The organism is Paraconexibacter antarcticus, from assembly GCF_024220175.1.
In the GTDB taxonomy this organism is placed as follows: domain Bacteria; phylum Actinomycetota; class Thermoleophilia; order Solirubrobacterales; family Solirubrobacteraceae; genus Paraconexibacter; species Paraconexibacter antarcticus.
This window is the reverse complement of record NZ_CP098502.1, coordinates 3,122,569-3,234,442: the sequence shown is the minus strand read 5'-3', so window position 1 is coordinate 3,234,442 and position 111,874 is coordinate 3,122,569. Positions and strand designations below refer to the sequence as shown.

Annotated in this window: 110 protein-coding genes and 1 tRNA gene (2 of these 111 running past the window's edge); 34 read left to right on the top strand and 77 right to left on the bottom strand. The window is 73.5% G+C overall.

The genetic code is table 11. The annotated features are described in order from the left end of the window. The 3 genes from NBH00_RS15840 to NBH00_RS15830 form a co-directional block, all read left to right on the top strand. On the top strand, nt 1-394 hold the final stretch of the coding sequence (locus NBH00_RS15840; RefSeq protein ID WP_254569563.1) for an AarF/UbiB family protein. 800 nt of this gene lie to the left of the window's left edge; only the last 394 of its 1,194 coding nucleotides appear in the window; its start codon lies off the left edge, out of view; it ends in the stop codon at nt 392-394. A gap of 109 nt (nt 395-503) precedes the next feature. Further along, on the top strand, nt 504-1,703 hold the full coding sequence (locus NBH00_RS15835; RefSeq protein WP_254569562.1) for an SGNH/GDSL hydrolase family protein: 1,200 nt from the start codon (nt 504-506) through the stop codon (nt 1,701-1,703). A gap of 78 nt (nt 1,704-1,781) precedes the next feature. Continuing rightward, the gene (locus NBH00_RS15830) at nt 1,782-2,129 is read left to right on the top strand and encodes a co-chaperone GroES (protein WP_254569561.1); all 348 of its coding nucleotides are present in this window, start codon (nt 1,782-1,784) and stop codon (nt 2,127-2,129) included. Between the two features lie 18 nt (nt 2,130-2,147). On the opposite strand, the gene pdxH is transcribed toward NBH00_RS15830, so the two are convergent. Next, a complete protein-coding gene (gene pdxH, locus NBH00_RS15825) occupies nt 2,148-2,783 on the bottom strand; it encodes a pyridoxamine 5'-phosphate oxidase (RefSeq protein ID WP_367401336.1) in 636 nt (211 codons plus the stop codon). A gap of 106 nt (nt 2,784-2,889) precedes the next feature. Here pdxH and NBH00_RS15820 point away from each other — a divergent pair, with 106 nt between their 5' ends. Next, nucleotides 2,890-3,981 (top strand): AI-2E family transporter, encoded by a 1,092-nt coding sequence (locus NBH00_RS15820; RefSeq protein ID WP_254569559.1) that lies wholly within the window; start codon nt 2,890-2,892, stop codon nt 3,979-3,981. Between the two features lie 12 nt (nt 3,982-3,993). On the opposite strand, the gene NBH00_RS15815 is transcribed toward NBH00_RS15820, so the two are convergent. The 4 genes from NBH00_RS15815 to NBH00_RS15800 all read right to left on the bottom strand — a co-directional run bounded on the left by NBH00_RS15815 (nt 3,994) and on the right by NBH00_RS15800 (nt 7,327). Then, complete coding sequence (locus NBH00_RS15815) at nt 3,994-4,623, bottom strand: VOC family protein (RefSeq protein ID WP_254569558.1); 630 nt, start codon at nt 4,621-4,623, stop codon at nt 3,994-3,996. A gap of 2 nt (nt 4,624-4,625) precedes the next feature. Then, a complete protein-coding gene (locus NBH00_RS15810; RefSeq protein ID WP_367401335.1) occupies nt 4,626-6,401 on the bottom strand; it encodes an ABC transporter ATP-binding protein in 1,776 nt (591 codons plus the stop codon). Nucleotides 6,402-6,500: 99 nt separating this feature from the next. Then, nucleotides 6,501-6,899, bottom strand: coding sequence for a hypothetical protein (locus NBH00_RS15805; RefSeq protein WP_254569557.1), 399 nt, complete (start codon nt 6,897-6,899; stop codon nt 6,501-6,503). 38 nt (nt 6,900-6,937) lie between these two features. Beyond that, nucleotides 6,938-7,327, bottom strand: coding sequence for a hypothetical protein (locus NBH00_RS15800; RefSeq protein WP_254569556.1), 390 nt, complete (start codon nt 7,325-7,327; stop codon nt 6,938-6,940). A gap of 71 nt (nt 7,328-7,398) precedes the next feature. On the opposite strand from NBH00_RS15800, the gene NBH00_RS15795 reads away from it, so the two are divergent. Then, the gene (locus NBH00_RS15795) at nt 7,399-8,028 is read left to right on the top strand and encodes a hypothetical protein (protein WP_254569555.1); all 630 of its coding nucleotides are present in this window, start codon (nt 7,399-7,401) and stop codon (nt 8,026-8,028) included. Nucleotides 8,029-8,037: 9 nt separating this feature from the next. Continuing rightward, a complete protein-coding gene (locus tag NBH00_RS15790) occupies nt 8,038-8,748 on the top strand; it encodes an SOS response-associated peptidase (protein WP_254569554.1) in 711 nt (236 codons plus the stop codon). Between the two features lie 51 nt (nt 8,749-8,799). Here the strand turns inward: NBH00_RS15790 and NBH00_RS15785 are convergent, their stop codons facing one another. Further along, nucleotides 8,800-10,128 (bottom strand): NAD-dependent malic enzyme, encoded by a 1,329-nt coding sequence (locus NBH00_RS15785; protein ID WP_254569553.1) that lies wholly within the window; start codon nt 10,126-10,128, stop codon nt 8,800-8,802. Nucleotides 10,129-10,140: 12 nt separating this feature from the next. Continuing rightward, on the bottom strand, nt 10,141-10,869 hold the full coding sequence (locus NBH00_RS15780) for a peptidylprolyl isomerase (protein WP_254569552.1): 729 nt from the start codon (nt 10,867-10,869) through the stop codon (nt 10,141-10,143). A gap of 30 nt (nt 10,870-10,899) precedes the next feature. Here NBH00_RS15780 and NBH00_RS15775 point away from each other — a divergent pair, with 30 nt between their 5' ends. From NBH00_RS15775 to NBH00_RS15740, 8 genes are all read left to right on the top strand, one after another. Then, nucleotides 10,900-11,796 carry a diacylglycerol/lipid kinase family protein gene (locus NBH00_RS15775; RefSeq protein WP_254569551.1) on the top strand — a complete coding sequence of 299 codons (897 nt, stop codon included), beginning with the start codon at nt 10,900-10,902 and terminating at the stop codon, nt 11,794-11,796. Beyond that, nucleotides 11,793-13,187, top strand: a complete 1,395-nt coding sequence (locus NBH00_RS15770) for a MurT ligase domain-containing protein (RefSeq protein ID WP_254569550.1) — start codon at nt 11,793-11,795, stop codon at nt 13,185-13,187. Before NBH00_RS15775 ends, NBH00_RS15770 begins: the two co-directional genes overlap by 4 nt. Further along, entirely contained in the window at nt 13,187-13,954 is a 768-nt protein-coding gene (locus tag NBH00_RS15765; protein ID WP_254569549.1) for a class I SAM-dependent methyltransferase, read from the top strand. The genes NBH00_RS15770 and NBH00_RS15765 overlap by 1 nt, the downstream gene beginning before the upstream one ends. Beyond that, nucleotides 13,947-14,729, top strand: coding sequence for a type 1 glutamine amidotransferase (locus tag NBH00_RS15760; protein WP_254569548.1), 783 nt, complete (start codon nt 13,947-13,949; stop codon nt 14,727-14,729). The genes NBH00_RS15765 and NBH00_RS15760 overlap by 8 nt, the downstream gene beginning before the upstream one ends. 113 nt (nt 14,730-14,842) lie before the next feature. Then, on the top strand, nt 14,843-16,042 hold the full coding sequence (locus NBH00_RS15755; RefSeq protein ID WP_254569547.1) for an ABC transporter ATP-binding protein: 1,200 nt from the start codon (nt 14,843-14,845) through the stop codon (nt 16,040-16,042). Beyond that, nucleotides 16,039-16,746: an ABC transporter permease gene (locus tag NBH00_RS15750; protein ID WP_254569546.1), complete on the top strand. Its 708-nt coding sequence runs from the start codon at nt 16,039-16,041 to the stop codon at nt 16,744-16,746. The genes NBH00_RS15755 and NBH00_RS15750 overlap by 4 nt, the downstream gene beginning before the upstream one ends. Before the next feature lie 2 nt (nt 16,747-16,748). Then, entirely contained in the window at nt 16,749-17,504 is a 756-nt protein-coding gene (locus tag NBH00_RS15745; RefSeq protein WP_254569545.1) for an ABC transporter permease, read from the top strand. 74 nt (nt 17,505-17,578) lie between these two features. Continuing rightward, the gene (locus NBH00_RS15740) at nt 17,579-18,568 is read left to right on the top strand and encodes an ABC transporter substrate-binding protein (protein ID WP_254569544.1); all 990 of its coding nucleotides are present in this window, start codon (nt 17,579-17,581) and stop codon (nt 18,566-18,568) included. 74 nt (nt 18,569-18,642) lie between these two features. Here the strand turns inward: NBH00_RS15740 and dut are convergent, their stop codons facing one another. Together dut and hflX are read right to left on the bottom strand one after the other, a co-directional pair. Further along, on the bottom strand, nt 18,643-19,092 hold the full coding sequence (gene dut, locus NBH00_RS15735; RefSeq protein WP_254569543.1) for a dUTP diphosphatase: 450 nt from the start codon (nt 19,090-19,092) through the stop codon (nt 18,643-18,645). After that, complete coding sequence (hflX, locus tag NBH00_RS15730; protein ID WP_254569542.1) at nt 19,089-20,414, bottom strand: GTPase HflX; 1,326 nt, start codon at nt 20,412-20,414, stop codon at nt 19,089-19,091. Before hflX ends, dut begins: the two co-directional genes overlap by 4 nt. Before the next feature lie 134 nt (nt 20,415-20,548). Here hflX and NBH00_RS15725 point away from each other — a divergent pair, with 134 nt between their 5' ends. Next, nucleotides 20,549-20,938 (top strand): hypothetical protein, encoded by a 390-nt coding sequence (locus tag NBH00_RS15725; protein ID WP_254569541.1) that lies wholly within the window; start codon nt 20,549-20,551, stop codon nt 20,936-20,938. Between the two features lie 16 nt (nt 20,939-20,954). Here the strand turns inward: NBH00_RS15725 and NBH00_RS15720 are convergent, their stop codons facing one another. The 5 genes from NBH00_RS15720 to NBH00_RS15700 are packed head-to-tail and all read right to left on the bottom strand — an operon-like array spanning nt 20,955 to nt 24,624. Continuing rightward, nucleotides 20,955-21,350, bottom strand: coding sequence for a TOBE domain-containing protein (locus NBH00_RS15720; protein WP_254569540.1), 396 nt, complete (start codon nt 21,348-21,350; stop codon nt 20,955-20,957). Next, nucleotides 21,347-22,477 (bottom strand): ABC transporter ATP-binding protein, encoded by a 1,131-nt coding sequence (locus NBH00_RS15715; RefSeq protein WP_254569539.1) that lies wholly within the window; start codon nt 22,475-22,477, stop codon nt 21,347-21,349. Before NBH00_RS15715 ends, NBH00_RS15720 begins: the two co-directional genes overlap by 4 nt. After that, the gene (locus NBH00_RS15710) at nt 22,414-23,247 is read right to left on the bottom strand and encodes an ABC transporter permease (protein ID WP_254569538.1); all 834 of its coding nucleotides are present in this window, start codon (nt 23,245-23,247) and stop codon (nt 22,414-22,416) included. The genes NBH00_RS15715 and NBH00_RS15710 overlap by 64 nt, the downstream gene beginning before the upstream one ends. Before the next feature lie 7 nt (nt 23,248-23,254). Continuing rightward, the gene (gene modA, locus NBH00_RS15705; protein ID WP_254569537.1) at nt 23,255-23,986 is read right to left on the bottom strand and encodes a molybdate ABC transporter substrate-binding protein; all 732 of its coding nucleotides are present in this window, start codon (nt 23,984-23,986) and stop codon (nt 23,255-23,257) included. A 14-nt stretch (nt 23,987-24,000) separates the two neighbouring features. Further along, the gene (locus tag NBH00_RS15700; RefSeq protein WP_254569536.1) at nt 24,001-24,624 is read right to left on the bottom strand and encodes a ferritin-like domain-containing protein; all 624 of its coding nucleotides are present in this window, start codon (nt 24,622-24,624) and stop codon (nt 24,001-24,003) included. On the opposite strand from NBH00_RS15700, the gene NBH00_RS15695 reads away from it, so the two are divergent. Continuing rightward, on the top strand, nt 24,625-25,122 hold the full coding sequence (locus NBH00_RS15695) for a hypothetical protein (protein ID WP_254569535.1): 498 nt from the start codon (nt 24,625-24,627) through the stop codon (nt 25,120-25,122). A 220-nt stretch (nt 25,123-25,342) separates the two neighbouring features. On the opposite strand, the gene NBH00_RS15690 is transcribed toward NBH00_RS15695, so the two are convergent. Then, the gene (locus tag NBH00_RS15690) at nt 25,343-26,146 is read right to left on the bottom strand and encodes a DUF429 domain-containing protein (RefSeq protein ID WP_254569534.1); all 804 of its coding nucleotides are present in this window, start codon (nt 26,144-26,146) and stop codon (nt 25,343-25,345) included. 67 nt (nt 26,147-26,213) lie between these two features. Here NBH00_RS15690 and dapE point away from each other — a divergent pair, with 67 nt between their 5' ends. Both dapE and NBH00_RS15680 read left to right on the top strand, forming a co-directional pair. After that, a complete protein-coding gene (dapE, locus tag NBH00_RS15685; protein ID WP_254569533.1) occupies nt 26,214-27,323 on the top strand; it encodes a succinyl-diaminopimelate desuccinylase in 1,110 nt (369 codons plus the stop codon). Continuing rightward, nucleotides 27,320-28,474, top strand: coding sequence for a pyridoxal phosphate-dependent aminotransferase (locus NBH00_RS15680; protein ID WP_254569532.1), 1,155 nt, complete (start codon nt 27,320-27,322; stop codon nt 28,472-28,474). Before dapE ends, NBH00_RS15680 begins: the two co-directional genes overlap by 4 nt. A 402-nt stretch (nt 28,475-28,876) precedes the next feature. Here NBH00_RS15680 and dapD read toward each other — a convergent pair whose 3' ends face one another. From dapD to miaA, 4 genes are read right to left on the bottom strand one after another with little or no spacing between them, the layout of a single operon-like run. Next, nucleotides 28,877-29,794, bottom strand: a complete 918-nt coding sequence (gene dapD, locus NBH00_RS15675) for a 2,3,4,5-tetrahydropyridine-2,6-dicarboxylate N-succinyltransferase (protein WP_254569531.1) — start codon at nt 29,792-29,794, stop codon at nt 28,877-28,879. Between the two features lie 52 nt (nt 29,795-29,846). Beyond that, the gene (gene dapF, locus NBH00_RS15670) at nt 29,847-30,686 is read right to left on the bottom strand and encodes a diaminopimelate epimerase (RefSeq protein ID WP_254569530.1); all 840 of its coding nucleotides are present in this window, start codon (nt 30,684-30,686) and stop codon (nt 29,847-29,849) included. A gap of 24 nt (nt 30,687-30,710) precedes the next feature. Further along, nucleotides 30,711-31,595 carry an NAD(P)H-binding protein gene (locus NBH00_RS15665; RefSeq protein WP_254569529.1) on the bottom strand — a complete coding sequence of 295 codons (885 nt, stop codon included), beginning with the start codon at nt 31,593-31,595 and terminating at the stop codon, nt 30,711-30,713. A 22-nt stretch (nt 31,596-31,617) separates the two neighbouring features. Next, nucleotides 31,618-32,511 carry a tRNA (adenosine(37)-N6)-dimethylallyltransferase MiaA gene (gene miaA, locus NBH00_RS15660; protein ID WP_254569528.1) on the bottom strand — a complete coding sequence of 298 codons (894 nt, stop codon included), beginning with the start codon at nt 32,509-32,511 and terminating at the stop codon, nt 31,618-31,620. A 66-nt stretch (nt 32,512-32,577) separates the two neighbouring features. On the opposite strand from miaA, the gene NBH00_RS15655 reads away from it, so the two are divergent. Further along, nucleotides 32,578-33,369, top strand: coding sequence for an SDR family NAD(P)-dependent oxidoreductase (locus NBH00_RS15655; protein WP_254569527.1), 792 nt, complete (start codon nt 32,578-32,580; stop codon nt 33,367-33,369). Beyond that, a complete protein-coding gene (locus tag NBH00_RS15650; RefSeq protein ID WP_254569526.1) occupies nt 33,366-34,304 on the top strand; it encodes a polysaccharide deacetylase family protein in 939 nt (312 codons plus the stop codon). Before NBH00_RS15655 ends, NBH00_RS15650 begins: the two co-directional genes overlap by 4 nt. Before the next feature lie 28 nt (nt 34,305-34,332). On the opposite strand, the gene NBH00_RS15645 is transcribed toward NBH00_RS15650, so the two are convergent. Then, nucleotides 34,333-35,361: a carbon-nitrogen hydrolase family protein gene (locus NBH00_RS15645; RefSeq protein ID WP_254569525.1), complete on the bottom strand. Its 1,029-nt coding sequence runs from the start codon at nt 35,359-35,361 to the stop codon at nt 34,333-34,335. After that, a complete protein-coding gene (locus NBH00_RS25295; protein ID WP_302182641.1) occupies nt 35,358-36,836 on the bottom strand; it encodes an NAD(P)/FAD-dependent oxidoreductase in 1,479 nt (492 codons plus the stop codon). Before NBH00_RS25295 ends, NBH00_RS15645 begins: the two co-directional genes overlap by 4 nt. Before the next feature lie 111 nt (nt 36,837-36,947). On the opposite strand from NBH00_RS25295, the gene NBH00_RS15635 reads away from it, so the two are divergent. Beyond that, entirely contained in the window at nt 36,948-37,667 is a 720-nt protein-coding gene (locus NBH00_RS15635) for a TetR/AcrR family transcriptional regulator (protein WP_254569524.1), read from the top strand. Nucleotides 37,668-37,678: 11 nt separating this feature from the next. On the opposite strand, the gene miaB is transcribed toward NBH00_RS15635, so the two are convergent. Beyond that, nucleotides 37,679-39,034, bottom strand: coding sequence for a tRNA (N6-isopentenyl adenosine(37)-C2)-methylthiotransferase MiaB (gene miaB, locus NBH00_RS15630; protein WP_254569523.1), 1,356 nt, complete (start codon nt 39,032-39,034; stop codon nt 37,679-37,681). A 443-nt stretch (nt 39,035-39,477) separates the two neighbouring features. Here miaB and NBH00_RS15625 point away from each other — a divergent pair, with 443 nt between their 5' ends. Next, on the top strand, nt 39,478-40,449 hold the full coding sequence (locus NBH00_RS15625; protein ID WP_254569522.1) for a GGDEF domain-containing protein: 972 nt from the start codon (nt 39,478-39,480) through the stop codon (nt 40,447-40,449). 410 nt (nt 40,450-40,859) lie between these two features. Beyond that, the gene (locus NBH00_RS15620; RefSeq protein ID WP_254569521.1) at nt 40,860-41,165 is read left to right on the top strand and encodes a DF family (seleno)protein; all 306 of its coding nucleotides are present in this window, start codon (nt 40,860-40,862) and stop codon (nt 41,163-41,165) included. Here NBH00_RS15620 and NBH00_RS15615 read toward each other — a convergent pair. Together NBH00_RS15615 and NBH00_RS15610 are read right to left on the bottom strand one after the other, a co-directional pair. Continuing rightward, nucleotides 41,162-41,683 carry an ankyrin repeat domain-containing protein gene (locus NBH00_RS15615; RefSeq protein WP_254569520.1) on the bottom strand — a complete coding sequence of 174 codons (522 nt, stop codon included), beginning with the start codon at nt 41,681-41,683 and terminating at the stop codon, nt 41,162-41,164. The genes NBH00_RS15620 and NBH00_RS15615 overlap by 4 nt on opposite strands. A 656-nt stretch (nt 41,684-42,339) precedes the next feature. Continuing rightward, nucleotides 42,340-43,197: an alpha/beta fold hydrolase gene (locus NBH00_RS15610; RefSeq protein ID WP_254569519.1), complete on the bottom strand. Its 858-nt coding sequence runs from the start codon at nt 43,195-43,197 to the stop codon at nt 42,340-42,342. Between the two features lie 68 nt (nt 43,198-43,265). Between NBH00_RS15610 and NBH00_RS15605 the strand changes: the two genes are divergently transcribed. Further along, entirely contained in the window at nt 43,266-44,234 is a 969-nt protein-coding gene (locus tag NBH00_RS15605) for an alkaline phosphatase family protein (protein ID WP_254569518.1), read from the top strand. Nucleotides 44,235-44,257: 23 nt separating this feature from the next. Here NBH00_RS15605 and rny read toward each other — a convergent pair whose 3' ends face one another. From rny to NBH00_RS15565, 8 genes are all read right to left on the bottom strand, one after another. Beyond that, on the bottom strand, nt 44,258-45,742 hold the full coding sequence (gene rny / locus NBH00_RS15600) for a ribonuclease Y (RefSeq protein ID WP_254569517.1): 1,485 nt from the start codon (nt 45,740-45,742) through the stop codon (nt 44,258-44,260). 403 nt (nt 45,743-46,145) lie between these two features. After that, complete coding sequence (locus NBH00_RS15595) at nt 46,146-46,994, bottom strand: aldo/keto reductase (RefSeq protein WP_254569516.1); 849 nt, start codon at nt 46,992-46,994, stop codon at nt 46,146-46,148. A 59-nt stretch (nt 46,995-47,053) separates the two neighbouring features. Continuing rightward, entirely contained in the window at nt 47,054-47,563 is a 510-nt protein-coding gene (locus tag NBH00_RS15590; protein ID WP_254569515.1) for a regulatory protein RecX, read from the bottom strand. A gap of 26 nt (nt 47,564-47,589) precedes the next feature. After that, on the bottom strand, nt 47,590-48,708 hold the full coding sequence (recA, locus tag NBH00_RS15585) for a recombinase RecA (RefSeq protein ID WP_254569514.1): 1,119 nt from the start codon (nt 48,706-48,708) through the stop codon (nt 47,590-47,592). 186 nt (nt 48,709-48,894) lie between these two features. Then, nucleotides 48,895-50,994 (bottom strand): M14 family zinc carboxypeptidase, encoded by a 2,100-nt coding sequence (locus tag NBH00_RS15580; RefSeq protein WP_254569513.1) that lies wholly within the window; start codon nt 50,992-50,994, stop codon nt 48,895-48,897. A 2-nt stretch (nt 50,995-50,996) separates the two neighbouring features. Next, nucleotides 50,997-52,310 (bottom strand): competence/damage-inducible protein A, encoded by a 1,314-nt coding sequence (locus NBH00_RS15575; protein ID WP_254569512.1) that lies wholly within the window; start codon nt 52,308-52,310, stop codon nt 50,997-50,999. Next, the gene (locus NBH00_RS15570; protein ID WP_302182640.1) at nt 52,310-53,122 is read right to left on the bottom strand and encodes a helix-turn-helix domain-containing protein; all 813 of its coding nucleotides are present in this window, start codon (nt 53,120-53,122) and stop codon (nt 52,310-52,312) included. The genes NBH00_RS15575 and NBH00_RS15570 overlap by 1 nt, the downstream gene beginning before the upstream one ends. 44 nt (nt 53,123-53,166) lie before the next feature. Further along, nucleotides 53,167-55,896 (bottom strand): DNA translocase FtsK, encoded by a 2,730-nt coding sequence (locus NBH00_RS15565; protein WP_254569510.1) that lies wholly within the window; start codon nt 55,894-55,896, stop codon nt 53,167-53,169. A 233-nt stretch (nt 55,897-56,129) separates the two neighbouring features. On the opposite strand from NBH00_RS15565, the gene NBH00_RS15560 reads away from it, so the two are divergent. Then, nucleotides 56,130-56,816 (top strand): response regulator transcription factor, encoded by a 687-nt coding sequence (locus tag NBH00_RS15560; protein ID WP_254569509.1) that lies wholly within the window; start codon nt 56,130-56,132, stop codon nt 56,814-56,816. After that, nucleotides 56,809-58,224 carry a sensor histidine kinase gene (locus tag NBH00_RS15555; RefSeq protein WP_254569508.1) on the top strand — a complete coding sequence of 472 codons (1,416 nt, stop codon included), beginning with the start codon at nt 56,809-56,811 and terminating at the stop codon, nt 58,222-58,224. Before NBH00_RS15560 ends, NBH00_RS15555 begins: the two co-directional genes overlap by 8 nt. A gap of 4 nt (nt 58,225-58,228) precedes the next feature. Here the strand turns inward: NBH00_RS15555 and NBH00_RS25290 are convergent, their stop codons facing one another. The 3 genes from NBH00_RS25290 to dapA form a co-directional block, all read right to left on the bottom strand. Continuing rightward, nucleotides 58,229-58,354, bottom strand: a complete 126-nt coding sequence (locus tag NBH00_RS25290) for a hypothetical protein (protein WP_302182639.1) — start codon at nt 58,352-58,354, stop codon at nt 58,229-58,231. A 149-nt stretch (nt 58,355-58,503) separates the two neighbouring features. Beyond that, the gene (locus tag NBH00_RS15550; RefSeq protein ID WP_254569507.1) at nt 58,504-60,171 is read right to left on the bottom strand and encodes a ribonuclease J; all 1,668 of its coding nucleotides are present in this window, start codon (nt 60,169-60,171) and stop codon (nt 58,504-58,506) included. Nucleotides 60,172-60,178: 7 nt separating this feature from the next. Continuing rightward, nucleotides 60,179-61,030: a 4-hydroxy-tetrahydrodipicolinate synthase gene (dapA, locus tag NBH00_RS15545; protein ID WP_254569506.1), complete on the bottom strand. Its 852-nt coding sequence runs from the start codon at nt 61,028-61,030 to the stop codon at nt 60,179-60,181. Between the two features lie 139 nt (nt 61,031-61,169). On the opposite strand from dapA, the gene recD2 reads away from it, so the two are divergent. Continuing rightward, nucleotides 61,170-63,299: an SF1B family DNA helicase RecD2 gene (gene recD2, locus NBH00_RS15540; protein ID WP_254569505.1), complete on the top strand. Its 2,130-nt coding sequence runs from the start codon at nt 61,170-61,172 to the stop codon at nt 63,297-63,299. Nucleotides 63,300-64,194: 895 nt separating this feature from the next. Here recD2 and NBH00_RS15535 read toward each other — a convergent pair. The 6 genes from NBH00_RS15535 to NBH00_RS15510 form a co-directional block, all read right to left on the bottom strand. After that, a complete protein-coding gene (locus NBH00_RS15535; protein ID WP_254569504.1) occupies nt 64,195-64,599 on the bottom strand; it encodes a hypothetical protein in 405 nt (134 codons plus the stop codon). After that, nucleotides 64,596-65,105 carry a GNAT family N-acetyltransferase gene (locus NBH00_RS15530; RefSeq protein ID WP_254569503.1) on the bottom strand — a complete coding sequence of 170 codons (510 nt, stop codon included), beginning with the start codon at nt 65,103-65,105 and terminating at the stop codon, nt 64,596-64,598. Before NBH00_RS15530 ends, NBH00_RS15535 begins: the two co-directional genes overlap by 4 nt. Nucleotides 65,106-65,118: 13 nt before the next feature. After that, nucleotides 65,119-65,802: a 4-hydroxy-tetrahydrodipicolinate reductase gene (locus tag NBH00_RS15525; RefSeq protein ID WP_254569502.1), complete on the bottom strand. Its 684-nt coding sequence runs from the start codon at nt 65,800-65,802 to the stop codon at nt 65,119-65,121. Then, on the bottom strand, nt 65,802-67,061 hold the full coding sequence (locus NBH00_RS15520) for a M16 family metallopeptidase (protein WP_254569501.1): 1,260 nt from the start codon (nt 67,059-67,061) through the stop codon (nt 65,802-65,804). The genes NBH00_RS15525 and NBH00_RS15520 overlap by 1 nt, the downstream gene beginning before the upstream one ends. 7 nt (nt 67,062-67,068) lie before the next feature. Then, complete coding sequence (locus NBH00_RS15515) at nt 67,069-69,369, bottom strand: polyribonucleotide nucleotidyltransferase (RefSeq protein ID WP_367401258.1); 2,301 nt, start codon at nt 69,367-69,369, stop codon at nt 67,069-67,071. Between the two features lie 71 nt (nt 69,370-69,440). Beyond that, nucleotides 69,441-69,989, bottom strand: coding sequence for a DsbA family protein (locus NBH00_RS15510; protein WP_254569499.1), 549 nt, complete (start codon nt 69,987-69,989; stop codon nt 69,441-69,443). A gap of 32 nt (nt 69,990-70,021) precedes the next feature. Here NBH00_RS15510 and NBH00_RS15505 point away from each other — a divergent pair, with 32 nt between their 5' ends. Beyond that, nucleotides 70,022-70,519, top strand: coding sequence for an SRPBCC family protein (locus NBH00_RS15505; protein WP_254569498.1), 498 nt, complete (start codon nt 70,022-70,024; stop codon nt 70,517-70,519). A gap of 237 nt (nt 70,520-70,756) precedes the next feature. On the opposite strand, the gene NBH00_RS15500 is transcribed toward NBH00_RS15505, so the two are convergent. The 11 genes from NBH00_RS15500 to rimP all read right to left on the bottom strand — a co-directional run bounded on the left by NBH00_RS15500 (nt 70,757) and on the right by rimP (nt 81,090). Continuing rightward, the gene (locus NBH00_RS15500) at nt 70,757-71,788 is read right to left on the bottom strand and encodes an IS110 family RNA-guided transposase (protein WP_254569497.1); all 1,032 of its coding nucleotides are present in this window, start codon (nt 71,786-71,788) and stop codon (nt 70,757-70,759) included. A 91-nt stretch (nt 71,789-71,879) separates the two neighbouring features. Continuing rightward, complete coding sequence (locus NBH00_RS15495) at nt 71,880-72,332, bottom strand: redoxin domain-containing protein (RefSeq protein ID WP_254569496.1); 453 nt, start codon at nt 72,330-72,332, stop codon at nt 71,880-71,882. Nucleotides 72,333-72,419: 87 nt separating this feature from the next. Continuing rightward, complete coding sequence (gene rpsO, locus NBH00_RS15490; RefSeq protein ID WP_254569495.1) at nt 72,420-72,692, bottom strand: 30S ribosomal protein S15; 273 nt, start codon at nt 72,690-72,692, stop codon at nt 72,420-72,422. Further along, complete coding sequence (locus NBH00_RS15485) at nt 72,689-73,591, bottom strand: bifunctional riboflavin kinase/FAD synthetase (protein WP_254569494.1); 903 nt, start codon at nt 73,589-73,591, stop codon at nt 72,689-72,691. The genes rpsO and NBH00_RS15485 overlap by 4 nt, the downstream gene beginning before the upstream one ends. A 68-nt stretch (nt 73,592-73,659) precedes the next feature. Beyond that, on the bottom strand, nt 73,660-74,526 hold the full coding sequence (gene truB / locus NBH00_RS15480) for a tRNA pseudouridine(55) synthase TruB (protein WP_254569493.1): 867 nt from the start codon (nt 74,524-74,526) through the stop codon (nt 73,660-73,662). 18 nt (nt 74,527-74,544) lie between these two features. Then, nucleotides 74,545-75,558, bottom strand: a complete 1,014-nt coding sequence (locus NBH00_RS15475) for a DHH family phosphoesterase (protein WP_254569492.1) — start codon at nt 75,556-75,558, stop codon at nt 74,545-74,547. After that, nucleotides 75,555-75,896, bottom strand: coding sequence for a 30S ribosome-binding factor RbfA (gene rbfA, locus NBH00_RS15470; RefSeq protein WP_254569491.1), 342 nt, complete (start codon nt 75,894-75,896; stop codon nt 75,555-75,557). Before rbfA ends, NBH00_RS15475 begins: the two co-directional genes overlap by 4 nt. A 16-nt stretch (nt 75,897-75,912) precedes the next feature. Continuing rightward, nucleotides 75,913-78,822 (bottom strand): translation initiation factor IF-2, encoded by a 2,910-nt coding sequence (gene infB / locus NBH00_RS15465; protein ID WP_254569490.1) that lies wholly within the window; start codon nt 78,820-78,822, stop codon nt 75,913-75,915. Next, entirely contained in the window at nt 78,822-79,061 is a 240-nt protein-coding gene (locus NBH00_RS25550) for a YlxR family protein (protein WP_367401257.1), read from the bottom strand. The genes infB and NBH00_RS25550 overlap by 1 nt, the downstream gene beginning before the upstream one ends. A gap of 8 nt (nt 79,062-79,069) precedes the next feature. Then, nucleotides 79,070-80,665, bottom strand: coding sequence for a transcription termination factor NusA (gene nusA, locus NBH00_RS15460; protein ID WP_254569489.1), 1,596 nt, complete (start codon nt 80,663-80,665; stop codon nt 79,070-79,072). 5 nt (nt 80,666-80,670) lie between these two features. Next, nucleotides 80,671-81,090 carry a ribosome maturation factor RimP gene (gene rimP, locus NBH00_RS15455; protein WP_254569488.1) on the bottom strand — a complete coding sequence of 140 codons (420 nt, stop codon included), beginning with the start codon at nt 81,088-81,090 and terminating at the stop codon, nt 80,671-80,673. A gap of 104 nt (nt 81,091-81,194) precedes the next feature. Between rimP and NBH00_RS15450 the strand changes: the two genes are divergently transcribed. Further along, a complete protein-coding gene (locus NBH00_RS15450; RefSeq protein WP_254569487.1) occupies nt 81,195-81,581 on the top strand; it encodes a hypothetical protein in 387 nt (128 codons plus the stop codon). Here the strand turns inward: NBH00_RS15450 and NBH00_RS15445 are convergent. The 19 genes from NBH00_RS15445 to mscL all read right to left on the bottom strand — a co-directional run bounded on the left by NBH00_RS15445 (nt 81,542) and on the right by mscL (nt 101,498). Beyond that, a complete protein-coding gene (locus NBH00_RS15445) occupies nt 81,542-81,910 on the bottom strand; it encodes a tetratricopeptide repeat protein (RefSeq protein ID WP_254569486.1) in 369 nt (122 codons plus the stop codon). The two genes, NBH00_RS15450 and NBH00_RS15445, sit on opposite strands and share 40 nt — an antisense overlap. A 53-nt stretch (nt 81,911-81,963) precedes the next feature. Then, nucleotides 81,964-84,258: a transglutaminase TgpA family protein gene (locus NBH00_RS15440; protein ID WP_254569485.1), complete on the bottom strand. Its 2,295-nt coding sequence runs from the start codon at nt 84,256-84,258 to the stop codon at nt 81,964-81,966. Beyond that, complete coding sequence (locus tag NBH00_RS15435; RefSeq protein WP_254569484.1) at nt 84,255-85,346, bottom strand: DUF58 domain-containing protein; 1,092 nt, start codon at nt 85,344-85,346, stop codon at nt 84,255-84,257. The genes NBH00_RS15440 and NBH00_RS15435 overlap by 4 nt, the downstream gene beginning before the upstream one ends. Before the next feature lie 35 nt (nt 85,347-85,381). Continuing rightward, complete coding sequence (locus NBH00_RS15430) at nt 85,382-86,356, bottom strand: AAA family ATPase (protein WP_254569483.1); 975 nt, start codon at nt 86,354-86,356, stop codon at nt 85,382-85,384. Next, entirely contained in the window at nt 86,353-87,636 is a 1,284-nt protein-coding gene (coaBC, locus tag NBH00_RS15425) for a bifunctional phosphopantothenoylcysteine decarboxylase/phosphopantothenate--cysteine ligase CoaBC (protein ID WP_254569482.1), read from the bottom strand. The genes NBH00_RS15430 and coaBC overlap by 4 nt, the downstream gene beginning before the upstream one ends. 36 nt (nt 87,637-87,672) lie before the next feature. Continuing rightward, entirely contained in the window at nt 87,673-87,900 is a 228-nt protein-coding gene (gene rpoZ / locus NBH00_RS15420; protein WP_254569481.1) for a DNA-directed RNA polymerase subunit omega, read from the bottom strand. 29 nt (nt 87,901-87,929) lie between these two features. Continuing rightward, nucleotides 87,930-88,499, bottom strand: a complete 570-nt coding sequence (gene gmk, locus NBH00_RS15415) for a guanylate kinase (RefSeq protein ID WP_254569480.1) — start codon at nt 88,497-88,499, stop codon at nt 87,930-87,932. Between the two features lie 55 nt (nt 88,500-88,554). Further along, nucleotides 88,555-90,009 carry a flavin-containing monooxygenase gene (locus NBH00_RS15410; protein ID WP_254569479.1) on the bottom strand — a complete coding sequence of 485 codons (1,455 nt, stop codon included), beginning with the start codon at nt 90,007-90,009 and terminating at the stop codon, nt 88,555-88,557. Between the two features lie 92 nt (nt 90,010-90,101). Beyond that, nucleotides 90,102-90,656: an integration host factor, actinobacterial type gene (mihF, locus tag NBH00_RS15405; RefSeq protein ID WP_254569478.1), complete on the bottom strand. Its 555-nt coding sequence runs from the start codon at nt 90,654-90,656 to the stop codon at nt 90,102-90,104. Next, nucleotides 90,628-91,500 carry a dihydroorotate dehydrogenase gene (locus NBH00_RS15400; protein WP_254569477.1) on the bottom strand — a complete coding sequence of 291 codons (873 nt, stop codon included), beginning with the start codon at nt 91,498-91,500 and terminating at the stop codon, nt 90,628-90,630. Before NBH00_RS15400 ends, mihF begins: the two co-directional genes overlap by 29 nt. Nucleotides 91,501-91,572: 72 nt before the next feature. Then, nucleotides 91,573-92,367 (bottom strand): dihydroorotate dehydrogenase electron transfer subunit, encoded by a 795-nt coding sequence (locus NBH00_RS15395; protein ID WP_254569476.1) that lies wholly within the window; start codon nt 92,365-92,367, stop codon nt 91,573-91,575. Beyond that, nucleotides 92,364-95,519, bottom strand: coding sequence for a carbamoyl-phosphate synthase large subunit (carB, locus tag NBH00_RS15390; RefSeq protein ID WP_254569475.1), 3,156 nt, complete (start codon nt 95,517-95,519; stop codon nt 92,364-92,366). Before carB ends, NBH00_RS15395 begins: the two co-directional genes overlap by 4 nt. Before the next feature lie 3 nt (nt 95,520-95,522). Continuing rightward, on the bottom strand, nt 95,523-96,653 hold the full coding sequence (gene carA / locus NBH00_RS15385; protein ID WP_254569474.1) for a glutamine-hydrolyzing carbamoyl-phosphate synthase small subunit: 1,131 nt from the start codon (nt 96,651-96,653) through the stop codon (nt 95,523-95,525). Then, nucleotides 96,650-98,008 (bottom strand): dihydroorotase, encoded by a 1,359-nt coding sequence (locus tag NBH00_RS15380; protein ID WP_254569473.1) that lies wholly within the window; start codon nt 98,006-98,008, stop codon nt 96,650-96,652. Before NBH00_RS15380 ends, carA begins: the two co-directional genes overlap by 4 nt. A gap of 31 nt (nt 98,009-98,039) precedes the next feature. After that, nucleotides 98,040-98,975: an aspartate carbamoyltransferase catalytic subunit gene (locus tag NBH00_RS15375; protein ID WP_254569472.1), complete on the bottom strand. Its 936-nt coding sequence runs from the start codon at nt 98,973-98,975 to the stop codon at nt 98,040-98,042. Further along, on the bottom strand, nt 98,972-99,520 hold the full coding sequence (gene pyrR / locus NBH00_RS15370; RefSeq protein ID WP_254569471.1) for a bifunctional pyr operon transcriptional regulator/uracil phosphoribosyltransferase PyrR: 549 nt from the start codon (nt 99,518-99,520) through the stop codon (nt 98,972-98,974). The genes NBH00_RS15375 and pyrR overlap by 4 nt, the downstream gene beginning before the upstream one ends. A gap of 111 nt (nt 99,521-99,631) precedes the next feature. Continuing rightward, complete coding sequence (locus NBH00_RS15365; RefSeq protein WP_254569470.1) at nt 99,632-100,054, bottom strand: PASTA domain-containing protein; 423 nt, start codon at nt 100,052-100,054, stop codon at nt 99,632-99,634. Nucleotides 100,055-100,065: 11 nt separating this feature from the next. After that, complete coding sequence (gene rnz, locus NBH00_RS15360; protein ID WP_254569469.1) at nt 100,066-101,010, bottom strand: ribonuclease Z; 945 nt, start codon at nt 101,008-101,010, stop codon at nt 100,066-100,068. A 107-nt stretch (nt 101,011-101,117) separates the two neighbouring features. After that, entirely contained in the window at nt 101,118-101,498 is a 381-nt protein-coding gene (gene mscL, locus NBH00_RS15355) for a large conductance mechanosensitive channel protein MscL (RefSeq protein WP_254569468.1), read from the bottom strand. A 233-nt stretch (nt 101,499-101,731) separates the two neighbouring features. On the opposite strand from mscL, the gene NBH00_RS15350 reads away from it, so the two are divergent. From NBH00_RS15350 to NBH00_RS15335, 4 genes are all read left to right on the top strand, one after another. Next, nucleotides 101,732-101,805, top strand: a tRNA-Arg gene (locus NBH00_RS15350). A 96-nt stretch (nt 101,806-101,901) separates the two neighbouring features. Beyond that, on the top strand, nt 101,902-103,710 hold the full coding sequence (locus NBH00_RS15345; protein ID WP_254569467.1) for a putative bifunctional diguanylate cyclase/phosphodiesterase: 1,809 nt from the start codon (nt 101,902-101,904) through the stop codon (nt 103,708-103,710). After that, entirely contained in the window at nt 103,697-104,785 is a 1,089-nt protein-coding gene (locus NBH00_RS15340; RefSeq protein WP_254569466.1) for an NADH-quinone oxidoreductase subunit B family protein, read from the top strand. The genes NBH00_RS15345 and NBH00_RS15340 overlap by 14 nt, the downstream gene beginning before the upstream one ends. 60 nt (nt 104,786-104,845) lie before the next feature. Beyond that, nucleotides 104,846-105,763 carry an alpha/beta fold hydrolase gene (locus NBH00_RS15335; RefSeq protein ID WP_254569465.1) on the top strand — a complete coding sequence of 306 codons (918 nt, stop codon included), beginning with the start codon at nt 104,846-104,848 and terminating at the stop codon, nt 105,761-105,763. A gap of 79 nt (nt 105,764-105,842) precedes the next feature. On the opposite strand, the gene NBH00_RS15330 is transcribed toward NBH00_RS15335, so the two are convergent. Next, on the bottom strand, nt 105,843-106,070 hold the full coding sequence (locus NBH00_RS15330) for an RNA-binding S4 domain-containing protein (RefSeq protein ID WP_254569464.1): 228 nt from the start codon (nt 106,068-106,070) through the stop codon (nt 105,843-105,845). 36 nt (nt 106,071-106,106) lie between these two features. Next, nucleotides 106,107-107,036 (bottom strand): LysM peptidoglycan-binding domain-containing protein, encoded by a 930-nt coding sequence (locus NBH00_RS15325; protein WP_254569463.1) that lies wholly within the window; start codon nt 107,034-107,036, stop codon nt 106,107-106,109. 213 nt (nt 107,037-107,249) lie between these two features. Here NBH00_RS15325 and NBH00_RS15320 point away from each other — a divergent pair, with 213 nt between their 5' ends. After that, nucleotides 107,250-107,564 carry a hypothetical protein gene (locus NBH00_RS15320; protein ID WP_254569462.1) on the top strand — a complete coding sequence of 105 codons (315 nt, stop codon included), beginning with the start codon at nt 107,250-107,252 and terminating at the stop codon, nt 107,562-107,564. A 66-nt stretch (nt 107,565-107,630) separates the two neighbouring features. Here the strand turns inward: NBH00_RS15320 and ligD are convergent, their stop codons facing one another. The 4 genes in view from ligD to thrC are tightly spaced (at most 36 nt apart) and all read right to left on the bottom strand, a layout consistent with a single transcriptional unit that may run on beyond the window. Then, the gene (gene ligD, locus NBH00_RS15315; RefSeq protein ID WP_254569461.1) at nt 107,631-109,952 is read right to left on the bottom strand and encodes a DNA ligase D; all 2,322 of its coding nucleotides are present in this window, start codon (nt 109,950-109,952) and stop codon (nt 107,631-107,633) included. 9 nt (nt 109,953-109,961) lie between these two features. Then, nucleotides 109,962-110,672 (bottom strand): acyltransferase, encoded by a 711-nt coding sequence (locus NBH00_RS15310; RefSeq protein ID WP_254569460.1) that lies wholly within the window; start codon nt 110,670-110,672, stop codon nt 109,962-109,964. Between the two features lie 27 nt (nt 110,673-110,699). Next, the gene (locus NBH00_RS15305; protein WP_254569459.1) at nt 110,700-110,975 is read right to left on the bottom strand and encodes a ubiquitin-like small modifier protein 1; all 276 of its coding nucleotides are present in this window, start codon (nt 110,973-110,975) and stop codon (nt 110,700-110,702) included. A gap of 36 nt (nt 110,976-111,011) precedes the next feature. Next, a protein-coding gene (gene thrC / locus NBH00_RS15300; protein WP_254569458.1) for a threonine synthase crosses the window boundary here: on the bottom strand, nt 111,012-111,874 show its 3' portion. The gene runs 403 nt beyond the window's last position; 863 of the gene's 1,266 nt are visible here — the last part of the coding sequence; the start codon falls outside the window, past its right edge; the stop codon is at nt 111,012-111,014.

The following is a 111,874-nucleotide window of genomic DNA, read 5'->3' as shown; positions in this document are numbered from 1 at the left end:
GCGCCGGGTGGACGGCGCGCGCCTCGATCAGGCCCTCGACGCGCTCGCGGCCCTGCGCGCCGGTGACGAGGCGGCGTTCACGGCGGCCGTCACCGGGCTCGGCCTGCTCCCGGACGCGGAGAGCTGTGCGGTCGCGATGCGCCTCCTCCGCGAGGCCGGCGCCGAGCTGCTCACCGGGCCGGCCCGGCTCGACGCTGCCGCCCTGCTCGCGCTCGGCACCCGGATCGAGGGGCAGGTCGACGAGGGCTTCGCGCTCGCGACGAAAGTGAGGCTCGACCCGCAGGACCTGTGGCCCGCGCGGATGCTCGGCACGCTCGTTTCGACGCTCGCGCGCCTCGGCGTCACCGAGGACTGGGTCGCGCTCGCGCTCGAGGCCGGCCGGGAAGGCTGCTGACCCGCCGCCCGTAGAGGGCCGGCCACCGCGCCTTGACGGGGCCCTCGCGGGGCGGCGATGCTCGACCGCGGTCGGGCGCACCCCGCGCCCGCGGTCAGGAGGAGCCCACGTGTCCCGTCCCCCCGTGCGCAGCGGTGTCGTCGCCGTGCTCAGCGCGCTGTCCCTGATGACCGGCGTCGCCCACGCCGACGGTCCCGGGTCCGGCACCCCCTGGGTCGCCACGGTCGGCGACTCCTACATCTCCGGCGAGGCCGGGCGCTGGGCCGGCAACAGCAACAACGGCGAGCAGTACATCGACGCGCTCGGCGCGACGGCGTACGACGACAACGCCTCGAACACGGGCGAGCAGATCGAGCGGTGCCACCGCTCGAAGGCGGCGGAGGCGTACATCGGGGCGGGGGTGAGCGGCGTGAACTTCGCATGCTCGGGCGCGACGACCGCGACGACGACCGGCAACTACTTCAAGCCCGGCCTGGACTTCTACGACGACGGCGCGGGCCACCAGGGCCAGGCGAAGATGCTCCAGGCCTTCGCGGCGACCCACAACGTGAAGCTCGTCCCGCTGTCGATCGGCGGCAACGACTTCAACTTCGGCTCGGTCGTGCAGTCGTGCGTGTCGGACTTCCTCAGCTCGCCGACGTGGTGGAAGAACTACTGCAACGACGACTCGTCGGTCACGGCGAACTTCACGAGCGCGAACGTCTCCGCGAAGACGACGCTCATCAAGAACGCGATCCTGAACATCCGCACGGCGATGGCGAACGCGGGCTACAGCGCCGCGCAGTACACGATCCTCGTGCAGGACTACGAGTCGCCGATCCCGTCCGGCAGCGGCTTCCGCTACGGCGAGTCCGGCTACGGCCGCCAGTCGACCGGCGGCTGCGGCTTCTGGAACAACGACGCCAACTGGCCGAACAGCACGGCGCTGCCAACGATCAACAACGCGGTGAAGAACGCGGCGGCGCAGACCGGCCTGAGCAACGTGAAGGTCCTCGAGCTGCAGAGCGCGTTCAACGGGCGGCGGCTGTGCGAGAACACCGTCGGCCTCATCGAGGAGAAGGGCCTCAGGTCGTGGCAGAGCCCGGGCGCGGTCGACCAGACCGAGTGGGTCAACCAGATCCGGACGGTCTCCACGGCGAACAGCGACTACTACATCCAGGAGTCGCTGCATCCGAACTACTGGGGCCAGAAGGCGCTGCGCAGCTGCATCCGCCAGGCGTACAACGGGGGCACCCCGAAGGGCGGCACCTGCACGCGCTCGGGCAACGGCCTGAACGCGTACGGCGAACCGGTCATGACGCTCGGCTGAGCTGCCCTCCGCGATGGCCGCGCCGTCCGGGCGCGGCCACCACGTCGCCGGGCCGTCCCTCCGCGTAGGCTGGTCGCGATGCCCGACCAGCTGCGCCCCCTCTTCGACCGGATCGTCATCAAGGAGCTCGAGCCCGACCGCATGCGCAAGTCGGGCCTCGTCGTCCCCGCGGGGACGCACGAGCCGCCGCCGCAGCACGGCATCGTCCTGGCCGTCGGGCCGGGCATCGACTGGTGGGAGAGCGCCGGCCTGCGGATGCCCGTCGCCCCGGGCGACCACGTCGTCTTCCCCGCCTCCGCGGGCGCGTGGGTCGAGGTCGCCGAGGAGCGCCTGCTCGTCTGCCGCGTCGGCGAGGTGCTCGGCGTCATCGAGCGCGCGGAGGACATCGTCCGCGAGGCCGAGCACCGCCGCGGCGACGAGGCCTGAGCCCGGGACGGCGGTGGTTCAGGGCGCGAGGCGCTCCACGCCCCACGGCGCCGTCGGCCCGCCGCCGATCCGGTGGTAGCGCAGCCGGTCGTGCAGGCGGTCGGCGCGGCCCTGCCAGAACTCGACGGTCCGGGGCCGGACGCGGATCCCGCCCCACGCGGCGGGCCGGGGCACGGGCGTCCCCTCGGGGTAGGTGCGCCGGAGGGCGTCGAGGGCGTCGGTGAGGTCGTCGCGCGAGCGGATGATCGACGACTGCCTGCTCGCGAGCGCGCCGAGCTGCGAGCCGCGCGGGCGCCGCGCGAAGTACGCGTCGGCGACCGCGTCCGGGACGCGCTCGGCGTCGCCGGTGACGACGACCTGGCGCTGCAGGTCAATCCACGGGAAGACGAGGGAGACGGCCGGGTTCGCCGCCGCCTCGCGGCCCTTGCGCGAGTCGTGGTTCGTGAAGAGGACGAGCCCGTCCTCGTCGAGGCCCTTGAGGAGGACCGTCCGCGCGCTCGGGCGCCCGTCGGCGTCGGCCGTCGCGAAGATCATCGCGTTCGGCTCCGTCAGCCCGGCGGTCCCGGCGTCCGCGAGCCACGCGCGCAGCTGGGTGAGCCAGTCGGGCGCGAGGTCCTCCTCGGCGAGGCCGCCGAGCTCGTACGAGCGGCGCATCGCCTGCAGGCGGGCGTCGTGGTCGTCGTGGTCGGCGGGGTCGGGCACGCCCGCCAGGATAGATCGGGAGGTTCGTCCGACGCGGGACTACTACTACGTGGCACGGATGACCACCCCCGACCTCACGCGCGTCGTCGTGCGCGTCATCGTCATCGTCCTGCTGACGGTCGGCGCGCTGGAGCTCGTCTGGCTCGTGCGCACCTCGCTGAGCTGGATCGTCCTGGCGCTCTTCGTCGCGGTCTCGATGTCGCGGCCCGTCGGCCGCCTGGAGCGCCGCATGCCGCGCGGGGCCGCCATCGCGGTGAGCTACCTCGCGCTGTTCCTCGTCCCGGTCGTCATCGCGGCGCTCATCATCCCGACGATCGTCAGCGGCGGGCAGGACCTCGCGCGCAAGGCCCCGGGCTACGTGAACGACCTGCAGGACTCGGTCGCGAAGAACCCGAAGCTCAGGAAGCTCGACCGCCAGTACGGCATCACCGACAAGCTCCAGGTGGAGGCGGCGAAGCTCCCGAGCAAGGCCGGCGACGCCGCCGGCGTGCTGAAGGACGTCGGCGTCGGCGTCGTCAACTCGGTCTTCACCGCCGTGACGATCATGGTCCTCAGCATCTTCATGGTGGCCGGCGGGCGCGGCTGGGTGCTCTCGGCGCTGCAGGCGATCCCCGACGAGGACCGGCGCGCCCGCGTGCAGCGGGCGCTGGAGACGTCGGCCACCGCGGTCGGCAATTACGTCGGCGGGGTCCTCGCGCAGATGTCGATCGCCGGGCTGAGCACGTTCGTCGTGCTCGAGATCCTCGGTGTCCCCTTCGCCGCGCCGCTCGCGGTCGGGATGGCGCTCTTCGACGCGATCCCGCTCGTCGGAGCCTCGCTCGCCGCGGTGCTCATCGGTCTCGTCACTGTCTTCTCCGGCTTTCCCGGGACCACGATCGCCTGGGTCATCTGGGCCGTCGTCTACCAGCAGATCGAGAACTACCTCATCCAGCCGCGCATCCAGAGCAAGGCGGTCGACGTGCACCCGTTCGTCGTCCTCGTCTCGGTGCTCTTCGGCTCGAGCCTCTTCGGCATCGCCGGCGCGCTGCTCGCGATCCCGGTCGCCGCCTCGATCCAGATCGGCGTCCGCGAGTACCTGCACTACCGCGCGGCGCTGCGCGGTGAGGCGGCCCCCGCGATCGCGGGGGACCCGCCGCCGGCCACCGCCTGACGGTCCCGGCGCTCAGCCGTCCATCAGCGCGAGCGGCAGCCCGCCGCACGCCTCGGCCCGCACGGTGACGATGCGCCGTCCGGGCTGGACCGCGTCACGCACGGCGCCGGCGCCCTCCCCGAGCAGCGCGACCGCCGCGTCGAGATCCTCGACGAGGAAGCTCAGGCCCCACAGGGCGGCGGGCCCGTCGCCGGCGTGCTGCAGCGGGCCGACGACCTCGACGATCGCCTCCCCGTGCCGGAAGAAGCCCTGCCGCAGCGCGCGGCTGCCGGTGCCGGCGGTCCGCTCCCGTCGCAGCTCCATGCCGGTCGCCTGCAGCGCGGCGAACGTCCGCCCGGTGTCCGGGGTCCGGAGGACGACGTGGTCGAGCGCGCGGGCGGTGTTCGGGTGCGGCGCGCCCGCGGCGGGCGGCGCGTCGGTCCACGTGGTCGGCAGCCCGTCGACGGTGTCCGGCGTCGCCGCGGCCGGGCCGCGGAGCGTCCAGCCGGGCAGCAGCGGCGCGCCCTCGGCCGCAGCGCCGATGACCTCGAGCGTCGTGGCGCCGACGACGCACGTGCCGTCCTCGTCGACCGCGAACCCGAGCGCGGCCCAGACCGGCGGGTCGAGCGCGACGTCGATGGCGGCGAGCGCGGGGCCGGGCATCGTCAGGAGGCGAGCTCGGTGATGGCGGGGGCGGCCGCTCCGGCGTCCGCGAGCGCGGCCATCCCGGCCTCGGCGGCGAGCCGGCTGTACGGGCCGCCGGCGGCGACGAGCTCGTCGTGGGTCCCGCGCTCGGCGACGGCACCCTTCTCGAGCACGACGATCTGGTCGGCGTCGCGGACGGTCGAGAGGCGGTGGGCGATCGCGATCGTCGTCCGGCCGGAGGCGAGGGCGTCGAGCGCCTCCTGCACGGCGCGCTCGGTCTCGTTGTCGAGCGCGCTCGTCGCCTCGTCGAGGAGCAGGACCGGCGGGTTGCGCAGGACGGTCCGGGCGATCGCGATGCGCTGTTTCTCACCGCCGCTGAAGCGGTAGCCGCGCTCCCCGACGACCGTGTCGTAGCCGTCGGGCAGGCCCATGATCTGGTCGTGGATGCGCGCGGCGCGCGCGGCGGCCTGCAGCTCGTCGTCCGTCGCGTCCGGCCTGGCGAAGCGCAGGTTGTCGGCGATCGACGCGTGGAAGAGGTAGGTCTCCTGCGAGACGAGCCCGACGATGCTCGAGAGCGAGCCGAACGTGAGGTCGCGGACGTCGACGCCGTCGATCGAGACGGTGCCCGAGGTCGCGTCGTAGAGCCGCGCGACGAGGTACCCGAGCGTCGTCTTGCCCGAGCCCGTCTCCCCCACGATCGCCGTCGTCGTCCCGGCCGGGACCTCGAGCGTCACGCCGGCGATCGTCGGCCGGGCCGACGCGGGGTCGTAGGCGAAGACGACGTCGTCGAAGCGGACGTCGCCGCGGACCTGCGCGGGGCCGAGGTCGACGGGGTGCTCGCGCTCGTCGATCTCCACCTCGAGGTCGAGGTACTCGAAGATCCGCGTGAAGAGCGCGAGCGACGTCTGCATGTCGATCCCGACGCTCAGCAGCGACTGGATCGGGAAGAAGACGCGCGTCTGCAGCTGCGTGAAGGCGACGAGCGTGCCGAGCGAGATCGCGTTCGAGCCGCTGGCGAGCGACTCCCCGGCGAACCAGTAGGCGAGCGCCGGCATGATGGCGAAGCTCATCTGCACGGACGCCATCCGCCAGCGGCCGGCCATCCGGGAGCGGACCTCGAGGTCGGCGAGCTCGCGGCTCTCGGCGGTGAAGCGCTCGGCGAGCTCGTCGGCCTTGCCCATCGTCTTGCCGAGCAGGATGCCGCTGACCGAGAGCGACTCCTCGACGAGCGCGCTCATGTCGGCGAGGCGGCCCTGCTTCTTCGTCGTCAGCCGCTTGCGCTCGTTGCCGACGCGGCGGGTGAGCGCGACGAAGAACGGGAGCAGGACGAGGGAGAACGCAGCGAGGCGCCAGTCGAGGACGATCATCGCGACGACGACCGCGAGCACCGTCGTGACGTTCGAGACGATCGAGGTCGCCGTCGTCGTGACGACGTTCTGCACGCCGCCGATGTCGTTCGCGATGCGGCTCTGGACCTCGCCGGTGCGGGTGCGGGTGAAGAAGGCGAGGCTCAGGCGCTGCAGGTGCCGGTAGACCGCGGCGCGCAGGTCGTGCATGACGCGCTGGCCCACGAGGTTCGAGAGGTACGTCTGCCCCACGCCGAGGACGCCGGTGAGGATCGAGATGACGACCATGCCCGCGACGAGCAGCGTCAGCAGGCCGGTGTCCCGCTGCGGGATCGCCGTGTCGAGGATGCCGCGCAGGAGGAACGGCGAGACCATCCCGAGGCCGGCCGAGATGACGATGAGCCCGAGCACGCTGCCGAGCGTCCGGCGGTGCGGCCGGAAGAGGCGCATGATCCGGCGCAGCTGGCCGGGCGGCAGGGGGTCGGGCTTCTCGCTCACGTCCCGTGCAGTGTAGCGGGCAAAGGTTGAGGTGCTCAACCTTTCGGGCGGTCAGCGATTCTTCTTCCGGGCCTGACGCTGGCGCTTGGCCCTCGCGCGGGCCTTCGCCTTGCTCTGCGCCTTCGTCGCGGCGGCGGCGCTGCCCGTGTGCGAGCCCGCGCGTTCCTTCTCGGTCACCGGCGCGGCCTTGCGCGCGTCGCTGACGATCGCGAAGCCGATGCCGCCGAGCAGGGCGACGCCGGCGAGGAAGATCATCACCTCCTGGAAGCGCGAGAGCCCGCCGTTGTCGACCGTCGTGGTGGACGAGCTCGTCGTCGCCTGCGTCGACGTGTCCGTCTGCGCCTGCGGCAGCGGCGTGAACGGATTGGACTGCGCACCCGCGGTCGCCGGGACGGCGGCCGCGAGCAGGACGCAGCCGAGGACGAGGAGCCGGGCGGTCACGGAGCGCATCGGCGCCGGAATGTAGCGACGGAGGGGGCGTGCGGCCATCACGCGGTCGTCCGGGCGACCCGGGCCGCGGCGAGCGCGAGCGCCGCGTTGAAGGCCCCGGCGAGGTACAGGCCCTCGCGTGCCCCGGGCCGGGAGATGGCCGGCGACCGGCTCCACACGATGTCGGTCGCGATCTCGGTCCCGCGCAGCCAGGCCACGGCCCACCAGTCCTCCGGCCGGCCGCGGCGGTGCGCGACGAGGTGCGCGGCGGCGAACGTCAGCCAGATCGGCCCGCAGCGCCGGAAGAGCTCGCGCGCGTCCTCCGACGGGGCCTCGTGGCCGAGGGCCTGGAGCGTCTGATCGGGCGCGAGCAGCGCGCCCGTCCCGAGCGCGAGGTCGAAGGCGATCATGTTGCGGTTCGTGAAGCGCACGAGCGCGGTCAGGTCCATGGTCGGCGAGCCTATAGCGGGCGCCCCACCCGGCAGGCCACGGGGGCACGGTGGTCGCTAGATTCACGGCCATGGCCAAGCAACGGCAGGTCCGGATGGAGCAGGGTGGCCGCGGCGCCCTCGCCGCGATGCAGGCGCTCGAGACGAAGAGCGACGAGGAGCTGCTGCGCGAGACCCGCTTCAAGGCCGCTGCGCAGGCGATCCTCGGGGCCCGCGCCGCCGAGCGCTACGACGCCGACGCCGCGCGCGCGTACTTCCGCACCGCCATCGCGTCCGCCCGCCCCCAGGAGCGCCTCCAGCTCCAGCGCATGGCGAACGCCTCCCTCGCGCTCGCCGAGCGCCGCCCCGACGACCTGAAGAAGGCGGTCGAGGCGCTCGGCCAGACCCCGCCGTCCAACCGCCAGCTCTTCCTGCTCCGGGTCATGGGCCTGCTCGCGCCGCCCGCGTCCGCCTCCACGGCGATCAAGGCCCGCGGGTACGCGCTCATCGTCGGCATCGTCCTGCTGCTGCTCCTCATCGGGTTCGCGCTCGTCGAGCTCATCTCCCTGCCCTTCGGCGGCGGGGTCGGCATCGGCGGCGGCCTCATCCTCGGCTTCTTCCTCGTGCTCGTCGTCCTCGCCGTCCTCGCCTGGTTCGGGCGCCGGCGGCAGCGCAAGGCGATCGCGGGCCGCGGCGCGGGCCCCGGGTCCGGCAAGTCCTAGCCTGGGGACATGTGCGGTCGGTACTCGCTGTCGGGCCCGAACCCCGCGATCCTGCGGGAGCGGTTCGCGCTCGGTGACGACGTCCCGGTCCGCCGGCGGTGGAACGTCGCCCCGGGCGACGAGGTCCTCGCCGTCACGACCTCACGCGAGGGCGAGCCACGGCCCGACCTGCTGCGCTGGGGCCTCGTCCCCCACTGGGCCAAGGACGTCAAGGCGGGCTACAAGATGATCAACGCCCGGTCGGAGACGGCGGGCGAGAAGCCGGCCTTCTCGGGCGCGCTCGCCCGGCGGCGCTGCCTCATCCTCGCCGACGGCTTCTACGAGTGGCAGCCGCGCGAGGGGCGCAGGCGCAAGCAGCCCTTCTGGATCACCCGCGCGGACGGCGAGCCGTTCGCCTTCGCCGGGCTGTGGGCGACGTGGCACGGCGGCGAGGAGGAGGTCGTCCGCAGCTGCACGATCCTCACGACGGCCGCGAACGGCGCACTCGCGCCGATCCACGACCGCATGCCGGTCATCCTCCCCGGCCCCGACGCCGAGCGGCAGTGGCTCGACCACGGCTCGCCCCTCGGGCTCGTCCACGACCTCATGGCGCCGCTGCCCGACCGCGCGGTCGCCGCGCGCGAGGTCGGCTACGCGGTGAGCGACGCCCGCCACGACGAGCCGGACTGCCTGGACCCGCCGCCCGCGCCCGAGCCGGACGCGGAACCCACCCTCTTCTGAGCCGAAACCCGTCTTTCGTCCCCCGGTTGGGCTGAAAACGGGTTTCAGCGGTCAGAGGCCGGCGGGGACGACCTCGGGCCGCCCGAGGCCCTCGGCGACCGCCTCGGCGCGGACCGCCTCGGCGACCGCGTCGTGCACCTGCTGGTCCAGGACGTCGGGGACGAGCTCGCCGTCCGCCGCGAGCGCCGCGATCGCCCAGGCGGCCGCGAGCTTCATCTTCGTCGTGATGCGGTCCGAGCCCGCGAGCAGGGCGCCGCGGAAGATGCCCGGATAGGCGAGGACGTTGTTCACCGAGCGTCCGTCGGCGGCGAAGGCGGCCCCGGCGGCGCGGGCGACGAGCGGCTCGATCTCCCCCACCGGGTTCGTCAGCGCGAGGACGACCGAGCCGGCGCGGACCTGCTCGGGCGCGATGAGGCCCGGGCGGCCGGTCGTCGCGACGACGACGTCGGCGGTCGCGAGCAGCTCGTCCATGCCGACGATCTCCACGCCGGCGGCGCGGGCGCGGTCGTGGCTGCGCGGGTCCGGGTCGAAGGCGATGACGCGCGCGCCGCCGTCGTGCATGAGCGAGGAGATGCCGTAGCCCGCGGCGCCGAGCCCGATCTGCCCGACGACCGACTCGTCGAGCCGGCGGCCGACGTGGCGGCAAGCGGCGATCGCGGCGGCGACGGTGACGACCGCGGTCCCGTGGACGTCGTCGTGCATGACCGGCTGCGGCAGCCGCTCGATGAGGCGCCGCTCGATCTCGAAGCACATCGGCGCGCTGATGTCCTCGAGGTGGATGCCGGCGAAGGTCGGCGCGATCCGCACGACCGTCTCGACGAACTCGTCCTCGTCCTTCGTGTCGATGAGGATCGGCATCGCGCTGAGGCCCGCGAACTGCTGGTAGAAGACCGCCTTGCCCTCCATGACCGGCATCGAGGCGCGGGGGCCGATGTCGCCGAGGCCGAGGACGCGCGTGCCGTTCGTGCAGACCGCGACCGTCCGCCCGATCATCGTGTAGCGGGAGACGAGCGCCGGGTTGTCGGCGATCGCGCTGCAGACGCGGGCGACACCGGGCGTGTAGACGTCGCGCATCTCCTGCACGGTCTTCACCGGGCGGATCGGGTCGATGCGGAGCTTGCCGCCCTCGTGGCGGAGGAACGCCCGGTCGTGGTGCCAGATGACCCGCACGCCCTCCAGGGCGTTCAGGTCGTTCGCGAGCGCCCAGGCGTGGGCGGCGTCGCGCATCTCGACCGTGATCTCGCGCTCGGTCGAGTCGCGGTGCAGCGAGACGGTGAGGATGTCGCCGATCAGGCCCTCGTGCTTGGAGATGACGGTGGTCACGCGCGCGAGCTGGCCCGCGCGGTGCGGGATCTGGAGCCGGTAGGTGACGTCGAGCACGGGGGCGGCCGTCTACTTGACGCTGAGCGTTGCCTTCTCGATGAGGACCGGCTGCGAGGGCGGCCCGTCCTGCCCGTTCGTCGGCGGGATCGCGCCGATCGCCTTGGCGACGTCGAGGCCCTTCGTCACCCGGCCGGCGATCGCGTACTCGGGCGGCAGGCCCGCGTCGGCGCCGGTGACGATGAAGAACTGGCTGCTCGAGGCGCCCGCCGGGTCCGAGCCGGTCTTCGCCATCGCGACGACGCCCTGGCGGTAGGCCGCGTTGTCGCCCGGCGGCTCGACGACCTGGTAGCTCGCGCCGCCGGTCCCGTCGCCGTGCGGGTCACCCGCCTGCAGGACGAAGCCCGGCACGACGCGGACGACGCCGAGCCCGTCGTAGAAGCCGCTCTTCACGAGCGACGCGAACGAGGAGGCGGTGACCGGGTGGTCCTTCGCGTCGAGCGTGATCTGGATCTCGCCGCACGAGGTCTGCAGCGTGACGACGGCCTTCGCGGACGCGGGGAGCTTCGTCGTCGGCTTGGCGGACTTCTTCTTCACCGGGGCCTGCGCGTCGACGGTCCGGCAGCCGTTCGCGGCGGTGGCCGGAGCCGCGGCGGTGGTTGCCGCGGTGGTGGCGGTCGACGCCGTCGTCGTGGCCGTCGCGGCGGGCGCCGAGCTCGACGAGGAGGAGCCGCTCGACCCGCACGCCGCGAGGGCGAGCGTCAGGCCGGTGAGGACGACGGGCAGCAGGCGGCGGGGCACCGGCGCCAGGATAGAGGGAAGATACGGCCCGTGTCGGCGCCCGTGACCCTGCTCGTCAACCCCGCCGCCGGGGGTGGGCGGGCGCTCAAAGTGCTCCCGGGCGTGCAGGCGCGGCTGAGCGCGGCGGGCATCGAGCAGGACGTCCGCAGCACGAACAGCCTCGACCACGGGCGGGCGCTGGCCCGCGAGGCCGCCGCCGCCGGCCGCACCGTCGTGACGCTCTCCGGCGACGGGCTCGTCGGCGCCGTGGCGGGCGCCCTCGCCGGGGTCGACGGGGCCGTCATGGGCGTCCTCCCCGGCGGCCGCGGCAACGACTTCGCCCGCGTGGCGGGCATCCCGCCCGACGCCGTCGAGGCCTGCGAGGTCATCGTCGACGGCGTCGTCCGCCCGGTCGACCTCGGGGAGGTCGACGGCAGCCCGTTCATCGGGATCGCCTCGCTCGGCTTCGACTCGGACGCGAACCGCATCGCGAACGCCGCCTCGGCGCGGCTCGGGAACCTCGTATACGCCTACGGCGCCCTGCGCGCGCTCGTCTCCTGGACGCCGGCCGCCTTCACGGTGACCGTCGACGGCGAGGAGCACACCTTCTCGGGCTGGTCGGTGGCCGCCGCGAACTCGAAGGCCTACGGTGGCGGGATGTTCCTCGCCCCCGACGCCGACCTGCACGACGGCAAGCTCGACGTCGTGTTCGAGGCCCACTGCTCGCGGCTGCGGTTCCTGCGCATCCTCCCGATGCTCTTCAAGGGCACGCACGTCGAGCAGCCCGAGATCACGGTTTTGCGTGGCCGCGAGGTGTCCGTCGAGGCCGATCGGCCGTTCACGGTCTACGCCGACGGGGACCCGATCGGCGAGCTGCCCGCGACGATCCGCTGCCGGCCGGGCGCGGTCTCCGTCCTGCTGCCGCCGGAGAGCAGCGTGGCCCGGTGAAGGGGGCCGGCTGGAAGGGGACCGTTGCCCGCACCGCGGGCCGTGCGTCCCGTCTGAGCGGGCGCGGCGGCACGTCGATCCCCGGCAAGGTCCTGCTGCGGCTCGACCGCGACGCGATCGGCACCCTCGCCGCGGGGCTCGACCGCCGGGCGGCGATCTCGGCGACGAACGGCAAGACGACGACCGCCGCGATGGCCCACGCAATCCTCGCCCGCGGCGGCGCGCAGCTCGTGCACAACAGCGCCGGCGCGAACATGGCCGGCGGCATCGCGGCGACGCTCCTTTACGGCCGGGGCGACACCGGGCTCTTCGAGGTCGACGAGTTCTGGCTCGCCGGGGTCGTCAAGGGCCTCAGGCCCCAGGCGCTGCTGCTCGGCAACCTCTTCCGCGACCAGCTCGACCGCTACGGCGAGCTCGAGTCGATCGCCGACCGCTGGGCCCAGATCGTCAAGGACGCGGACCCGGCGACGACGCTCGTCCTCAACGCCGACGACCCGCTCGTCGCCGACCTCGGCCGCGAGCGCTGGCCGGCCGCCGAGCAGGCCGCCCACGACTCGGCCGCCGGGGCGCCCGGCGTCCTGACCTTCGGCGTCGAGGACACCGCGCTCGCGCTCGCGGGGCTCCAGCACGCGTCGGACTCCACGCACTGCCGCCGCTGTGGCGCGCCGTACCGCTACGACGTCGTGTTCCTCGGCCACCAGGGCCACTATCACTGCGAGGCCTGCGGGGCGACGCGGCCGGCGCCCGACGTGCGCGCGACCGCCATCCACCTCGACGGCGTGCGCGGCGCCCGCTTCACGCTCACGACGCCCGCCGGCAGCGCCGACGTCGCCCTCCCCCTCCCCGGCCTCTACAACGTCTACAACGCGCTCGGCGCCGCCGCCCTGACCCACGCGCTCGGCGCGCCGCTCGCCGACATCGTCGCGGGCCTCGGGGCGGTCGCCCCCGCGTTCGGCCGCGCCGAGACGGTGACGATGGACGGCCGCGAGCTGTCGATCCTGCTCGTCAAGAACCCGGCCGGCGCGAACGAGGTCCTGCGCACGCTCGCGCTCGAAGCGGGCGAGCACGACCTCTTCGCGGTCCTGAACGACAACATCGCCGACGGCCGCGACGTCTCGTGGATCTGGGACGCCGACTTCGAGCACCTCGCCGGGCACGTGCGCCGCGCGACGTGCGCCGGCACGCGCGCCGCCGAGATGGGGCTGCGGCTGAAGTACGCCGGCGTGCCCGCCGATCGCATCACCGTCGTCGAGGACGGGCTCGCCGCGGGCCTGGACCGCGCGATCGCCGGAGGCGACGGCCGCCTCTTCGCCCTGCCGACCTACACCGCGATGCTCCAGCTCCGTGAGGAGCTCACGCGCCGCGGCATCACCGGGAGCTCGTTCGGCTGATGGACACCGACTCCGGCAGGACCACGGACACGACGACGGCGGCCGACGACCGGCTGCTCGTCATCTGGCACGACATCGAGTGCGGCGGCTACGACGTCGACCTGCCGCTCTGGCGCGAGCTCGCCGGGCGGGGGGACGTCCTCGACGTCGGCGCCGGCACCGGGCGCGTGAGCCTGCACCTCGCCGCGCGCGGCGCCCGCGTCACCGCGCTCGACCTCCACGAGCCGCTGCTCGCCGCCCTCCGCGAGCACGCGGCGCGGCTGGACCTCGTCATCCCGACGATCGCGGCCGACGCCCGGGCCTTCGACACCGGCGGCGCGCGCTTCGACACCGTCCTCGTCCCGATGCAGACCCTCCAGCTGCTCGGGGGCGCGGAGGCCCGCGCCCGGTTCCTCGCGAGTGCCCGCGCCTGCCTGCGTCCCGGCGGCATCGTCGCCGCGGCGCTCGCCGACGCGCTCGAGGCCTTCGACGCCGAGCACACCGAGCCGCCGCTGCCGGACATGCGCGAGCTCGACGGCACCGTGTACTGCTCGCGGCCCGTCGCCGTCCGCGAGCACGAGCACACCGTCTCGATCGAGCGCATCCGCGAGACCGTCGACCGGGCCGGCCACCGCACCGTCGCGGGCGACGTCCTGCACCTCGACCGCGTGACCGCCGCCGAGTTCACGGCCGAGGGCGCCGCGCTCGGGCTCACGGCGCTCCCGCCGCGCGCGATCCCCCAGACCGACGAGTACGTCGGCTCCACCGTGGCGATGCTCCGTGCCTGAGCCCCTCCTCCAGACCCCGCCCGCCCCCGGGACCGGCCGCACGCTCCGCGTCTGCGCGCTGTACCCGGACCTCATGAACATCTACGCCGACCGCGGCAACCTCCTACTCCTGCAGCGGCGGTGCGCGTGGCGCGGCATCGGCTTCGAGCTCACCGGCGCCGGGCTCGGCGACGCGGTCGACCCCGACGCCCACGACCTCTTCTACATGGGCGGTGGGCAGGACCGCGACCAGGCGCTGTGCGCGCAGGACCTCGTCGACACCAAGCGCGAGGCGATCCACGCCGCCGCCGCCCGCGGCGCCGTCGTCCTCGCCGTCTGCGGCGGCTACCAGCTCCTCGGCCACTCCTACGAGCTCGGCGACGACCTCCTCCCCGGCGTCGGGCTGCTCGACCTGAAGACCGTCCGCCACGACGGCAAGCGCCTCATCGGGAACGTCGCGATCGAGGTCGAGCTCCCCGGGCTCGACGGGCCGCGCGTCGTCGCCGGCTTCGAGAACCACGGCGGCCGCACCCACCTCGCGGACGGCCAGCCGGCGCTCGGCCGCGTCCTGAAGGGGCACGGCAACACCGGCGAGAGCGGCACCGAGGGCGCGATGTCCCCCACGGGCACGGTCATCGGGACGTACATCCACGGGCCGCTGCTCCCGAAGAACGCGTGGCTCGCCGACTGGCTCACACAGCGCGCCCTCGGCCTCGAGGAGCCGCTGGCCCCGCTCGACGACGCCATGGAATCGGCGGCGCACGCGTCCGCGAAGGCGGCGGCGGGCCTGAGCTGACACCCGGAAGTACGACGTCCTGACGCAGGTTCGATCGGACGTCGCCTTTCAGGGGTATAGGGTGATCCACGCGCGGGCGGTCGACCCGCGACCTGCCTCCGGAGCCACCGCCCGTGACCTCAGAACCACACCGCCCGCCCGAGGGGCCGTCCGCGCACCGCGAGGCGGCCACGCTCGAGCTCCGCCACATCCGCAAGCAGTACGCGGGGACGGCCGAGCCCGCCATCGACGACCTCTCGCTGGAGGTCCCCGCCGGCGAGATCTGCGTGCTCGTCGGGCCCTCCGGCTGCGGCAAGACGACCGCCATGCGGCTCGTCAACCGGATGATCGAGCCCACCTCCGGCGACATCCTCATCGACGGCGCCTCGATCATGGACCGCCACCCCGCCGAGCTGCGCCGCGAGATCGGCTACGCGATCCAGCAGATCGGCCTCTTCCCGCACCAGACGGTGGCGGACAACATCGCGGTCGTCCCGAAGCTGCTCGGCTGGGACCGCAGGCGGGTCTCCGCCCGCGTCGAGGAGCTCCTCGACCTCATCGGCCTCGAGCCGGCGATGGCCGCGCGCTACCCCGGCCAGCTCTCCGGCGGCCAGCGCCAGCGGGTCGGCGTGGCCCGCGCCCTCGCCGCCGACCCGCCGCTCATGCTCATGGACGAGCCGTTCGGCGCGATCGACCCGATCAGCCGCGAGCGCCTGCAGAACGAGTTCCTCCGCCTCCAGGGCGAGATCCGCAAGACGATCGTCTTCGTCACCCACGACATCGATGAGGCGATCAAGATGGGCGACCGGATCGCCGTCCTGCGCAAGGGCGGCGTCCTCGCGCAGTACGCGACGCCCGCCGAGCTGCTCATGGCTCCCGCGGACGAGTTCGTGGAGGACTTCGTGGGGGCGGACCGCGCGCTCAAGCGCCTCGCCCTCCAGCGGGTCCGCGACATCGACCTGTGGGACGCGCCGACCGTCCGTGTCGGCGACCCCGGCGCGCAGGCGCGCGAGCGGGCGGCCGCGAGCCCGATCGGCCACGCGCTGCTCGTCGACGACGACGGCCGTCCCGTCAGCTGGCTCTCGGCCACCGACCTGGCCGCCGACACGGTCCGGCCGCACGAGGGCCGGCTCACCACCGTGGAGCTCGACGACATCCTGCGCGACGCCCTCGCCGACCTGCTCCAGGGCCAGGTCATGTACGGCGTCGTGACCGACGGCGGCGGGCGGGTCGCCGGCGTCCTGTCCGTCGAGGTCATCTCCGGCTTCCTCACCGAGCAGGGCGCCGGCTCGATCGACGAGGCGCCCGCCCCGGCCGACCGGGCGGCGCAATGACCGGGCCGCTCGTCCTCGCCCAGGTCGTCATCCGCGACCGCAGCAAGGACGTCGGCTGCGTCGCGAAGGACGGCCTCTGCCCGGCGTGGATCAAGGACCACATCGGGGACTACATGAGCCCCCTGCTGCGTCACCTCGAGCTCACGGTCGTCAGCGTCGTCGCGGGCTTCCTCATCGCGTTCGCGCTCGCGCTCGTCGCCCACCGCCGCCGCTGGCTCGTCGGCCCCATCACCGGCGTCACCGGGGTCATGTACACGATCCCGAGCCTCGCCCTCTTCGCGATCCTGCTGCCGGTCACGGGCTTCGGGTTCGTGACCGGCGTGGTCGCGCTGACGTCCTACAACCTGCTCGTCATCTTCCGCAACGTCATCGCCGGCCTGGACAACGTCCCGGAGGCGGCGCTGGACGCGGCGCGCGGGATGGGCATGACCGACCGCCAGCGGCTGTGGCGCGTCGAGCTGCCGCTCGCCGTCCCCGAGATCGTCGCCGGCGTGCGCGTCGCGACGACCACGACGGTCGGCCTCGCCGCGCTCGCGTTCGTGGCCGGGGCGGGCGGCCTGGGGCAGCAGATCATCCTCGACCAGAACTTCAAGTCGAACATCGTCACCGCGAGCGTCCTGTGCATCCTGCTCGCCGCGGCACTCGACCTGCTCATCCTCGCGGGCGAGCGCATCGCCCTCCCCTGGCGGCGGGTGACCGAATGAGCGTGGCACTGACCACCGCGTCGGTCCTGTCCGACTTCTCCGACGGCCTCGACTTCCTCGTCCACCAGCGCGAGTCGGTCGCCGGCGGCGTCATGGTCGGCGGCTCGAAGAACCTGCCGCTGCTCGGCAAGCACCTCGAGGTCGTCGGCCTCGCGATGCTCCTCGCGGTCCTCGTCGCGGTGCCGCTCGGCCTCTACCTCGGACACACGGGCCGCGGGTCCTTCCTCGCCTCGTCGATCTCGAACGTCGGCCGCTCCGTCCCGGCCATCGCGCTCGTCCTCTTCTTCTCGAGCTACCTCGGCCTCGAGCTGAAGAACCTCGTCTTCGCGATGACGCTGCTCGCGATCCCGCCGATCTTCACGAACACGTACGTCGGCGTGCGCCAGGTCGACGGGGATGTCGTCGACGCCGCGCGCGGCATGGGCCTGTCGGGGACGCAGGTCGTCCGGCGCGTCGAGCTGCCACTGGCGCTCCCGCTCGTCTTCGGCGGCATCCGGACCTCGGTCGTCAACGTCATCGCGACCGCGACGCTCGGTCCCTTCGCCGGGGTGCTGACGCTCGGCGACCCGATCATCAACGCGAGCGTCTACGGTGACGCGGGCCGCGTCGGCACCGCGATGCTCGTCGCGGGCCTCGCCGTCGGCGCCGAGATCCTCTTCGCGCTGCTCCAGCGAGCGGTGACGCCGGCCCCCCTGCGCCCGGCCCGTGGCCGGCTGCGCGCCGGCCGCCCCGCGCGCGTCGCGGACGCGGCCATCTGACCTTTCCCAGCATCAGACACCGAACCAAGAGGACCATCGCCATGAGGCATCGACATCGCAGCATCCTGACCGCCGTGAGCGCGGTCGCCGTCGCAGGCACGCTCGCCGCGTGCGGCTCGAGCAACTCGAGCAGCACGTCGTCGTCGACCGCCGCCCCGGCCGGGTCGGCGTCGACGTCGACGCCGGCGGCGGCACCGGCGAACGCGAAGCTCATCGTCAAGGACGCGGCCAACGCGTCCAAGCCGACCATCACCGTCGGATCCAAGAACTTCACCGAGGAGTTCATCCTCGGCGAGATCTACGCGCAGGCCCTCCAGGCCGCGGGCTTCAAGGTGAAGAAGCAGCTGAACCTCGGCTCGGAGCAGATCGCCTACAAGGCGCTCAAGGGCGGGCAGATCGACGCCTACCCGGAGTACGTCGGCACGGCGCTGACGAACTTCTTCAAGGTGCAGAGCGCGAAGGTCCCGAAGGATCCCGCGGCCGCCTACACCGAGGCGAAGGCCGACTTTGCCAAGGCCGGCGTGACCGCGCTGCCGCTGACCCCGTTCACGGACTCCAACGGCTTCGCGATGTCCCAGAAGAGCTGGAAGGCGGCGGGGAGCCCGAAGACGATCTCGGAGCTCGCGCCGAAGTTCGGGACGCTCACGCTCTCCGGTTCGCCCGAGTGCCGCTCCCGCCTGGACTGCAAGCTCGGCATCGAGCAGACCTACGGGCACAAGTTCAAGAAGTACCTCCCGGTCGACCTCTCCAAGCGCCACGAGGTGCTGAGCAACGGCCAGGCGGACGTCTCCGTCGTCTTCACGACCGACGGCGCCATCGCGGCGAACAAGGAGGTCCTGCTGCAGGACGACAAGCAGTTCCTCCCGCCGTACAACGTCTCGTTCCTCGTCCGCGACGCGACGGTGAAGGCGTCGGGGCCGAACTTCGCGAAGGTCATCGCCCAGGTCCAGACCGGCCTCACCACCCCGGTGATGCAGGAGCTCAACTCGCGCGTGGACCTCGACAAGCAGAAGCCCGCCGCGGTCGCGACGGCGTACCTGAAGGAGTCGGGCTACATCAAGTAGCCGCCGGAACGGCCCCCAGGGGGGTCCGTTCCGGTCGGGAGATGGCCCCAGGGGGCCATCTCCCGCCGCGGCACTCAGGCGCCGGTCGAGCCGAAGCCGCCCGCCCCGCGGGCGGTGTCGCCGAGCGTGTCCGCCTCGAGCACCGGCGGCGTCGCGACGGCGACGAGGACGAGCTGGGCGATGCGGTCGCCGGCCGCCCACGTGAACGGCTCGGTGCGGTCGGTGTTGAGGAGCAGGACGCGGAGCTCGCCGCGGTAGCCCTCGTCGATGAGGCCCGGGGTGTTGACGAGCGTGATGCCGTGCCGGCTCGCGAGCCCGCTGCGCGGCGTCACGAGCCCGGCGTGCCCGGGCGGCAGCGCGATCGCGAGGCCGGTGGCGACCATCCCCCGCTCCCCCGGCCCGAGCGTCCCGGCGTCGAGCGCGCAGAGGTCGAGGCCGGCGTCGCCCGGGTGCGCGCGCTGCGGGACGGTCGCCCGCGGATCGAGCCGCTGGACGCGCAGGGCGCCCGCCTCGGGCGCGCTCAAGCGGGCTGGGAGTTCGTCGCGAACGCGCCGAAGCGCTCGGCGACGCTCTCGGGCACGCGGGCGTGGACGCGGACGCCCTCCGGCGTGTCCTCGCGCTCGAGGTCGCCGGCGATGTCGTGCAGCTCGGCGAGCCGCGCGCCCTCGCTGTAGGGCAGGAGCAGGTCGATGTCCTGCAGGCGCCGCTCGAACTCGTCGGCGATCCGCTCGCCGAACTCCTCCACGCCCTCGCCGGTGGCGGCGCTCACGAGCACCGCGTCGGGGAAGCGGCGGCGCATGACCTCGCGGTCCTCGTCCGCCAACGCGTCGATCTTGTTGAGGACGAGCAGCCGCGGACGGTCGCCGGCGCCGATCTCCTCGAGGACGTCGTCGACCGCGCGCATCATCTCCTCGCGGTCCTCCTCCTCGCTGGAGGCGTCGACGACGTGGAGGACGAGGTCGGCGCGGCGCGTCTCCTCGAGCGTCGCCCCGAACGCCTCGACGAGCTGGTGCGGCAGCTTGCGGATGAAGCCGACGGTGTCGGTCACGAGGTAGGTGCGGCCGTGCAGGCGCCAGGTGCGCGTCGTCGGGTCGAGGGTGTGGAACAGGCGGTCCCGGACGCCGACCTCGGCCCCGGTGAGCTGGTTGAGGAGCGTCGACTTGCCGGCGTTCGTGTAGCCCGCGAGCGCGATCTGCGGCAGGTGCGCGCGCTCGCGCTCGGCCCGCATGACGGCCCGCGTCCCCTGGACCTCGACGAGCTTGCGCTTCAGCGCGCTGATGCGGTCGCGCGCGAGGCGGCGGTCGGTCTCGATCTGGGACTCGCCGGGGCCACGGGTGCCGATGCCGCCGCCGAGGCGCTCGAGGTGGGTCCACAACCCCCGCATACGGGCGAGGTTGTACTGCAGCTGCGCGAGCTCGACCTGGAGCTTGCCCTCGGCGCTGTGCGCGTGGCCGGCGAAGATGTCGAGGATCGTCGCCGTCCGGTCGACGACGGGGATGCCGAGGGCGGCCTCCATGTTGCGCTCCTGGCGCGGGGACAGCTCGTCGTCGACGGCGATGACGTTCGCGTCGGCTGCCTTCGCCGCGTCGCGGATCTCCTCGAGCTTGCCGGCGCCGACGTACGTGTTCGGGTGGACCTTCTCGCGGTGCTGGACCGCCTGGCCGACCACGGCGACGCCCGCCGTGCGCAGCAGCTCGCGCAGCTCGACGAGCTCGTCGCCGGACTGGCCGTCCTCGACGACGCCGACGGCGAACGCGCGCTGCTTGGCGCGCGCGCCCCGATCCCCCGGGCCGGTCCCGGTCGTTCTCGTCTGCTCGGTCCGCCCGTGGCGGCTGCGGTTGGGCACCAGCCGAGTCTAGAGCGGCCGGCGGGCGTCGACACCGCACCGGCCGGGCGACGTCACGAAGACGGCACGGAGTGCGCGAGTCCCGGTACACGAACGTGTTGTTCCGTCACAGCGGCCCGGGTGACCCTGCGTCCATGACCGACATCGACGCCACCGTCCACCCCTGCTGCAGCGCCGGGACCCGTCCCGACGCGGGCGAGCCCGAATGGGAGCCGCTGCTCGCCGCCGTCGGCGATCACGTCGCCGGTCCCTTCATGTGGATGTACCGGACCGTCCTCGAGCACGGCCCGGTCGTCCACGCCTACAAGCACGTGCACACCCGCCGCTACCTCTTCCTCACCGCCGAGCTCGACGCCTTCCGCTACTCGGCCTGCGGCGGGTACTCGCCCGCCCGGCTCGACGAGGCGATCGAGGAGGTCCTGTGCCCGTGGTTCCTCCTCGGCGGGATGGAGCCCGAGGACGGCCCGGCGATCCGCGAGGCCGTCGACCGGGCCGCCGCGCTGCGCGACGGGCGCGGAACGTGACGCGGGCCGGGGCACCTCACGTGGAGGCGCGCTCGACGACGACCGTCGTCGCCTTGACCGACGCGGTCGCCGTGTCGCCGGGCTTGAGGTCGAGGTCGTCGACGGCCTCGCGGCTCATGAGCGAGACGATCCGAAACGGGCCGCAGGCGAGGTCGACCTGGGCCATGATGCCGTCGCGCTTCACCGCGACGACGACGCCGGTCATCCGGTTGCGCGCGCTCGAGCGGGTGTTGGCGCTGCGGTCGTGGAGCAGCCGGGCGAGCTCGGCGGCGGGCAGGAAACGGCGGCCGCCCACCCGGTCGAACGTCACCCGGCCGTCGCGCTCCCAGCGGCGCAGCGTGTCGATGGAGACGCCGAGCGCCTGGGCGGCGGCGCCGATCTGGACGCCTTCGTCCTCGGGGGGTGGGCTCATGCGGGTTCTCCTGGTCGGCGGGCGGCGAAGGCGGGTCGGCCTCCCGAAGGGTCGGTGACCGTGCGCGCAGGCGTGGCGACGGCGGCCGGGTCGTGGGCGAAGAGACGCACCCGCTCGGGCGCGACGGTCGCGTACAGCGTCTCCCCCGCGCCCGCCGCGCCGCCGAGCGCGGCGGCGGCGTCCGCCTCGAGCTCCGCGACGAGGCAGCCGACGCGCACCCGCACCCGGCCGCCCTCGGGGACGAGCCGCCCGGCGCTGCCGGCGATGACCCCGCCCCCGTCGCCCGGCCGGGGCGGGTCCGTCGTGACCCGGACGTCCCACGGGTGGACGGCGACGCTCACGCGCCCGGCGGCCGCGGTCGCGGCGGTGAGCACGCCTCCGTCGTCGAGCGCGACGCGCGCGCCGCCACGGCCGTCCGGCGTCGCGACGCCGCGGACGACGGTCGCCCCCGTGAAGCTCGCGACGAACGCGTCCGCCGGCGCGCTGACGAGCTCGGCCGCCGTGCCGGTCTGGCGGATGCGGCCGTCGACGATGACGGCGACGCGGTCGGCGAGGACGGCGGCGTCGCGGAAGTCGTGCGTCACGAGCAGTGTCGGGATCCCCAGGTCGCCGAGGAGCGCGTCCAGTTCGTCGCGGACCGTCGCGCGCGTGTGGGTGTCGAGCGCCGCGAGCGGTTCGTCGAGCAGGAGCACCTGCGGGTCGCGCGCGAGGGCGCGGGCCAGGGCGACGCGCTGGCGCTCGCCGCCCGAGAGCGTGCCCGGGCGGGCGTCCGCGAGATGACCGACGCCGAAGCGGGCGAGCATCGTCGCCGGGTCGTCCCCGTGGGCGAACGCGACGTTCGCAGCGACCGTCATGTGCGGGAAGAGCGCGTACTCCTGGAAGACGAGCCCGACCGACCGCCGCTCGGGCGGGAGGTCCACCCGCGCGGCGGTGTCGAGCCAGGGCGTACCGTCGAGGCGGACGTGGCCCCCGTCGGCCCCGCGCAGCCCGGCGATCGTCCGGAGCACGGTCGTCTTCCCGGCCCCCGACGGGCCGACGAGCGCCACCGTCTCGGGGCCGATCGTCAGGGCGACGTCGAGGGCGTACGCGCGAAGGCGGGCGCGGAGGTGGACGTCGAGAAGCGCCATTGGGAGAGGAGTTTGTAGGAGAGGAGCGTGCCCGCGCTCACGACGACGAGCAGGACGCTCACCGCGAGCGCGGTGTCGAAGCTCGTGTCGAGCTGCTCGTAGATGGCGAGCGTCAGGGTCTGGGTCTCCCCGTGGACGTTGCCGGCGAACACGATCGTCGCGCCGAACTCGCCGATGCCGCGCGCGAAGGCGAGTACCCAGCCGGCCGCCAGCCCGCCGGCCGCCAGCGGCAGCGCGACGCGGAGGAACGTCCGGGCCGGTGACGCGCCGAGCGTGCGTGCGGCGTCGGTGAGCGTCGGGTCGACGGCCTCGAACGCGCTGATCGCCTGGCGCAGGTAGAACGGCGACGCCACGAACGTCACCGCGATGACGACCGCCCACTCGGTGAACGGCAGGACGATCCCGGCGTCCTGGAGCGGGCCGCCGAGCAGCCCGCCGGCCCCGAAGGCGGCGAGCAGCCCGATCCCCGCGACCGCCGGCGGCAGGACGAGCGGCAGCTCGACGAGCGTCACGACGAGCGCCCGCCCACGGAACCGGCGGGTGGCGAGGAACCACGCCGCCGGCGTGCCGAACCCGAGGATCAGCGCGTTCGCGATGAGGTTCGTCCGCGCGGTCGTCTTCAGCGCGTTGACGACGTCACGGCTCGTGAGCAGGCGCGGGACGTCGCCGAGCGGGGTCTCCGTGAAGAGCGCGACGAGCGGCAGTGCGAGGAACGCGAGCAGGACCCCGCAGGCGAGCGCCTGCAGCGCGACGAAACCCCGCGGTCGCACGGTGCTTCTAGCCCTTCGGCGGCAGCCCGAAGCCGAACCGGCGCAGCGTCGCCCGCCCGGTCTTCGAGACGACGCGGTTGATGAAGGACTGCGCGGCGGTCGTGTTCGCGCCGTCGCGGATCACGGCGCACATCTGGTAGCGCACCGGCGGCTGGGCGTAGCGCGGCAGCGTGAGGGCCCGGACGCGGTCGCCGCCCGCGAGCGCGTCGGTCTTGTAGACGAAGCCGGCGTCGGCCGAGCCGAGCGCGACCTTCGATGTCACCTGGCTCACGTTCGACTCCTGGCTCACGGTGTTGCTCTTCAGGATCGACGAGAGGTGCAGCCGGGCGAGGAGCTTGCGGGTGTAGACGCCGATCGGCACGCCGGCGTTCCCGATCGAGAGCCGCTTGCCACCCGAGCGGAGGGTGTAAACCGACGAGAGGCGGCCCGGATTCGACGAGGGAACGAGCAGCACGAGCGTGTTCGTCGCGAGGGTCACCGGGCGGGTGCAGCGGCCCTCGGCGTAGAGCGCCTGCGCCTCGGTCGGCGAGGCGGACGCGAAGACGTCCGCCGGCGCGCCTTTCTCGATCTGGGTCTGCAGCGTGTTGGAGCCGCCGAAGTTGTACTTCGGCGAGCCGGTCAGGGCCGGGAAGGCGTTGCTCAGCGATGAGGCCGCATAGACGTTGAAGGCCGAGGCGCTCGCGGGCGCGGCCGCGGCGATCGCGGTGGTGACGGCGGTGATGGCGAGGGTGCGGTTCATGGTGGCTCCAGGGGTCAGGCGGGCGGCTCGGCGTCGCCGAGGAAGGTGTCGAGGCGGGGCGTCGCGTCGTCGAGGGAGACGGGGCCGGGCAGGCCCGACGCGATGGCGGGCTTCCCCGCCAGCAGGCGGAGGGCCGAGAGGTGCTGCGCCTCGGACCACAGCAGGCGCCCGAGCAGCGTCCGCGTCCCCGCGTCCGCCACGTCCCCGACCCCGCTGCAGTAGACGCCGGCGACGAGCTCGGCGAGCCCGGTGGCCTGCCTCAGCAGGGACGCGCGGAGGTTCAGCGCCGAGGCCTTCGGCAGCCTGATGTGGAAGTCGCCGTACTGCGGGGCATCGGGGCCGAGGACGGCGGCCAGCCGCGCGAGGTGCTGCTTGTCGCCGTCCCGCAGCGCGGTGAGGGTCCGCCGCTCGGCCGCGGTGAACGCCCTGCTCGCCGTGAGCGCCGCGCCGAGGCTGACGCTCACGAGCTCGGCGGTCGCCGCGAACTGGACGTACGCGACGTCGTCCCCGACGGGCGCCGGCGTGGGCGGCGCCGCGCGGGCGGCCGGCACCCCGATGAGCCCGGCCCCGGCGACCGTCGCCGCGCCGAGCCGCAGGAAGCGCCCGCGGTCGAAGGTATGCTCGTCCCCCTCGTGCATATGCATTGCCTAAGAACGTATACGAGCGCGGCCGCCGTCGTCGGACTTCTCGCCGCGGTTGGCGCGAGCGGATGTGACGAGGGCCACACGACGTCGCCGGCCGCCGGGGCGTCCTCCGGCGCGGCGGGCGGCGCCCCGCGCGGGCCCGGCGCGACGATGTCGCTCGTCCGCGCGCCCAAGCAGCGGGGCGAGGTCCTCGTCAGCGGCCCGGGCTCACCGGAGGCGCACGGCCCGTACGTCTTCCACGGCCGGTACACGGTCCGCTTCGAGCAGGCCGACCCCGAGGACCCGCGGCAGACGTTCGCCGGGCAGACGGCGTTCGTCGCCTACGCCGCGCCGCAGCAGGACCAGGCCGACGGCCCCGGGGTCGTGCGGCTCGCCCGGGCCGCGAAGCGCACCGGCACGACGACCGTCCGCCTCGACGGGCGCCTGTGGGTCAACGTGAGCTTCGGCGACTTCCCCTACGCGCTGCGGCTCACGCCGGTACGCGGCGGCTGAGGGCCACCGCCGGGCGGGACCGTCGGCCGAGGCTCCTGGTGCTCCCGGCCGTCGAACGTCGATCATCCCCCGCTCTGGCCGGTGAGGATCGACGTTCGGTGGACCAGCGTCGCCACCGGGCGTGCGTGGCAGAGCGTGGCCGCTGAACCGCGACCACGGTCGGCCAGCTGGGCGCGCGACTGCTCCCCCGGGCCCGCGAGGGCCGCAGACCGACGCGGCGCTACGGCGCCACGAGCGCGTGCCGCCCGGGCGGCGGCAGCTTGAGGTACTTGTCCTCGAGCTCCGGGACCGGCAGCAGGATGACGCCCTCGCGGGGGTCCCCCACCCACGAGCCGAGCCCGTTCACGAGCGTGTACGCCGCGTACGCCGCGGCGCACGCGTCGAGCTCGTCGAGCGTGCGGTGCCAGAGGCCGCCGTCGGCGTCGACGACGTGCCGGAGCTTCAGCGCGGCGATCCGCTGCTGCAGGCCCCAGGGCGTGCGCTTCGGGGAGGGGCGGTGCCCGAGGAGCGCGCAGAAGATCGCGTCGGGGTAGGTCTCGACGACGCGGCCGAAGCGCATCGCGCCGTCCCCGACCGGGGCCATGACGGAGCCGGGGGCGCGTTCGGGCCGGTAGAGGCCGAGCGGCGCGAGGAGCTCGAAGATGCGGAAGCCGACCTCGATCCAGCGCTCCCACGCGCTGAGCTGCTGGCCGACGGCCGGGACCGGGTACAACGGCAGCGAGCGCCGGAAGAGGAGCGCGTCGCAGACGCGATGGCGCTCGTAGCGGCCCTCCGGCAGCCCGAGCTCGTCGCGCAGCGGCCGGCCGGGCGCCAGCAGGTCCAGGCGCGGGCCGCTCGGCGCGTCGATCGCGACGACCGCCTCACCGCCGAAGCCGAGGACGGTGCGGGCTACGTCCTCCGGCGTCCCGGGCTCGTAGAACGTCGACACGAGCTCCCGGTCGCCGTCCGAGCCGCGCCGTTCGTGGAGCGTGACGAGCTGCTGGTTGCCCGGGCGGGCCGAGACGTCGATGCCGCAGTAGCGCATGCTCGCGGCCAGAATAGTACGCGCCCGGAGCGTCGGTGGGGCGACGCCGAGCGATAGCCTCCGGCCCGTGTTCCAGCACCTGAGTGACGCGGAGCTGGGCGAGCGCCTGGCCGCCCGGACCCTCGAGCTCGTCGACATCCCGTCGGAGTCACGGGCCGAGGACGAGCTCGCCGCCCACGCGCTCGGTGTCCTGCAGGCCGGTGGCGTCCCCGCCCGCGACGCCGGGGACACGTGCGTCCTCGCCGACCCCGTGGGGGCGGCGGACGGCCCGCTTGTCCTGCTCGGCGGGCACTTCGACACCGTGCCCGCCCAGGGCAACATCCCGGGCTCCCGCGACGCGACGCACGTGCACGGGCTCGGCACGGCCGACATGCTCGGCGCCGTCGCCGTCGCGATGGAGGTCGCGCTCGCCCTCGCCGCCGACGACGACCCTCGCAGCGCCCCGCCGACCGCGCGCCTCGGCCTCTGCCTCTTCGGCCGCGAGGAGCTCGCCGTCGCCGAGTCGGCGCTCACGCCGCTGCTCGGCCGCGAGCCCGGCCTGCGTGACGCCGACCTCGTCCTCATGATGGAGCCGACGGAGAACACGATCCACGCCGGCTGCCTGGGCAACATCAACGCGACGTGGACGTTCCGGGGCCGCTCGGGCCACTCGGCCCGTCCCTGGCACGCCGACAACGCGATCGAGCGCGCCGCCCGCGGCATCACGCGGCTGACGGAGGCGGCCCCGCCGATCGAGCACGTCTTCGACGGGCTGACCTTCACCGAGGTCGTCTCGGTGACGCAGATCGCCGGTGGGATCGCCCAGAACGTCATCCCCGACGAGGTCCGGGCGCACGTGAACCACCGCTACGCGCCGGGGACGTCCGCCGCGGACGCCGAGGCTCGGCTGCACGCGCTGTGCGGCGCCGACGGCGAGAGCCTCGACATCACCTCGAACGCCCCCTCCGGCGCCGTCTGCGTCGCGGACCCGCTCGTGCAGCGCCTCATCGGCTGCGGCGACCTGCCCGTCGCACCGAAGCAGGCGTGGACCCCCGTCGCCGAGTTCACCGCCGTCGGTATGAGCGCCGTGAACTTCGGCCCCGGCGCGCCGAAGCACGCCCACCAGCGCGACGAGCGCATCGCCGTCGCCGCCCTCGTCACCTGCGCGCGGACGCTCGACGCGTTCCTCTCCGCATGACGGCGGGCGTCCCGCTGAGCCCGGTCCTCGAGGGCCTGAGGACGTACCCGTTCGTCCGGCTGACCCAGGCCGCCCGCAGGCTCCGCGAGGAGGGCGTGGACGTCATCGACTTCGGCGTCGGCGAGCCGCGCGAGCCCGCGCCCGCGTTCATCCGCGAGGCGCTCGCCGCCGCGATCACGCCCCAGTCGCCCTACCCGCTCGCCGAGGGGCTCCCCGAACTGCGCGAGGCCGTCGCCGCCTGGGCCGCCCGCCGCTTCGGCGCGGCGCTCGACCCGGCGACGCAGATCGTCCCGACGCTCGGCTCCAAGGAGCTCATCTTCGGCCTCGTCCAGGTGCTCGGGCCCGGGAAGGTCGCGGTGACGACGCCGGGCTATCCCGTCGCCGAGCGCGGCGCCCTCTTCGCGGACCGTGAGGTCGTCGAGCTGCCGCTGACCGCCGGGCGCGGCTTTCTCCCCGACCTCGGCGCCCTGCCCGACGGCCTCGCCCTGTTGTGGCTGAACTACCCGAACAACCCCACGGCGGCGACCGCCGACGTCGCCTTCTACGAGCAGGCCGCCGCGCTCGCGCGGGAGCGCGGGTTCGTCCTCGCGAGCGACGAGGCCTACAGCGAGCTGTCGTTCACCGGGGCCCTCCCGCAGAGCGCCCTCCAGCTCGCCGACCTGACGAACGTCGTCGTCGTCAACACGCTCTCCAAGCGCTCCTCGATGCCCGGGCTGCGGTCCGGGTTCGCCGCCGGCGACCCGCATCTCATCGGGGCGCTGAAGCGCTACCGGCCGAACGTCGGCGTCGCGCCGCAGGAGTTCGTCCAGCGCGCCGCCGTCGCCGCGTGGGGCGACGAGGATCACGTCGTCGCGGTCCGCGAGGTCTACCGCGCCAAGCGCGACGTCCTCCTCCCCGCCCTGCTCGCCGCCGGGCTGCGGCCCGCGGGCGGCGACGCGACGTTCTTCCTCTGGCTCGCGCTGCCCGCGGGCTGGACCTCGAGCGAGGCCTTCGCGCTCGCCCTGCTCGAGCAAGGGCTCGTCGTCGCGCCGGGGGCGTTCTTCGGGCCCGCGGGCGAGGGGTACGTGCGGGTCGCGCTCGTCCCGACGCTCGAGCGCTGCGCCGTCGCCGCCGAGCGCCTGCGGGCGTGGACGCCGCCGGCGCCCGTCTGAGGGCCGCGGCCGCTCTGCCTCGGCTCCCGTTTCCGCAGAAGTGCGACGCGGTGTGGTGTTTCCGCGGAAGCCGGTGACGGGATGCGGCCTTCACGGCGGCTGGTTACGGCGGACGGGCGTCTCGGTCGTGCGGATGTGGCCGTCTGGTCGGGCGCTTCGGGGGACCTTGCTGCGAGATGCATGCGATGGCGGCATCTCGCAGCACGGTCCTCCGAGACGAGGTGTGTCCGCTGATGCGGGCTGAGTCGGACTGGGAGGTCACACCTCGCGCCGGCGCAGACCACCGGCTCCCGCCTCCCCGTCACCGCCCGCCGTAGGCGCCCGACCCCGACCACCCCGGTCGCACTCGCGCCGGGACGCCCGCACTCCAGCCGCCTGAACAGCCCGGCTCCGGCCCTACATCTAGTCGTTCGCGTGCAGGGCGGCGTTGAGCTCGCCCCAGGTGCCGACGCGCGGCACGGCCTCGATCGCGCCGGTGCGCGCGTTGCGGCGGAAGAGCAGGCCGTCGCGGCCGGAGAGGTCGCGGGCCTTGACGACGCTGAGGTCCGGCAGCCCGACCGGGGCGCCGGCGGTGACGTAGAGGCCGGCCTCGACGACGCAGTTGTCCCCGAGCGAGATGCCGACGCCGCTGTTGGCGCCGAGCAGGCAGCCGGCGCCGATCTGGATGACCTCGCTGCCGCCGCCGGAGAGCGTGCCCATGATCGACGCGCCGCCGCCGATGTCGCTGCCGTCGCCGACGACGACGCCGGCGCTGATGCGGCCCTCCACCATCGAGGCGCCGAGCGTCCCGGCGTTGAAGTTCACGAAGCCCTCGTGCATGACGGTCGTCCCGCTCGCGAGGTGCGCGCCGAGGCGCACGCGCGAGGCGTCGGCGATCCGCACGCCCGTGGGCACGACGTAGTCGACCATCCGCGGGAACTTGTCGACGCTGTCGATCGACAGCTGGACGCCGGCGGCGCGGGCGCGCACGCGGGCCCCCGGCAGCGACTCCGGGTGGATCGGGCCGAGCGAGGACCAGACGACGTTCTGCAGGACGCCGAACTGCCCGTCGAGGTTGAGGCCGTGGGGCGGCACGAGGCGGTGGCTCAGCAGGTGCAGGCGCAGGTAGGCGTCGGCGACGTCGGCCGGCGGCGCGTCGAGGTCGATCCGCGCGAGGACCGGCTCGGTGCGGGTGCCGCGGATCTCGTCGCGGGTCACCTCGACGTCGAGGTGCGCCTGCTCGTCGTCACCGAGCGCGGGCGTCGGGAACCAGGCGTCGAGCGTGACCCCGCTCGCCTCGTCGATGGTGGCCAGGCCGGCCCCGGTGGCGGTCCGCGTCATGGGCCGGAGTCTAGTTCCGGAGGGTCGGCCGCCGCCGTCCGGCGGCACCGCGCTACAGCGCCTCGAGCGCGGCGATGAGCTCCGGGCTGACCTCGCCGGCGAAGACGGGGACCGCCCAGCCGCTGAGGTCGACGTGGAGCGCCTCGTCGACGTCGACCGTCAGCTCGCCGCCGTCGAGGACGACGCGCACGGGCGACTCGCCCCCGCGCAGGACGTAGGCGATCGCGGCGCCCGTCGCGCCGGTGCCCGACGACATCGTCTCGCCGACCCCGCGCTCGAAGATCCGCGCGCGGACGACCCCGGGCTCGAGCTCGCAGAAGAACGACACGTTCGTCCGGTTCGGGAACAGCGGCGAGTGCTGGATCGCCGGCCCGATCGCGGGCAGGTCGAGCGCCTCGAGCTCCTCCACCCCGCCCGGGACGTGGATCGCGCACTGCGGGTTGCCGACCTGGACGTGCTGGAAGCGCAGGCCCCCGACGACGCCGCGCCCGTCGGGCGGTCCGTCCGGGTAGTCCGCCGACTGCAGGCGGGCGCGCCCCATGTCGACCGTGCAGGTCGTGTCGGAGGTGATCGTCGGGCGGATCTCCCCCGCGACCGTCTGGATCGAGAACTGCGTCTGGTCGGTCCAGCCGGAGCGGCGCAGGTACATGATCGCCTCGCGCGCCCCGTTGCCGGACAGTTCGGCCTCCGAGCCGTCGGGGTTGAAGATCCGCAGCCGCGCGACGAACCCGGGCTCGTCGGCCGGGGCGAGCTCGAGGATGCCGTCCGAGCCGAGGCCGAGGTGCCGGTGGCAGAGGCGCTCGACGCGCGCAGGCGTGAGCGGGAACGGGAGCCGGTCGCGCTCGACCACGAGGTAGTCGTTCCCGAGGGCCTGCCACTTCTCGAAGCGCATGGGCGCGGAGTCTACGAGCGGCCCTCAGCGGGCGGTCACGTGGTCCAGGCAGCCGGGCCGCCGCTCGAGCACCTCGAGCAGCCCCAGCGGCTCGTGGCCGGCGAGCGTCCGGACCGCCGGGGAGACGATGTCGAGCTCCCCCTCGCGGATGGCGAGGTAGCTCGTCACCCACGCGTCGATCTCGAAGTCCGCGACGTCCGGGCCCATCCGGGATTCGAACGCCTCCTGCAGCTCCTCGGCGTGGTACTGGAGCGGGAGGCCGCTGAACTGCGCCATCACCGCGCACGCCTCGGCGAGCGTCAGCGCCTCCGGGCCGGTGAGGTCGTAGGTCGCCCCCGCGTGCGTCGCGGGGTCCAGGAGGACGGCCGCCGCCGCGTCCGCGACGTCGTCGCGGGCCACCGGGGCGACGCGGCCGCTGCCCGCCGGACCGCGCAGGACGCCGTCCGCCCCCACCATCCCGGGGACGAAGTCGGCGTACAGCGAGTCGCGCAGGAAGGTGAAGGGGACGCCGGTCGCGCGGATCGCGGCCTCGGTCGCGTCGTGGTCGCGGGCGAGGGTGAACGTCGCGTCGGCCGCGGCCCCGAGGAAGGAGAGGTAGACGACGTGGGCGACGCCGGCGGCCGCGGCGGCCGCGACGGCGCTGCGGTGCTCGTCGGCGCGGGTCTCGGACTCGGCGGCCGAGACGAGCAGCAGCGTGTGCACCCCGGCGAGCGCCTCGGTGAGCCCCGCGTGGTCCGCGTACCCGCCGGGCGCGGCGCGCACCTCGGCGCCGCCCAGCTGCGGGGCGCGCGCGGCGTCGCGGACGACGAGCCGCTGCGCGGCCCCGGCCGTCGCGAGGCGGGCGGCGACGCGGCCCCCGAGCGCCCCGCTGGCGCCGGTGACGCCGATGAGCTGGTCGGGCGCGGTCATGGCGCCTACGGTAGCCGCGCGCTCACGGCAGCAGCGCGGCGGCGATGTCCGCGGCGTCGCGGCCGGTGACGTCGACGAGCTCGACGCCGGGGAGCTTGCGCATCCAGGTGAGCTGGCGGCGCGCGTAGCGACGGGTGCCGGTCTTCATCGCCTCGACGTCCCCGGCGAGCAGCTCGCGGAAGCCGAGCGCCTTGCGCGCCGTCTCGGAGGCCCCGGCGGCGTCGGCGGCGCGGACCTCGGCCTCGGCCCCGGCAGCGACCATCGCGTCGACGCGCGCGTCGATCGCCGCCGCCAGCGCCGCGCGGTCCATCGTCAGGCCGACGAGCCGCGTCGGGTGGCGCGTCTCGGTTGTCCACAGCTGGCCCTCCCCCGGGCTCGGCGGCGCGATCCCGGCGTCGAGCAGCTCGAGCGCCCGGACGAGGCGGTGCGCGTCGGCCGGTGCCACCCGGGCGGCCCGCTCGGGGTCCCGGGCCGCAAGCTCGGCGTGGAGGGCGGCCGCGCCGTCGGCCTCCAGGCGGGACTGCCACCGCGCGCGGATCGCCGGGTCGACCGGAGGGCGCAGCGCGAGGTCGGCGAGCGCGGCACGCAGGTAGAGACCGGTGCCGCCGACGACGATCGGCGCCGCGCCCTCGGCGAGCAGGCCGTCGATCTCCGCGTGGGCGCGGGCGGCGTAGGCGCCGGCGCTGAAGCTCTCGGTCACCGGGACGACGCCCACGAGCCGGTGCTCGAGCCGCGCCCGGTCCTCCGCGTCGGCCGCGCCCGTGAGGATCCCGAGGCCCGCGTAGACCTGCAGGGCGTCGGCGGAGACGGCGACGGGGCGGGCGCCCCGGGCCCGCAGGCGGTCGGCCAGCGCGTGCGCGAGCGCGGTCTTCCCCACGCCGGTGGGGCCGAAGATCGCGAGGACGGACGCCGGCATCGGGGTGCAGTATCGCGGCCTCGCGCGCGGCGCCGGGCCTCCGCAGGCCGCCGTATGCTGCGGGGGATGAAGCTCTCGGGCCGCACAGTCCTCGTCACGGGCGCCACGGGCGGGATCGGCCACGCGATCGCCCGGCGCCTGCGCGCCGAAGGCGCCCGCCTCGTCCTCACGGGGCGCCGCACGGACGTCTTGGAGCCGCTCGCCGCCGAGCTCGGCGGGACGGCGGTCGCCTGCGACCTCGCCGACCCGCAGGCGGTCCAGGCCCTCGTCGACGCCCATCCGGACGTCGACGCCGTCGTCGCGAACGCCGCCCTCCCGGCGTCCGGCCCGCTGCTCGACTTCACCCCCGAGCAGGTCGACCGCGCGCTGCAGGTCAACCTCCGCGCCCCGATCGCCCTCGCCCACGCCTACGCGCCGAAGATGATCGCCCGCGGGAGCGGCCACCTCGTCTTCATCTCGTCGCTCGCCGGCAAGACGGCCACGCCGGGCTCGTCGCTCTACAGCGCGTCGAAGTTCGGGATGCGCGGGTTCGCCCAGGGGCTGCGCGGCGACCTGCATGCGCACGGCGTCGGCGTCTCCACCGTCTTCCCGGGCTTCATCCGCGACGCGGGGATGTTCGCCGACAGCGGCGCCGTGCTCCCCAAGGGCGTCGGCTCGGCCACGCCCCAGGACGTCGCCGCCGCGGTCGTCAAGGCGATCGTGCACGACCGGGCCGAGATCGACGTCGCGCCGCTGTCGCTCCGTCTGGGCGCCGCCTTCGCGCAGGTCGCGCCGCAGCTCAGCGCGACGGTGTCCCGGCGGCTCGGCGCCGACCGGATCAGCGCGGACATCGCGGCCGGGCAGTCGGACAAGCGGTGAGCCGCGGGAAGGGCGCCCGCGCCGTCTCGGAGCTCGTCCTGATCGCGGGCGCGGTGGCGACCCTCGGCGGGACGACGGCGATGGCCGTCCACCGCCTGAAGGAGGACCCGAGCGGCGCCGGCGTCACGACGGCCCAGGCCACGACGAGCACGTCGGCGGTCGCGAACGTCCCGATCCCCCCGGCCCCGGTGCTCCACCGCAGCGGGGAGATCACCCAGGAGCAGGAGTCGACGGCGCTCGCCCGCCTCGCGGCGACCGGGCTCCCCGTCTACTGCGGCGGCCACACGAAAAACTTCGTCGCCCTGACCTTCGACGACGGCCCCGGCCCGTACACGCACTACGTCCTCAAGCGGCTGCGTCGCAACCGGGCGCGGGCGACGTTCTTCCTCGTCAGCCGCAAGCTTCCCGAGTTCGGGGACCTCGTCGCGAAGGAGTTGCAGTTCGGGACGGTCGCCGACCACACGGTCACGCACCCGAACCTCCCGGCGCTCGGGGCGTCCGCCCAGGAGCACGAGATCGCCGACGCCCAGCACGCGATCGCGAAGAAGGCGGGCCGCCCGGTCGAGCTCTTCCGCCCGCCGTACGGGGCACACAGCCCGCGGATCGACGCCCTCGCGAAGAAGCACGGCCTCGTGCAGATCCTGTGGACGGCGGACTCCGGCGACTCGCTCGGCGCGAACTATGCCGGGATCAAGCGGAACGTCATCGGCGCGTTGAAGCCCGGCGCGATCATCCTCATGCACGACAACCGCGGGCAGACGGTGCGCGCCCTGCCCGCGATCCTCCACGCGGTGCGGCGCAAGCACCTGCGGGCGGTGAGCCTCCCGCTGATGCTGACGCTCGACCCGCCGACGGCGACGCAGCTGCGCCTCGGGGGCCGCGGCTGCGGCGCGGGCACCGCCGGCCGGACGGGCCCGCAGCCGACCGGCGGCTGAGCGGCCGCGCCGCGCCGCGCCGCGCCGCTCAGCTCGTCGCGAGCGCCCCGGCGGCCGCGCCGCCCGCCGGGATCTCGTCGGGCAGGTCACCGGACGGCCAGGCCTGCCAGCCGAACCCCTTGCGGGCGTGGCGCAGGCGGTAGCGGAGGTTGCCGTGGGCGTTCATGCCGTACCACGCGGCGTTCGTCAGGAGGCTGAAGTCCTGGATCCACAGGCGGTCCTCGGTCGCGTCCAGCGGCGTGGCGGGCGCGACCTGCACGTCGGCGGCGACGTGGCCCTCGCCGTCCTCGAGGGACAGCGACGCGAGGATCGTGCCGTCGCGCTCGGTGATCTGGGACCCGCCGACCATGACCGTCGGCCATGAGAGACCGGGCGCGAGCGGGGTCTCCCCCGTGATCGGGCCGACGTGCGCTGCGTGGGCGACCGCGACGCCGGTGCGCCGCGCGACGAGCCCGGGCAGCTCCATCGCCTGGCGGACCCACTGCTCGTGCTCGTGGCGGCAGAGCGTGCGCAGCGGCCCGGGCCAGTTCGTCGGGAACGAGGGCCAGCACATCCCGCCGAGGACGAGCTGCGCGCCCCCGTCCCGCACGCGGGCGGACGTCCGGTTGCGCGCCCACTCCCAGCCGGACATGAGGCCGACCTTCACGCCGAGCGTGCTCGACTCCACGACGCCGTCGTCGTCTCCGCCCTTGTAGTAGTTCTGCTCCCAGGCGGTCGGGATGTCCTTGTCGTGCAGGTGGACGGCGCCGTCCGGCTCCGCGAGGACGTAGGTCCCGTAGCTGTGCCGCCCGCGGACGGCGAGGAAGCCGCCGCCGACGATGCAGCCGAGCTCGCGGGCGAGGCGGGTGATGAGCTGGAACGGCGCCCCGTCGACCGGCCGGGGCCCGTTCAGCAGGAGCCGGGAGTAGACGTTCGGCGACGAGCAGCCCTCCGGCACGATGATGATCTCCGGGGCGTGCTCGCGGTGCGCGTCCCGGACGAGGTCCTCGACCCGCGCGAGGTTGCGGTCGACCTCGGCGAGGGCGAGCGCGGGCTGGACGACGGCGATCTTCGTCATGCGGGGATCTCCTGGCGGACGTCGGCGGCGGCGGGGGGTGCGGACGCCGCGGATGCGGCGGCGGCCCGGCGCGCGCGGATCGCCACCGGGGGCGCCGGCCACGAGGCGCCGGGATGGTCGGAGCCGGTGACGGGCCGGGTCGCGCGGAAGCGGTCCGCGTGGCGCTCGCGGCGGATCTCGAGCTGCGTGCGGATCTCCTCCGCCGCGGTGAGCACGGTCTCCCTGCGCGACCGCTCGCCGCGGACGAGCGCCGTGACCGCGTGGCGGGCCAGCCGCGGCAGCGGGGCGATCTCCTGCAGCGTCCGCGCACGGCCGAAGAGGTCGCCGATGTCCGGCTCGGTGGACCGGCCGGCGTCACGGATGAGCTCGCACACCGTCGGCGACTGGACCTCGACCCGTGTGTCCATGTTCGCGAAGTGATAGGCGGGCAGGCAGTGGCGATCGCGATGGGCCTCCCACTCGCGCGTCGCGATGTCGATCGCGGTCGTGTCGCCCACGACGGGCAGCAGGTGCTCGGCGAGCGTGCGGCCCATCCACATCGCGTCGCGCATGCCCTGACCGGTGACCGGGTCCTTGAAGTGCGAGGCGTCGCCGGCGAGCGCCCAGCCCGGGCCGGACGACGCCCGGAAGAACGCCGGCGTCTCGCCCGTCGAGCGGAGCTTCGTGTACGTCGACGGGTCGGCGCCGGCGAGCCGCTCGCGCAGGCGGGGGTGCTCGGCGAGCTTGCGCGTCCAGTACCCCTCGGGGTCCTTCCGCGCCTCGGTGGCCTCGTCGCGGTGGCCCATGAAGAGGATGAGCAGCTTGCCCGCGGGCGCCGTCGGGAAGGCGAAGCCGAACGACTCGCCCTCGCGCAGCGCGTAGTACGTCTCGGCGTCCCGCGTGCCGGCCCGCGGGTCGTCGACGTAGCGGAAGACGAGCCCGCGGCCGTTCTGCGAGAGCCGGTACGGCGTCCACGCCCCGACCTGCGCGGCGACGTTCGACCGGCGGCCGTCCGCGCCGACGACGAGCTTGGCGGCGAGCTCGTGCTCCTCCCCCTCGGCGTCGGTGTACCGCAGGCCGCTCACCCGGCCGGCGCGCCAGGTCAGCTCCGTGAAGGTGCAGCGCTCGCGGATCTCGGCGCCCTGGTCGCGGGCCGCCTCCACGACACAGAGGTCCTGCTGGGTCCGCGGGACGCAGACCCCGAAGTCGATGCCGTCGTTCGCCGGGCGCAGCCGCTCGCGGCACTCCGAGCCCTCGGCGGTGGCGAAGAGCCAGCGGACCTGGGACGGGTTGAGCGCCATGATGCGCGGCAGCGCCCCGAGCTTCGCGAGCTCGCTCGTGCCCGCCGGCATGAGCAGGTGCGTCGAGAGCTGGTCGGACGGGAACGACATGCGGTCGATCGCGACGACCCTGTGCCCCGCCCGTGCCAGCGGTGCGGCGAGCGCACACGCGGCCAGACGGCCTCCGACGACGGCGACATCCACCTGCTCCACCATGGGTCTCCTCTCCCTCCCGGCGCGGCCCCCGCAGCGCCACGACCGGTGACATGCACTCCCGGATGAGGAGGAGCTTGCACGATCCCGAGCGAAATGTAAAGTGATTCAAAGATGAACCTGACTACAGAGAGCAACGCGACCCGGGGCGCCCGCCGCCGGGCCCGCACCCGGGCCCTCATTCTCGACGCCGCCGAGCGCGCCTTCACCGAGGACGGCTACCGCGGCGTGAAGATCGAGGCCGTCGCCGACCGTGCCGACGTCGCCGTCGGGTCCATCTACTCGCACTTCTCGAGCAAGGACGGCCTCTACCTCGCCTGCGTCGAACGGGCCGTCGAGTTCTTCTCGCGCTACATGCAGCAGGCCTACCAGCCGGAATGGACGCCGCTCGAGCAGGTCATGGCCTGTGGCGACGCGTACCTGCGCTTCCATCTCGAGCATCCGGGCGCCTTCCGCTTCCTCGCCTTCGACGAGGCCGACCCCGCCGTCCCCGTCGACCCGGAGACCCAGGCCCGCCTCGGCGCGGCGATCGACGCGCTCATCGACGAGTTCGCCGGCAAGATCCAGGCGGCGATCGACACCGGCGAGGCCCGGCCGCTCGACGCCCGGCTCGCCGCCCGCTTCCTCTGGGGCGCGTGGAACGGGACCGTCGCCCTCGGGCTGCGCCGCGACGGGATCGCGCTCAGCGAGACCGAGATCCACGACGCCCTCCAGCAGGCGCGCAACATCGTCAACTGGGGCATGTCCGCCCCGGCGAACCGCGACGCGGCCGGCGCGCCGCGCACCCGCCTGCTGACGACGGTCTCGCCGCCGCCGGTCGAGGGCGAGGGCTAGGGGGCCCCGGCCTACCCCACGCCGGCGCCGGCGCGCGCGAGCAGCGACTCGGCGCCCGCGAGCGTCTGCGACGTCGCCCGCTCGATCTCGACCATCACGAGCTCACCGGGCTGAGCCAGGCCGGTGAAGTTCACCGCCTTGTTGTGGCGGGTGCGGCCGCGCAGGCGCGAGGGGTCGGTCCGCGAGGTCCCCTCGACGAGGACCTCCATCGTCCGGCCGACGAAGCGCTGCGCCCGCTCGTGCGCGCGGCGCTGGACGACCTCCACGAGCCGCTCCATCCGCTCGACCTTCACCTCGTGCGGGACGAGTCCCTCGGTGATGAGCGCCGCCTCGGTCCCCCGCCGCGGGGAGAAGACGAAGGTGAACGCGCCGTCGTAGCCCACCTGCTCGCAGACGTCGAGCGTGAGCTGGAAGTCCTCCTCGGTCTCCCCCGGGAAGCCGACGATGATGTCCGTCGTGATCGCGCAGTCCGGCACGTGCTCGCGGATGAGCGCGACGCGGTCGAGGTAGCGCTCGCGGTTGTACGTGCGCCGCATCGCCTTGAGGATCGGGGTCGACCCGGACTGCAGCGGCAGGTGGATGTGCTCGCACACGGACGCGAGCTGCGCGTGCGCGAGGATGACGTCCTCCTTCATGTCCTTCGGGTGCGGCGAGGTGTAGCGGACGCGCTCGATGCCCTCCACGCCGTCGACCGCCGCGAGCAGCTCGGCGAAGGTCCGGGGACCGCCGGCGTCGCGCAGGTCGCGGCCGTAGGCGTTGACGTTCTGGCCGAGCAGCGTGACCTCGCGGACGCCCTCCCCCGCGAGCCGCTCGACCTCGCGGACGACGCCGTCGAACGGGCGCGAGGACTCGCGCCCGCGGGTCTGCGGCACGATGCAGTAGGAGCAGTTGCAGTTGCAGCCGACGGAGATCTGGACCCAGCCCTGGTGCTCGCGCGTGCGCTTGTCGGGCAGGTCGCCGGCGAAGCCCTCGAACTCGAAGTAGCCCTGTGCGGTGAGCGAGTCGGACGTGAGGAACTCGGCGAGCTTGTGGACCTGGCCCGGGCCGAAGGCGACGTCGACGAACGGGAACTGCTGGAAGACCTCGTCCTTGAGCGACTGCGCCCAGCAGCCGCCGACGCCGATGATCGTCTCCGGCCGCTCCTTCTTCACGCGCTTGGCGTGCCCGAGGTGCGCGACGAAGCGCGAGTCGGCCGTCTCCCGGATCGAGCACGTGTTGAACAGGATGACGTCGGCGTCCGCCTGCTCCTCGGCCGCCCGGTAGTCCAGCGACTCGAGCATCCCCTTCATCCGCTCGGAGTCGTGCTCGTTCATCTGGCAGCCGAACGTCGTGACGTGGTAGCGCTTCTGCATGAGGGAGAGGTCCATGGGCGAGCACAAGAGTAGAGCGATCGGCATCACACGGGTGTCCGTCGAAGGGCTCGACACGACGATCGGCCGGAGCTTCTCCGTGGGAACAGGTCAAGGCGAAGCTCTCGGACGCCGCCGGCAGGGCGAGTGCCGGGCGCGACGCCGACCTCTTGGCCCGCCTGAGTATCGGGTTTTTCAGCTAGACGCCGGCGAGCAGAAGACGCACCACGCTTCAGGCGAGTTGGCCAACGGCCGGTTTGGGTAGGACCGGTCACTGCGTGGATCTTTCACGCCGGCCCACCCTGTCGGCTCTGCACTCCCGGTGCGTAACCACCGTCCGCGTCGACACTGCGCCCGTTGAAGGATCGGGCGGGGGGGTCGATCAGAGAGTCATGGGGCGCGTCGCCGGATCAGGGAGTTGGTTGTGTCCGACGGCGGCCGATCGCGAGCGGGTGCTCGACATGGAGATCCGCCTGAAGCCGGTCCGCGCCGCGACGATGACGGTGCTGGCTCTGGCCCTCGCTGCCTGCGGTCCATGGCTTGGCTTCTGGACGCTCGCACCGCTGGCCGTTGCCACGCTCGGGTTCACCGTCGTGGATCGGGGGATCGGGGGTGCGCGCCGGCCGGAGCTGCGGATCGCGGGGGCATGGGTCCTCTCGATGGCGGCCATCGCGGTGGCCGTCGCGGCGTCCGGCGGGCCCGCGGCGTCGATGGTCGCTTGGCTCGTGCTTCCGGTCGTGACCCTTCCTGCGCGCTTCGGGCCGCGCGGCGTCGCTGCGGGCTCGATGTTCGCCGCCGCGTGCATCGTGGCGGTGACGCTCGGCGTCAGTTCGGCGGAGGTCGCCGCCGCGCCCGATCGGCTGATCACGCCGTTGGCGCTGCTGGTGGGCGTCACGTTGCTGTCGATGGCGCTGATGCGCTCGGATCTCCACCATCGCTCGGCGGCGGTCATCGATCCGCTCACCGGCATGCTCAACCGGGCTGCGCTGGCCACCCGCGCTGAGGAGCTCTCGCAGCAGGCGGCGATCGTGCAGCGTCCGGTGGGCGTTGTCGTCGGAGACCTGGACCACTTCAAGACGATCAACGACCTGCACGGCCACGCGTGTGGCGATGCGGTGCTGCAGGAGGTCGCCTACCGGCTGCGGAAGCGGCTCCGAGCGTTCGATCTCGCGTACCGGCTCGGCGGCGAGGAGTTCCTCGTGCTCGTGCCGGGGGCGGACCTTGCGGCAGCCGCTGACGTGGCGAGCGGGCTGCGGGAGTGCATCGCGGCCGCGCCGATCGCCGGAGTCGCGGTGACGATGTCCTTCGGCGTCGCCGCGTCCATCCCCGGGAGCTTCTCGTTCGACGACGTCTTCGCCGACGCGGACAAGGCGTTGTATGCCGCGAAGGCCGCCGGCCGCGACCAGGTCGTCCCGGCGGTCGCCGACACGTGAAAGCTCAGAGACGCGCAGCGAGTTCAGCTGCGGCCCGACGCCGACCTGCACCTGGAACGCATCATGGCCCGGAGGGTCGAGCCGGGCATCGACCTCGACATCAGCATCTGAGCAGAGCGCGGGCTTGCGGTCGTCGAGTACTCGTCGGATACTCACGCGATGGCCGTTGGCATCACCCGCTACTCGCCCACCCACGTGGAGGCCAGCGCGTCGATCCGCGGTCGCGGCCTGTTCTTCAGCCGGACCGCCGACGGAACCTGGTGGGCTTTGCGGCTGCGCAAGCGCACGTGCACCGGCCCGCCCGCGCCTTCTGGCCCCTCCTCAGCCTGCGGCGTACGCGAGCCGCGCCGCCCTGACCGGCCACAACTCGGGCCCGGCCACCGTCTCCAGCTGCCCTGAGAGGCGGGACCGTGCACATCGAGATGCTGTACTTCGAGGGCTGCCCGAACGCCGATCTGCTCCTCGAGCACGTCGGTGAGATCCTCAGCGAGGCCGGCCGCAGCGAACAGGTTCACCTGCGCCGGGTGGAGACAGCTGAGGCCGCCGAACACGAGCGGTTCCTCGGCTCCCCGACACTGCGGATCGACGGCCAGGACGTGGACCCCGACGCGCACCAACGGCACGACTATGCCTTGACCTGTCGGCGGTACGCGACGCCTGACGGGATCGCCGGCCTCCCCGCCGACTCCTGGATCACGACCGCGCTCGGGCTCTAACCGCCTGCTTCGAGCGCGGCTCGCAACAACCCGGTCCGTCCATCGTGACCGGGGCCGGGCATGTACCGATGCTCACCCTGGCACAGGTCAAGTGCGCTGCGTCCTTGGTGATCGGTGAGCGTTGGATCGGCGCCGTGCTCGAGCAGGTACCTGACGCTGACCGGACGCCCGTGCTCGGCCGCGAGTCGAAGCGGATGCCGATCCCACACCGGATCGACCCCGTCGATCGGCGTCCCGGCTGCAAGCAGCTGGTCCATCACATCAAGGCGCTGATGATCGGCCGCCATGATCAGCGCTCTGATCCGTTCCTCATCGCTCGCCTCGTCGATCGGCCAACCGGTCAGATCTCCGGCCGCCGCCGCCTCGACCAGGCTTCGCACCCGTGCCCCAGCGCCGACGACCGCGTCGAGCACGTCGGTCATCCCGAACACCGCAGCATGCAGCAGCGCGCTGCCGCCCGGAACCCCACCCGAGCTCTCCGTCGCGAGCAAGTCCAGATCCGCGCCGGCCTCGATCAAACACCCGCGCCACGTCCGCATCTCCGTAGCTCGCTGCGGTCATCAGCGGCGTCTCATCCTCACCCGGGCTCCCGCTCACCGGCGCCCCCGCGTCGAGCAGCAGCCGCGCCATCTCATCGGTTCCTTCAAGAGGCCCCGACAGACCGAGGCTCGGCGCGTCAAAGCGGAACATCGCCATGTAGTTCAGCGGCGCTGCACCGCACCGGTGATCACACCACCCAGTCAGATCGCTCGTCGCCCACGCCCGATCCCCGTCGATACGAGCGCGCGCACGCTCCACATCCCGGGCGTTCAGGATCCCCCGCCGCTCGATCGCCGCGCAGATCGCGTCCCACGACACGAACCCGAAGACCTTCGCCACCGCCGCGCGAGCATCCCCGACATCCGCAAGCCCACGGTCCTCGACCACACGATCGAGCGTCGCCTGATCAGCACGAGCCGGCAAGCACCAAGTCACCCGTTCATCTTCGCCTACGACGAGGCCCACCATCAAAGCCGTGCCGAGGCTGTCTGCAGAAACAAAACCACGTCGTGACGTGGTAGCTCTTCGTGGCGGGTCCCATGCGTCGGCCAAGAGTAGAGCGATCGGCCGGCCGGACGTCCTTCGCTCGCCTCCCCGCGGACGCGACCTGCGTCGCAGCCTGTCCGAGGCGCGATCAGTCCCCGAGGACCGCGGCGACCACCCGCTCGGGCGCCTCGAGCTGGGGCCAGTGCCCGACGTCCTCGAGCGCTGCGAACGGAGCGGACGGGATCCGCTCGCGGATCTCCTCGCCGATGTGCCGCCCGGAGATCGGGTCCAGCTGTCCCCACACGAAGCTCAGCGGGACCGCGGTGGTCTCGAGTGCGTCCACCCAGCGGCGCTCGTGCTCCCGGCGGTCCACCATGTAGCGGATCAGCTTGTGGAGGACGACCCCGCCCCGCGCAGCGGCGTGCCAGATGTCCGCGTCGGCCTCCGCGTGGTCGAACCCGGGTGCGAACGTCGGCCGCAGCGCCGCCGCCATCGCCTCAGCCGTCATGCCGGCGCTGATCGCGGGCCCCTGCACCGGATCGAGCAGCGCCGTCTGCACTGGCTCGGGTCGGTGCAGACGGGGGTACAGCCCGCCGTTCAGCAGATGCACGGCGGTCAGCTCGACCGCCGACGTGCCCGCGGCCTGGCGGGCGAGCAGCTCCTGCACGACCGTCACCGAGTAGTCGTGCGCGACGAGGGTCGTGGCCGTCACGCCCTCCCGCAGCCACAGCGCCTCGACGAGGTCCGCCTGCTCATCGATCGAGTACTCGTGCTCGACCGGCTTCTCCGAGGCGCCGAACCCGAGGAGGTCCGGAAGCAGCAGCGAGTGGCGCTCGGCCAGGCGGCCGGCGATCCCGGCCCAGTCGTACGAGCAGCTCGGGAATCCGTGCAGCAGCGTCATCGGGTGCCCCTCGCCGAGCCGCCGGGCGAAGATCGCGCGCTCGACGCCGCGAAGCTCGACCAGGACCCGCTCACCCGCCGACCACCAAGCCTCGATTCCGCTCATGTCGCCGAAGATACCCGGCCCGGAGGACTAGGATCGCGGAGGCCCGTTTCCAGCCCGGAGCGACGACGATGAAGCAGCGGATCCCGACCGTCGGCCTGACCCTCCTCGTCGCGCTCGCGGTCCTCGGAGGACTCGTCCTGGCGGCGAAGTCCGGTGGTGGTGGTGGTGGTGGTGGTGGTGGTGGCGGTGGCGGTGCGACGAAGCCGGGGCCGCCGGCCGGCCGGACGGCGCCCCCGGTCGCGGCGGGGACGGGCGGCCCCTGCGGGCGCACGACCACCGCGCCCTCCGGCTACGACCACGTCGTGTGGATCGTCATGGAGAACACCGCGAGCGCCTCGATCATCGGGTCGCCCGACGCGCCGTACATCAATCAGCTCGCCCGGCAGTGCGGCAGCGCGAGCCGGTTCCTCGCCGAGACCCACCCGAGCCTGCCGAACTACATCGCGATGACGTCCGGCGACACGCAGGGCATCGCCGACGACGACCCGCCGTCCTCGCATCCGCTGACCGTGCCGAACATCTTCGCCCAGCTCCCCGGAGCCTGGCGATCGCTCGAGGAGTCGATGCCGTCGAGCTGCCGGCTGAGCGGCTCCGGTCGGTACGCGGTGAAGCACAACCCGGCGGCGTACTACACGAACCTCCGCACCGGGTGCGCGTCGCTCGACGTCCCGCTCGCCGCCGCGCCGGACCTCTCCGCCCGCTTCACCTTCGTCACGCCGAACCTCTGCGACGACATGCACGACTGCGACACGGCGACCGGCGACGCGTGGCTCGCGACGTTCATGGGCAAGGTCTTCGCGAGCCCCGAGTACGCCGCCGGGAGGACCGCCGTCTTCCTCACGTGGGACGAGGACGACTCCGGCCACTCGAACCACATCGCGACGGTCGTCGCGGCCCCCTCGATCGTCCCCGGGACCGTGTCGGGCGCGTCGTTCGACCACTACTCGATGCTGCGCACGACCGAGGAGATGCTCGGCCTCGGATTCATCGGAAACGCGAGGCGCGCGACGAGCATGCGCGGTGCGTTCGGGTTCTGAACGCGGCGGGCGCCCGGCCCGGCTCAGTGCGCGACGTCCGTCGCGCGTGACTCCCGGATGACCGTGACCTTGATCTGCCCGGGGTACTCGAGCTCCTGCTCGATCTGCCGGGCCAGCGTCCGGGCGAGCCCCGCGGCGCCGTCGTCGTCGACCGCCTCGGGGGCGACGATGACGCGGATCTCGCGGCCCGCCTGCATCGCGTAGGCCTTGTCGACGCCCGGGTGGCGGGCCGCGAGCTGCTCGAGGTCCCGCAGCCGCTTGACGTAGTGCTCGAGCGACTCGCCGCGCGCACCCGGCCGGGCGCCGGACAGCGCGTCCGCAGCCTGCACGATGACCGCCTCGACGGTCTGCGGCTCGACCTCGTTGTGGTGGGCCTCCATCGCGTGGGCGACGGCCTCGCTCTCGCCGTGGCGCCGCGCGAGGTCCCCGCCGACGAGCGCGTGCGGCCCGTCGACCTCGTGGGTGACGGCCTTCCCGATGTCGTGCAGCAGCGCGGCGCGGCGCGCGGTCGCGGGGCTCGCCCCGAGCTCGTGGGCCATCATCGCCGCGAGGTTCGCGCACTCGACGCTGTGGGCGAGGACGTTCTGCCCGTAGCTCGTGCGGAACCGCAGCCGGCCGAGCATCCGGATGAGCTCGGGATCCAGGCCCTGGACGTCCGCCGCGAGGACCGCCTCCTCCCCCAGGTCGTCGATCCGGGCTTCCATCGAGGACTTCGCCTGGTAGAAGGCCTCCTCGATCTTGGCGGGGTGGATCCGCCCGTCCTGCAGGAGGGCCTCGAGCGTCATCCGCGCGACCTCGCGGCGGACCCCGTCGAAGGCCGAGAGGACGACCGCGCCGGGGGTGTCGTCGATGATGAAGTCGACCCCGGTCAGCGTCTCGAGGGCGCGGATGTTCCGCCCCTCGCGCCCGATGATGCGCCCCTTCATGTCGTCCGCGGGGAGCTGGACGACGCTGACGGTGCTCTCGGCGGCGTGGGACGCGGCGAGCCGCTGCATCGCGACGGAGAGGATCGACCGCACGCGGCGGGCGGCGTCGCGCTTCGTCTCGGCCTCGATCTCGCGCAGCAGGCGGGCGCGATCGTGGCGGGCGGCGTCCTCGGCCTCCTTCAGGACGGCCTGCCGCGCCTCCGCGGCGCTCAGCCCGCCGACCCGCTCGAGCGCGGTGGTGAGCTCGTCGCGGCGGCGCGCGAGCTCTTGGCGCTCGGCGGCGAGCGCGCGGTCACGGGCGTCGACCGCCTGCTCGCGACGGTCGAGCTCCGCGAGCCGGCGGGCGATCGACTCCTCGATCGCGGGCGACAGGAGGGCGAGGGCGGGGTCGGGTCGGGCGCCGTCGGGGTCGCGCCGGCTGCGGCCGAGCGCGTGGCGTCCGCGGTCCCGGGCGCGCAGCGCGAGCAACCCGCCCGGCGCGGCGGGCTGGACCGGCAGGTGCCCGGGGCGGGTGCGCGTCGTCAGCAGGGCTGCGGCGGCGAGGCCGGTGGCAACGAGTGCTACCGCGATCACGATCACCATGGGTGGTCCTCTCTCTCCTCGTCCGGCCCGGCGGAACGCCGGGAGACGGACGGTCTCCGGTGGGTCTATGGAGCGATGGACGAGCCCGCGGCGGGCGGGGTCGAGGAGACGGCGGGCTGCCGTCGGAGCGGCTGGATCTCAGGGAGCGCGGTGGATGAAGGTGATAAATGAGCGGCCTCGCGCGACCGGCGCGCGATCAGGCCTTAAGGATCGGGGGTTCGGGCGTCCGGAGGTCAGTGGTACTCGGTCGGAAACTGCGTATTTGCTGGATGTTCGTGCCCGGGTGGGCTCAGTCTGTCGCTTGCTCTGATCGTAGAGCCATCGGGGTGCCCGCCGCAACGTGCAGCGGGCTCCCGCGGACGGAGGTTGCGACCGGGCGCTTCCGGCCGCCCTCCGGCTGCGCTCAGCCGCCGGGGCGGATGAACGTCTCCGGGTCCGGCCCGGTGCGGTCGTCGGCCTCGAGCGTCTCGAACGCCGCCATCTCGTCGGGCGTCAGGTGGAAGTCGAAGACGTCGATGTTCTCCTCGATGCGCGCGGGCGTCACCGACTTCGGGATGACGATGTTCCCGAGCTGCAGGTGCCAGCGGATGACGACCTGGGCGGGCGTCTTGCCGTGCGCCTCGGCGATCGCCGTCACGGTCGGATCGTCGAACACCCGGCCCTTGCCGAGCGGGCTCCACGCCTCGGTCGGGATGCCGAGCTCGGCGTGCTCGCGACGGAGGCCCGCCTGCTGGAAGCGCGGGTGCAGCTCGACCTGGTTCAGCGCCGGGGTGACGCCCGTGGCCTCGATGATCCGCTCCAGGTGCCCGGCGTTGAAGTTGCACACGCCGATCGCGCGCGCCAGGCCCGCCTCACGGAGCTCGATGAGCGCCTCCCACGTCTCGACGTACTTGTCGTGCGCGGGGACCGGCCAGTGGATGAGGTAGAGGTCGACGTAGTCGGTCTCGAGCTGCTGCAGGCTCGCCTTGAGCGCCCGCTTCGCCGGCTCGCGGCCGTGGTCGTCGTTGAAGCACTTCGTCGTGACGAAGACGTCGCTGCGCGCGAGCCCGGCTGCGTGGATGGCCTGACCGACGCCGGCCTCGTTGCCGTAGGCCGCGGCGGTGTCGATGTGGCGGTACCCGGCGAGCAGCGCCCGCGTCACCGCCTCGGTCGTCTCGGCCGGCGGGACCTGCCACACGCCGAACCCGAGCTGCGGGATCTCACCTCCGCCCGCGAGGTCGACCGTCGGGATCTGGTTCGTCGAGGTGGTCATAGAAGATGGATGCCCACGCAACCACCTCCGAAACGCCCGCCCGCCCGGCGCGCTCGCGTTCAGGCGCGCGCGCGCTCGAACCGTCGCACCGCGTCGTACGCGAGCTCGAGGTCGTAGCCCTTGCGTACGAGGACGCCGAGCGCGCGCTCGCGTCCCTTCGGATCGTCGGCCGGCTCGCGGAAGCGCCGTTGCAGCACCGCGACCGCCGCGTCGAGCTCGTCCGCCGCGTCCCGGGCCGACAGTGCCTGCGCGATGAGCTCCCTGGAGAGCCCGAGCGCGACGAGCTTGCGCTCGATGCGGTCCGGCCCCCAGCCGTCGAGCGTGCGCCGGTCCTCGGCGTAGCGCTGGGCGTACCGCGCGTCGTCGAGGTACCCGAGCTCAGTGAGCTCCGCGACGACGTCGTCGATCGTCGACGGCTCGACCCGCTTGTGCTCGAGCTGCGTCCGGACCTCCGAGACGGTACGATCCCGCCGCGCGAGGTACCGGTACGCGAGGTCCAGCGCCTGCTGGAGGCGCAGCTGCGGGTCGACGACCCGCTCCTGCGCCCCCGTCGTGCCGTCGTCCCACACGGCCGTCGTCCCCGGGCCCTGGCGGCCTACGCCGCGAGGCCGGCGCCGTCGTCGGCGGGCACGCCGGGCACGTCGGCGGCCACCGCCGGCTCGTCACGGCGGGTGCGGTCGTCGCTCGCCATGAGGTCCCGGTCGAGCCCGAGCGCCTTGTAGATCTTGTCCTCGATCTCCTTGGCGATCTCCGGATGCTCGTTCAGGAAGTTCTTCGCGTTGTTGCGTCCCTGACCGAGCCGGTCCTCTCCGTAGGAGAAGAAGGAGCCCGACTTCGTCACGACGTTGTGCTCGATGCCGAGGTCGATGAGGCAGCCCGCGGTCGAGATGCCCTTGCCGAACTCGATGTCGAACTCCGCCTGGCGGAACGGCGGCGCGACCTTGTTCTTGACGACCTTCACGCGCACCCGGTTGCCGACCGCCTCGGTGCCCTCCTTGAGGGTCTCGATGCGGCGGATGTCCAGGCGCTGCGAGCAGTAGAACTTCAGCGCGCGGCCACCGGGCTGGGTCTCCGGCGAGCCGAACATGACGCCGATCTTCTCGCGGATCTGGTTCGTGAAGAGGATGACGGTGTTCGTCCGGTTCAGGTTGCCGGCGAGCTTGCGCATCGCCTGGCTCATCATCCGGGCCTGGAGGCCGACGGTCGTGTCGCCCATCTGCCCCTCGAGTTCGGCGCGCGGCGTCAGCGCCGCCACCGAGTCGACGCAGATGACGTCGACGGCGCCGGAGCGCACGAGCATGTCGGCGATCTCGAGCGCCTGCTCGCCGTAGTCGGGCTGGGACACGAGGAGCTCGTCGATGTCGACGCCGATGCGCTCCGCGTAGAGCGGATCCATGGCGTGCTCGGCGTCGATGAAGGCGCACACCCCGCCGAGCTTCTGCGCCTCGGCGATGACGTGGTACATCAGCGTGGTCTTACCGGAGGACTCCGGCCCGAAGACCTCGATGATGCGGCCGCGCGGGACGCCGCCGATGCCGAGCGCGAGGTCGAGGGAGAGCGAACCCGTCGGGATCGCCTGCACGCGGACCTTGGCGTCGGGGTCCCCCATGCGCATGACCGAGCCCTTGCCGAACTGGCGCTCGATCTGCTGCAGCGCGCCCTGGAGGGCGGTATCGCGGGCCTTGGCGGCCTTCTCGTCTGAGGTTACGGCCATGTGGGGACTGCCTTTCTCATCTGTGGTGCGACGGATAGTGCCCGCCAGCGCGGACGGAACCGGACCGTACGGGCGCCCCGTGTGACGGCGAAACCCCCTTCCTGTGCGGGATCTGCGCGGTTTCTGCCCGCGGATCCGCACAGAAACCCGGCGTCGAACGTCTGTTCGCGTACACCCGGCGGGGCGTCAGCCGCGCGCCACGACGATGCGGCGCGTGAGCGTCGTGGCGTCGCCGTCCGCGGCCCGGACGAGCACCCGCGCCGTCAGCCGGCGCGGCCCGGCCCCCCGCGCGAGCAGGGCCCGGCCCGCCGCGCTGAGCCGCGCGCGCACGAGCGTCGAGCGCCGCGCCGCGAGGCGCGCGCCCGCCCCCGGGAGCGACGCGACGGTGCGGGAGCCCGACGACACGACCATCGTCGCCCGGCAGGCCACGGGGCAGGTGACCGCGAGCATCAGCTGCCGGTGGCGCACGACCGAGGCGCGCGTCTGCCGCGGCGCGGTCGCCGAGACGCGTCCGGCCGTCCGCGCCACCGAGCCCGCCCCCTCCCGCGTGCGCGGCAGCGACGCCGGATCGCACGGGTCGACGTCGACGACCTGGCCGCGGTCCGCGAAGACCGCCTTGGTCGCGAGGACGGCCCCGGCCCGCTCGCACGTGAGCGTCCACGTCTCGGTCGTCCCCCGCGCCCGCGCGAACGGGCGCGTCGACGGCCCCACGTGCCACGAGAAGGCCCCGCCGCCCGCGGGCGCGGCCAGCGTCACGTCGAGCACGTCCGGCGTCGCGAGCGGCGTCCCGGTCGGCCCGCAGGCGTCCGCGGAGAGCGAGTCCGAGCAGCGGGGGCTCGTCACCGTCGTGAAGTCCTTGTGGAGCCTGAGGGTCACGCCCGCGGGGACGCGGCCGCGCACGATCGTGTGGTCGCGCGGGTCCGCCGCCTCCTCCGCGGCGAGGAGCAGCGCCTCGCGCACCCCCTTGCCCGCAGGCCCCGGCGACGCGCCTCCGCCGAGGTACTGGTCGACGACGTGCGTCTGGTAGGTCCCCTGGAAGTCCGTGTCGCCGGGGAACGCCCCGGCCGTCTCGATCGTGTACCCGAAGGCGCCCTGGGCGACGTAGTTCCAGTCCTCCGTGGCCCCGGTGACCTCGTAGAGCTCGTACCCGAAGCGGCTCGCGTAGCCGGTCGCCGCCCCCATCGCGTCCCCGAGCGCCTTCAGCCGCGCCTCGTCGGGCGCGAGCCCGAGCGCCCGGAAGCCCGGCGGCCGCAGGACGAGCCCGGCGACGTCGTGCAGCGACTGCACCCCGGTCACGGCGAGGTGCTGGGTGAACTCGTGGACCGCCTGCGCCTCGGGCTCCGACCACGGGCCCGTGCCACGGTAGGTGTCGTCGTCGGCGGACGTCGAGGCGCCGGGCCCACCCCAGAACGCGCCGTAGTTGCGGTTCAGGTCGACGCCGCGGTGCCGCGCGCACCCGCCGCCCGCCGGATCGCCCGCGTCCGCCCGGCAGTTGCGGCGCTTCAGCGCGGCCGACGCGTTCAGCTGCCCGCCCGGCAGCGTCCCGCGCGAGTAGGCGTAGCCGTCGGGGTTCACGACCGGGACGACGACGATCCGCTCGGCGGCGAGCAGCGGGGCGATCCGCGGGTCCGCCTGGTGCTGCACCAGGTCGAGCGCGAACTCGAGGGCGATCTCCGCCGAGGGCCACTCGCGCGCGTGGTGCTCGCCCAGGACGACGTACACCGGGCGCCCGTCGTCCGCCACGTCGACGTTCGCCGCGATCTCCACGCCGGTGATCGGCTGCCCGTCGACCGAGCGCTCCGGCAGCGTGATCCGCCGCACGAGCCCCGGGTGGCCGGCGGCGAGGGTGTCGAGGTCGGCCTGGACCTCCGCCGGGGTGCGGTACGTCGTGCGCCCGCTCGGGAGGCCGGACGCGCGGGGCGTCGCGGCCCGCAGGCGCGCCGCGCGGACCGAGGCCGCCGCCGCGCTGCGCAGGCGCGCGAGCTCGTCGGGGACGACGGTGACGGGCGCGAAGCCGGCGGCCCGCAGCGCCCGCCGCTGGGCGTCCGACCGGGCGATGACGGTCGCCGAGCGGGGCGTGACGTCCTCGGTGACGTCGAGGCCGAGCGCCTCGAGCTCCGGGACCTGGACGGCCGGGGCGGTGAGCGGCACGCGCTCGACCGACACACGCGGCGGGACGGCGCCCGCGGCGGTCGCGGCCGTGGGGACGCCGAGCCCGACACCGCCCAGGAGCGCGCACGCGAGCGCGAGGCCCGTCGCCGCCCGCTGCCCGCGCGCGGCCCGCACGGTCAGCCCAGCGGCTCCGACGGCGGCTGCTCGTCGCGCAGCACGCTGCGGATGAGGTGCAGCCCGGCGACCGTCGCCCGGTCCCGGACGTCGGTGCGCGCGCCCGGGATGACGAGGCGCCGTGACGCGGCGACCCCGCCCTCGCGCGTGGCGACGGCGCAGCAGACGGTGCCGACGGGCTTCTCCTCGGTGCCCCCTCCCGGCCCGGCGATGCCGGTGACGCCGATCCCGATGTCCGCGCCGAGCGCGCGCACGGCCCCGAGCGCGAGCGCGTGGGCGACCTCGGGCGAGACGGCGCCGTGGGCCTCGATGAGCTCCGGCGGGACCCCGGCGAGCGCGGTCTTCGCCTCGTTCGCGTAGACGACGAGGCCGCCGGTGACGTAGTCGGACGATCCCGCGAGGTTCGTCAGCCGCGCGGCGATGAGCCCGCCGGTGCACGACTCGGCCGTGGCGATGTGCCAGCCGCGGGCCCGCAGGAGGTCCGCGACCTGGACGTCGACGGACGACCCGTCGTCGCTGTAGAGCGTGTCGGCATGCCGCTCGCGCACGAGGGCGACGAGCGCCTCGTACGTCGCGGTGGCGGGCGGTTCGTAGCGCGTGACGATCTCGATCTCGCCGCCGCGCATGCACGTCGTGATCTCGAGGGTGTCGAGGTCGATGCCCCCGGCCTCGGCGCGGCGCAGCGTCTCGGCGATCTCCGATTCCGGGATGCCGTAGAGGCGCAGCATCTGCTGGTCGTAGGACGTGCGGCCGGCGGTCGCGGCGGCGAACGCCTCGGTCTGGACCGCGGCGGCCCACATCGGCTGCAGCTCCCGCGGCGGGCCGGGCAGCACGAGCACGGTCGGGCCTGCGGCCTCGTCGGCGGGCGTCACGAGGAGCCCGGGCGCCGTGCCGACGGGGTCGAGGATCGTCGCGCCCTCGGGGATGACGGCCTGCTTGCGCGTCCCCGCCTCGAGCGCGTCCATGTCGAGGCCCTTCCAGCGGGCGACCATCGGCCGCAGGATCTCGGCGATCCGCTCCTGCAGCACCTCGTCGAGGACCATCGGGCGGCCCTGGAAGGCGCCGACGACCTCGGCGGTGAGGTCGTCGGCGGTCGGCCCGAGGCCGCCGCTCGTGACGATGAGGTCCATGCCCTCGGAGGCGAAGAACCCGAGCGCCGCGGTCATGTCCGCGGACCGGTCCCCGACGACGGCGATGTGGGCGACGTCGACGCCGAGCTCCCGCAGCTGCTCGACGACCCACGGGCCGTTGCGGTCCGCCACGCGGCCGGTGAGGACCTCGGTCCCCGTGACGACGATGCCGGCGCGGGCGGCCATCAGCCGGTGCACCCCGGGCGCAGCGCCTTCGGCAGGGCGCTCAGCCCCTTCTTCGTGATCTGGACGAAGACGCCGCTCGTCGTGACCGCGTCCTTCGGGAACGCCTTCCGCTTCCCGTTCACGCGCAGCTCGGCGTTCTCGTTGCCGAGGACGAGGCGGAAGCGGCTCGACTTGAAGGTCTTCGGCGGGGTCGACGGCGTGAGCGTCGCGCCGTTGATGCGCGCACCGGGCTGCCCCTTGGCGGCGAGGCAGGCGTAGACGGTGCCCGTCGGGACGATCTTCAGCCTGATGAGCTTCGAGGCGGGCTTCGCCTTCCGCTTCGTCGTGGCCGCCGGCTTCGCGGTCGTCCGGGCGGCGGTGGTCGTCGTCGCGGGCGTCCCCGCGGTCGCCGGGGTCGAGCTGCTCTTGTGGTCCTTCCCCCCGACGCGGCTGAGGATGAAGATGACGACGCAGAGCGCGAGCAGGACGCCGGCGACGAGGTAGGAGCGCGGCAGCACGGGCGGCGTGGGCCCGCGGCCGCGGCCGCCGCTCGTCGCGCGGGTCGGGCCGATGGGCCGCGCGAGCTCGTGGTCGGACAGGCGCTCGTGGCGGAGCTTGTACTCCTCGACGAGGAGCTTCGCGTCGAGGCCGAGCGCCTCGGCGTACGTCCGCAGGAAGGTCTTGACGTAGGTCGGGCCCGGGAGCAGGTTCCACTCCTCGTTCTCGAGCGCGCGCAGGTACTTCGCGCGGATCTTCGTCTCGGATTCGATCTCCGAGATGTCGATCCGCGCGCGCATGCGCGCTTCCCGAAGCGTGGGTCCGATCTCCGGCATCCGACGCAGAGGCTATCGGCGGGGCGGGCCGGGACGCGCGGCCATCAGGTGTCGAGGATCTCGACGGGGTCCGGCCGCTCGGGCAGGACGGTGTCCGGCGGCTCGGCCGCGGCGTCCGCCCCGTCGGCCTCCCCGCCTCCGCCACCCTCGGCGAGCGCGGCGAGGACCCGGGGCAGATCGCCGGCGCTGACGAGCACCGTGCGCGGCTTGGAGCCCTCGTAGCCAGAGATGATCCCGCGGCGCTCGAGCATGTCGACGAGCCGGCCCGCGCGGGTGTATCCGAGGCGCAGACGGCGCTGGAGCATCGAGGTCGACGCCGTCCCCATCTCGACGACGAGCGCGATCGCCTCCCCGAGCAGCGGATCCTCGTCGGGGTCGAAGCCGTCGTCGTCGGTCTTCTTCTCGGGCTCCTCGGCGACGACCTCGGCGAGCAGGTCCTCCCGGATCTCGGGCTCGCCCTGCTCGGCCCAGAACTCGGTGAGCTTCGCGATCTGCGGCTCGTCGATGTACGCACCCTGGATGCGGTGGAGCTTCGAGGAGCCGACGGCGCTGAAGAGCATGTCCCCCATGCCGAGCAGCGACTCGGCGCCGTTCTGGTCGAGGATGACGCGCGAGTCGGTCTGGCTCGAGACGCTGAACGCGATCCGCGAGGGGACGTTCGCCTTGATCATGCCGGTGATGACGTCCACGCGCGGGGACTGCGTCGCGAGCACGAGGTGGATGCCGACCGCGCGGGCCTTCTGCGCGATGCGGATGATCGAGTCCTCCACGTCGCCCGGCGCGACCATCATGAGGTCGGCGAGCTCGTCGATGACGCAGAGGATGTACGGGAGCGGGTCCTGCTCGTTCTCCAGGCGGTACTTGTTGAGCTCCGGCAGCGAGCGCGTGCGGGCCATCGACATGATCCCGTAGCGCCACTCCATCTCGCGGACGAGGTTCTGCAGCGCGTTCGCCGCCGACCGGGGCGAGGTGATGACCGGCGTGAGGAGGTGCGGGACAGCCTCGTAGTGGTTGAGCTCGACCTGCTTGGGGTCGACGAGGATGAGCCGGACCTCCTCCGGCGTCGCGCGCAGGAGGATCGACGAGAGCATCGCGTTGATGCAGCCGGACTTGCCGGCGCCGGTCGTGCCCGCGACGAGCAGGTGGGGCATCTTCGCGAGGTCCGCGTGGATCGAGGCGCCGCTGACGTCCTTGCCGAGCCACACGGTGAGCGGCGAGGAGCCCTTCGGCGGCGGGCCGTAGACGTCGCCGAGCGTGACCATCTGGCGGTTGACGTTCGGGACCTCGACGCCGACGGCGGTCTTGCCCGGGATCGGCGCGAGGATGCGGATCTCGGTCGCGGCCAGCGCGTACGCGAGGTCGTCCTTCATCTGCGCGACCTTCGACATCTTGATGCCGGGCGCGAGCTTCAGCTCGTAGCGGGTGATGTGCGGGCCCGAGACGGTGCCGATGACCTTCGCCTCGACGTTGAAGTGCGCGAGCGCCTCGATGAGCCGTTGCGCCGTCGCCTCCTGGCCGCGGAGGTCGGGGCGCTGCTGGTCGGGCGCCGAGCGCGTCAGGAGCGCCGCGCCGGGGCGCGTCCACTCGATCTCGCCCTCGCCCAGCGGCAGGCGGGCCTGCTCGCCGATCGGCACGACCGCGGTCGGGTCCTCGTGGAGGGGGTCGACCGGGGCGCGGTCCTCGTCGTCCTCCGGGGCCACGGCGGCGGGCGCGGGCTTCGGGCGCACGCGGACCGGTGGCGGCGGCACCGGGGCGTCCTCGAACGGGTCGTCGAGGACGTCCATCACCTCGTCGGAGGGCGCGGGCACGGCCGGCGGAGGCTCCGGCGGCGTCGCGGGACGCCCGCGCAGGACCGGCATCGGCTCGTCGCCGAAGAGGTCGGGGTAGCGCACGGCGCCGTCCAGCTGGGTCGTGCGCTCGGCGGGCCGGATGATGACGTCGACCTCCGCGGCGTCCGGCGGCGTGACCTTCTTCGCGCGGGCGCGGGTGGCCTTCACGGGCTCCTCGCCGGCGAACGGGCTCTCGGTGGGGAACTCCTCGTCGCCCCACGGGTCCCGGGCGGGGCCGCCGCCCCCCGTGTGATCGGGCTCGCGGCGCGTCGCCGGCGCCACGGTGCGCAGGACGCCGGTCGCGTCGGCGGCGACGGTCGCGGTGGCGCGCAGGACCCCGGCGATCGACGCGCCGGTGAGCAGCAGCACGCCGGCGGTGAGGAGGAAGACGCAGACGATGTGGCTGCCGATCGTCCCGAGCAGCGTGTGCGTGACCCAGAAGATCGCCTCCCCGGTGATGCCGCCACGGGGCTCGAACGTCGACCGGACCCAGAACGCGCCGTGGGCGCCGGACGGGCCGAGGCCGAGCGTCCCGGCGCTGAGGCCGAGCAGCAGCGCGGTGACCAGGCAGAAGGCGCCCGCGCGGAACGGGCGCATCGTCGGCAGGACCGGCGACAGGACGAGCAGCGCGCCGCAGGCGACGAGGAGGACCGGCGCGCCGTAGCGCAGCTCCCCGGCAATCCAGGCGAGGGCGTCGACGAGGCCACCCCCGGCGGCGCCCCCGTCCCAGCCGAGGTAGAGCGGGAAGGCGAGGAAGATGCCGGCCGCGACGAGGCCGAGCCCGATGAGGTCCACGTGGTGCTGCTCGAGCAGCGGCAGGCGCGGCGCCCATGCCGCGTTCGAGCGGTGAGCCCGGGCACGCGGCGGCGCCGCCCCCCGGGTACGGGCGGCGGGCTTGGCCGCGGGCTTGCGCGTGGGCGATGACGTCTTGCGGGCAGGAGGCATTGGCTTCCGCCCTCCGTTCGACGTCGGGGCGCCGGACCCTGCCCGGCTCGGCGGGTGACCGAGTCGTGTGAACGCGTGCGTTCATTCGCCGGACGGGCTTGCGAACCGGCCCAGGTGGAGCGCGGCGGCAGCCGCGCGGCCGACAGGGTCCCGCCGCCGGTGACGGAGCCGGCGGCCGCCCCGAGCGCGCCCCTTGAAGCGCCCTTGATACGGCGCTTCTACAGTTCCGCGGTATGACGGACACCGATCGGGCTGCGCGAGTGCTGGTCGTCGAGGACGACGCCGACATCGCGCAGGCGCTCCAGCGCTCGCTGCGCCTGGAGGGCTACGAGGTGAAGATCGCCTCCGACGGCCAGGCGGCGCTCGACACCGCGAGCTCGTACGTCCCCGACCTCGTCATCCTCGATCTCGGCCTCCCCAAGGTCGACGGGATGGAGGTCGCGCGGCGCCTGCGGTCCGGCGACGACGTCCCGATCCTCATGCTCACCGCCCGCGACGCGCTCGACGCGCGGGTCGAGGGCCTCGACGCCGGGGCCGACGACTACCTCGTCAAGCCGTTCGAGCGCCAGGAGCTCCTCGCCCGTATGCGCGCGCTCCTGCGCCGCCGTCCCCCCCGCGGCAGCGCCTCCGTCGTCGTCGCCGACCTGTCCCTCAACCCGGACACCCACGAGGTCAAGCGCGGCGAACGCGACGTCGAGCTCACCCAGCGTGAGTTCGAGCTCCTGGAGTACCTCATGCGCAACGAGCGCATCGTCGTGCCGCGCCAGCGCCTGCTGGAGGAGGTCTGGGGCTACGACCCGTTCGCGACGACGAACACGATCGAGGTCTTCGTGAGCAACCTGCGGCGCAAGCTCGAGGCGGGCGGCGAGGCACGACTGCTGCACACGATCCGCGGCGCGGGTTACGTGCTCCGTGCTTGAGCGGTACCCGATCCGGTGGCGGCTCGCGGGCATCTCCGCACTGCTGACCTTCGTGATCCTGTCGGTCTTCGCGACGGTCGTCGGCGAGCTCACGACGCGCCGCATCCGCAGCGACTTCAACAACCAGCTGCAGGTGACGGCGAACAACCTCTCGGGCTCGCTGAAGATCAACATCAACGCCAGCCGCAGCCACATCGAGGTCAACCCGGACCTCACGGTCGCGGCGGCGGCGAACAACGCGAGCATCCGGATCCTCGGGCTCGGCTTCCGCACGCTGAAGGCGTCGCGGAACGCTGCCGACCTCGGGACGCCGTCCGACGAGGGGCTCAGCACCGTCGGTCGCTACCGCGTCGCGACGAAGCTCGTCCCGTTGTTCGTCCCCGGCGGCCAGCGCGTCGGTCAGGTCTACCTCCAGTACGGCCGGCGCCTCTCGGACCTCGACGCGACGATCGGGCGCGTCCGTTTCTTCCTCCTCTTCGGGGTGCTCGGGGGGACCGCGGTCGCCCTCGCCGGCGGATCGATGCTCGCGCGGCGGGCGATGAAGCCGATCGCGGACCTGACGGCGGCGACCCGCGAGATCGCGCGCACCCGGGACCCGAACTCACGCGTCCCCGTGCCGGACGCCGACGACGAGGTCGCCGAGCTCGCCACGACGCTCGACGAGATGCTCCGGGCCCTGGAGGCCTCGCGCGCGGAGACGAGCCAGATGCTCACCCGTCAGCGCGCGTTCGTCGCCGACGCGTCGCACGAGCTCCGCACGCCGCTGACGAGCGTCCTCGCGAACCTCGAGCTCCTCAGCGAGATCCTCGACGGCGACGCCGGGGACGCCGCCCGCAGCGCCCTGCGCTCCTCGCAGCGCATGCGGCGGCTCGTCGCCGACCTCCTCCTGCTCGCCCGGGCCGACGCCGGCCGCGAGGCGACGCGGACGACCGTCGACCTCGCCGAGGTCGCCCGCGACGCCGCCGGCGAGCTGCAGTCGATCGCCGGCGAGCACGCCTTCGCGCTGGACCTCGATCAGAGCGTCCCTGTCTACGGCGTCCGGGACGACCTGCACCGCGTCGCCCTAAACCTCATGGAGAACGCCCTGCGCTTCACCCCGCCGGGCACCCGCGTCGAGGTGAGCGTCACGCGCGAGGGGACGGACGCGATCCTCGCCGTCGAGGACGACGGTCCCGGTGTCCCGGATGACCTCACCGACCGGGTCTTCGAGCGCTTCGTCCGCGGCGCGGGCGACGGCGGCGGCTCGTCCGGGCTCGGCCTCGCGATCGTCAAGGCGGTCGCCGAGGGCCACGGCGGCGAGGTCCGTCTCGCCCCGCCGCTGGACGGCGTCGGCGCGCGCTTCGTCGTCACGCTCCCGCTGCTCGCGAGCGCGGTGCCGGCCGACGCGGCCGAGCGCACCCGCGCCTGAGCGGCTACGCGCGGTCGGCGAGGCCCTTCGCGACGAGGACGAGCACCACGGCGCCGAGCACCCGCCGGAAGGCGTTTGTGCCGCGGGCCAGCTCCTCGTAGGCCCAGATCGCCAGCGCGACCCGGGACACCGCCCAGGCCCACTCCGCCGCCCGCCCGCTCGTCGCGCCGTGGACGAGCGACGCGAGCAGCGAGACGATGAGGGGCGCGTTCGGGAACTGGACCAGCGGGTAGCGCGCGGGCCAGCCGTGCTGCGCCCGCGCCCAGAGGTCCGTGCGGCTCAGACCTCCACCACCACGGGCATGACCATCGGGCGGCGCTTGAGCTTCTTGAAGACGAGCGCGGCGAGGTCGTCGTGGAGGATCGACTGCAGCGCGTCGAGGTCGTGGACCCCGTCCTTCGCCGCCTGGATGAGCGAGGCGTCGACGCCGTCGCGGATCTCGTCGATGAGCTGCTCCTCGTCGACCGAGTACGGCACGCCGCGGAAGATGACCTCCGGGTCGGCGACCGACTCGCCCGTCTGCTCGGAGATCGTCGCGACGACGACGAAGATGCCGTCGCCCGCGAGCATGCGCCGGTCGCGGAGGGCCGCGTCCGCCTCCTCCCCCAGGTCGACGCCGTCGACGTAGATGACGCCGGACTGGACCTTGTCGACGAACCGCGCGCCTTTGCCGTCGATCTGCAGGGGCTTGCCGTTCTCGCCCTTGAAGATGTTCGCCGCGGGGACCCCGACGGCCTCGGCGAGGTCCGCGTGCATCTGGATGCGCTTGTGGTCGCCGTGGAAGGGCATGACGTACGTCGGCTTCGTGAGGTTCAGCATGAGCTTGACCTCCTCCGCGTAGCCGTGGCCCGAGGCGTGGATCGGCGCGTCCTTCGTCGTGATGACCGTGCAGCCCATCTCGTAGAGGCGGTCGACGGTCTCGTTGACCGCGCGCTCGTTGCCGGGGATCGGCGTCGCGCTGAAGACGATCGTGTCGCCCTTCTTCAGCTGCACCTGATGGTGGTCCTTGTAGGCCATCCGGCGCAGCGCGCTGAGCGGCTCGCCCTGGGACCCGGTGGAGACGACGACGACCTTGTGGTCGGGGAACTGGTCGATCTCGCGCGGCTGGATCTGGATGCCGTCGGGCAGGTCGATGTGGCCGAGCGACTTGCCGATGTTCGTGTTCTTCTTCATCGACCGGCCGATGAGCGCGACCTTGCGGTTCAGCGCGGCGGCGGCGTCGACGACCTGCTGGACGCGGTGGATGTTCGACGCGAAGCACGTCACGATGATGCGGCCGTCGCAGCGCGAGAAGACCTCCTCGAGGTGCGGCCCGGCCACGGACTCGCTGAGCGACCAGCCGGCGCGGTCGACGTTCGTCGAGTCGCCGCAGAGGAGCGTGACGCCCTCCTTGCCGATCTCCGCGAGGCGGGCGATGTCGGCCGGGTTGCCGTCGACCGGGGTCTGGTCGAACTTGTAGTCGCCCGTGAAGAGGACCGTGCCCGCGGCGTTGCGCAGGACGACGGCGCTCGCGTCCGGGATCGAGTGGGTCATGTGGACCATCTCGAGCTCGAACGGACCGATCTGGTAGCGCTCGCCGTCCTTCGTGTCGATGCACTCGACGTCGCGGAGGCGGTGCTCGTCGAGCTTCGAGCGGGCCATCGCCATGGTGAGTGGGCCGCCGTAGATCGGGATGTCCTGCGTCTTGAGGTCGCGCAGGATCCACGGGAGGGCGCCGAGGTGATCCTCGTGCCCGTGGGTGACGACGATCGCCTCGATGTCGTCGATGCGGTCCCGGAGGTAGGAGAAGTCCGGAAGGACGAGGTCGATGCCGACCATCTCCGCGGTGGGGAAGCGCAGGCCGACGTCGACGATGATGATGCGGTCGTCGAGCTCGACGACCGTCATGTTCTTGCCGATCTCGCCCAGGCCGCCGAGCGGCAGGACGCGAAGGGTGGGGGTGCTCATGTGGGTTCTAAGTCTCCATGAGGCCGTGCCGCACGAGCATCGCGCGGATGACGGCGATCTCCTCGGCGTCGGCCTCGACGTACGGCAGGCGCGGAACCCCGGCGCGGTGGCCGAGGAGGTTGAGCGCTGCCTTGATGGTCATGGCTGCGGGGCCCACGCCGAGAGCGGCGTAGACGTCCTGAAGGTCCTGGTCGATGGCGGCCCGCTGATCGGGCTCGTCCACCATGCGGTGCATCGCGGGGCCGACGACGTGGCTGGCGGTGAGGATGCCCCCGGCGCCTCCCATGTCGAGCGTGCGCGCGAGCACCTCGTCGTTCCCGGCGTACAGCGCGAGGCCGTCGACGAGCGCGAGGTTGTCGTTGTTCGCCTGCTTCACGCCTTCGACGTGGTCGAGCTGCGCGAGCTCGGCGAGGAGGTCGTTCGGCATGTCCGAGCCGGTGCGGCCGGGGATGTTGTAGAGGATGATCGGGCGGTCGGCGGCCTTGGAGACCTCCGTGAAGTGCGCGACGATCCCCCGGCGGTTGGGCCGGTTGTAATACGGGTTGACGGACAGCAGCGCGTCGACCCCGAGCTCGCAGGCGCGGCTCGTGAGCTTGATCGCGTGGCGGGTGTCGTTCGCGCCGACGCCGCCGATGACCGTCGTGCCCTCGGGCTTGTTGCGGACGGCGAGCTCGATGACGCCGAGGTGCTCGTCGTCGTCGAGGGTGCTCGCCTCGCCCGTCGTGCCGCAGACGACGAAGCCGTCGGTGCCGTTGGCGGCGAGGTGGCCCATGAGGGCGACGAACGCGTCCTCGTCGACCGCGCCCTGCGCGTCGAACGGGGTGACGATGGCGGTGATGATGGCTCCGAGCTGCGGCATGGCCGGTCCAGTATCCCAAGGTCGCGCCCGCATCCCCCGCCCGACCTGTGTCCGGTGTGTCCGGAAGGTGCGCCGATTCTGCGACTTCGGGGCGCCCCGGGGCCCGATCCGGCTGGTCGCGGCCGTACGCTGACGGCAGATGACCGTCGCCCCCGACACCGAGCAGCGCGAGCTGACCGCGGAGATCGTGACCTCCCGCTGGCGGGCGGAGGACGGTGATTTCGCGATCCTCGGCGTGCTCACCGACGAGGGCGAGGAGGTGACCGTCAAGGGCGCGCTCGGCCACGTGCAGATCGGTGAGCGCGCGACGCTCGGCGGTGCGTGGCAGCGGCACGCCAAGCACGGCTGGCAGTTCGTCGTCGACAAGGTGCTCATCGCCGAGCCGGTCGGCGATGCCGCCCTCATCGCGTACCTCGCGTCGATCAAGCACGTCGGGCCGAAGGGGGCCGCGTGGCTGCTCGAGAAGCACGGCGACGAGGTGCTCGGCGTCATCGACGCCGACCCCGAGCGGCGGCTGCGGGCCGTCCCCGGCATCGGGCCGGCGAAGCTCGGCGCCGCCGTCCGCTCGTGGGAGACGCAGGGCGCACTGCGCGCGGTGCGGCTGTTCCTCGAGCAGCACGGCGTCCCGGCGGCGGTCGCGGCGCGGATCTACCGGACGCTCGGCAACGACGCGATCGTCCAGCTCCAGCGCGACCCGTACTCCCTCACCGAGGTCGACGGGATCGGCTTCGCGACGGCGGACGCGCTCGCCCGGGCGCTCGGGGTCGGGGCCGACAGCCCGGGGCGCCTGGACGCCGGGCTCGTCCACACCCTGCAGCAGGCCGAGCTCGACGGCCACTGCCATCTCCCCCGCGGCGAGCTGCTCGTACGGGCGCGCCGTCTGCTGGGCGACGAGGCCCCGGTCGAGGACCGCCTCGCGTTCCTGGCCGCGGCGGGCCGTGTCGTCCTCGAGGAGGGCCGCGTCGCCGAGGCGTCGATGTACGCGACCGAGCGGGCGCTCGCGCGCAAGGTCCGCGAGCTGCTCGACGCGGACGCGGCCTTCACCCTCGGCGAGGTCGAGCGGCCCGCGGGCGGGGCGTTCGTCCCGACCGACGCGCAGTGGGCGGTCGTCGACCACGTCCTGGAGGGCCGCCTCTCGATCCTCACCGGCGGGCCGGGCACGGGCAAGACCGCGTCGATGGGGACGGTCGTCGACGTCCTGCGGGGGAAGGGGCGCTCGGTGCGCCTCTGCGCGCCGACGGGCAAGGCGGCGCGGCGCCTGACGGAGACGACCGGGGTCGACGCGACGACGATCCACCGGCTGCTCGAGTGGATCCCCGGCGAGGGCTTCACCCGCGACCGCACCCACCCGATCGACGGCGCCGACGTCCTGATCGTCGACGAGGCGTCGATGCTGTCCGTCCGGCTCGCGGAGTCCCTGCTCGACGCGGTCGGCCCCCGCACCCATGTCCTGCTCGTCGGGGACGTCGACCAGCTCGCACCGGTCGGGCCCGGCCGGGTCCTGGAGGACCTCATCGACTCGGGCGCCGTCCCGACCGTCCGGCTCACCGAGATCTTCCGTCAGGCGGCGCGCTCGATGATCGTCCGGGCCGCCCACGCGATCAACCACGGCGAGCACCCGCCGACGCGGCCGGGCGAGGGCGACATCCACGACTTCTTCCTCATCTCCCGGCCGGACGCGTCGGCGATCTTCGCCGAGATCGTCGAGCTCGCCGCGACCCGCCTGCCGGCCCACTACGGGCTCGAGCGGGAGACCGACGTCCAGGTCCTCGCGCCCATGCACAAGGGCCCGGTCGGGATCGACGCCTTCAACAGCGCGCTGCGCGAGCGGCGCAACCCCGACGGTCAGGTCGTCTCCGGGACGCCGCTGCGCGTGGGCGACCGGGTCATCCAGACGAAGAACGACCACGAGCACGAGCTCATGAACGGCGAGCTCGCGGTCGTCGTGTCCTACGACGACGACCGCGACGCAGCGATCCTCGCCTGCGACGACGGCCGCACGCTGCGCCTGCCGGTGAAGGACTGCGCGACGCTCCGCCTCGGCCATGCGATCTCGATCCACAAGTCCCAGGGCTCGCAGATGCCGGTCGTCGTCGTCCCGCTCTTCCGTGGTCACCACGTGATGCTCACCCGCAACCTCGTCTACACCGCGCTCACGCGGGCCGAGCGCGCGGCCGTGTTCGTCGGCGACACCGCGGCGCTGGGCATCGCGCTCGGGCGGCGGGACGCGGGCACGCGGTACACGCGGCTGGCGGGGTTGCTGGGGTAGGTGAGGCTCCGGCGGGTTCGGGCGTGTCCCGGAAGGTCCCGGCGGGTTCTGGCCGGGACGCTGACGTGGGCGACGCTCACGCGATCGGGGCCGGCGGGGTGCGGGCGTGTACGGCGGGGCTGGTTACGGCGGCCGGGGTGCGGTGGTGGTGCCGGCGTGCGCGACTGGTCGGGCGCTCTGCGGGGCGGCGTGTGGTCTGGACGGGGAATATCCCCTTCCGGGCCGCACGCTGCCCGGCGCCGGGAGGGTTCGAGGGGAGGTGCGTCCGGCCAGGCGGGTTCAGGCCGGCGGGGTGCGGGCGTGTAAGGCGGCGCTGGTTACGGCGGATGGGCGTCGTGGTGGTGCCGGCGTGCGCGTCTGGTCGGGCGCACTGCGGGGCGGCGTGTGGCCTGGACGGGGAATATCCCCTTCCGGGCCGCACGCTGCCCGGCGCCGGGAGGGTTCGAGGGGAGGTGCGTCCGGCCAGGCGGGTTCAGTCCGGCTGGGAGGACACACCTCGCGCGGGAAGCCCCCCCGGCTCAGCGGCGCCCGGGGACACACCTCGCGCGGGAAGCCCCCCCGGCTCAGCGGCGCCCGGGGACACACCTCGCGCCGAAGCGCCGCGGCACTCCACACCGCCGTATCCAGCTCGCTGTAGGCGCCCGCACCCCGACCACCCCACTCGCACTCGCGCCGCCACGCCCGCGCCACCACCCGAAGCCGAAGCACCGTCAGGCGGTTCCGCTGAAGCGCGACATGACGCCCGCGTCCGCGGAAGCGTCCACCGCGCCCGCCCCCGCCCCGATCACCGCGCCCGCCCCGCCCGCAGCATCCCCGCCCCGTCGCAGCATCCCCGCCCCGCAGCAGCATCCCTGGCCCGCCCCGCCCCCAGCACCCCCGGCCCGCCGCCCGTCCCCTACTCCCGCCGGTCCTCCGCCCACCGTCCTGGCTGCTCGACCGCCGCGTCCGAGTCCTTCAGCGCGTTGGTGAACCTCCGGCCGACCCGGGGCGGGGCGACTCCGCCCTCGCCCTCCCACAACGTGATGACGAGGGCCTCGCGGCCGGCGCGGTCGTAGCGGCAGACGTAGACGACCGCGCGGTCGACGAGGCAGCGGACGTAGAGGGAACCGCGGGCGCCGGTGGCGCCGGGCGGTGCCTCGTCGTCCACGCGGCCGGCGGCCCAGGCCCTCGCGACGCGCCCGGCGATCTCGCTCTTGACGTCGACCTCGCCGGTGCGCGAGCCGACGCGCTGCCGGAAGCGCTCCGCGGCGTGGTTCGTGACCGCGACGGTGGGGACCGGCGGGACCTCGAACGCGGTCACAGCTCCCGCCGGTAGAGGACGTGGGTGCCCCACGGGTGCGGGGTGCCGCGGCCCGGGACGAGCGTCCAGCCGCGGCGCTCGTAGAACGTCCGCGCGTGTTCATTGCCCTCGAGCACCCGCAGCGTGGCGGCGGCGTGGCCAGCCGCCCGCAGCGCCTGGTCGGCCTCGGTCGCGAGGGCGGTGCCCAGGCCGGCCCCCTGGGCGGGCGGGTCGACGTAGAGCGAGGCGACCTCCCCCGTGCCGAACGCGCCGGCGACGTCGGCGTCCTCGCTCGACGGCCCGATCGTCACGACCCCGCGGACGGCACCCGCCACGTCGGCGACGAACGTCTCCCCCGGCGCGAACGACAGGCGCGCCACCCACTCGGCGGCGCGGGTCTCCTCGTCCGCCTCACCGAGCAGCGACGCGTCGACGAGGTCGGCGTAGTTGCGCCAGAACGCCCGGCCCTGCAGGGCGGCGATCGCCCTGGCGTCGGCAACGGTGGCGCGGCGGGTGATCGTCGCCACGGGCGGGCCGGCCTCAGGCCGAGGGGAACAGCACGTGCTCGAGGCCGACGACGAACGGCTCGGACTGGTCCGCGACCCGGCGCACGGCGAGCACGACACCCGGCATGAACGACTCGCGGCTGAGGGAGTCGTGACGGATGGTCAGCGTCTCCCCGAGCCCGCCGAGGATGACCTCCTGGTGGGCGACGAGGCCCGGCAGGCGGACCGAGTGGATGGGGACGTCGCCCGCCATCATCGACGCGGTCCGGGCGGCGGTGCCGCTGGGCGCGTCGAGCTTCTGGTCGTGGTGCAGCTCGATGATCTCGGCCTTCTTCATGTGCTGCGAGGCCTCGGCGGCGAAGCGCATCATGAGGACGGCGCCGATCGCGAAGTTCGGGGCGAAGAACGCGCGGGCGCCGTCCTTCGACGCGGCGGCGGCCGCGGCGACCGCGTCCTGGTCGAAGCCGGAGGTCCCGATGACGACGTGGACGCCGGCGGCGAGACAGGCCTCCGCGTTCGCCTGCGCGGTGTCGGGCCGGGTGAAGTCGACGACGACGTCGACGTCGCCGAGGATCTGCTCGAGCGTCGCCCCGAGCGCCGGGTCGGCCTGCCCGGCGAGGACGAGCCCGTCGGCCGCCTCGACGGCCGCGCACACCGACAGGCCCATGCGGCCCGCGGCGCCGGCGACCCCGACGCGGATGACGCCGTCGCCGGCCATCAGGCCGCCAGCGCCTTGTCGAAGACCGCCTCATCGGCGCCGATGCCGGCGACCGACAGGCGCTCGGGGGCGTACAGCTCCCGGGCGAGGGCGAGGACGTCATCGAGCGAGACGGCGTCGATCCGCTCCTCGAGCTCGTCGACGCTCATGAGGGGCATACCCGCGAGCACCGAGGCACCGAGGCGGTTCATGCGAGCTACCGTCGACTCGAGCGAGAGCAGGATGCGCCCCTTGACGTTGTCCTTCGAGCGCTCGAGCTCGTCGGCGCTGATGCCGTCCTGGCGGAGCTTCTCGAGCTCGACGTTCACGATGCCCATGGCGGTCCCGACGTTGTCCGGGCGCGTGCCGACGTACAGCCCGACCTGGCCGGTCGTCGCGTACTGGGCGGAGAAGGAGTAGACGGCGTAGGCCAGGCCGCGCTTCTCGCGGATCTCGACGAAGAGCCGCGACGACGAGGTCCCGCCGAGGACGTTGTCGAGGATGCGCAGCGCGAAGCGGCGGTCGTCGTCGCGCTTCAGGCCGGGAGCGCCGAGGCACACGTGGTACTGCTCGGTGTCCTTGCGGACGAACTTCGAGCGCTGCTTGAGCTCGACGACCGTGTGGACATCCGGCGGCGCGGCGGCGCCCGCAGCGGGCGCGGTGTCACCGACCATCGCGACGAGCGCGTCGTGGTCGATCGAGCCGGCGGCCGCGACGACGACGTTCCCCGGCACATAGCGCGCCCCGTGGAACGCCGCGAGGCCCGCGGCGGGCGTCCCGGCGACGACCTCGGCGCGGCCGATGATCGCCCGGCCCAGCGGGTGGTCGCCGAAGACCGCGTCGCCGAGGACGTCGAAGACCTTGTCCTGCGGGTCGTCCTCGTACATCGCGATCTCCTCGAGGACGATCTCGCGCTCGGCGTCGAGCTCGCCCGCGTCGAACGTCGGCCGCCAGACCATGTCGGCGACGACGTCGAAGGCCCGGTCGAGGTGCCGGTCCAGGACGCGGGTGTACACGGACGTCGACTCCTTGCCCGTCCCGGCGTTGAGCTCCGCCCCCATCGCGTCGAAGATCTGGTCGATCTCGAGGGACGCGTAGCGCGGCGTGCCGCGGAAGAGCATGTGCTCGATGAGGTGCGAGAGCCCCGCCTCGTCGTGCGACTCGGCGGCACTCCCGACCCCGATGAAGACACCCAGGGCGGCGGACCGGACGGAGGGCATGGCCTCCGTCACGATCCGCAGCCCCGAGTCCAGCTCGGTGATGCGGTGCTCGGTCAGCACCGCGGACTCAGCCCTCGTCGCCGCCGGAGCGGTGACGCGGGCGGCCGGAGCCACGCGGGCCACGGTCGCGATCGCGGCCGCCACCCTCACGGCCACCCTCGCGGGGGCCGCGCGGGCCACGGGGACCGCGGTCGCCGCCGCCCCCACCGCCGCCGCCGGAGCCGACCGACGCGAGCTCCTCGACGGTCTTGCCCGCGACGTCCGGGTCGTCGGCCATGCGCAGGCCGATACGGCCGCGCTCGCGGTCCACCTCGACGACGCGGACGTTGATCTCGTCGCCGCGGTTGAGGACCTCCTCGACGGTGTCGACGCGCTTGCCGGGCGACACGTTCGAGATGTGCAGCAGGCCGTCGGTGCCCTTGGCGAGCTCGACGAACGCGCCGAACGTCGTCGTCTTGACGACCTTCGCGCCGTTGAACTCGTCGCCGACCTCGACCTCCTTCATCATCGAGCGGATGCGCTCGGTGAGGGCGTCGGCGAGGGCGCCGTTCGCGGAGTAGATGAGGACCTGACCGTCGTCGTTGACGTCGATCTGCGACTCGAACTCCTCGCAGAGGCCACGGATCGTCTCGCCGCCCTTGCCGATGAGCAGGCCGATCTGGGACTGGTCGATCTTGATCTTCGAGATGCGCGGGGCGTGCTCGGAGAGCTCCTCGTTCGGCGCCGCGATGACCGCGGTCATCTGGCCGAGGATGTCCAGGCGGGCGGCCTTCGCCTGCTCGAGCGCGTCCTTCATGATCTCGAAGGTCACGCCCGTGATCTTGATGTCCATCTGGAGGGCGGTGATGCCCTCGGCGGTGCCGGCGACCTTGAAGTCCATGTCGCCGAGGTGGTCCTCGACGCCGGCGATGTCGGTGAGCACCACGTAGTCGTCGCCCTCCTTGATGAGGCCCATCGCGATGCCCGCGACCGGCGCGGCGATCGGGACGCCCGCCTGCATCAGGGACAGCGAGGAGCCGCAGACCGACGCCATCGACGACGAGCCGTTGGACTCGAAGATGTCGGAGACGACGCGCACCGTGTACGGGAAGTCCTCGATCGACGGGATGACCGGGACGAGGGCCCGCTCGGCGAGCGCACCGTGACCGATGTCGCGCCGCTTCGGGCCGCGCATGAAGCCGGCCTCGCCCACCGAGAAGGGCGGGAAGTTGTAGTGGTGCCAGTAGTACTTCTTCGTCTCGAGCCCGAGGGTGTCCAGACGCATCTCCTCCTTCAGCGTGCCGAGGGCGGCGACGGAGAAGGCCTGGGTCTCACCACGGGTGAAGAGCGCGGAGCCGTGCGTGCGCGGGGCGACGCCGACCTCGATGCTGATCGGCCGGATCTGCGTCTCCGCACGGCCGTCGGGACGCTGCTTCTTGACGGCGATCCGCTGACGGATGGTCGACTTCTCGACCGCGTCGAACGCCTTGCCGGCCGCGGTGGCCGCCTCGCCGTAGGTCTCGGACTCGGGATCGCCGGCGTACTGGGCGACGACCGCGTCCTTGACCGCGTCGATCGCGGCGTAGAGCTCGAGCTTGTCGGTGTTCGACGTCGCCTCCTCGAGCGCGGCGCCGTGGGACGCCTGGATCTGCGCGACGAGGTCCTGGTCGACCGAGCCGGCCGTCGAGACCTCCATCTTCGGCTTGCCGCACTTCGCGGCGAGCTCGTGCTGCGCGGCGCACAGCTTCTTGATCGCGTCGTGCGCGATGTCGAGCGCGTCGAGGATCTCGGCCTCGGAGACGATGTTCGCCCCGCACTCGACCATGAGGATGGCCTCCTCGGTGCCCGCGACGATGAGGTCCATGTCGCAGTTGTCGAGGAGGTCCTGCTCGTTCGGGTTGACGACGAAGTTGCCGTCGACCTTGCCGATGCGGACCGCGCCGACGGGGTTCGGCAGCGGCACCGGCGAGATCATGAGCGCCGCGGAGGCGCCGTTCATCGCGAGGATGTCGTAGGGGTGCTCGTGGTCGACGCTCATCGTCACGGTGACGAGGTGCGTGTCGTAGCGCCACGTCTTCGGGAAGAGCGGACGGAGCGGGCGGTCGATCATGCGGGCGGTGAGGGTGCCCTTCTCGCCGGAGCGACCCTCGCGCTTGAAGAACGAGCCGGGGATCTTGCCCGCGGCGTACATCCGCTCCTCGACGTCGACGGTGAGCGGGAGGAAGTCCGCGTCCTTGAGGCGGCCGACCGTCGCGGTCGACAGGATCATCGTCTCACCCTGGGTGACGACGACGGCGCCGGAGGCCTGACGGGCCATGCGCCCCGTCTCGAAGGTGATCTCCGAGCCGGCGATCTCGACGGTGACCGTGGTCACGGCGTCATTACTCATATGTTTTTCCCTTCATGCTCACCCGATTGGTGAGCGTGGTGATGCTTCTCGTATCGGAAGTGCCCTCGAGTCTAACCGTTTGCGGGTATTCCCGGCCCGGCGGCCCAGCGGGCGACGGTCTGCGCGTCGGGCGGCCCGGGATGGGCCTCCGCGGCGGCGCCCGGCGGGCCGGTCGCGGCGAAGAAGGTGGGCGTGACGGTCGCGCCCGCACGCAGAGCGGCCCGCACGTCGGCGGCCACCCGGGAGGTCGCGGCCGGCGCGCGCCGGTCGGCCTGGAAGCGCTCGACGTCGAGGCCGAGCGTCTCGCAGCGGGCCCAGAGGTGCGGGTCGTCGACGCGGCCGGGGTCGGCGTAGACGGAGGCGGCGAACGCCCAGAAGGCGCCCTGGGCCGCGGCGGCCTCCGCGGCGCAGGCGAGCGCGACGGCGCGCGGGTGCTTCGCCTTCAGCGCGAGGTGGCGGAAGACGAGCCGGACCGCCGCGCCGTCGAGCCGCTCCCAGGCGAGGGCGCAGCGGGGGCAGGTGAAATCGGCGTACATGACGACCGCGGGCGCGCCGTCTGGGCCCCGGACGTGGTCGCCGGGACCGACCGGGGGGACCGGGGCGCTGCGCAGGTCGGTCATCTAAGGCAGCCTAGACGCCCGTACCACCGGTGATGCGCATCCACACCCTGCACCGCGAGCAGCGCCTGGACGGGACCCCCGACGAGGTCTTCCCGTTCTTCGCCGACGCCTTCAACCTCGAGGCGCTGACCCCTCCGCTGCTGCGCTTCCGGGTGGTGACGCCGCGCCCGATCGACCTCTACGCGGGCGCACTCATCCAGTACGCGCTGAAGCTCCGCGGCGTCCCCATCTCGTGGCTCACGAGCATCCAGCGCTGGGATCCGCCGCACGCCTTCGTCGACACGCAGATCAAGGGCCCGTACGCCCTCTGGCACCACACCCACACCTTCGAGCCGGATGACTCGGACCCCACCCGACCCGGCACGATCATGACCGACACGGTCCGCTACGGCATCGCCTTCGGGCCGCTCGGCGAGCTCGCGAACCGGCTCATGGTCCGCCGCGACGTCGAGGCGATCTTCGACTACCGCGCGGCGGAGATCCCGCGGCTGCTCGCGGAGTTCCGCGCACGCGAGGCTGCGGCGGTCTGAGGGGCGCTGCGCGCGGACTCCGAGCCGAGTTCCGCGCGGGGCGGCCGGCGGCGGTCTGAGCCGCCGGCCGCCGCGCGGCCGCTCTCTATGAAGGAGGGTGAGGTGTCAAGTGTGGGTTCTGGGTCGTTGTCCTCTGGGTCGGTCGTGGAGCAGGGGCTCAACTCTCTATCGCCTCATCGTGTGAGGACCAGGTGCTGTAGGGGCATCGCTCCGGTGGCGCATCTCAGAGAGGGCCGTCTATGCGGCCAGAGCGCGCGTGGCGCCTGCCGGAGCGAAGGTGGTGTTGCGGGTGAGCATGTGCCAGATCGCCTCGGCGAGCCGGCGGGCGATGTCGACCTGGGCGACCTTGGCGCCGCGCTGTTTGCCCAGGCGCTTCTTGTTGGCCTGGTAGCGGGCGGCGTAGACCTGATGGCGGCAGGCGTGAACGGCGGCTTCCATCAAGGCCCAGCGCAGGTACTTCGGGCCGGCGTGGGTCAAGGGGCCGCGGCGGTCGGTGTTGCCGGACTGGTAGACGCGTGGGCACAGGCCGGTGTAGCCGACGAGCTTCTTCGGGCTCGAGAAGCGGGTGATGTCGCCGATCTCCGCGGCGATCGTGTACCCGAGGATCCACGCGATCCCCGGGGCGCTCATCAGCAGCGGGATGTACCGGTGATCGGCCCCGAGCGCTTTGAGCTCTTTGTCGATCGCGGCGATCTCGGCGTCGAGCTCGTCGATCATCTGCACCGCGGCGAGGACCCCTGAGTGCCACGGCTCGGGGAACTCGAGCCGCGCAAGGAGCTTGCGGCCGCGGGCGCCGAACAGGTCCGACACCGGGCAGGTATGGCCGAACGCGAGCAGCTGCGCGTGGATGCGGTGCTTCAGCGAGCTGCGTTTGCGCACCAAGAACAGGCGCCAGCGCGCGCGTTCGCGTTCCTGGCGCTGCTCGAAGCCCGGAAGCCACACCGCGGGGACCAGGTCACGCCGTGAGAGCTCGGCGAGCACCCACGCGTCGATCCGGTCGGTCTTGCACGCCAACGGGCCGAGGCCTTTGACTTTCTGCGCGTCGGCGACCTCGACCTCCCATCCGAGCCGCTCAAGCTCGTCATGGACAAACCGGGCGCCGTTCATCGACTCGATCGCCGCCCGCACTAGGACCGGCCCATGCCGGGTCTCTACGCCGCGCGCGAACCCGCGCAGCCCGTCAGCGTCCGGCGGCGTCGCGCCGGCCTCGATCTGCTCGCCATCCGGGGCGAGCAGGCAATAGTCCAGCCGCTTGCGGCTGAGATCCAATCCAGCATGCAACATGTGAGCGGGCCTCCTCGTGGTTGCTCTTTCGGTGACACGCTGGAGCGTGCCACCGGGAGGCCCTCCTTCACGACATTCAGAGGTTGTCGAACAGCAGGCCCACGCCCGGAAGGTCACCCGGGGAGTCGGCGACGTAGGACCACTTGACGACCTTGTCCGGCCCGATGATGAGCAGCGCCCGGTTCGTCATGCCGGCCGGCTCGAAGTACGCGCCGAGCGCCTTCGAGGCCGCGCCCTTGGGCTCGAAGTCGGAGAGCTGCTCGATCGAGACGCCGAGCTTGTCCTTGAACGCGCCCTGCGACCAGGTCGCGTCGGTGCTGACGCCGTAGACCTTGGCGCCCTTCGCGGTGAACTCGTCGATCACCTCGTCGTAGATCTGCAGCTGGTCGGTGCAGACCGGGCTGAACGCGAAGGGGTAGAAGACGAGGACGGTCGTCTGCCCCTCGAGGTCGGCGGGGGTGAAGTCCTCCCCGTCGGCGGTCTTCAGGACGAAGTCGGGGACGGTCTCCCCCGCGGCGATGATTGACATGCGCGGCAGGCTAGTGCCCGCAGCGGGTGGCGGGGCGCCGGGCTCGCTCGGACCTGGGGTCCGGGGCCGGGCGCCGCGCGCCGACGGCTAGCGGCGGAGGCCGAGCTCCTTGATGAGGGCGCGGTAGCCCTCGAGGTTCGACTTCTCGTAGTAGCGCAGCAGGCGACGGCGCTGGCCGACGAGCATCAGGAGGCCACGACGCGAGTGGTGGTCCTTCTTGTTGGAGCGCAGGTGCTCGGTGAGGTCGTTGATGCGCGCGGTGAGCAGCGCGACCTGGACGCGGGTGTTCCCGGTGTCCTGCGGGGTCTCCCCGAACTTCGTGACGATTTCTTGCTTGCGCTCTGCGGAAAGGGTGCTCATGGGCGACGTGGAAGGCTAGCAAAGGCACGTGCCTCATCGACGTCTCGTGCCATCTGCTCGAGCAGCGCGTCGACGCTCTCGAAACGCTTCTCGCCCCGCAGGCGCTTGAGGAACTCGATCCGGAGGGGCTCGTCGTAGAGGTCCCCGGTGAAGTCGATGAGGAACGCCTCGATGAGCTCCCCGAGCCCGGTGACGAACTGCGGGCGGACCCCGATCGACGTCGCGGCGGGGTGCCAGACGCCGTCGGCGGTGCGGGCGCGGCAGGCGTAGACGCCGTGCGCGGGGACCGCGTAGGAGTCCTCCGGGACGAGGTTCGCGGTCGGGAACCCGAGCGTCCGGCCCCGCTTCTCGCCGTGGCTCACGATGCCGTCGACGACGAACGGGTTGCCGAGCAGCTGGCCCGCGTACTCGATGGCCCCGCCGGCGATGAGGCCGCGGATGTGGCTCGAGCTGATGATCTCCCCGTCGAGCTCGAGCAGCGGCACGACACGGGTCTCGAAGCGGCTGTCGGCGTGCAGCAGGTCGGTGTCCCCCACCGCCTTGTGACCGAAGCGGAAGTTCTCCCCGACGCTGACGTGGGTCGCGCCGAGCGCGCCGACGAGCACCTCGTCGATGAACTGCTGTGCGCCCTCGTGGGCGAACGCGTCGTCGAACGGGATGACGACGAGCTCCTCGACCCCGAGATTCCCCACGAGCTCCGCCTTGCGGGCGAGGGTGGTGAGCAGGCGTGGCGCGGCCGACGGCGAGATGACGCTCATCGGGTGCGGGTCGAAGGTCAGGACGGCATCGGCGCCCTCGATCACCGCGCGGTGACCGAGGTGGACGCCGTCGAAGGAGCCGACGGCGACGCGGCGCGGCCGGGGGCTGATCTGCGGGAGCGGGACGATCGTGGCGGTCATAGAGGGGTGGTGGGTCCTGATGGTACGAGGCTTCGATCGTGCCCCGCCGCCCGCCCGGCGGACGAGCGTCAGCTCCGGAAGCCGACGACGGGCTTGAGGAGGCCGCCCGGCCGGGGCTCGGCGACCGCGACGGGTCCGTCCGCGTCGACGATGAGGACGCGGGCGCCGGCGGGGTCCGGACGCGGGTCCGCGACGGCGACGCCGTGGGCCGCACGGCCCGCCTCGGCGCCCTCGAGCGGCACGACGGGCAGGACCCGCCCGAGGGCCTCGCCCAGCGGGATGCCGGTCTCCACCGTCCCGTGATCGGCGCTCCCGGTCACGTCGAACGGCCCGATGGCCGTCCGCCGCAGCGACGTGCAGTACGCGTCGCCGAGGTCGGCGACGAGCGACCGCACGTACGTCCCCGAGGAGCACTCGATGAGGAAGCGCTCGTCGGCCCCCGGCTCGTCGTCCGGCCGACCGCTACCGCCCGCCGGCGGGAGCGGCTCGAAGCGGTACACGGTCACCTCGCGCTCGGGCATCTCGACCTCCTCCCCGCGCCGGGCGCGGGCGTAGGCGCGCTCGCCGTCGATCTTGATCGCGCTGTAGGCCGGTGGGCGCTGGCGCACGAGGCCGGTCGGCAGGACGAGCGGACGGGACGGGAGGACACCCGTCTCGGTGATCTCGCCCTCCGTGTCGCCGGTCGACGACACCGCCCCGAACCGTGCGGTGACCTCGTACGTCTTGCGCAGCCCCATGAAGAGCGACTGCGCCTTCGTCGCCCGCCCGATGAGGACGAGGAGCAGGCCGGTTGCGAAGGGGTCGAGCGTGCCGGCGTGGCCGACCCGGACGACCCCGGGGCCCTTCCGCGGTCCGCCGACGCCGCGCCGCACCTCGGCGACGAGGTCGTGCGAGGTCCGCCCGGCGGGCTTGTCGATCAGCAGCACCCGGTCCACGGCGCGCTCCGGGACGGCTCAGACCGGGGCGAGCGGCCCGAGCTGCAGGGCCACCTGCTCCCGCAGGAAGGCGATGAGCTCGTCGTCGCCCAGCTCGGTCGTGAAGCCCGCCGCCTGCCGGTGGCCACCGCCGCCGCCCGCACGGGCGATGACGGAGACGTCGACCTCGCCGTCGGTGGCCCGCAGCGAGACCTTCTTGCGACGGGTCGCCCCGGACGGGTCGTCCGCGCCGGCGAGGAGCTCGCGCGCGACCGCCGCGACCTTCGTCCCGCGCACGGAGCGCAGATGGTCGATGAGGCCCTCGGCGTAGCTCTCCTCCGCCTCGGCGGCGAGGAAGTCCTCGCGGTGGAGGATCGTGAACGTCAGGCGCCCGTCGTCGTGCCGCGAGAGGTTCGCGAGGCCGAGCGCGAGGAGCTCGAGCTTCGAGTACGGCATCTCCTCGTACAGACGCCGGTAGACCGCGTTGACGTCCACCCCGGCGGCGATGAGCTCGCCCGCCATCGCGTGCGCGCGCTCGCCGGTGTTCTCGTACATGAACTTGCCGGTGTCGGTGACGAGCCCGACGTACAGGGCGTCCGCGATCGTCGGCGTCGGGCTGACGCCGAGCTCGCGCATGAGGTCCCAGACGATCTCCGCGGTGCACGAGGCGTCGACGACGACGTGGTCGATCGTCCCGAAGCGCGTGTTGTCGTGGTGATGGTCGATGTTGACGATCCGCGCGTCCTCGCCCTTGACCTCGTCGAGCGGGTTGCGGTCGATGTTGCCGCAGTCGAGGAAGATGACCGTGCGCTCGGCGAGGTCCGGCGGCGCCTGCGAGACGAGCCCGTCGAAGACGAAGAAGCGGTACTCGTAGGGCAGGGGGAACTCGTCGGCGGCCACGAACATCACCGAGTCCTTCCCGAGCGCGAGGAGGATCTCGTGCATCGCGACGAGCGAGCCGAGGGCGTCGCCGTCGGGGTGCTCGTGGGTGACGAGGATGAAGCGGTCCTGCCTCCGGATCTCCGCGAGGACGGCCTCGCGGGAGTCGCTCATGCCTCGCCCCCGCTGGTGAGGCGCTCGACGCGGGCCGCCCGCTCGGCGGTGTCGTCGAGGATGAACGTCAGGGCGGGCGTGTGCTTCATCCGCAGGCTCTTCGCGAGCCCGGCCTGGAGGAAGCCGTGCGCGGACTGCAGGCCCGCCAGCGAGGCCTGCTGCTCGTCCGCGGACCCGAGCACGCTCACGTAGACGCGGGCGTGGCGCAGGTCCGGGCTCGTCTTCACGTCGGTGACGGTGACGAACCCGATCCTGGGGTCCTTGAGGTCGGTCGTGACCGCGGCGCTGAGGACCTCCCTCACCGCCTCGTCCACCCGTCGCATCCGTTCGCTGGGCACGGCTGGTCGGTCCGCGCTACTTCGCGAGGACCCGGTCGACCTTGCGCGTGGCGAACACCTCGAAGACGTCACCCTCCTGGATGTCCTGCGTGCCCACGAGCGTGATGCCGCACTCGAAGCCGCTGGCGACCTCGCGCACGTCGTCGTTGAAGCGCCGCAGCGTGTCGATGCGCGTCTCAGTGACGACGCGGCCGTCGCGGACGAGCCGGAGCTTCGCGCCGCGCGTGACCTTGCCGGAGGTGACCATGCAGCCGGCGATGATGCCGATCTTCGAGGCGCGGAAGATCTGACGGACCTCCACCTCGCCGACGGCGTCCTCGACCTCTTCCGGATCGAGCATGCCCTCCATCGCGTCGCGGAGGTCGTCCATCGCCTTGTAGATGACCGAGTAGTTGAGGATCTCGACACCCTCGCGGTCGGCGGCGGCGCGGGCGTCGCCCACGGGCCGCACGTTGAAGCCCATGATCGCGGCCTCGGAGGCGGTCGCCAGCATGACGTCGGACTCGGTGATGCCACCGACGCCCGAATGGATGATGTTGACCTGGACCTCCTGCTGGGGCAGCTTGGCGATCTCGTCCTCGATCGCCTCCAGGGAGCCCGCCACGTCGACCTTGACGATGAGGTTGAGCTCCTTGTACTCGCTGCCGAGGGCGCGCTTGAAGACATCGTCGAGCGACACCTTGCGGCCCGAGCGGCGGGCGAGGGCCTCGGTCTTGAGGCGGTGCTCGCGCTCGCCGGCGAGCGAACGGGCCTGCTTGTCGGTCTCCACGACGCGGACGGTCTCGCCCGCGGCGGGGACGCCGTCGAAGCCGAGGATCTCGACCGGGTCACCGGGGACGGCCTGCTTCACGCGGGCGCCGGTGTAGTCGTGCATCGCGCGGACCTTGCCCCACTGCGGGCCGGCCAGCAGCGCGTCGCCGACCCTCAGCGTGCCGCGCTGGATGAGGACGGTCACGACCGGGCCGCGGCCCGGGTCGAGCTTGGACTCGATGACGACGCCGGAGGCCTCGGCGGCCGGGTTGGCCTTGAGGTCCTCGAGCTCGGCGACGACGAGCAGCGTGTCGAGGAGGTCCTCGAGGTTCGTGCGCGCCTTCGCGGAGACGTCGACGTACTCCGTGTCCCCGCCCCACTCGGAGGGCTGCAGGTTGCGGGTGGTCATCTCGGTGCGCACCCGGGTGGGGTCCGCGCCCTCCTTGTCGATCTTGTTCACCGCGACGACGATCGGGACGTCGGCCGCGTGTGCGTGGTCGATCGCCTCCTCGGTCTGCGGCATGACGCCGTCGTCCGCCGCCACCACGATGACCGCGATGTCGGTGACCCGGGCGCCGCGGGCACGCATGGCGGTGAACGCCTCGTGGCCCGGCGTGTCGAGGAAGGTGAGGATCTTGTCGTTGTGGTGGACCTGGTAGGCGCCGATGTGCTGCGTGATGCCACCGGACTCGCCTCCGACGACGTCCGCCTGGCGGATCGCGTCCAGCAGCGACGTCTTGCCGTGGTCGACGTGGCCCATGATCGTCACGACCGGCGGGCGGGTGACGAGGTCCGCGTCGTCGTCCTCGTACTCCAGGACCTCCTCGTCGTCGCTCGCGTGGACGATCTCGATCGTCCGGTCGAACTCGTCGGCGATGACCTGGATCGCGTCGTCGGCCAGCGTCTGCGTGAGCGTCGCCATCTCGCCGAGCATCATGAGCTTCTTGATGACGTCGGGCACGGGCACGCCGAGGTACTCGGCGACGTCCTTGACGGTCGAGCCCGAGTTGATCTTGATGAGGTCGATCGACGTCTGCGCGGAGACGTCCAGTTCGGCGACCGAGTCGTTGTACGTACCGCGACGGCGCCGGCCGCGGCGCTGACGGCGCGGCGGCTGGTTCGGGCCGCCACCGGGGCCGCCGGGGCCACCGGGACCGCCCGGGCCGCGACGGGCGGCCTGGGAGTCGATGACGACGCGGCGACGGCCGGCGGCACCGGTCGTCGGGGCGCCCTTGCGGCCGCCCGGCAGGTTCTGGGACTCGTCGCGCTTGGGGCGCTTGGGCGGCTCGGGCACCGCGAGGATCTTCGGGCCGCGGCCCGCGTCGGGCTTGTCACCGATCGTGATGGTCGGCTTCGCCTCCTCCTCCTTGCCCTTGGCGTCCTTCGCCTCGGGGGCGGCGGGGGCCTCGGCGGCCTCGCCGGCGGCGGCAGCCGCGGCCGCGGCGGCCTCGGCGGCGGCCTTCTCGGCGGCGAGCGCGCGGGCGGCGATCTCCCGCGGGTCCGGCGGCGGCTGGAGCGTCGGGACCGGCGTCGACGGCACGGGCGGCCGGGCCGGGGGCTGGCTCGACGGGCGCGGGGCCGGCTTCACCGGCGGTGCGGGCGCGGCCTCCTGGCGCCGGGGCTTCGGCTTCGCCGGGGCGGCCTCGGGCTGCGCGATGATCTTCGGGCCGGCGGGCGCGCTCGACGACTTCGCGGCGGGCTTCACGGGCGGCTTGGCCGGCGGCGGCGTGGCGGGCTCGGCGGCGGCGGACGCCGAGGCGAGGCGCGGGTCCGGAGCCGGCTGAAGGGTCGGCGCGGGGCGGGCCGGCGGCGCGGGCGGCGCTGCGGCAGCGGCCTCGGCGACGGGATCCGGCAGGATCTTCGGGCCCTTGGGGGCCTCCTCGGCGACGGGCACCGGGATCGGGATCTGGGGCTCCACCGACGGAGCGACGGGAGCCTCCTCGACGGCGGGCGCAGGCGTCTCTGCCACGGCGTCGGCCTCCCCCTTCGGGGTCGGGGAGAACGGCTGCTCCACCTTGGGTGCACCGCCCAGCCCGAGCTTGGCGAGAACCTCGTCCTCGTCGACTTCCTGTGCCGCCGCAGTCACAGCGAACCCTGCATCCCGGAGCTGCATGAGCAGCTCCAGGGCGGTGAGTCCCTGCTCTTTGGCGATCTTGTGTACGCGCTTGGTTGCCACTAACTCGTTAAGTCTAGAAGGGATGGGTCGATCGACACGTTGCGCCTGAACGCGCGGGGCACCGCGCGGCGCCGGAGCGCCTGCTCCCAGCAGGCGCGATCACACACGTAGGCACCACGCCCGGGCATGATCGCCCGGGGGTCCTGCACCACCTCGTCGCCCGCCACGGCCAGGCGGAGCAGCTCCGCCTTGGGGCGCAGCGCTCCGCAGCCGATGCAGCGGCGGGTCGGGTGGACCACGGCCTGACCTACGACGCCGGCTCCTGCTCGGGGTCCGGCGCGTCGGCCGCGGCCTCGGACGCGACCTCCTCGACGGTAGCGCCCTCGGAGGCGGGCTCCGCCCCGGCCTCGTCGGCGACCGCCTCGTCGGCCTCCGCGTCCGCGGCCTCCGCCTCGTCGGCGTCGGCCACCTCGGCGTCGGCCACGTCGGCCTCGGCCTCGGCGTCGGCCACCTCGGCCTCGGCCTCGGCGCCGGCCGCCTCGTCGGCGGCCACCTCGGCCTCGACGCGGGTCACGATCTCCTCGACGTCCTCGGGGAGGGCCGCCGGGTTGTTGAGGAAGTCGATCTCCTCCTCGGTGAGCTTCGTGAGGACGACGACGGAGTTCGTGTTGAACTTCGCGAGCGCCTGGTGCGGGCCGAGGCCGCAGAAGCGCGATCCGGGGATCGTCGCGTTCGGGCAGCGGCGGCCGTTGGAGAGGACCGCGGCGCAGCGGCCGGACTCCTGCTCCTGCTCGAAGGTCTCCTCGCCGGAGCTCTGGGCGAAGTCGGTCTCGGACTTGATGTCGATCCGCCAGCCGGTCAGGCGGGCGGCGAGCCGGGCGTTCTGCCCCTCGCGGCCGATCGCCAGCGACAGCTGGTCGTCCGGGACGATGACGGTCGCCTGGCGGGCCTCGTCGTCGACGAGCACCTCACGCACGCGGGCGGGCGACAGCGCCTTGGCGACGAAGCGGGCGGGCTCGTCGTTGTAGGGGATGATGTCGATCTTCTCGCCGCGCAGCTCGGACACGACCATGCGCACCCGGGAGCCGCGGGGGCCGACGCAGGCGCCGACCGGGTCCACGCCGTCGGCGTGCGAGATGACCGCGATCTTCGAGCGGTAGCCCGGCTCACGGGCGACGTTCGCGACCTCGACGAGGCCGTCGGCGATCTCCGGGACCTCGAGCTCGAAGAGCTTCTTGATGAGCTCCCCGTCGCGCCGGCTGACGATGATCGACGGGCCCTTCGTGGAGGCCGAGACCTCCTTGATGACGGCCTTGACGCGCTGGTTGTGCTCGTAGCGCTCGCCGTCGACCTGCTCGCTCTTCGGGAGCAGCGCCTCGACGCGCTCGCGCAGCTGGATGAGCGTGTAGCGCGCGTCCTTCTGCTGGACGATGCCCGTGACGAGCTCGCCCACGCGGTCGCGGTACTCCTCGAACATCATGTCGCGCTCGGCCTCGCGGACGCGCTGCAGGATGACCTGCTTCGCGGTCTGCGCGGCGATGCGGCCGAAGTCGTCCGGCGTGACGTCCTGCTCCTCGATCTGGTCGGCGTACTCCTCGAACTTGTCGGGGCCGATCTCGACCTCCTCGGGCTCGACGAACTCGCCGGTCTCCTCGTCGAGGTACGTGTTCTCGTCGATCGTCTCGACGATCATGTGCGCCTCGAGGCGGTCCGGGATGATGAGCTCGATGACGCGGTAGTCACCGGTCTCGCTGTCGAGGATGACCTTCGCGTACTTCGCCGCGCCGGGCTGCTTCTTGTAGGCCGACAGGAGCGCGTCCTCGAGCGCGTGCTGCAGCTTGTCGGGGGCAATGCCCTTCTCGCGGGCGAGGGCGCCCATCGCTTCCAGGATCTCGCGTGACATGCGAATTACTCCTCGACGAGGTTGGAACGGTGGATGTCGACGTACGGGATCGCGATGACCCCGGTGTCGGCGGCGATCGTGACGGCGTCGTCGGTGGCGCCGACGAGCTCGCCGGTGAAGGACCTGCGACCGTCGTGGTCCCCGCGGGTGCGGACCTTCGCCCGGCGCCCGAGGAACCGGCGGAAGTGCTGCGGCTTGGTCAGCGGGCGGTCGCGGCCCGGCGAGGAGACCTCCAGGGCGTAGCGCTCGCGGAGCTCGGCGAGCGCGTGCGTGACGCGCTCGCAGACCTCGAGCGTCACGCCGTCCGGATGGTCGACGAAGAGGCGGACGGTCTGCCCGCCGTGGACCTCGGCCAGCAGCACCTCGACGTCGGGTTCGGCCGCGGCGAGCGCGGCCTCCACCTGATCTTGGATGCTGCTGGACATGGACTCTCCTCGGGACATAAAAAAAAGCGGGCGGGCGCCCGCTTTCAACGACACCGGCAAATACATGCCGGCTACGAAAGCTGTGTGGCAAACATAGCAAGCCGATGCGCATCGAGGCGTTCCTGCACGGGCTCGGGCAGCCCTGGCGCCGGGCCGGCGAGGCGGCCTGGGGCGTGACCTTCCCCGACGTCGGCGGGTGGCCGCTCGACGTCGGTCTCGCGGTCTGCGGACCGGAGCCGGCGCTGCTGCGGTTGCAGGCGCCGGTGTGCGAGCCCGGGCGCCTGGACCCGGCCGACCTGCTGCACCGCAACCGCCGCCTCAGACTCGTCCGCTTCACCTCGACGCGGGCCGGCGAGGTGTGGCTGCAGGGCGAGCTGCCGTGGCCGCTCGCGGACGAGCGGCTGCTCGACGTGGCGCTCGCCCTGCTGCTCGACGCGGCCGAGGCCGCGCGTCAGTCCGCCTCGGCGGCGCGGACGGAGCGCTCGAGGTAGACGCGGTAGTCGCTCCGGTCCGGGCGCAGGCGGGCGGCCATCGTCAGCGGCGCGCGGGCCCGCGCGTGATCCCCGAGCGACTGCAGGCAGCGACCCAGGCAGAAGTGGGCGTAGTCGTTCGTCGGCTCGCGGGCGACGACGGCGCCGAACTCGGCGGCGCCCTCGCGATAGCGCTGCGACCCGAAATACGCGCGCCCGAGGGCCTCACGGACGCTCATCTTGTCGGGCTCGAGCTCGGCGGCGCGGCGGAGCGGGACGGCCGCCGCGTGGAAGTCGCGGCCGTCGAGGAGTTCGGTGCCGTTGCGGTAGAGGTCGTAGGCGGATTCCATGCCTGCACCGAGTGTAGGACGCGGTCCCGTCGCGTCCGGCCGGTCGGGCCGGCTCAGCGGGACGGCGGCGGGCCGGGCGCGGGCCGCAGCCCGCGACGCAGCACGCGCCGCTCGGCGCGGGTGAGGCGGACCGGCGCCGCCGCCCCGGTCACGGCGTAGCGGGCGCGGGCGAGCGCCTCGACCCGCGCCCGGGCCTCGGGGGTGCGCGTGTGCGCGGCGGCGAGCCCCGCGAGGGTCGTGGCGGGCGGCAGGACGACGCCCGCGCGGTGCAGCGCGTGCGCGAGGTCGCGGAGCTCCGGCGGCACGGCGGCGTGGCGCCGGGCGCGCCGGTGCCGCACGGCGATCCCGCCGCCGGCGAGGAGCATGAGCGCGGCGCCCGCGCCGGCGAGCAGCAGGGCCCCGGGCCCTCCCCCGCCGCCGCCGCCCGCGACCGCGCTCGCGCCGGGCGCCGCGCCGCCGGCGCGGTCACCGGCCGCGGTGGCCCCGGTCGCGCCGGCCTTCGGGGCGGCGGTGGCGGTCGCCGAGGCGAGGTCGAACTGCGAGGCGGCGGGCGCGAGCGCCGGCGTCGGGTCGACGACGGTCCAGCCGATGTGCGGGTAGTAGACCTCGACCCACGAGTGGGCGTCGCTGTCGTGGACGACGTAGCGCCCCTGCCCCACGTCGAACGTCCCGGGCGCGAACCCCTCGGCGACGCGAGCGGGCACCCCGCCCATCCGCAGCAGCAGCGCCATCGCCCCGGAGAACTGCTGGCAGTACCCGCGCCGCGTGCCGAAGAGGAAGTCGGCGAGCGGGTCGGCGGCCGACGCGCGGGGCGGGTGCTCGTCGTAGGTGGCGCCGGACCGCACCCGCGCCTGCACCCGCCGCACGTAGTCCAGCGGCGACGTCGACGCGGCCTTCAGCCGCTGGGCGAGCGCCCACATCCGCGCGTACGGGGAGTGCACGAGCTCGGCGGTCCCGTCGCCGACGTCGCGTGTGTCGGCGAGCTGCAGGCGCGGGGCCGGAGACCCGGCGGCACCGTACGGCGCGAAGGCGAAGCTCAGCCCGTCCGCGACCGGCACCACACGGGCGCTGCCGGCGACGCCGGGGTCGTCGAGCCGGAGCGCGCCGAGGACCTCGGCGGGGTAGTCGACGCCGGCCCGCGCGAGCTGCGCCACCGAGGGGCTCGGACTGTAGACCCGGGCGACGTACGTGTCGCCGCGGACCATGTCGCGGCCCGCCGTCACCTCCGTCCCCGGCGTGTCCGGGCGCGCGGCGACGCTCGACCGGGTGATCGCGAGGATCTCCCCGGGCGCGTAGAGCTGCGGGGAGCGCAGGTCGGCGACGTCGACCGACACCTCCTGCGTCCAGGCGCGGGGTGCGCGGGCCCGGTCCCGCGGCGGGGTGCCGGGCAGCGGGCGGGCGGCGCGGCGCCAGCGCCGGCCGTCGAAGCGGTCGAGCGAGACGGCCTTCCAGTAGCCGGGGACGACGGCCTTGACGCGGAGGACCGGCCGCGCGTCCCGCGTCCACGGCAGGGCGCCGTAGGTGTGGGTCCACGAGAAGCGCTCGAGCGGTCCGGAGCCGAGCCGGCTGCCGAGGCCGCGGTAGTCGATCCACGGGCGGGCGCCGTCGAGCCGGTGCACCGCGACCGTCCCGAGCCCGACCGCGGCGGCGAGGCAGAGGCCGGCGGCCGTGGCCTGGTCCATCCGGACGCGCTCGCCGAGCAGGAGGAGGGCGAGCAGGACGGTGAGGAGGACGCCGTCGCCGATCGCGTGCCGCTGCTCGACCTGGGTGACCGCGATCACGTAGGCCGTCAGCAGGACGCCGGCGGCGAGCCCGGGACGCCCACGCCCGGCGCAGCAGCACACGGCCGCGAGCAGGAGCAGCAGGGCCCCGCCGAGCGCGAGCGTCCGGCGGATCCACTCCTGCTCACCCCGGTAGGGGACGCGGAGGTCCGGGAGCGCGGCGAGACCGTCGCCGATGCCGCGCGCGAGGTCGTCCCAGCGGTGTGGCCTGAGGTCGTGGAGCGGGACCCCGGCGACGAGGAGCGCTGCGACGAGTGCGGCGACCGCCAGGGCGGCCGCGGCCGGCGGGCGGGCGGTACGTGGCAGGAGCGGGCGGAGGTGCAGGAGCGCTCCGGCCGTGACGGCGAGGAGGACCGACCGGGCGGCGGCGTCGCCGAGGATCGGGTCGGCGAGGCGCTCCCACCGCCGCGCGACGAGCAGCGCGAGCAGCGCGAAGGCGACGAGCCGGACCGGCCGCGCGAGGAAGAGCGGGCCGCTCCGCACGGGCGCCTCGTCGGGCGGGACGACCGCGGCGGGCGCCGCCGGGCGGGACGGCGGCGGCGCGGGCGCGGCGGTCGCCGGGCTCACGACGCCACCGCCGGGCGGCGCACGCGCCCCGCTGCGAGGTCGTAGCCGAGGCAGCCGGCGACGGTGAACGACGCCGGGCGACCGGGCAGCGCCGCCGGCACGACGAGGACCTGGCCGCCTGCGCGCGCGAGGCCCGCGGGGGGCCGCACGAGCGGACGCGCGCTCACGTGGAAGACGACGCCTGTGCGCCCGGTCAGCGCGCCTGGGCTGGGTGCACCTCCGGCCCCGACGAGCGCGAGCCGCGTGTGCAGCGCGGGCCACGCGGCGAGGCCCGGGCCGATCGCATGCGGGCGCCGGTCCCCCGGGAGCAGGAGCGCGCAGCCCTGCTTCCGGGCGAGATGGACGCAGAGCGAGGCGGCGGCCCGGACGGCGGCGTCGAGGACGTCCTCGTCCCCGCCCGACGCCGTGCGGGTGTCGAGGACGACGACGGGCCGTGCGTCGCCGTCGGGCCGCAGGTGCCGCTCGAGCAGCTCGCCCGAGCGCGCGTACGCGGCCCACGAGATCCGCGCCGCCGGCGTGCCCGGCCGGAGCGGGCGCAGGCCGTCGAGCTCGACCTCGGGCGCGAGGCCGTCGCGGGCGACGCGGCGGCCGACGGCGTCCCCCGGGCGGTCGCTCCCGGGGCGGCGGACGGGCAGGACGGCGGGCAGCACGAGGACCTCGACGGGCGGGGCCGTGATCGTCGCGCGGGCGAGGCCGAAGGGGTCGCGGACCGTGACCACGGGCGGCGCGAGGACGTGGCGGCCGCGGCGCGAGAAGCGGACCTCGAGCGCGAGGGTGTGCTCCCAGCGCCCGGCGGCGAGCGCCACCGGCGCATCGAGGAGCGGGTCCTCGAGCGTGCCGTGCGGGAGCAGCAGGCGCGAGGAGGTCGCGGTGACGCGGATCTGCACCGGCTGCTGCTCGAGCGCGGTCGTCCGCCGGAGCGTCCGGGTGATGGTGATGCGGCGGACGGCGAGCGCGACCCAGGCGGCGGCGCCCGCGGCGAGCACGAGGAGCGCGACCGCGGGGACGTACAGCGGCTCGGCGTCGAGCGCGGCCGCGGCGAGCAGGAGGGCACCGCCCAGGCCCGCCAGCCGCCGCGAGCCGCCCATCGCTCAGCCTCCCCGGGCTCCGGGCCGTCGCGGGCTCACAGCGCCGGGACCGCCCGCACGGCGTCGGCGACGACGGCCTCGGCGGTCGCGTCGAAGGCGTCCGGCGCGAGGACGAGGCGGTGGGCGAGCACGATCTCCGCGAGCGCCTGCACGTCGTCGGGCAGCGCGTGACCGCGGCCGGCGAGGAGGGCGCGGGCCTTCGCCGCGCGCAGGAGCATGAGGCCGGCGCGCGGGCTCGCGCCGAGCTGCACCCTCGGGTCCTCGCGGGTGGCGCCGAGGAGCGCGACGACGTAGGCGCGCAGGGCGTCGCTCGTGAGGACGCGACGCGCGGCGTCCTGCGCGGCGAGCAGCTCACCGGCGTCGCCCGCGGCGGCGACCCCACCGGTGCCGTCGGACGCCTCGTGGACCCGGAGCATGTCCGCCTCGGCGGCCGCCGACGGGTAGCCGAGCGAGATGCGGGCCATGAAGCGGTCGACCTGGGCCTCGGGCAGCGGGTAGGTCCCTTCGAGCTCGATGGGGTTCTGCGTCGCGAGGACGAGGAACGGGCGCGCGAGCTCGTGCGTGTGGACGTCGACGGTGACGCGGTTCTCCTGCATGCACTCCAGCAGCCCCGACTGCGTCTTCGGGGAGGCGCGGTTGATCTCGTCGACGAGGACGACGTTCGCGAAGATCGGGCCGGGGCGGAACTCGAACCGCTCCTCGCGGCGGTTGTAGACGTTCGTGCCGACGACGTCCGCGGGCAGCAGGTCGGCGGTGCACTGCACGCGGGCGAACTGCAGGCCGAGCGCCTGCGCGAGCGACCGCGCGAGCGTCGTCTTGCCGACGCCGGGGAGGTCCTCGATGAGGACGTGCCCCTCGGCGACGATGCAGACGAGGATCTGCTCGAGGAGCCCGTCGCGCAGCTCGACGGCCGCGCGGACGGTCTGCGTCAGCCGGGCCGCGAGGTCGCGGGCGGCGTTGATGTCCTCCTGGTCGAGCGGGCGGGCGTCCGAGCGCGCCGCGTCGGTCATCGCCCGAGCGGGGTGGCGGAGGCGCTGCGCAGCGCGTCGACCGTGCGCAGGATGGCGGCGGCGACCTCGTCCTTGCCGCGGCGGGCGACGTGCTCCTCGCCGGCGGCCGTGACGATCGTCACCTCGTTGTCGGGGGTGTCGAACCCGATTCCGGCCTGCGCGACGTCGTTGACGACGACGGCGTCGAGCCTCTTGCGGACGAGCTTGTCGCGCCCGTAGGCGACGGCCCCCTCCCCCGTCTCGGCGGCGAAGCCGACGAGCGTCTGGCCCGGGCGGCGGCCGGCGGCGAGCCCGGTGAGGATGTCCGGGGTCGGCTCCATCGTGATCGTCAGCTCGTCGCGGCCGGTCTTCTTGAGCTTCACTTCGGCCGGGTCGACCGGGCGGAAGTCGGCGACGGCGGCGGACATGACGAGGACGTGGCAGCCGGGGAAGTGCTCGGCGCACGCGGCCTCGAGGTCGGCGGCGCTGGAGACGTCGACGTAGGTGACGCGCGGGTCGCGGCCGAGCGCCACGTTCGCGGCGAGGACGGTGACGTCGGCGCCCAGCGCCGCGGCGGCGGACGCGACGGCGAAGCCCATCCGGCCGCTCGAGCGGTTGCCGACGAAGCGGACGGCGTCGATCGGCTCGCGGGTGCCGCCGGCGGTGACGAGGACGCGCAGCCCGTCCCACGGGCCGGTCGCGGTCGCCCGGGCGGTGGCGGCGCGCTCGGCGGCCGCGAGCAGCGCGGGCGGCTCGGCGAGGCGGCCGGCGCCCCACTCGCCGAGCGTGCCGAGCGCGCCGACCCCGGGGTCGACGATCGTCACGCCGCGGGCGCGGAGGGTGGCGAGGTTCGCCTGCGTCGCCGGGTGCTCCCACATGGCGTCGTTCATCGCCGGGGCGACGACGAGCGGGCAGCGCGCGGCGAGCGCGGCGGAGGTGAGGAGGTTGTCCGCGAGCCCGTGGGCGAGCTTCGCGATCGTGTTCGCCGTCGCCGGGGCGACGAGGAAGACGTCGGCGTTCTCGACGAGGGCGAGGTGGCTCGCCGGGTCGTGCGCGGGGGTCGCCTGCCCGGGGAAGACGCCGCGGGCGGGGTCCCGCTCGAACTCGCTCGTCAGGACCGGGGCGCCGGTGATGGCGGCGAACGACGCGGCGCCGACGAAGCGCTGGGCCTCGGGCGTCTGCACGACGCGCACGGCGTGCCCGGCCTTCACGGCCAGGCGCGCGGTCTCGAGGCCCTTGTAGGCGGCGATGCCGCCCGTCACGCCGAGGAGGAGGCGCATCCCCGTGGCGTCCACGTCCACGTCCGCGCTCCGTGCGAACGAGCCTGGCCGGTGCTCCTAGCGGTACTGGTACCTGATCTTGCCCTGGGCCACTTCCTCCAGGGCGATCGTGAGGTAGTTCTTGGAGGCGCTCTCGACCATCGGCGGCGGGAACTCGTCGAACGTCCCCTCCCCGAGGTTGTGGTAGTACGAGTTGATCTGCCGGGCGCGCTTGGCGGCCACGAGCACGGAGGCGTAGTTCGAGTCGACGTGCTCGAGAAGATGGTCGATGCGGGGCTGGATCACCCACCCAGTGTAGCTGGTGGACGCCCCGGCTAACGGGGAGCGGACGCCGCGCTCTCGCGCCGCACGATGCCGACGAGCTCCGCCACCGCGGTCTCGAGGTCGGCGTTCGTGACCTTGTAGTCGAACTCGTCCTGGGCGGCGAGCTCGCTCACCGCGACCTCGAGGCGCGCGGCGACCTGCTCGTCGTCGTCGGTGCCGCGGCCGACGAGCCGCTGCCGGAGCGTGTCGGTCGACGGCGGCACGATGAAGATCTGCACCGCCTCGGGCATCGCGCTGCGCACCTGGCGGGCCCCCTGGACCTCGATCTCGAGGACGACCGGGTGGCCGCCGGAGGTCCGCCGGTCGAGCTCGGCGCGGAGCGTGCCGTAGCGGCGGCCGGAGTACTCGGCGTGCTCGACGAAGGCGCCCTCGCCGACGCGCGCGGCGAAGAGCTCGGGCGTGAGGAAGTGGTAGTCGACGCCGTCGGCCTCCCCCGGCCGCGGTGCGCGCGTCGTCGCCGAGACGCTGAGCTCGAGCTCGGGGACGCGGTCCCGGAGCTCGCGGATGAGCGTCCCCTTGCCGACGCCGCTGGGACCGGTGATGACGAAGACCTTTGCCACGGGGTCGGGGAGGCTAGTGACGGGGGCCGACGGATGGCCCGGCGGCCCCGGCCGGTCAGACGCGCTCGTAGTCGGCGAGGCGCGGCTCGTCGAGCAGCTCGCGGTGCGCGGCCGGCGAGGCGGGCCAGATGACCGGGGTGCCGTCGTCGGTGAGGTACCAGCTCTGGCACCCGCTGAGCCAGATCGATCCCTGCAGCGCATCCTGGAGCCCGGCGGTGAAGCGCTCGGCGGCGTCCGCCCGGGGCGCGAGGGCCGTGCGTCCCGCGGCGGCCCAGCGGGTGATCATCGCCAGCGCGTAGCCGGCCTGCGCCTCGGCGACGTTGAACATCGAGGAGATGTTCACGGGGCTGCTCGGGCCCATGAGCATGAAGAGGTTCGGCAGGCCCGGGACCGCGACCGTGTCGTACCCGCGCGGGCCGTGGGCCCACGCGTCCGAGAGCGTGGCTCCGGCCGGCCCGGTGAACTCCATGGGCCGCACGAGCGCGTGGGTGTCGAACCCGGTCGCGAGGACGAGGACGTCGAGCTCGTGCAGGACGCCGTCGATCGTCACGACGCCGCGCGGCTCGACGTGGTCGATCGCGGTCGTCACGACGTCGACGTCCGGGCGCTGGACGGCGCGGTAGTAGCCGGCGCTCGCGACGAGCCGCTTGCACCCGGGCTCGTCGCGCGGCGTGAGGCGGGCGCGCAGGCCGGGGTCGCGGACGCTGCGCAGCGCGAGCCGGCAGCCGGCGCCGACGAGGCGCCGCGGGATGCCGTCGCGCAGGAGCGCGTTCATGAGGAGCGCCTCGAACCACCACTGGTGCCCGCGGTAGGCGACGTCCATGAGCTTCGGGAACCGGCGGTAGACGGCGGCGCTGAGCCGGGTGTAGCGCGGGTTGACGGTCGGGAAGACCCACTGCGGCGTGCGGGTGAACTGCACGAGCCGCGCCGGCGTCCCGGCGAGCTCGGCGACGATCTGCACGCCGGTGGACCCGGTGCCGACGATGCCGACGCGGCCGGTGAGCGGGACGTGGTGGTCCCAGCGCGAGGAGTGGAAGGACGCCCCGGCGAACGTGTCGAGCCCGGGGATGTCCGGGACCGACGGGCGGTGCAGGAAGCCGCAGCCGGTGACGACGAAGTCGGCCTCCTCGCGCACGCCGTCCCCGGTGAGGATCCAGCGCCCGTCCTCCCAGTGCGCCTCGCGGAGCTCGACCCCGAAGCGGATGCGCTCGCGGAGCCGGTACTCGTCGGCGACCCGCTCGAGGTAGGCGCCGATCTCCGGGCCGGGACTGAAGAGGCGCGTCCAGTCCGGGTTCGGCGCGAACGAGTACTGGAAGTACCGGGAGGGGACGTCGCAGAAGAGGCCGGGATACGTGTTGTCCCGCCACGTGCCGCCGACGGTCGACGACTTCTCGAAGACCGTGAACGTCTCGATGCCGGCCTCGCGCAGGCGGATCGCCATGCAGAGGCCGGAGACCCCTGCTCCGATGATGGCCACCCGCGGTGTCGCGCCGGACTGCGTCGTCGTCATGGGGTGACCCTACGCCGCGCCGACGACCGAGGGCGGCCGGAGGGCCGACGCGGTCGCCTCCTCCGGCGACGTCCCGGGGGCCGGGCGGCCCGCTAGCGCTTGAGGAGGGTGACGAGCTCCGCGCGCTGGCGCTCGGAGAGGCCACCGATGGTCTTCGACGGCGAGATGCGGCAGGCGACGAGGACCTTGTTCGCCTTCACGCGGCCATACTTCGGCACCGCGAGGAGCATCTCGAAGACCTTCGCGGTTTCGAGGAAGTCCGGCGGATCCACGAGCAGCTGGTGGATGGAGACGCGGCCGGCCTTGAGATCGCGCTTCAGCTGCGCCCGCTGGGTGCGGATGGCGTTCGCACGGGCCAGGGCATCCATCCGCTGGTTGAGCGAACGCTCGGGCGTCGCGGTCTGCTTCGAGGGGGTGTCGGCGGCCAGCGTCATCGGCGGTGGAAGATACAGCGTGCGCGGCCGCCATGAGGCGTGGATGGGCGAATTCACCTCGACCTCGACTCGAGGTTCACCCTTCTCGACCGTACTTGACGGTTTTTCGCCGATTTGCAGCAGTTTCGGCGTTCTGCCGATCTCCGGAGCCACCGAAACCACGGCGTAGAGCGAAAAGGGCCGCTCAGCGAGCCTCCAGGCGGTCGAGCTCACGGGCGATCCGGCTCCCGGCGGCGGAGTCGCGGAAGGATTCCGTCCCGACGGCGACGAGCGTCGCTCCCGCGCGCAGCAGCTGCGCCGCGTGCTCGCCCCGCTGGACCCCGCCCATGCCGACGACGGGGATCGAGACCCTGGCGGCGACAGCGGTGACCTGGGCGAGGGCGACCGCGCGGATGGCCGGGCCGGACATACCGCCAGTCACCCCGCCGAGCCACGGGCGCCCGCTGCCGTCGGGGTGCTGGGCGGTGGCCCGCAGGGTGTTGATGAGCGAGACGGCGTCCGCCCCCTCGGCCTCCGCGGCCGCCGCGACGAGGGCCACGTCGGCGGTGTTCGGGGTGAGCTTCACGATGAGCGGCTTCGCGGTCTGCGGACGCACAGCGCGCATGACCTCGGCGAGCGACGCGGGGTCGGCGCCGATGTCGAGGCCGGTCTTCACGTTCGGGCACGAGACGTTGAGCTCGATCGCGCGGATGGCCTCCTGGCCGTCGCACGCGGCGACGAGCTCGCAGAGCTCCCCGGCGGTCGAGCCCATGACGTTCGTGATGAGGGGGACGGGAAGCGCGGCGAGCTTCGGGAGGTCGTGCTCGAGGTAGCCGGCGAGGCCCTTGTTCGGCAGGCCGATCGAGTTGATCATGCCGCTCGGCGTCTCCCACAGCCGCGGTGGCGGGTTCCCGTCGCGGACGGCGAGCGTGATCGTCTTGGAGACGAACGCGGAGAACGGGAAGTCCTCCAGGAGCGCGTCCCCGAAGACGGCGTGGGCGGCGATCGCGTCGAACGTGCCGGACCCGTTGACGATCGGGTGGGCGAGCTCGATGCCGCAGAAGTCGACGGCGCTCACAGCACGACCTCCCGGATCGCTGCCTGCGTCACCGGAATGCGAGCCCCCTGGGCGAAGCGCTTCGCGCCCATGTCAGTGCGCCGGGACGTGGTCGATGGCGGTGGCGTCGAGGACGGGGCCGTCGACGCAGACGCGGGCGTACCCCCCGCCGCTGAGCGGCACGACGCAGCCGAAGCAGGCGCCGAAGCCGCAGGCCATGCCGGACTCGAGGGCGAGCTGGGCGGGGACCTCCCGCTCCAGGCACATCCGGCGGATCGCCTCGAGCATGCCGGGCGGCCCGCACGAGTAGACCGTCGCGTGCGGGTCGCGGTGGAGCTCGGCGGCGAGCAGCTCGGTGACGAGGCCGTGGTGGCCGACCGAGCCGTCGTCGGTCGCGATCTGCACGGTGTCGAAGGACGCGGCGACCGCGGCGTGGGCCGCGTCGCGGAAGCCGAACTGGAGCGTCGGTCTGGCGCCCCGCTCCACGAGGGCCTGCGACCACATGACCAGCGGCGGCACCCCGACCCCGCCGCCCGTCAGGATGGGCCTGCGGCCGTCCTCCGGCATCCGGAAGCCGTGCCCGAGGGGTCCGGTCAGCCAGAGCGGCTCGCCCTTCTGCAGGCGCGCCAGGCGGTGCGTGCCCGGGCCGATGTCCTCGAGCATGAACCAGACCCGTCCCGCCGACCCGCCCATGCAGCTGAAGGCGCGCGGGAGGAACGGGCGCTCGTCGGTCCCCGCCCCCCAGCCGCTGACCGCCGCGAGCATGTAGAACTGCCCCGGCTCGGGGTCGGGCCCGCCGCGGTCGACGACCTCGAGCAGGTGGTAGGCGCCGACCTTGCGGATCGAGGCGAGGACGCCGCGGCGGCGACCGAAGGGCGCCTGCGTCACGACGGCACCCCGGGCGCCGGCCGGGTGCCGTGCAGGTCCTGCAGCGCGATGACGTCCGGCTCCCGGCCCCCGGCGGCGGCGATCGCCCGCGCGGCGGCCATGCCGCCCGAGAGCGTCGTCAGGCACGGGATGCCGCGGGCGACGGCGGCGCGGCGGATCTCCCACCCGTCGGTGCGGGCGCCGGAGCCGGTCGGGGTGTTGACGACGAGGTCGACCTCGCCCTGCTCGATCCAGTCGACGACGTGCGGCGACCCCTCGTGGATCTTGTTCAGCGTCGTGCACGGGATGCCCATGCGCTGGATCGCGGCCGCGGTGCCGGAGGTCGCGACGACCCGGAAGCCCTGGTCCACGAGCTGCCCGGCGATCGCGACGGCCGACGCCTTGTCGCCGTCGGTGACGGTGATGAACACCGTGCCGGTGGAAGGCAGCGGCGAGCCGGCAGCCGCCTGCGCCTTCGCGAACGCCGTCGGGAAGTCGCGGGCGACCCCCATGACCTCGCCGGTCGAGCGCATCTCGGGGCCGAGCAGCGCGTCGGAGCCGTCGAAGCGGTCGAACGGCAGCACGGCCTCCTTCACCGAGACGTGCCCGCCGCTCATCGGGTCGGCGGGCAGGTCGAGCGCGGAGATCTTCTCGCCGAGCATGAGCCGGCAGGCCATCTTCGCGAGCGGGACGCCGATCGCCTTGGAGACGAACGGGACCGTCCGTGACGCGCGCGGGTTCGCCTCGATGACGTAGAGGTCGCCGTCGTACACCGCGTACTGGGCGTTCATGAGCCCGACGACGCCGAGCCCGAGCGCGATGCCGCGGGTGTGCTCGCGGATGCGGTCGAGCATCTCCTCGCCGAGCGAGTGCGGCGGCAGGACGCAGGCGCTGTCGCCGGAGTGGATGCCGGCCTCCTCGACGTGCTGCATGATCCCGCCGATCCACACGTCCTCGCCGTCGCAGAGCGCGTCGACGTCGACCTCGATCGCGTTCTCGAGGAAGCGGTCGAGGAAGATCTCCGCGCGCTCGACGCCGGGCGCCGGCGCGTGGCGCTCGAGGTAGTCGGCGAGGCCGTCCCGCGAGTAGACGATCTCCATCGCGCGGCCGCCGAGGACGTAGGACGGGCGCACGAGCAGCGGGAAGCCGACGCCGTCCGCGGCGTCCAGGGCGTCCGCGACCGAGTGCGCGGTCGCGTACGGCGGCGCCTTGAAGCCGAGCCGGTCGAGCAGCGCGCCGAAGCGCCCGCGGTCCTCCGCGAGGTCGATCGCGTCGACGCTCGTGCCGAGGATGTTCACCCCGGCCTCGAGCAGGCCGGACGCGAGCTTCAGCGGCGTCTGCCCGCCGAACTGGACGATGACGCCCTCGGGCTGCTCGACCTCGAGGACGCCGAGGACGTCCTCGAGCGTCAGCGGCTCGAAGTAGAGCCGGTCGGACGTGTCGTAGTCGGTGGAGACGGTCTCCGGGTTGCAGTTGATCATCACCGCGTCGCGGCCCGACGCGCGGACGGTCATCGCCGCGTGCACGCAGCAGTAGTCGAACTCGATGCCCTGGCCGATGCGGTTCGGGCCGGCGCCGAGGATGACGACGGAGGGGTTGTCGCCGCGGATGACCTCGTGGCGCTGCTCGCGCTCCCACCCGGAGTAGAAGTACGGCGTGCTCGCCGGGAACTCGGCGGCGCACGTGTCGACGGACTTGAAGGACCGCTCGCCGGCGAAGACCTCCTCGGGCTTCAACGCGAGGTCCTGCAGCTCCCGCAGGAACCAGGGGTCGATCATCGTCTGCCCGTGGATCTCGGCGAGGCTGACGCCGCGCCGGAAGGCCTCCAGCAGGATGTCGTAGCGGTCGCTGGACGGCCGCTCGAGCGACTCGACGAGGATCTCGGTCGGCATCGACGCGACGTGCGGGACGGTGTCGAGCTCGCGCGAGCGCATCGCCTTCGCGAAGGCCTGCCCGAACGTGCGGCCCATCGCCATCGCCTCCCCCACGCTCTTCATATGGGTCGAGAGGACGGCGTTCGCGCCGGTGAACTTCTCGAAGGCGAAGCGCGGCCACTTCACGACGACGTAGTCGATCGTCGGCTCGAACGACGCCGGCGTCACCTGCGTGATGTCGTTCGTGATCTCGTCGAGCGCGTAGCCGACGGCGAGCCGCGCGGCGATCTTCGCGATCGGGAAGCCCGTCGCCTTGGAGGCGAGCGCGGACGAGCGGGAGACGCGCGGGTTCATCTCGATGATGAGGATCTCCTCGGTCTCCGGGTTGACCGCGAACTGGACGTTCGAGCCGCCCGTCTCGACCCCGACCGCCCGGATGACCGCGATCGCCTGGTCGCGGAGCTGCTGGTAGAGGTGGTCGGTGAGGGTCTGCTGCGGCGCGACGGTGACGCTGTCCCCGGTGTGGACGCCCATCGGGTCGATGTTCTCGATCGAGCAGACGATGACGACGTTGTCGTTGTGGTCGCGCATGACCTCGAGCTCGAACTCGCCCCAGCCGATGACCGACAGGTCGACGAGGACCTGGCCGATCGGCGAGGCCTCCAGCCCGCGGTGGACGATCTGCGTGAACTCCTCCGCGGTCCGGGCGATGCCGCCGCCGCGGCCGCCGAGCGTGAAGGCCGGGCGGACGATCGCGGGCAGGCCGACGAGCTCGATCGCCTCGGCGATCTGGCGGTCGACCTCCTTCGCGGGCAGGCGGGCGCCCTGGGCGCCGTCGCCCTCGCGGCTGTGGATGATCATCGACGCGGGCATCTTCAGCCCGGCCTTCGCCATCGCCTGCGCGAAGAGGTCGCGGTCCTCGGCGCAGTTGATCGCGTCGTAGTTCGCGCCGATGAGCTCGACGCCGAACTCCTCGAGCGTGCCGTTCTCGGCGAGCGCCTTGGCGAGGTTCAGGGCAGTCTGGCCGCCGAGCGTCGGCAGCAGCGCGTCGGGCCGCTCGCGCTCGATCACCTGGCGGACCGGGCCGGGCAGCAGCGGCTCGACGTACGTCGCGTCCGCGAACTCCGGGTCGGTCATGATCGTCGCCGGGTTCGAGTTCACGAGGACGATCTCGTAGCCCTCCTCGCGCAGGACCTTGCAGGCCTGCACGCCGGAGTAGTCGAACTCGGCGGCCTGGCCGATGACGATCGGGCCGGAGCCGAGGATGAGGATCTTCTTGATGTCGTCTCTGCGGGGCATGTCTCAGGCGCTCCTGACGGCGTCGAGGAAGCGGTCGAACTGGTAGAGCGCGTCGTTCGGGCCGGGGCCGGCCTCGGGGTGGTACTGGACGGTGGCGCTGTTGACGTCGAGGAGCTGCAGCCCCTCGACGGTGCGGTCGTAGAGGTTCACGTGGGTCAGCGCGGCGGCGCCGAAGTCGGTCTCCCAGCGGACGGGCTCGTCCGCCTCGATCCGCAGGCCGCCGTCGGGGGCCTTCACGGCGAAGCCGTGGTTCTGCGAGGTGATCTCGATCCTCCCGGTGCGCAGGTCCTTCACCGGGTGGTTGCCGCCGCGGTGGCCGAACGGGAGCTTCGCCGTCTCGAGGCCCACCGCGCGGCAGAGCAGCTGGTGGCCGAGGCAGATGCCCCACACCGGTCGCTTGCCGATGAGCTGCCGGACGTTGTCGACGATGTAGTCGAGGGCGGCGGGGTCGCCGGGCCCGTTGGCGAGGAAGAACGCGTGCGCGTCGGTCGCGAGCAGCTCCTCCGCCGTGACGGTGCACGGGTGGAGCGTGACCTCGGCGCCGCGCTCGGTGAGGTGGCGGACGATCGAGCCCTTGATGCCGGTGTCGATCGCGGCGATGCGCACGTCGCCGCCGAAGCCGACGGTGTGCGCCGCGTCCGGGGTGACGACCTTCGCGAAGTCCGCGCCGACCATCGGCGGCTCGGCCGCGATGAGCTCCCGCGCCTCCCCCTCGGAGACGCGGGCGGGGAAGATGCCGCCGCGCATGGCGCCGGCCTCGCGGATGTGGCGGACGAGCGCGCGGGTGTCGACGCCGCTGATCGCCGGCACCCCGCAGTCGAGCAGCCAGTCGAGCCACCCGCGCTCGGCCTCCGGCGCGTCCTCGCGGTTGACGGCGGCGCGCATGATGACCGCGCGGGCCCAGATGCGCTCGGACTCCATCGCCCGCTGGCTGATGCCGTAGTTGCCGATGTGCGGGTAGGAGAACGTGATGAGCTGCCCGGCGAAGGACGGGTCGGTGACCGACTCCTGGTAGCCGGACATGCCGGTGGTGAAGACGACCTCACCGGTGGCGTGGACGTCGGCGCCGCAGGCGTCGCCGTCGAAGCGGGTGCCGTCCTCGAGGAGGACGTAGGCGGTGGGGGCGTTGGTCATGCGGTCGCTTCCGTCGTGGGGGCGAGCCGAGCCGCGTCGCGGTGTGCGACGGAGCCGGCGGCGATGGTCAGGAGGACGCGGCTGCGGAGCGTCCGGCCGGCGAAGCAGCAGTTCTCCGAGCGCGAGAAGTAGCCCTCCGCGCCGACCTCGAACTCGGCCGCGAGGTCGAGCAGGACGAGGTTCGCGGGGGCGCCGGCGGCGATGCGCGGCAGCGGCAGGTCCAGGAGCGACCCGCCGACGGTGAGCTTCTCGACGACGAGCGCGAGATCGAGGACGCCGGGCAGGACGAGGTCGGTGTAGACGGCGGCGAAGGCGGTCTCGATGCCGGTCGTCCCCATCGGCGCCTGCTCGAAGGGGACCTCCTTCTCGTCCTTGGCGTGCGGCGCGTGGTCGGTGGCGATGCAGTCGATCGTCCCGTCCTTCAGCCCGGCGATGAGGGCCTGGCGGTCGGCCTCGGTGCGCAGCGGCGGGTTCATCTTCATCCGCGTGTCCATCGTGCGCACGGCCTCGTGCGTGAGCGTCAGGTGGTGCGGGCTCGCCTCGCAGGTCACCTGGACCCCGGCGGCCTTCGCGGCCCGGATCGCGTCGACCGACTCGATCGCGCTGAGGTGCTGCATGTGGACGCGGCCGCCCTCGTAGCCCGCGATCGCGCAGTCGCGGGCGACGAGCGTCGACTCGCTGATCGACGGGATGCCGGCGATGCCGAGCTGCGCGGAGACCGTGCCCTCGTGCATGGCGCCCTTGCCGCTGAGCGACGGGTCCTCCTCGTGCAGCGCGAGCACCCCGCCGCAGAGGCGCTGGTACTGCAGCGCCTTGCGGAGCATGCCGGCGGCGACGACGGGCTTGCCGTCGTCGGTGAAGCCGAGGGCGCCCTGCGCGCGGAGCTCGGCCATCTCCGTGAGCTCCTCCCCCATGAGCCCCACGGTGATCGCGGGCATGAAGCCGACGGGGATGCGGGCGTCGCGCAGCGCGGCGTCGCGGAGCGAGCGGAGGATCGACGTCGAGTCGGTGACCGGGCTCGTGTTCGGCATCGCCACGACGGTGCAGTAGCCGCCGGCGGCCGCCGCGCGGGTGCCGGTCGCGAGGTCCTCCTTGTGCTCCTGGCCGGGGACGCGGAGGTGGACGTGCGGGTCGACGAAGGCCGGGAAGAGGTGCCGGCCGGTGCCGTCGACGACCTCGCAGCCGTCGGGGGCGTCGAGGCTGCCGGGCTCGCCGAGGCGGGCGATCTCGCCGCCGCGGACCAGCACGTCGTGGAGGCCGTCGATGCGCTCGCGCGGGTCGAGGACGTGCGCGGCGCGGATGAGGACGTCCGCGGCCGGGGCGGGCGCGCGGACGAGGGGATCGATGAGGCTCATGTCTGGGTCGGTCTCCGAGGCCGGGGCCGGGTCAGGCCGGCTGGGGTTCGGGGGTGGCGGGGGCGGAGGCGCGGGCGCCGGCGAGCACCTCGTAGAGCACGGCCATGCGGACGACGACGCCCGCCTGCACCTGCTCGAGGATCGCGGCCTGGGGCGAGTCGACGACACCGCCGGAGAGCTCGACGCCGCGGTTCACCGGGCCGGGGTGCATGAGCACCTGTCGCGGCAGCAGACGGCGGTCGTTGATCTGGTAGACGGTCGCGTACTCGCGCAGCGACGGGATCCACGCCTGGTCCATGCGCTCGTTCTGCATCCGCAGCGCGTAGACGACGTCGGCGTCGGGCAGGTCGTCGAGCGTGTAGCGGACCTCGCAGCCCATCGCCTCGATGCCGCGCGGGATGAGGGTCGGCGGGCCGCAGACCGTCACCTCCGCCCCCATCTTCTGGAAGGCGAGGATGTTCGAGCGGGCGACGCGGGAGTGCAGGACGTCGCCGACGATCCAGATCTTCGCGCCGGCGAGGTCGCCGACGCGGTGGCGCAGCGTGTAGACGTCGAGCAGCGCCTGCGTCGGGTGCTCGTGCTTGCCGTCCCCGGCGTTGACGATGGCGGCATCGGTCCAGCCGCTGATGAGCTCGGCGGAGCCCGCCCACGGGGTGCGGATGACGATCGCGTCCGGCCGGTGGGCGGAGAGCGTCAGGACGGTGTCCTTCAGCGACTCGCCCTTCTCGACGCTCGACCCGCTCGCGGCGAAGTTCACGACGTCCGCGCTGAGCCGCTTGGCGGCCAGCTCGAAGGACGAGCGCGTCCGCGTGGAGGCCTCGTAGAAGAGGTTCAGGACCGTGTGGCCGCGCAGCGCGGGGACCTTCTTGATCTCGCGGTCGGCGCCGGTCGCGAACGACGCGGCGCGGTCGCAGATGCGCTCGATCGTCGCGCGGTCGAGGTCCTCGATGGACAGGAGGTGCTTCATGACGCCGGGCCTCCGGGGGTCGTGATGGTCACGCGGTCGTCGTCGTCGATCTCCTGGACCCGGACGTTCACGCGCTCGTCGCGCGAGGTCGGCAGGTTCTTGCCGACGTAGTCCGGGCGGATCGGCAGCTCGCGATGGCCGCGGTCGGCGAGGACGGCGAGCTGCACGCGGGCCGGCCGCCCGTATTCGAAGAGCGCCTCGATCGCCGCGCGGACGGTGCGGCCGGTGTAGAGGACGTCGTCGACGACGACGACGGTGCGGCCCTCGACCGGGAACGGGATGCTCGAGGAGTGGACCACCGGCTGGCCCCCGCGCAGATCGACGTCGTCGCGATAGAAGGAGATGTCGAGGGCGCCGAGCGGGACCTCGGTCTCGAGCAGGTCGCCGAGCAGCTCGGCGAGGCGCCCAGCGAGCACGGCGCCGCGGCGGTGGATCCCGACGACGGCGAGCCGCTCGGGCTCGGCCTGCTTCTCGACGATCTCGTGGGCGATGCGCACGAGCGTCCGCCGCATGTCATCGCGGTCGAGGACCACCTTCTCGGTCATCTGCTGCGTCCTTCCTGGCCTCACAGGACCGGGTTAAAGGGCTTGAGAAGACCCTATCAGCGAGGGGCGGACGACTCCCTCGCGGCCCCCCGCAATCTCCCTTCGATGCGCTCAGCGCCGCTCGATGTCCACGTGGACGGTCGAGCCCTGGCGCAGCGACGTGCCGGCGGCCGGGCTCTGGGCGACGACCTCCCAGTTGGAGTCCTTCAGGACCCCGAAGAGGCCGCCGCCGTTGACGTCGACGTCGAACTTCGCCTCGCCGAGGCGGTCCTTGGCGGTGTCCAGGCGCTCGCCGACGAGCGCCGGCACGCGCGTGACGGTGATGACCGTCGCGCCGGCCGGGATCGTCGCCGGGACCTGCCGGGTGACGGTGACGCGGCTCTCCTTCGTCACCGTCGAGGAGCCGCCGAGCGCCGCGACGAGCAGCACGCCGGCGAGGAACCCCGCCGCCGCCGCGAGCGCGACCGTCAGGCGCGAGGGGCGCCACCGGGCGGCCGGGCCGGCGGGGTCGATGCGGGTGTGCTCGTCGTGCATGGGCGCCGGGGTCAGGGCGCGATCCGCGCCGGGGGCTCCCAGCGTACGAGCTCGGGATCGCCCTTCTCGGGGAAGGGCACGTCGATGTGGTCGAAGTCGCGCGGCAGGACCGTGCGCTCGAACGTCTCGCGCGCCTCGTCGAGGACGGCGCGGCCCGGGTAGCGGCCCGAGAGGTGCACGAGCGCGAGCAGCCCGACGTCCGCCTCCTTCGCCGTCAGCGCGGCCTGGGTCGCGGTCGAGTGACGGGTGGTGGCGGCGCGGTCGGCGTCGGCGGCGAGGAACGTCGCCTCGTGGACGAGGAGGTCGGCGTGGTGGGCGGCGTCGGCGAGCGCCTCGCACGGGGCGGTGTCGCCGCTGAGGACGATCTTGCGGCCGTAGCGCCCCGGGCCCATGACCTGCTCGGGCGTCACGCCGTCGACCGTCTCCCCGCGCTGCAGGCGCCCGAAGTCGGGCCCCGGGGCGACACCGAGCGACGCCGCGAGCTCGGCGTCGAACCTCCCGGGGCGATCGTCCTCGAGGATGCAGTAGCCGAACGCGACCCCGCGGTGACGGACGTTGAAGCTCGAGATCTCGTAGTCGCCGAACTCCACCGCCTCGCCGGCCTCGAGCTCGGTCACCGTGAAGGGGAACGGCAGCGTCCCGAGGACGAACTTCAGCTGCGCGACGAGCTGCCTGATCCCGGGCGGCCCGTAGAGGGCGAGCGGCGCCGTGCGGTCGCGGAGCGCGAAGGACTTCAGCATCCCCGGCAGACCGAGCCAGTGGTCGGCGTGGAAGTGCGTGAGGAAGACGACGTCGACGTCCGTCAGGCCGATCGACCGCGACAGCTGGCGCTGGGTGCCCTCGCCGCAGTCGAAGAGGATGCGGTCCCCGCCGCGCCGGAGCAGGACGGCAGGCAGCCCGCGTCGCGGTGTCGGCACGGAGCCGGCCGTTCCCGCGAAGAACAGCGACAGGTCCATCAGGGACGCCGCCCCGGGGGGTTTCCGGCGAAGAGCAGGGAGAGGTCCATCGGCAGGCGGCAGGGTAGCGGCGCGGCCGCTGCCGCCGCCGACGGATCAGGTGAGGGTCAGATGCGGCGGGCGCGCAGCTCGTCGCGGATCTCGGCGAGGAGGACGGCCTCGTCGGTCGGGGCCGGGCTCTCCTCCGGCTTCTGGTTGCGGGCGAGCATCGACTGCAGCGGGACGACGACGACGAAGTAGATGACGGCCGCGACGATCAGGAAGTTGATCGCGGCGGTGAGCGTCGAGCCGTAGATGATCTTCGAGCCGTTGACGGTGAAGCCGGCCCGGCCGAAGTCGGGAGAACCGCCGATCACGCCGATGATGCCGCCGACGAAGTCCTTGCTGAAGGCCGCGACGACGGCGTTGAACGCCACGCCGATGATGACCGCGACCGCCAGGTCGACGATGTTGCCGCGGAACAGGAAGTCCTTGAAGCCCTTGAGCATGGGTGGTGTGTCCTCCGGGTGAATGGAGGTCGGGCAGGCCCCGACCTGCGATTGGGCGCAACCCTAGCCCGCCGCCGGAGCTGCGTCACCTGCTTCGTTTCCGTCCAGTCGGAGAGGCTCGGGAGACCGTGATCGCGCACGCGGTCGGCGCGTTGCCGCTCGCTCCCCGTCCCCGGGCTGCCAGGCCGCGCGATCCGATACGCTGACCCCGAGGCGTCGTCCGCGACGCCCGAGCGCCCGTAGCTCAGCTGGATAGAGTGTCGGTTTCCGGTACCGAAGGTCGCAGGTTCGAATCCTGCCGGGCGTGCTGCACGAAGGCCTCGCGAGAGCGGGGCCTTTTTCGTTGCGGAAAACGCTCAAGCTCCGTCGCGTTCCTGCCGATGACGACCTGTCCAGGTCACGGATGGGAACGCTCGGCGAGATCCTCCGATGGTGCTTTTACACCGTGAATCGGTGGTACTACCGGGTCGCGGCACGCCTCATGCGCCGGGACCGTCTGGTCTCGGGATCGGAGAAGAAGTTCCGCGCGCTGCTCGAGAGCGCGCCGGACGCGATGGTCATCGTCGACCGGCGGGGCCACATCACGCTCGTGAACGCGCAGGCCGAGAGGCTCTTCGGCTATCGCCGCGAGGAGCTCATCGGGCAGTCGGTCGGCGAGCTCATCCCGGAGTCCGCCCGGGCGCGCCACCGCCAGCACCAGAAGGTCTACCTGAAGGACGCCACGACCCGGGCGATGGGCCACGACCTCGAGCTCCGGGGACGGCGCAAGGACGGCACCGAGTTCCCCGTCGAGATCAGCCTCAGCCCGCTCGAGACCGACCAGGGGCAGCTCGTCATGAGCGCCATCCGCGACGTCACCGACCGCAAGCTCGCGGAGGCGCAGCTCCGCCTCATGGCCGAGCACGACACGCTCACGGGCACGCTCAACCGCCGCAGCTTCGAGACGCTGTTCGCGCAGGAGGTCGCCGCCGCGTCGGTGACCCAGATCGAGGGCGGGCTGATCGTGCTCGACATCGACGGGCTGAAGGACATCAACGACACGCTCGGGCACGCCGCCGGCGACGACCTCCTCCGCCGGGTCACGGTGCTGCTGCGCGGGGAGCTGCGCGACACCGACCTCCTCGCGCGCTTCGGCGGCGACGAGTTCGCCGTCATCCTGCCGCAGACGACGCGCGAGGAGACCGGCGCCGTCGCCCGCTACCTGCTGCGCACGATCGCCGAGAGCGTGCTCGTGATCGGCAGCCGGCGCGTGCGCATCACCTGCAGCGCGGGCGTCAGCTCCTTCGCCGGTGGTGCCCAGCCCGAGGAGGTGATGCTCGCCGCGGACACGGCGCTGTACGCCGCGAAGGACCAGGGGCGCGACCGCGTCGTCGTCTACGAGCCCGCCAAGGAGGAGGCGTCCGCCCGGCACGTGCGCGCCGCGTGGACGCAGCGGCTGCGCCAGACGCTCGACCTGGGCCAGCTCGTGCCCTACCAGCAGCCGCTGCTCGACACGCGCCTCGGCCTCGTCACCCAGTGCGAGCTGCTCGTCCGCGTCCTCGACGACGCCGGCAAGCCGATCGCGCCGATCGCCTTCCTCGCCACCGCCGAGCGCACCGGCATGGTCGTCGAGATCGACCGCTTCATGGTCGACTGCGCGATCGACCTCATCCGTGCCTCGTCGGCGACCGCCCGGGCCGGCGGGCCCCTCGCGTACGCGGTGAACCTCTCCGCGCGCTCGCTCGCCCAGCCCGACCTGCCGGGCGACATCGTGCGCCGCATCGAGGCGGCCGGGATCGACCCGCGGCTGCTCACCTTCGAGATCACCGAGACCGTCGCGATCACCGACCTCGCCGCCGCCCGGGCGTTCGCGCACCCGCTCCGGGCGCTCGGATGCGCGTTCGCGCTCGACGACTTCGGCGCGGGCTTCGCGTCCTTCTCGCACCTCAAGCACCTGCCGATCGACTGGCTGAAGATCGACGGCGACTACGTCCGGGACCTGCCGCGCAGCCGCACCGATCAGGTCATCGTCCAGCACGTCGCCCGGATCGGGCGCGAGCTCGGGCTGCGCACGACGGCGGAGTTCGTCGAGGACCGTGAGACGCTCGAGATGGTCACCCGCTACGGGGTCGACGCCGCGCAGGGGTACCACATCGGCCGCCCCGAGCCGGTGAGCGCCGGCGCCCCCGCCCCCTACCCCACGGCCGAGGGCATCGTCCATGAGCGACCCTGACGACGACCACGACGCCGACGGCGGCAGCCCGGCCCGCGATCCGGAGATCCACGTCCTGTGGATGTCCGGCGCGCTCGGCTGCGACGGCGAGTCGGTCGCGATCACGTCCGCCACGAGCCCGAGCCTGGAGGACCTCGTGCTCGGGACGCTGCCGCGGGTCCCGCGGATCGTGCTGCACCTCCCCCTGCTCGCGGTCGAGACGGGCGAGGCGTTCATGCAGGCCTTCTACGACGCCGAGGAAGGACGCCTCGAGCACTTCATCCTCGTCGTCGAGGGCGCGATCGGGAACGAGGACATCAACGGCGACGGCTACTGGACGGGGTTCGGCGTCAACCGCTTCGACGGGCAGCCCATCACGGCGAACGAGTGGGTCGACCGGCTCGTCCCGAAGGCGTCCGCCGTCCTCGCGATCGGGACGTGCGCGGCCTACGGCGGCATCCCGGCGATGCGGAACAACCCGACGGGCGCCATGGGACTGCCGGACCACCTCGGCCGGGACTGGCGCACGCGCGCGGGCCTGCCGGTCGTCTGCCTGCCCGGCTGCCCCGCCCAGCCGGACAACATGACGCAGATCCTCATGGAGCTGGCCTGCCACATCGCGGGGACCGGGCCGGCGCCGCAGCTCGACGACCAACTGCGCCCGGTGAGCATGTTCGGCCTGACCGTCCGCGAGAGCTGCAACCGGGCGGGCTTCACGGAGCAGGGGAAGTTCGCCTCCGAGCACGGGTCCGACCCGCGCTGCCTCGTGAAGCTCGGCTGTAAGGGGCCCGTCGTGAAGTGCAACGTCCCCTACCGCGGCTGGACGGGCGGCGTCGGCGGCTGCCCGAACGTCGGCGGCATCTGCATCGCCTGCACGATGCCGGGCTTCCCCGACCGCTACACGCCGTTCCACAAGGCCGACCCGTGGGGCAACGCCGCGGCGAACGTGCAGCGCTTCACCTACGGGCCGGTGTTCCGCTACTTCCGGCGGCTGAACGTCGAGAAGAAGTTCGACCGTGAGCCGGAGTGGCGGCGGCCGGGCCGGGTGCTCGAGAGCGGCTACGACCCGCCGTGGCTCGACGGCGACGCGTCGTGAGCGGCGGCGCGTTCCCCCTCGGTCGTGGCGGTGAGGACGGCCGGTGCCTATCCTCGGGCGATGGGTGAAGCGCTGATCGCGGCCGGTGACGTCGAGCTCTGCCACGAGACGTTCGGAGACCCGGCGGACCCGGCGATCCTCCTCGTCATGGGGCTCGGCACGCAGATGCTCGGGTGGCGCGCCGAGTTCTGCGAGCTGCTCGCCGCCGAGGGCTTCCACGTCATCCGCTACGACAACCGCGACGTCGGGCGGTCCACCCACTTCTCCGACCACGCGCCGCCGACGCTCCTGGAGATGGTGCTCCGCCGCCCGCGGAACCCGGCGTACACGCTCGAGGACATGGCGGGCGACGCGGCCGGGCTGCTCGACGCGCTCGACCTCCGCGCGGCCCACGTCGTCGGCATCTCGATGGGCGGCATGATCGCCCAGGCGCTCGCGGCCCGCCGTCCCGAGAAGGTCCGCAGCCTCGTGTCGATCATGTCCACGACGGGCGCCGGGCGGGTCGGGCAGCCGCACCTCCGCGTCATGGCGTTCCTCGCGCGGCCGCCGGCGATGACGCGGGACGCGACCGTCGAGCGGAACGTCGCCCTGCAGGACGTCATCCACTCCCCCGGCTTCGAGCGGGACGTCGCCGCGTCGCGGGAGATCGCCGCGCTGAGCTTCGACCGCGACCCCGACCGCCGCGGCGCCGGACGTCAGATCGCCGCGATCATGGCCTCGGGCGACCGCACCGCGTCGCTCGCCCGCATCACCGCGCCGACGCTCGTGATCCACGGGACGGCGGACCGCATGGTCGCGGTCTCCGGTGGCCGCGCCACCGCGAAGGCGATCCCGGGCGCGCGGCTCGAGCTCATCGAGGGCATGGGCCACGACCTGCCGCGCGGACTGTGGCCGCGGCTCGTGCAGCTCATCACCGAGCAGGCGCGCGCGGCGGACGCCGGGCACGCGCCGGCCGTGGCGTCTCCGGGCGGCGCGTAGCGGCCCCGTCCGGTGCGGCGTGTGGTCTGGTGGGGGTATATGCCCCATTGGGCCGCACGCCGGTGCTGATCGGGCTCGTTCAGGTCGGGCAGGCGACGATGCGGACCTCGCCGCCGTCGTCGCCCACGAGGCGGACGACGTCGCCCGCCCGGAGCTGACGGCCGCGCCGTTCCTCGGCCTCGCCGTTGACCTGCACGAGGCCGTCCGCGAGGACGAGCTTCGCCTCGGCGCCGGAGCCGACGAGGCCGGCGTACTTCAGGAGCTGCCCGAGGCGGATGACCTCGTCACGGATGGGGACGTCGCGCACCCGCCCAGTATCGCTCAGGCGGGTGCGTCGGCCGGTTCAGCCCCCGAAGCGGCCGCGGAGGGCGAGGACGTTGTCGACGTAGCGGCGGGTCTCGGGCAGCATGCCGATCTGCCGCACCGAGCCGAGGCCCTGGTAGTACGCGGCGGCCGCGGTTGCCTGGTCCCCGCCGGTCTCGCGCAGGAGCGAGCCGAGATAGAGGACACCGGCGCCGACGTTGTCGATCGCCGAGCCGGGGTCGAGGCGACGCTTGGCGAGGTTCGCCTGGACCCAGTTCCACGTCCCCGGCATGACCTGCATGACGCCGCGGGCGTTCGCCGAGGACACCATCGAGTTGTTGAAGCCGCTCTCCTGCCAGGCGATCGCCGACGCGAGCGGGGCGTCGACGCCGTTGCGGGAGGCGACGGCGGCGATGTCCCCGGCCGAGACGCGCTGCGACGTCGGCGCGGGCGCGGCGGCCGGGACCTGCGGCGCCGGGGCGGGCTCGGCGCTGCGCGCAGGCGCGGGCGCGCCGGTCGGGAGCTTGATGACGGTGCCCGCGACGAGGACGCCGTTCGGGTCCAGGCCGTTCATCTGGGCCATCTGCGCGACGGGCACGCGGGCGCCGGCGGCGAGCCCGGAGAGCGTGTCGCCCGGGCGGACGGTGTAGCCGCCGAGCGCGGGGGGCGCTGCGGCGGGTGACGGTGCGGGCGCGGGGCCCCGGCCGGTCCCGCCGGTGGCCGGGGCGGCGGGCGCGGGCGCTGCGCCGGCGGCCGGGATCGTGAGGACCTGGTCAGCGACGAGCTGGGTCTCGGGGCCGAGGCCGTTCGCGGCGGCCAGGGCGCCGGCGCTCAGGCCGTCGGCGGCGGCGATGGACGCGAGGCTCTCTCCCGGCGCGACCTGGTGGATCGCCGCCTGGGCGCTCGCCGGCAGCAGGGCGGCCGCGGTGAGGGCCAGGAGGACGGCCGCAGGGCGGATCGTGCGTTTCATGCTCCGGGCGCTACCCCGCGCGAAACCCCCTGACGCGCGGCGGGCAGGGTTACGGAGCGCTGGGCGCGCGCTTGCATTGACGGCGTGCGGGTCGAGGTGGCCGCGCGGTGCGGGGACGGGTGGCCGCTCGGTGCGCGGACGAGGGTGCCGCACGGTGCGGGAAACGCCGCGACGCCCGTCGTCAGCCGCCGCCGCGTATGCGAACATACGTTCGTGACGCCCTCCGGCTCCTCCTACCAGCGTTTCCGCCGCGCCCTGGCGACCCAGAACCTCACGATCATCCGCGCGGCGGCGGCCGAGCTGCCGCAGGTCCGCCTCGACGACGCGCTCGAGGTGTGCGTCCTGCTCCGCGACCGCGAGCCGGAGCGCTACGAGCGCGCCGCGGTCCGCTGGATCGCCCGCTTCTGCGTCGAGCGTGAGCAGGTCTCGGTCGAGGACGTCGCCCACGCGAGCACCGCGTTCGCCCTCATGCGCACCGAGCCCGAGCGGGCGCTCGGCATCCTCCAGGTGCTCTGCGCCGGGCCGTGAACCCGCGAGGCCTACGGCACGCGTAGACGTCGGCGTGCCGGTCCAGGTCCCGAGCGCACCTCGCGACTACGACGCCGGCAACGCCTGCACGAGCGTCGCGACCTCGGCGAAGAGGTCGCCCTCGCGCTCCACGCGCTCGAGCACCTCGGCCGGGCTGAAGACGAGCGCGTCCGCGTCCCCGGCCTCGACCTCCGCCCAGTGCAGCGGCGTGGAGACCTGCGGCCGCGGCGTCGCCCGCGGCGAGTAGACGCAGACGGTCGTCTTGTGCTCGTCGTTCTGGGACCAGTCGATGAGCACGCGGCCCTCGCGCGCGCTCTTCTTCTGGGTGTCGACGACGAGCTCGGGCGCCTCCTTGGCGAGCAGCTGGGCGATCGTACGCGCGAGCCCCTTCGTCCCCGCGTACGTCGCGCCCGGGTGGTTCAGCGGCACGTAGAGCTGCATGCCCTTGGAGCCGGAGGTCTTCGGCCAGCTGCGCAGGCCGAGGCCGTCGAGCATCGCCCGCAGCCACAGCGCCACCGTGCAGCACTCGGCGAGCCCGGCCCCCGGGCCCGGATCGAGGTCGAAGGCAAGGATCGCCGGGCGCGCCATGTCGTCCGCGCGCGCCATCGGCGTGTGGAGCTCGAGGTCGGCGAGGTTGCCGAGCCACGCGAGCGCCGCCGGCGAGTCGGCGACGACATAGCCGCCCGCGGTCGTGACCCACTGCGGCCGGTGCGACGGGGCGTTCTTCTCGTAGAAGAAGTCCCCCTCCACCCCGTCCGGGTAGCGCTTGAGCGTCAGCCGCCGGTCGCGCAGGTGCGGCAGCAGGACGTCGGCGATCTGCACGTAGTAGTCGACGAGATCGCGCTTCGTGAAGCCCGTCGCGGGATAGAGGACCTTCGCCGGGTTCGAGAGCCGCACATCGGCGGGCGCCGGGCCGTCGACCGCGCCGCCCGCGGCGGCCTCCGCGAGGCCCTTGTAGGACGGGGCGCGCACCTGCCCCGTCGCCGTCCGCTCGAGGAACTCGACCTCGCAGCTCAGCTCCGGACGGACGAAGACGGCCGTCCGCGGGATCTTCGCCGAGGCGGACCGGCCGCGCTCGGCGTCGACGAACGGCGAGTCCTCCTGCTCGAGCGGCCCGAGCAGCCCGGCGAGCCGTTCGAGTTCGACCTCGCCGAAGCCCGTGCCCACGCGTCCGGCCGACCGCAGCCCGCCGCCTGCGTCACGGACGCCGATGAGCAGGGCCCCGATCCGCTCGCGCCGCCGCCCCTCCCCCGGTACCCAGCCGCCGATGACGAAGGTCTCGCGCTGCAGCAGCTTGTGCTTGCGCCAGGACCCGGTGCGGCGGCCCGCCTCGTAGGTCGAGTCCAGCCGCTTGGCGATGATGCCCTCCAGGCGCTGCTCCTTCGCGGCGGCGAGCAGCGCGTCGCCGTGGCCGACGACGTGCTCGGGGACCTTCCAGCGCTCGTCGGCGAGGCCGAGGGCGGCAAGCGCCTCGCGCCGCTCGAGGTACGGCCGGCCCGTCAGCGGGTGCCCGTCCTGCCAGAGCAGGTCGAAGATCATGTAGGTGACCGGTGACTCCTTCGCGTGCCGGCGGCGGGCGGCGTCCTTCGTCACGTGCATCCGCTGCTGCAGCGCGCCGAAGGACGGACGCCCGTCGGGCCCGAGCACGACGATCTCGCCGTCGAGGATGACCCGGTGGTGGCCGAGGGCCCGGTTCAGCCGCGCGAGCTCCGAATACTGCGCGGTGATGTCGTTGCCCGCCCGGGAGCGCAGGCCCAGGCGTCCGGGGACCGAATGGCAGACGGCGCGCACGCCGTCCCACTTCACCTCGAAGGCCCAGCGGTCCTGCTCGCGCTTGGGCGGGAGGGCCTTCGCGAGCTGCGCGAGCATCGGCGCGATCGTCGCGGGCATCGCCTCGGCGCCCGGGTCGGCCGGCGGGTCCATCCGGTGGATCATCCACTCGGGACCTGAGGGCTTCTTCGCGATCGGGAAGAGGGCGAAGCGGGCGTCCTCCCGCGTGCCGTGGAGGTGGACCTCGATCTTCCTGCCCTCCTCCCACTTCAGGACGTCGTAGGTCCCGGTGTCGAAGATCGTCATCGTCCCGGCGCCGTAGTTGCCCTTCGGGATCTCGCCGTGGAAGTCGAGGTACCTCAGCGGGTGGTCCTCGGTGCGGACCGCGAGGTGGTTCTCGCCCGGCTCGACGGGCAGGCCGCCCGGGAGCGCGAAGGACACGAGCACCCCGTCGCGCTCGAGCCGCAGGTCCCAGTGCAGCCGGGTCGCGCTGTGCTCCTGCACGACGAACCGCAGCGCGGCCGCACCGCCGTCCGCGGCCTCGCCGCCGGAGGGCTCGGGGGTCCGGCCGAAGTCGCGCTTGGCGTCGTACTCCTGCAGGTCGCGGCGCCGCGGCACCCCGTGCTCCTACCCGAGCGGGCGCAACGTACGCGCCGGGACGCCGGCGACGATGTGGGCGGCCGGGAAGTCGCCGCCGTTGAGGACCGCCCCCGCCGCGACGACCGCGCGGTCGCCGACGGTCGTGCCGCGCAGGATGACGACGTTCGTCCCGACGAAGACGTTCTCGCCGACCGTGATCGGTGCGCTGCGGACCGGCTGCTCGAGGACGAAGGTGTCCGACCCGTCGAAGCCGTGGTCGGAGTCGATGATCGTCGTGCGCTCGGCGATCGCGCAGCGCGCGCCGATGTGGATGCGCTCGTGACAGTGGAGCGTCGCGGTCCGCGAGAGGACGCAGCGCGCGCCGAGCCGCAGGTCCCCCGTCGACTTCAGCTCGCAGCGGTCGCGGACCTGCGCGCCGGCCTGCACCTCGATGCGTCCGCCCCACGGCTGCAGCCGGACGCCGTCCTGCAGCGTCACCCCGTCGCCGAGGACGATCTCGCCGTCGACGCCCGCCGCGAGGTCGAGGACGAGGTCGCGCCCGATCTGCACGTCGCGGCCGATCCGGAGCGTCAGCGTCCCCGGGAAGCCGTCGATGTCGACGTGCGGCAGGCCGCGCAGGCGCGGCGGCGCGGCGACGTCGAGGACGAGCGCGCCGCCGAGGCGGCGCAGCCGCAGCCGGACCCCGAGCGCCCAGACGCGGAAGCGCAGGGCGCGGAGGAGCTCCAGGACGGCGGTCACCCGCGGGAGGCTACCCGCGGGACGGGCTCAGCCGCCCGCAACCGCCGGGAGGATCTGCACCTCGCCGCCCGCGGGCACCGGGGTCTCGAGACCCTGCTCGAAGCGGATGTCCTCGCCGCCGACGTAGACGTTGACGAACCGGCGCAGGCCGCCGTCCTCGTCGCAGATGCGCTCCTTCAGCTCACCGTGGACGGCGAACAGCGCGTCGAGGACCTCGCTGACGTTGGACCCCTCGACGGTGATCTCGCCCTCGCCGCCGGCGTTGGCGCGCAGCTGGGTGGGGATCTTGACCTTGACGCTCATGGTTCTCCTGCGGATCTCTGGTTGGAGCGGCCGGGCTCAGTGGGAGCCGGCGACCGCGAACTCGGCCTCGAACGCGTCGAACGACGGCTCGATCGTGTGGGTGGTGAAGGTGTCGCGGACCGCGTCGAGGGTCTTCAGGCCCTCGCCGGTGATGACGATGACGACCCGCTCCTCGGGATCGATCTCGCCGCGCTCGGCGAGCTTCTTGAGGACCGCGGTGGTGACGCCGCCGGCGGTCTCGGTGAAGACGCCGGTCGTGCTGGCGAGCAGGCCGATGCCCTCGCGGATCTCGTCGTCGGTGACCATGTCGATCCCGCCGCCGGAGCGCCGCGCGAGCTCGAGCGCGTACGGGCCGTCGGCCGGGTTGCCGATGGCGAGCGACTTGGCGATCGTGTCGGGCTTCACCGGGCGGCAGACGTCGTGGCCGTTCGCGTAGGCGGTCGCGACGGGTGAGCAGCCGGCGGCCTGGGCGCCGTTCATCTTCGGCAGCGAGCCGGTCGCGATCCCGAGCTCGAGCCACTCCTCGAAGCCCTTGGCGATCTTCGTGAAGAGCGAGCCCGACGCGATCGGCGAGACGATGCGGTCCGGCGTCGTGAACCCGAGCTGCTCGGAGATCTCGTACGCGAGGGTCTTGGAGCCCTCGGCGTAGTACGGGCGCATGTTGACGTTCACGAACGCCCAGCCCGCGCGCTCCCCGGAGAGCTCGGTGCAGAGGCGGTTGACGTCGTCGTAGTTGCCCTTCACGGCGACGACGTTCGTCCCGTAGACGCCGGTCGCGAGGATCTTCTGCTCCTCGAGGTCGGACGGGATGAAGACGTAGGAGCGCATCCCGAAGGCCGAGGCCTGGGCGGCGACCGCGTTGGCGAGGTTGCCGGTCGACGCGCAGGCGAGCGTGTCGA

Bases quoted from the DNA above. Each gene is read 5' to 3' on its own strand.
- NBH00_RS15830 (WP_254569561.1), top strand. From the start codon at position 1,782: ATGCCCGACCAGCTGCGCCCCCTCTTCGACCGGATCGTCATCAAGGAG.
- pdxH (WP_367401336.1), bottom strand. From the start codon at position 2,783: ATGCGCCGCTCGTACGAGCTCGGCGGCCTCGCCGAGGAGGACCTCGCG.
- NBH00_RS15820 (WP_254569559.1), top strand. From the start codon at position 2,890: ATGACCACCCCCGACCTCACGCGCGTCGTCGTGCGCGTCATCGTCATC.
- NBH00_RS15815 (WP_254569558.1), bottom strand. From the start codon at position 4,623: ATGCCCGGCCCCGCGCTCGCCGCCATCGACGTCGCGCTCGACCCGCCG.
- NBH00_RS15810 (WP_367401335.1), bottom strand. From the start codon at position 6,401: ATGCGCCTCTTCCGGCCGCACCGCCGGACGCTCGGCAGCGTGCTCGGG.
- NBH00_RS15805 (WP_254569557.1), bottom strand. From the start codon at position 6,899: ATGCGCTCCGTGACCGCCCGGCTCCTCGTCCTCGGCTGCGTCCTGCTC.
- NBH00_RS15800 (WP_254569556.1), bottom strand. From the start codon at position 7,327: ATGGACCTGACCGCGCTCGTGCGCTTCACGAACCGCAACATGATCGCC.
- NBH00_RS15795 (WP_254569555.1), top strand. From the start codon at position 7,399: ATGGCCAAGCAACGGCAGGTCCGGATGGAGCAGGGTGGCCGCGGCGCC.
- NBH00_RS15790 (WP_254569554.1), top strand. From the start codon at position 8,038: ATGTGCGGTCGGTACTCGCTGTCGGGCCCGAACCCCGCGATCCTGCGG.
- NBH00_RS15765 (WP_254569549.1), top strand. From the start codon at position 13,187: ATGGACACCGACTCCGGCAGGACCACGGACACGACGACGGCGGCCGAC.
- NBH00_RS15750 (WP_254569546.1), top strand. From the start codon at position 16,039: ATGACCGGGCCGCTCGTCCTCGCCCAGGTCGTCATCCGCGACCGCAGC.
- NBH00_RS15725 (WP_254569541.1), top strand. From the start codon at position 20,549: ATGACCGACATCGACGCCACCGTCCACCCCTGCTGCAGCGCCGGGACC.
- NBH00_RS15720 (WP_254569540.1), bottom strand. From the start codon at position 21,350: ATGAGCCCACCCCCCGAGGACGAAGGCGTCCAGATCGGCGCCGCCGCC.
- NBH00_RS15715 (WP_254569539.1), bottom strand. From the start codon at position 22,477: ATGGCGCTTCTCGACGTCCACCTCCGCGCCCGCCTTCGCGCGTACGCC.
- modA (WP_254569537.1), bottom strand. From the start codon at position 23,986: ATGAACCGCACCCTCGCCATCACCGCCGTCACCACCGCGATCGCCGCG.
- NBH00_RS15700 (WP_254569536.1), bottom strand. From the start codon at position 24,624: ATGCACGAGGGGGACGAGCATACCTTCGACCGCGGGCGCTTCCTGCGG.
- NBH00_RS15695 (WP_254569535.1), top strand. From the start codon at position 24,625: ATGCATTGCCTAAGAACGTATACGAGCGCGGCCGCCGTCGTCGGACTT.
- NBH00_RS15690 (WP_254569534.1), bottom strand. From the start codon at position 26,146: ATGCGCTACTGCGGCATCGACGTCTCGGCCCGCCCGGGCAACCAGCAG.
- NBH00_RS15680 (WP_254569532.1), top strand. From the start codon at position 27,320: ATGACGGCGGGCGTCCCGCTGAGCCCGGTCCTCGAGGGCCTGAGGACG.
- dapD (WP_254569531.1), bottom strand. From the start codon at position 29,794: ATGACGCGGACCGCCACCGGGGCCGGCCTGGCCACCATCGACGAGGCG.
- dapF (WP_254569530.1), bottom strand. From the start codon at position 30,686: ATGCGCTTCGAGAAGTGGCAGGCCCTCGGGAACGACTACCTCGTGGTC.
- NBH00_RS15665 (WP_254569529.1), bottom strand. From the start codon at position 31,595: ATGACCGCGCCCGACCAGCTCATCGGCGTCACCGGCGCCAGCGGGGCG.
- miaA (WP_254569528.1), bottom strand. From the start codon at position 32,511: ATGCCGGCGTCCGTCCTCGCGATCTTCGGCCCCACCGGCGTGGGGAAG.
- NBH00_RS15655 (WP_254569527.1), top strand. From the start codon at position 32,578: ATGAAGCTCTCGGGCCGCACAGTCCTCGTCACGGGCGCCACGGGCGGG.
- NBH00_RS15645 (WP_254569525.1), bottom strand. From the start codon at position 35,361: ATGACGAAGATCGCCGTCGTCCAGCCCGCGCTCGCCCTCGCCGAGGTC.
- NBH00_RS25295 (WP_302182641.1), bottom strand. From the start codon at position 36,836: ATGGTGGAGCAGGTGGATGTCGCCGTCGTCGGAGGCCGTCTGGCCGCG.
- NBH00_RS15635 (WP_254569524.1), top strand. From the start codon at position 36,948: ATGAACCTGACTACAGAGAGCAACGCGACCCGGGGCGCCCGCCGCCGG.
- miaB (WP_254569523.1), bottom strand. From the start codon at position 39,034: ATGGACCTCTCCCTCATGCAGAAGCGCTACCACGTCACGACGTTCGGC.
- NBH00_RS15625 (WP_254569522.1), top strand. From the start codon at position 39,478: ATGGAGATCCGCCTGAAGCCGGTCCGCGCCGCGACGATGACGGTGCTG.
- NBH00_RS15610 (WP_254569519.1), bottom strand. From the start codon at position 43,197: ATGAGCGGAATCGAGGCTTGGTGGTCGGCGGGTGAGCGGGTCCTGGTC.
- NBH00_RS15605 (WP_254569518.1), top strand. From the start codon at position 43,266: ATGAAGCAGCGGATCCCGACCGTCGGCCTGACCCTCCTCGTCGCGCTC.
- rny (WP_254569517.1), bottom strand. From the start codon at position 45,742: ATGGTGATCGTGATCGCGGTAGCACTCGTTGCCACCGGCCTCGCCGCC.
- NBH00_RS15595 (WP_254569516.1), bottom strand. From the start codon at position 46,994: ATGACCACCTCGACGAACCAGATCCCGACGGTCGACCTCGCGGGCGGA.
- recA (WP_254569514.1), bottom strand. From the start codon at position 48,708: ATGGCCGTAACCTCAGACGAGAAGGCCGCCAAGGCCCGCGATACCGCC.
- NBH00_RS15575 (WP_254569512.1), bottom strand. From the start codon at position 52,310: ATGGCCGCCCGCGCCGGCATCGTCGTCACGGGGACCGAGGTCCTCACC.
- NBH00_RS15570 (WP_302182640.1), bottom strand. From the start codon at position 53,122: ATGCCGGAGATCGGACCCACGCTTCGGGAAGCGCGCATGCGCGCGCGG.
- NBH00_RS15565 (WP_254569510.1), bottom strand. From the start codon at position 55,896: ATGCCTCCTGCCCGCAAGACGTCATCGCCCACGCGCAAGCCCGCGGCC.
- NBH00_RS15560 (WP_254569509.1), top strand. From the start codon at position 56,130: ATGACGGACACCGATCGGGCTGCGCGAGTGCTGGTCGTCGAGGACGAC.
- NBH00_RS15550 (WP_254569507.1), bottom strand. From the start codon at position 60,171: ATGAGCACCCCCACCCTTCGCGTCCTGCCGCTCGGCGGCCTGGGCGAG.
- dapA (WP_254569506.1), bottom strand. From the start codon at position 61,030: ATGCCGCAGCTCGGAGCCATCATCACCGCCATCGTCACCCCGTTCGAC.
- recD2 (WP_254569505.1), top strand. From the start codon at position 61,170: ATGACCGTCGCCCCCGACACCGAGCAGCGCGAGCTGACCGCGGAGATC.
- NBH00_RS15525 (WP_254569502.1), bottom strand. From the start codon at position 65,802: ATGGCCGGCGACGGCGTCATCCGCGTCGGGGTCGCCGGCGCCGCGGGC.
- NBH00_RS15515 (WP_367401258.1), bottom strand. From the start codon at position 69,369: ATGAGTAATGACGCCGTGACCACGGTCACCGTCGAGATCGCCGGCTCG.
- NBH00_RS15510 (WP_254569499.1), bottom strand. From the start codon at position 69,989: ATGACCGACCTGCGCAGCGCCCCGGTCCCCCCGGTCGGTCCCGGCGAC.
- NBH00_RS15505 (WP_254569498.1), top strand. From the start codon at position 70,022: ATGCGCATCCACACCCTGCACCGCGAGCAGCGCCTGGACGGGACCCCC.
- NBH00_RS15495 (WP_254569496.1), bottom strand. From the start codon at position 72,332: ATGTCAATCATCGCCGCGGGGGAGACCGTCCCCGACTTCGTCCTGAAG.
- rpsO (WP_254569495.1), bottom strand. From the start codon at position 72,692: ATGAGCACCCTTTCCGCAGAGCGCAAGCAAGAAATCGTCACGAAGTTC.
- NBH00_RS15485 (WP_254569494.1), bottom strand. From the start codon at position 73,591: ATGACCGCCACGATCGTCCCGCTCCCGCAGATCAGCCCCCGGCCGCGC.
- NBH00_RS15475 (WP_254569492.1), bottom strand. From the start codon at position 75,558: ATGAGCGACTCCCGCGAGGCCGTCCTCGCGGAGATCCGGAGGCAGGAC.
- nusA (WP_254569489.1), bottom strand. From the start codon at position 80,665: ATGTCACGCGAGATCCTGGAAGCGATGGGCGCCCTCGCCCGCGAGAAG.
- rimP (WP_254569488.1), bottom strand. From the start codon at position 81,090: ATGTCCAGCAGCATCCAAGATCAGGTGGAGGCCGCGCTCGCCGCGGCC.
- NBH00_RS15450 (WP_254569487.1), top strand. From the start codon at position 81,195: ATGCGCATCGAGGCGTTCCTGCACGGGCTCGGGCAGCCCTGGCGCCGG.
- NBH00_RS15445 (WP_254569486.1), bottom strand. From the start codon at position 81,910: ATGGAATCCGCCTACGACCTCTACCGCAACGGCACCGAACTCCTCGAC.
- NBH00_RS15435 (WP_254569484.1), bottom strand. From the start codon at position 85,346: ATGGGCGGCTCGCGGCGGCTGGCGGGCCTGGGCGGTGCCCTCCTGCTC.
- NBH00_RS15430 (WP_254569483.1), bottom strand. From the start codon at position 86,356: ATGACCGACGCGGCGCGCTCGGACGCCCGCCCGCTCGACCAGGAGGAC.
- NBH00_RS15410 (WP_254569479.1), bottom strand. From the start codon at position 90,009: ATGACGACGACGCAGTCCGGCGCGACACCGCGGGTGGCCATCATCGGA.
- carB (WP_254569475.1), bottom strand. From the start codon at position 95,519: ATGCCCCGCAGAGACGACATCAAGAAGATCCTCATCCTCGGCTCCGGC.
- carA (WP_254569474.1), bottom strand. From the start codon at position 96,653: ATGACCAACGCCCCCACCGCCTACGTCCTCCTCGAGGACGGCACCCGC.
- NBH00_RS15380 (WP_254569473.1), bottom strand. From the start codon at position 98,008: ATGAGCCTCATCGATCCCCTCGTCCGCGCGCCCGCCCCGGCCGCGGAC.
- NBH00_RS15375 (WP_254569472.1), bottom strand. From the start codon at position 98,975: ATGAAGCACCTCCTGTCCATCGAGGACCTCGACCGCGCGACGATCGAG.
- pyrR (WP_254569471.1), bottom strand. From the start codon at position 99,520: ATGACCGAGAAGGTGGTCCTCGACCGCGATGACATGCGGCGGACGCTC.
- NBH00_RS15365 (WP_254569470.1), bottom strand. From the start codon at position 100,054: ATGCACGACGAGCACACCCGCATCGACCCCGCCGGCCCGGCCGCCCGG.
- rnz (WP_254569469.1), bottom strand. From the start codon at position 101,010: ATGGACCTGTCGCTGTTCTTCGCGGGAACGGCCGGCTCCGTGCCGACA.
- mscL (WP_254569468.1), bottom strand. From the start codon at position 101,498: ATGCTCAAGGGCTTCAAGGACTTCCTGTTCCGCGGCAACATCGTCGAC.
- NBH00_RS15345 (WP_254569467.1), top strand. From the start codon at position 101,902: ATGGGAACGCTCGGCGAGATCCTCCGATGGTGCTTTTACACCGTGAAT.
- NBH00_RS15340 (WP_254569466.1), top strand. From the start codon at position 103,697: ATGAGCGACCCTGACGACGACCACGACGCCGACGGCGGCAGCCCGGCC.
- NBH00_RS15335 (WP_254569465.1), top strand. From the start codon at position 104,846: ATGGGTGAAGCGCTGATCGCGGCCGGTGACGTCGAGCTCTGCCACGAG.
- NBH00_RS15325 (WP_254569463.1), bottom strand. From the start codon at position 107,036: ATGAAACGCACGATCCGCCCTGCGGCCGTCCTCCTGGCCCTCACCGCG.
- NBH00_RS15305 (WP_254569459.1), bottom strand. From the start codon at position 110,975: ATGAGCGTCAAGGTCAAGATCCCCACCCAGCTGCGCGCCAACGCCGGC.